Here is a 115,343-nt window from a genome sequence, read left to right on the forward strand (position 1 = left end):
ATAGGCGCGCGAGTTCACCTGTGCATCGCCCAGTTCAATGATCTCGGCGCCACCGGAAATCGCTTCCCAGACGGTTTCATTGTCGTTGAGATCGTCGCGCGACTGGTCGACGTAGGAAAGCTTTACGGTATCGCCGAATTCGACGGTGCCATCGTCGGGCTGTTCCTGCCCGGTCAGCATGCGGAACAGGGTCGATTTACCGGCGCCGTTGGGGCCGATCACGCCGACGATGCCGCCCGGCGGCAGCGAGAAGTCCAGCCCTTCGATCAGCTGCTTGTCGCCATAGTGTTTCGACAGACCGTGGACCTCGATCACCTTGGAGCCAAGGCGCGGACCATTGGGGATCACGATCTGGGCGCGACCGACCTTTTCGCGTTCGGACTGGTTTGCCAGCTCGTTATAGGCGGCGATACGGGCCTTTGATTTGGCCTGACGTGCCTTCTGACCCTGACGCATCCATTCCAGTTCGCGCTCCAGCGTTTTCTGCTTGGATTTGTCTTCGCGGGCTTCCTGCTCCAGCCGTTTGGCCTTCTGCTCCAGCCAGCTGGAATAGTTGCCTTCCCAGGGCACACCGGCGCCACGGTCCAGTTCCAGGATCCAGCTGGTGATGTCATCGAGGAAATAACGGTCGTGGGTGACGCAGAGGATTGTGCCTTTGTAATCAATGAGGTGCTGTTGCAGCCAGGCGATGGTTTCGGCATCGAGGTGGTTGGTCGGTTCGTCGAGCAGCAGCATGTCGGGCGCTTCGAGCAGCAGTTTGCACAAGGCCACCCGGCGTTTTTCACCGCCCGAGAGGGTCTTCACATCCGCGTCATCCGGCGGGCAGCGCAGCGCCTCCATCGACACGTCGATCTGGCTGTCCAGATCCCAGAGGTTCTGGGCGTCGATCTCGTCCTGTAGCTTGGCCATTTCCTCGGCGGTCTCATCCGAGTAGTTCATCGCCAGCTCGTTGTAACGGTCTAGAATTGCTTTCTTTTCCGCAACGCCCAGCATGACGTTTTCACGCACGGTGAGGCTTTCGTCCAGCTGCGGTTCCTGCGGCAGGTAGCCCACCTTGGCGCCTTCTGCGGCCCAGGCTTCACCGGTGAAATCCTTGTCGATCCCGGCCATGATGCGCAGCAGAGTCGATTTACCGGCGCCGTTGACGCCGACGACACCGATCTTCACGCCGGGCAGAAAGGACAGGTGGATGTTTTCAAAGCATTTCTTGCCACCGGGGTAGGTCTTGGAGACCCCCTGCATGTGGTAGACGTATTGATAGGCGGCCATGTGACTGCTCCATAATCGGGGAAATTCGCTGCCCGGTGTGATAGCGGATGGGCAGGGAAGGAGCAATCGGGTAGGCGCGCGGGGCTGAGGCCCTGACGCGCACGGCATCTTGGAGGTGTGCATAAACCATCAGTGCAACGCTCTAATGCGCGGTTTGCCTCACCTGGGAAGGACCCGCGTCCGAACCGAGGGGCGCACCCAATTGATTTCCCCGCAGAACTATGCGCATCAAGCGGCCATGACCTGTGGATTTCCATATCTTCGGCCCGGCATGCGCGTGGGGCTGCTTGGCGGCTCCTTTGATCCGCCGCACATGGGGCATGTGCAGATCAGCCTTGCGGCGCTGAAACGGTTTGGGCTGGATCGGATGCTCTGGCTGGTGTCGCCCGGTAATCCTCTCAAATCCCGTGCCCCGGCCACGCTGGAGCGGCGGGTCGCGGCGGCGCGGCAGATGATGCAGCATCCGCGGATCGAGATCAGCGATATCGAGGCGCGCCTTGGCACGCGTTACACGGCGGAGACCCTGCGGCATCTGCGGGCGCGTTATCCCGGCGTGCGCTTTGTCTGGCTGATGGGGGCGGACAACCTCACCCATTTTCACCGCTGGAAGGACTGGCGCGAGATCCTTGAGACGGTGCCGGTCGGGGTGCTGGCGCGCCCCGGCGACCGGATCTCGGCGCGGCTGTCTCCGGCTGCGAAAATCTATGGGCAATACCGGCTGAAAAGCAGCCAGAGCCACCTGCTGGCCGGGGCCGAGACGCCTGCCTGGTGTTTCCTCAATGTGCCCATGATTGATACCAGTTCGACGGAAATCCGCGCACGAGGGGACTGGTCAGCGACGTAAGCTGGCCGAGGCGATCCCGGCGCTGATCACTACCAGAAGCCCGGCCCATGTCAGAAGATCCGGCAACTGGTCGAAGACGGCCCAGCCCAGCAGCACCGCCGCGATCAGCTGGAAATACACCGTGGGGGCCAGACGCGAGGCCTCGCTCCGGCTATAGGCATAGAGCAAGAGTAGGTTCCCCAGCATGGAAAAGGTCGCGCTTCCGACGGTCAGGGCGGCGGTAGAGAGACTCGCCTCGGGCAGGTTGGACAGGCCAAGCGGCAACAGAAACAGCGCGCTGAGCAGGAGCTGCGTAAAGCTCAGCTCGACCGGTTTGCCGACATGGGCCAGCCAGCGCGACGCCGTCAGAAAACAGCCGTAGAAACAACCCGCCAGAACCGCATACATCAGATTGGCCGAGCCACCGAAGCCGGGGCGGACCACCAGAAGCACACCGCAGAAGCCCGCGCCCATCAAGATTGCGCGCAGCGGCGTGGTACTTTCCCGCAAAAGGGTCACGGACAGTACATAGCTGATCACCGGCCCGATGAAGAAGGCGGCAAAGACATCGGCGATCGCCTCGGTCTGCAGGGCGGTCTGGATCGACAGGATGCCGCCGGTGATGAGGCTCGCGCGCAGCCAGATCCGCCAGTCCTTCAGCAGGCGCAGGCAGCCCCGGGGGGCAAAGGGAAGCACCAGCAGCGCACCGCTGGCAAACCGCGACCAGGCCACGAACCCGGGTGTTGCCAGACCGCTGCTGGTCAATAACTTCCCGCAAAGATCCCCGGCGGGGATCATTGACATGGCGATGAACATGATAGTGACTGCTTGCAACATGGGGGCCAGCGGTAGCAGGCAGGGCACGGAGGCGAAACAGAAAAAGCCGCCCGGGTTTGTCGTTTGGCAGTTTTTATAAGACACTGACAGATATGATATCGCGACGAAAACTCCTTGGCGCCGGGATGGCGGCGCTAGCAGGATCTGCAAGCTGGGCCAATGCGCCGACGGTGTCCCTGCGCCCTGTAGCTCGGACACAAGAACGGACCGCTGCGGCGGTGGCGGATCTGGAGACGGTGCTTGCGCGCTCTGGCCTTCAGGGCAAGGTCGCCTGCGCGGTGGCGGATGTCAAAACCGGAGCGCGGCTTGAATCGCAAGCGGGCGCGGCCGGGCTGCCGCCGGCCAGCGTCGCAAAAACCCTGACGGCGCTTTATTCCCTGGATGTGCTGGGGGCTGAACACCGGTTTACCACGCAGGTTCTGGCCGCAGGCCAGATCCGCAGTGGCGTGCTGCATGGTGATCTGATCCTTGCTGGTGGCGGCGATCCGATGCTGAACACCGACCATCTTGCGCAGCTGGCGCGTAGCATGAAGGCCGCGGGCCTGCGTGAGGTGCGTGGCGATTTCAAAGTCTGGGATGGCGCTTTGCCACAGGTGCAGTCGATCGATCCGGAGCAGCCGGATCACGTGGGTTACAGCCCGGCGGTGTCTGGCATCGCGCTCAATTTCAACCGGGTTCATTTCGAATGGAAACGCGGGTCCAAGGGCTGGTCCGTCAGCATGGACGCGCGCACCCAGAAATACCGCCCTGAGGTCGCCATGGCGCGGATGTGGGTGAAAAAGCGGGCCCTGCCGGTCTATACCTATGCGGATCGGGGCGGCACCGATACATGGACCGTGGCCAGTCAGGCGCTTGGCAATGGTGGTTCGCGTTGGTTGCCGGTGCGGCGTCCGGCGGAATATGCGGGGGATGTGTTCCGGACCCTGGCGCGGTCGCACGGTATTGCCCTGCGCAAGGCCAAGGTCACGCAGAACCTGCCGCAGACGCAGGTTCTGGCCCAGCATCAGAGCCCGCCGCTGAGTGTGATGCTGAAGGCGATGCTGAAGTATTCCAACAATCTGATGGCTGAAATGATCGGCATGTCGGCGACAGCAGCAGCGGGTAAGCGTCCCGGATCGCTGCGGCAGTCCGCTGCCCAGATGAGCGATTGGGCAGCGCGTAAATACGGTATGAAAGACAGCCGGTTGGTGGATCATTCGGGCCTTGGCGATGCCTCGCGGATGACGCCGGATGATCTGGTCACGGTGCTGATCGCGGCCCATGGGGCAGGGCAGCTGAAGCCCTTGCTGAAACCGTTTCCGATGCGGGACCGCAAAGGGCGGGTCTTGAAATCTCATCCCATCAAAGTGCTGGCCAAGACCGGGACCCTGAATTTCGTCTCGGGGCTGGGCGGTTTCATGACGGCTGCCGACGGTACCGAGCTGGCCTTTGCGATCTTTGCCGCCAACACCACGGCCCGGTCACGGATCAAACGCGCCGACCGCGAGCGCCCGCCAGGCGCGCGTGGATGGAACCGCAAGGCGAAAGCGCTGCAACAGATGCTGATCGAGCGCTGGGGCAGCGTTTACGGAAGTTGACACCGGGGCCTTCCCAAAAGGCCGATGGTGTCCCGCTTACAATGAAAAACGCGGCCCCTATTGGGCCGCGTTTTTATTATCCTTGAGGAGTGGGCGGGGATCAGAAGTCTTCCCAGCCTACCGCCACTTTCGCGGGCGGCTCGTCCGCAAAGAAATCGTCGTTCTCGCTGCCGGGTGCCGGGTGGGCCGAAGGCGCGGGCATCGTTGCGATGCTGGCTACGGGGCGACGACCGCCCCCGGTGTTGAAGACCGAGACATGCCGGGCCAGTTCGTTGGCATCGTTGCGCAGGATCTGGGCTGCGGCGGTTGCCTCTTCGACCATGGCGGCGTTGTGCTGGGTGACCTGATCCAGCTGGGTGACGCCGGTGTTGATCTCGGCCAGTGTTGTCGACTGTTCCCGTGCGCCGCCGGCGATCTCGGAGATATGGCCGGAGATGGTGCCGACGCGGTCGATGATCTTCTTCAGCTCGTCACCGGCCTTGCCGACAAGATCAACGCCCTTGTTCACATGCTGGGAACTTTCGGCGATGAGGCCCTTGATCTCCTGAGCAGCATCCGAGGAACGCTGCGCCAGGGCACGCACTTCGGAGGCAACGACGGCAAAGCCACGGCCTGCTTCGCCTGCACGGGCGGCTTCCACCCCGGCGTTCAGCGCCAGAAGGTTGGTCTGGAAGGAGATATCGTCAATGACCGAGATGATCTGCGAGATCTTTTCGGAAGAGGTTTCGATCTGGGACATCGCGTTGACCGCATCGGTCACCACCTTGCCGCTTTGCTCGGCGGTGGATTTCGCCTCGGTCACGATGGTTTCAACTTCCTTGGCGCCATCCGCGGCGGAGCGGACGCTGACGGTCAGCTCTTCCATGGCCGCTGCAGTCTCCTCCAGCGTGGCCGCCTGGCTTTCGGTGCGCTGCGACAGATCGCTGGACGACTGGCTGATTTCCTCGGAGTTTTCCCGGATGCGGGTCGAATTGTCGATCACCGCGTCGATGATGCCGACCATCTTTTCCACGGTGGCATTGTAGTTCTGGCGCAGGCTTTCGTATTCGGTGGCAAAGGGCGTGTCGATGGTCTTGCTCAGATCGCCTTCGGACATGTCCTGCAGCGCCACGTTCAGCGTTTCGACGACCTTTTTCTGCTCAGCCTGGGCCACCTTGCGCTGCTCCTCCACCTCACGGGCGGCGGCCAGTTGGGACTTCAAATGATCCAGCGTCTGGGCAATCCGGCCGATTTCGTCGCGGCGGTCTAGGTGGCTGACTTCGGTGTCGTAATCGCCGTCGGCAATCACGTCGATCGACTTGGTGACGCTGCTGAGCGGGCGCGACAGGATAGAGCGCAGTGCAAAGACCGATAGTGTACACATGATCACAAAGGCGGCGATCGCGAAGACCATGGACATCATTTCGTCAAAGGCGGCTTCGGCAAAGGCCACCTCGGGCGACCAGAGCATTGCGACAGAGCCGACAATGACGGATCCATCTGCCCCGGCCGTCGCGGGAGCGGCAACATAGTAACCGTCCGCCGACATTTCCGTCTGACCAGACTGGGCCGAGGCATGGCCGAGCTCGCTCAGCTTTGCCAGGTCGGCTTCGCTGATTTCTCCTCCGGTTGCAACGACCTTGCCATCCTTGTTTACGGCAACCCCTGCCAGGGCGCGGCCATCGGACAGTTCGATCAGTTTCTCGATATCAGCCGACAGCCGGTCCGAGTCCCCAAACCGGATGGCGCCGCCACTGCGGGCTGCCACGGTGATTGTGACCCCGCTGCCCAGCGTGCGGACGCCCTTTTCAACGGCGGCCTTGAAGGTCTTCTCGTTCTTGTAGGTCAGCGATCCGGCTACCACCAGAGTGGTTGCCGCGATCAACAGGCAGCATTTCATGAATACCGACATGCCTTTGAACAGGGATATCGAGGGAAGACGGACTTTCATTTGTGCACCTTTCGATCTTTTGCAGTGCGTGGAACGCGCTGGATTACATCAGCGATTCAGCGTCAACAGCCACCGTCATTGCTCCGATCGGAGCGCCGGTTGCGGGATCCACAATGGTAAGCGAGATTTGCGCCTGATAGCTTTGGGTAGATGCATCAAGCTCGACATCCCCGAAGTGCGCGGCATCCGGGCCGACGGGGTAGGTCTGCTGGAACTTGGCCTCGTCGCCTTGCCACATGTCAGAGGTCGCCGCCGAGGCAGCCACGTTCAGCCCATGGGCATCCATGACGAAAACTTCGGTGATCTGGCCACCCGATTTCACCACCTGCTCGCGCAGGAAGTCGGCGGCGGCATTCTCCAGCACAGGCGTGATCGTCGGTGTGGAGGCGGTCCCCACTTCGGCGCGCCAAGCTGTGTCCATGGCATCGATCTGAGCTTGCGAATAGCCGGAAGTCCGGGCGTTTTGCCCGTTGATGGCATCAATCAGAACCGGGGCGGTTGCCCAGTCACGGATGCTATTTTCCAGATACGCTTTCATGCTTGGCTCAAAGTCGTTGGCCCAGACGGGCGACAGAACAAGGGAAAACAGGGCGGAACAGGTAACTATACGCATTGGATACTCTTTGCTGTGATTTAGGTCGGGATGCAGACCACAATCGACGCTAGGTCCAAGGGTTTACGGATGAATTAACGGTGCAGTGAGGGTCCTGGGCGGCCTTTGGGCCAGGTTTTGAAGGGAAATTCTGCGTTGCAGCGACTGGTCAGGGGCGTTCCTGCGAAATGCAGCAAGCCTCTGAATTATATTCAAAATCACGATTGTGTGACAGGGCGCAGTAAGGAAGACACAGCCTTGAAACAGGGGGAAGGGAAGCGTGTGCAGGCGGGCATTGGAGATAACAAGCTTAAAATTGTAAGTGTTATCTCGCGGTTTTCATGGCGTTTTTGATGGTTGAATATTGACGGCACAGGGGCGGCTACCAGTCGATTCCATTCATGGCATCGCATTCTGCCTATGTCAGGCATCGCGAGCTTTCGAATATTGGAAAAGTCATTGTGATCTGGACCGAACCGCGCGGCATTGAAGTTGCACTCTGCAAGCCCCTAATGTCACCGCATGATTGAGCTCAAAGACCTACAGCTGCTGACGGCGCTGGCCCGACACCAGCATTTCGCCAAAGCTGCACAAGAATGCGGCATGTCGCAGCCTGCCTTCTCGATGCGGATCCGCAACCTGGAGGACAAGTTGGGCGTGTCCATCGTGCGGCGCGGCAACCGGTTTCAGGGTTTGACAGGCGAAGGCGAGCTGATCGTGGCGCGGGGCCGGTCGCTGCTGGATGACGCCCGGGCGCTGGAGCAGGAGATCGCGGCGGCCCGCGGGCAGGTTACTGGCACGCTGGATCTGGGTGTGGTGCCGACGGCCACCAGTTTCGCGGCGCGGTTGGTCAACCGGCTGCAACAGGCGCACCCGCGCATTCTGGCTCGAATCAACGTGATGTCTTCGGCGGCCATCCAGCAGCGTCTGTTCGAGGGAACGCTGGATGCGGGGCTCACGTATATGGACTCCATCGAACAAAATCTTGTGATCAGGCAGCCGCTTTACGACGAACGTTATGTGGTTCTGGCGCCGGTCCGCTTGGTGGCGCAGATCGCTCTGCAGACGGGCGAGGGCGCCGGTGAAATCAGCTGGGCACAGGCTGCTGAACTGCCGCTGAGCCTCTTGGATCAATCGATGCAGAACCGGCGTATTCTGGATTGGATCTTTGCCGAGCAGGGGCTGCGGCCCGAGGTCCTGTCGGAATCCAGCGGCTTTATGTCCGCTATTATTATGGCGCGTGAGGGGCTTGTGGCTACCATCCTGCCGCAAGCGCTGGCAGATGCGCTGGGCCCGATCGAAGGAACCCGGGTGCTGCGGCTGGAGGCGCCGGAACAGGCGCGGCCGATCTGCATGGCCACGCTGGACCGCGAGCCCGAGCTGACCACGGTCCGGGCGCTGAGGGACGTGGTTGCCGCCTTTGAACAATAAGTCTTCGTTATCGTGCCTTATGAATATGCGATTTGACGATATTCACAGCTGATGAAATGCCAAAGCGCATGGCACCAGCGAAGTGGAGATCAACGTGGCACCGTTGGACAATAGCAAGGGCGTATGGAAATCCGGCAAGGGCAAGGGACGCAAAACCCCCAAGGGTCGTCAGCTTGACGATCAGGCCCACGAGGAAGTCTTGGCACTTCTGGGGGACCGCCCCCGCAATCGCGATCTTCTGATCGAATTCCTGCATCTCATCCAGGATGCGTATGGCTGTCTCAGCGCGGCGCATATCCGGGCGCTGGCCGAGGAAATGCGCACCGGTCAGGCCGAGATCTATGAGGTCGCCAGTTTCTACGCACATTTCGATGTGGTGAAGGAAGGCGAGACCCCTCCGCCTGCGCTGACCATCCGGGTTTGCGACAGCCTGTCCTGCGAACTGGCCGGTGCCCAGCAGCTGCAAAAAGCGCTGGAGGATGGGCTGGACCCGTCCGAGGTGCGTGTGCTGCGCGCGCCTTGCATGGGCCGTTGCGACACGGCGCCGGTGTTGGAGATCGGTCACAATCACATCGATCACGCCACTGCGGAAAAGGCGATTGCCGCCGTTCACGCCGGTGACACGCACCCGCAGATCCCTGATTACCAAACCTATGCCGAATATGTCGCCGATGGCGGCTATCGCATCCTTGCCGAGCTGCGCGCGGGCGGCGACTGGGAAGCGGTGCAGGACAAGGTGCTTGAGGCCGGTCTGCGCGGTCTTGGCGGCGCCGGTTTCCCCTCCGGCAAGAAATGGGGCTTTGTACGCGCCAATCCCGGTCCCCGCTATCTGGCCGTGAATGGCGATGAGGGCGAGCCCGGCACATTCAAGGACCGTCACCATCTTGAGCGCGACCCGCATATGTTCCTTGAGGGCATGCTGATCGGCGCCTGGGCCGTCGAGGCCGAGAAAGCCTTTATCTATATGCGCGACGAATATCCGGCGGTGCTGGAAATCCTGCGCCGCGAGATCAAGGCGCTGGAAGATGCCGGTATTGTCGAGGAAGGCTATATCGATCTGCGCCGCGGGGCAGGGGCCTATATCTGCGGCGAAGAAAGCGCGATGATCGAAAGCATCGAAGGCAAGCGCGGTGAACCGCGCCACCGCCCGCCGTTTGTGGCGCAGGTGGGGATCTTTGGTCAGCCGACGCTCGTGCACAATGTCGAAACCCTCTACTGGGTGGCGCGCATCTGCCGGTTTGGCCCCGAAGTGCTGAATTCGGTTGAAAAGAACGGTCGCAAGGGGCTGCGCAACTACTCCGTCTCGGGCCGGGTCAAGAACCCCGGTGTTCATCTGCTGCCCGCAGGTTCCACCATCGCTGATATCATCGAGGCCGCGGGCGGTATGCTCGATGGCCACGCCTTCAAGGCCTATCAGCCGGGCGGTCCGTCCTCCGGTCTGTTGCCAGCGCATATGGACGATATCCCGCTCGATTTCGACACGCTGCAACCACATGGCACATTCATCGGCTCGGCTGCCGTGGTGGTCCTGTCCGATCAGGACAGCGCCCGCGAGGCCGCGCTCAATATGCTGCGGTTCTTTGAGGATGAAAGCTGTGGCCAGTGCACCCCCTGCCGGGCTGGCTGCGAGAAGGCGGTAAAACTGATGCAGGCCGACAAGTGGGATCAGGGCCTTTTGGAGGAGCTGAGCCAGACCATGGTCGATGCCTCTATCTGTGGTCTGGGCCAGGCCGCGCCGAACCCGATCCGTTTGACCATGAAACATTTCCCGGAGGAGATCTGAGCATGATCCTTCAGTTGATGTTCCGCCCGGCGGGTAACGCCGGGCAGCGCCCGACCCGCCCCCATGGGCGGGCGCTTCACGCCCACCCCGGGTCGGGCACTCCCCTATTCTCATCTTCGCAAGCCAAGGAGATCTGAGCCATGTCGAAGCAAATCACCTTTACCCTCGACGGCGAACAGGTCACCGCAGATGCGGGCATGACCATCTGGGAAGTCGCGAACGGTCGCGGCCTGAAGATCCCACATCTGTGCCACAAGCCGCAGCCGGGCTACCGCCCCGACGGCAACTGTCGCGCCTGTATGGTGGAGATCGAAGGCGAGCGCACGCTCGCAGCTTCCTGTATCCGCGAACCCGCCGAGGGCATGGTTGTCACCACCAACAATGCGCGCGCCACAAATGCCCGCAAGATGGTGATGGAACTGCTGGTGGCCGACCAGCCCAAACAGGAAGAGGCGCATGATAAGTCCTCGCACCTGTGGGACATGGCCGAGCTGAACGGGGTTTCGGAGTCGCGTTTCCCCAAGCTGGAAGAGGGCCGCATTCCGCTACTCGATGACAGCCACGTCGCGATGAGCGTGAACCTTGACGCCTGTATCTCCTGCGGCCTCTGCGTGCGTGCGTGCCGCGAAGTGCAGGTGAACGATGTCATCGGTATGGCCGGGCGCGGTCACGATGCCTATCCGACCTTTGATATCGCCGACCCGATGGGCGCGTCCTCCTGCGTGGCCTGCGGTGAATGCGTTCAGGCCTGCCCGACCGGCGCGCTGATGCCCGCCTCTGTGGTGGACGAGGCGCAGGTGGGCGACAGCAAGGATTACGATTCCGAGACCGAGAGCGTCTGCCCCTTCTGCGGCGTCGGCTGCAAGGTCAGCCTCAAGGTGAAGGACGGCAAGGTCAAATACGTCGAGGGCATCAATGGCCCGGCGAACGAAGGCCGTCTCTGCGTCAAGGGCCGCTTTGGCTACGACTACATCCACCACCCGCACCGCCTGACCAAGCCGCTGATCCGTCGCGACGACGCGCCGGCCAAGGGGCTGAACGTCGATCCGGGCAACCTCTCCACCCATTTCCGCGAAGCGACTTGGGAAGAGGCGCTGGATCTCGCGGCCAAGGGGCTGATCAAGCTGCGCAACGAGGATCCGCGCAACGTTGCGGGCTTTGGCTCGGCAAAATGCACCAACGAAGAAGCCTATCTCTTCCAGAAGTTCATTCGCCAGGGTTTCAAGCATAACAACGTCGACCACTGCACCCGTCTGTGCCACGCTTCCTCGGTGGCGGCGCTGATCGAAAACGTCGGCTCCGGTGCGGTGACCGCCAGCTTCAACGAGATCGAAAACGCCGATGTGGCGATCATCATCGGTGCCAACCCGATCGAGAACCACCCGGTGGCGGCCACCTACTTCAAGCAGTTCACCAAACGCGGTGGCAAGTTGATCGTGATGGATCCGCGCGGTGTCGGCATGCGCCGCTACGCGACTGAGATGCTGCAGTTCCGTCCCGGGGCGGATGTGTCGATGTTGAACGCGATCATGAACGTGATCGTCGAGGAGGAGCTCTACGACAGCCAGTACATCCACCGCTGGACCGACAACTGGGCCGCCGAGAAAGAGCATCTGCGCCAGTTCACCCCTGAGAAGATGAGCGAAATCTGTGGCATCCCGCCGGAGCAGCTGCGCCGCGTGGCCCGGATGTTCGCTGGCGCGCAATCTGCGCTGATCTTCTGGGGCATGGGCGTCAGCCAGCATATCCACGGCACCGACAACTCGCGCTGCCTGATCAGCCTGGCGCTGATGACCGGCAACGTTGGGCGTCCGGGCACGGGCCTGCACCCGCTGCGCGGTCAGAACAATGTGCAAGGTGCATCCGATGCCGGCCTGATCCCGATGTTCCTGCCGGATTACCAGACGGTGACCAGCGACGAAGTGCGCAGCTCCTTTACCGATGTCTGGGGTGGCGGCGACTTCTCGAACGAGAAGGGCCTGACGGTGACCGAGATCGTCGATCAGGTCTATGCGGGCAATATCAAGGGCATGTACATCCAGGGTGAGAACCCGGCGATGTCCGACCCCGACGCGGATCACGCGCGGGAGGCCTTTGCCAAGCTGGAACTGATGATCGTGCAGGATATCTTCCTGACTGAGACGGCGAACTTTGCCGATATCATCCTGCCCGCTTCGGCTCTTTACGAGAAGAACGGCACCGTCTCGAACACCAACCGGCAGGTGCAGCGGGTCCGCCCGGCTGTCACCCCTCCGGGTGAGGCGCGCGAGGATTGGTCGATCACCGTCGATCTGGCGCAGCGGATCGGTCTGCCCTGGACCTATACCGATGTGTCCGAGGTCTTTGCCGAGATGAAGCTCAACATGAAGTCGCTCAACAACATCACCTGGGAGCGGCTGGAGAACGAGACCGTGGCCTACCCGTCGCTGTCGCCCGAGGATCCGGGCCAGTCGGTGGTGTTCGGCGATGGCTTCCCGCGCGAAGGTGGCAAGGCGATGTTCACGCCGGCGGCAGTGATCGCCCCGGATGAGGCGCCGGATGATGAGTATCCGATGATCATGACCACCGGCCGCCAGCTGGAGCATTGGCACACCGGGGCGATGACCCGCCGGTCGCTGGTACTGGACGCGGTGGAGCCGGAAGCGAACTGCTCGCTGCATCCGAAGACCCTGCGCAAACTAGGTGTTGAGCCCGGCGGCATGGTGCGTCTCTCCACCCGGCGCGGTTCGATCAAGATCATGGCGCGCGCCGACCGGGCCGTGTCCGAAGATATGGTCTTTGTGCCCTTCGCCTATGTCGAGGCGGCAGCGAACGTGCTGACCAACTCGGCGCTGGACCCCTACGGCATGATCCCCGAGTTCAAATTCTCGGCGGTCCGGGTCGAAAAGGCGGAAGAACAGATCGCGGCCGAGTAATCCAGCCAAATGAGACTGTTACCGGGCGCAATGTCATCCACATTGCGCCCGGTTTTATTTGTATGGGTTAACCCAAGAGGGTGATGGCCCCGTTGCCCGCGGCCTGACGCAGGCCGTGCACTTCTTTCAACTCTTCATCGTTTATCCAGCCGAGCGCAGCCTCGGTGCTGTCGAATTCCAGGATCACGCCGACCCCGGTTTCGTCACGGGAGCCTTCAATCACCCGCTGCTGCGGGGAGGAGGTCACGACCCGCACCCCGTGTTTTGCAAGCGCGGCGCCTGCTTTTTCGCGATAGGCGGCAAAGCTGTCCGGGTTGGTGATGGGCAGATTGACATAGGCATAGACCATGATGCGTTTCCTTCTGTGGAGTGGTCGGTTTTGCGACCCGTGTTTCAACCCGTGCTAAATGCCCGGCAGTGTGGTGTAGAAAAACGCGTGAATTTCGACATCAGACATGCAAAAACGCACGCATGAAGATCACATGGGATGATATGCAGACCGTTCTTGCGCTGGTGCGCGGCGGTAATCTGGCCGCTGCGGGCGCGCAACTGGGGCTGACCTATACCACCGTGGCGCGCCGCATCCGCCGCGCCGAGGAGGCGCTGGGTCGTCCGTTGTTCGAACGCCGCCCCGAGGGCTATCACCCGACCGATGAGGCGCATGAGATCGCTGCGGCCGCCGCCCGAATGGAGGCCGAGGAGCAGGCGGCGATGCGGCGCCTGTCGGGCCGGGCGCAGGATCTGAGCGGCCCTTTGAGCCTCACCGCGCCGCCCTTGCTGATCCAGACCTTTCTGGCGCCGCTGTTGGCAGAGTTCACGGCAGAACACCAACAGTTGGAGCTGACCGTCAGGGCGGACAATGGCGTTCTGGATCTGGCCCGGCGCGAGGCGGATCTGGCGCTCAGGATCAGTCGTCACCCGCAGGAGACGCTGGTGGGGCGCAAGCTGACCGAACAGCAGAGCGGATTTTTCGCGCTGCCCGAGATCGCCGAAGCGGCGGCGCGCGATCCTCAGGCGCCGCTGGAATGGGTGCTTTATGCGGGGCATGATGCGCCGCCCGCCGCCGCGCTGAAGATCCATCCCGATATATGGGTGCGGGCGCGGCTTGATGATATGCCCAGCATGATTGCCGCGGCGCTGGCGGGGATGGGTGCCCTGCGCATGCCCGTCTTCCTTGGGCGCGCCTATCCGCAGTTGGTGCCGCTGCCGCATCTGCCGGTACAACCCTACGCGCCGATCTGGTTGCTGAGCCACCGGGACCTGCAGGGATCGGCCAAGGTCACGGCGCTCAAGGGCATTCTGGAACCTTGGTTTCGCGACAACAGAACCCTGTTCTCATGCCTGCCCTGAGGCGCTAGCATCGCGGCAGATTTCAAAAAGGATTTCCCATGCCGCGCCGATTTGTCGATCTTTCCGTTGCTCTAGAAACAGGTATCCAGTCCGACCCAGAGATCATGCTGCCGCAGATCGAATACCTTTCTCACGATCAGACCGCTGAACAGGTGATGAGCTTTTTCCCGGGGCTGAAACGGGAGGATCTTCCCGGCGGTGAGGGCTGGGCGATCGAACGGCTGCAGATCGCCACCCACAACGGCACCCATCTGGATGCGCCCTATCACCATCATTCCACCATGAATGGCGGGGAGCGGGCGATCACCATCGACGAGGTGCCGCTGGAATGGTGCATGGCGCCGGGGGTAAAACTGGATTTCCGCCATTTCGACGATGGCTATGTGGTTACAGCCGCGGATGTGGAGGCCGAGCTGGACCGGATCGGCCACGAATTGTAGCCGCTTGATATCGTGGTGGTCAATACCTCGGCCGGGGCGCGTTATGGGCATCCCGATTACCTGGTGCGGGGCTGCGGCATCGGGCGGGGGGCGACGCTGTACCTGACCGAGCGGGGTGTGCGTGTCACCGGCACGGATGCCTGGAGCTGGGATGCGCCCTTTCCGCTGACGGCGCAGGAATACGCAAAATCGGGCGACCCGGCGATCATCTGGGAGGGGCACCGGGCCTCGATGGAGGTGGGCTATTGCCATATGGAGAAGCTGACAAACCTCGATAAGCTGCCGCCCACGGGGTTCGAAATTTCCTGCTTTCCGTTCAAGATCAAGGGTGCCTCTGCCGGATTCATTCGGGCGGTGGCGATCTTCAACGACTAAGGAACAGCGCGCTGTTCAGCGATGGCGCGCCATGAAGCGGTCGATGTCCTTTTGCGCGGGCTTCTGGCCGGTGAAGACCTCCATATAGCCCGGCATCCGCGCCAGACGCTGGGCCGCGTCCTCGTGCACCTGCATCGAGATATAGCCGATCTGAGTGTAGATCATGGTGAGTGCGCGGATCTCGGCGTCCTCGGGATCATACCCGTACCGGATCAGCATATCGGTCATCGCCCTCTTGCGGCGAGCATCGGCCAGATCCAGTCGGGCCTGTAGCGACGGGTCGCTGCGCGCCCAGTTGCGGATCGCCAGATCCAGTCGGGAATCGAACAGATCCGGGTCTAGCCAGCAATCAAACAGGTTAAACACCGCCTCGAACAGGTTCTCCGCATAGGCTTCGGTGCGGGCGACCAGATTGCTGGTGTTCTTGTCCTCCCAGTGGCGGATCATCGCCTCCAGAAGCGCCTCGCGATCCTTGAAATACCAGTAGAAACTGGTGCGCGAGACCCCCAGTTTTTTCGCCAGCGGCATGATCTTCACCGCGCCGACGCCATGGGCGGTCAGCTCTTCATAGGCGGCCATCAGCCAGGCATCCGCGCTGCTAGTCTGCTGGGAGAGTTCTGCAAGGGTCTGAGAAGCGTTCATGGCATTTTGCATAACAGCGACATCCTCGTGACGCAATCGAAGTTGACGCATGTGATTATTGAATTGACACTAATGTCAACAGATGATGTCAATTCGATAAGAGGAGGTCGCACAGATGGCAGAGGTGGCAGTCAAATCGCGGGGACGGCGGGCGCGCCGCAGCGCTGGGCGCACGGCAGAGCCGGGGCAGAACGAACACCTGCGCGTGCCCTATATCAGCCGCAGGATTCCCACCTATGACATCCTGTCCGAGGAGAGTCTTGCGCAGATCGAGGCCACCGCCGAGCGTATCATGTCCGAGATCGGACTGGAGTTCCGCGACGATCCAGAAACCGTTGCCCTGTTCCGCGCGGCAGGCGCCGAGGTGACCGATCTGACCGCCAGCAGCTGGAACCTGAAATTTGCCCCTGGCATGATCCGGGAGATCCTGAAAACCGCGCCCGCGCGGTTTACCCAGCACGCCCGCAACCCCGCCAATTCTGTTGAAATCGGCGGCGATGCCATGGTGCTGGCGCCCTCATACGGCTCACCCTTCGTGATGGATCTGGACAATGGCCGCCGCTACGGCACCATCGCCGATTTCCGCAATTTCGTGAAACTGGCGCAGATGAGCCCCTTTCTGCACCATTCCGGCGGCACCATCTGCGAGCCAACCGATATCGCCGTCAACAAGCGGCATCTGGATATGGTTTATGCCCATATGCGCTATAGCGACCGGGCCTTCCTGGGCTCGATCACCGCGCCCGAGCGTGCCGAGGACAGTATCGAGATGTGCCGCATCTTGTTTGGTGCGGAGTTCGTCGATCAGAACTGCGTCATCATGGGCAATTTCAACACCACCTCACCGCTGGTGATCGATGGCGTCACCTCGCAGGGGATCCGTGCCTATGCGGCGGCGGGGCAGGGTTCGATCCATCTGCCCTTCCTGCTGGGCGGGGCAGTGGCGCCGCTGACTATGGCCGGGGCGCTGGCGCAATGCCTGGCCGAAACCATGGTGTCCTGCGCCATCACCCAGCTGGTGCGTCCCGGTGCCCCAACCATTCTGGGCTCCTTCATCAGTTCCATGTCGCTGCGGTCGGGCTCGCCCACCTTTGGTACACCGGAACCGGCGCTGGCCTCGCTGGCCATGGGGCAGCTGGCGCGTCGCCTGAATCTGCCGCTGCGCTGCGCCGGGAATTTCTCAACCTCGAAGCTGCCCGACGCGCAGGCGATGCAGCAGGCGATGATGTCGATGATGTCGGCGGTGCAATGCGGCGCGAATTACATCCTGCATTCGGCGGGGTTCCTTGATGGGCTTTTGTCGATGTCCTACGAGAAATTCATTCTGGATACGGACCTTTGCGGGGCGCTGCATGCCTATCTGAACGGGTTCGAGGTCAACGACGACACGCTCGGGTTCGACGCTCTTGCCGAAGGCGGCCCCGGGCAGCACCTGTTTTCCACCCAGCACACCCTGCGCCATTACCAGACCGCCTATTGGGATAGCGCGGTGGACGATCACCAGCCTTGGGAAACCTGGGATGAAAAGGGCGGCGTCGATGCGGCCTCCCGTGCCAACGCTCGCTGGAAGGCACAGCTGGCCGCCTATGAGGCGCCCGCGATGGACGAAGGTACGGATGAGGCGCTTCAGGCCTTTATCACCCAGAAGAAAGCCGAGGTGCCCGATGCTTGGTATTAAGTCCTGTAGTGAGGCCTTTTCCTGAACCCGTTTCCGTTTCACCATTGACCCGACCACCCAGCAACAGATGCCCGCAAGGAGAGCGCCAAGATGTCCAATGATCCGCTTTTGCAGCCCTACCAACTGAAACACCTCACCCTGCGCAACCGGATCATGACCACCAGCCATGAACCGGCCTACCCCGAGGACGGCATGCCAAAGGAACGCTATGCCGCCTATCACGCCGAACGGGCCAAGGCGGGTGTGGCGCTGACCATGACGGCGGGGTCGGCAGCGGTGTCCAAGGACAGCCCGCCGGTGTTCAACAACGTGCTGGCCTACAAGGACGAGGTGGTGCCCTGGATCCAGGCGCTGACCGACCGGGTGCACGAACACGGCGCGGCGGTGATGATCCAGCTGACCCATCTGGGGCGCCGCACCAACTGGAACAAGGGCGATTGGCTGCCTTCGGTCAGCTCCACCCGCCACCGCGAACCGGCGCACCGGGCCTTTCCGAAATTGGCGGAAGATTGGGATATCGAGCGCATCATCACCGATTTCGCCGATGCCGCCGAACGGATGAAGGCAGGCGGCATGGATGGCATCGAATTGCAGGTCTACGGGCACCTTCTGGATCAGTTCTGGTCGCCACTGACCAATGATCTGGACGGTCCCTATGGCGGGCAGAGTCTGGAAAGCCGCATGAAACTGCCGCTGGATGTGCTTCAGGCGGTGCGCGACCGGGTCGGGGACGATTTCATCGTCGGCCTGCGCTACACGGCGGATGAGGATCAGGCAGGTGGCATCACCCCTGAAGAGGGGCTCGAGATCTCCAAACGCCTGTCTGCCACCGGCATGGTGGATTTCCTCAACGTGATCCGGGGGCGCATCCATACCGATCCGGCGATGACTGACGTGATCCCGGTGCAGGGCATGGCCGCCGCGCCGCATCTTGATTTTGCCGGATCGGTGAAACAGGCCACCGGCATGCCCACTTTCCATGCCGCGCGCATTCCCGATGTGGCGACGGCGCGGCATGCGGTGGCCTCGGGGCTCTTGGATATGGTGGGGATGACCCGCGCCCATATGGCCGACCCCCATGTGGTAAAAAAGATCATGGAGGGGCGCGAGGATGATATTCGCCCCTGTGTCGGTGCCACCTACTGTCTCGACCGGATCTATCAGGCGGGCGATGCCCTTTGTATCCACAACGCTGCCACCGGGCGCGAGCTGACCATGCCGCATGAAATCCCTGCGGCGACGCAAAAGAAGAAGGTCGTTGTCGTCGGCGCAGGCCCGGCAGGGCTGGAAGCCGCCCGCGTCGCTGCCGAGCGCGGCCACGATGTGACGGTGTTCGAGGCGGCCGCCGATCCCGGCGGTCAGGTGCTGCTGACCGCGCAAAGCCCGCGCCGCCGCGAGATGATCGGCATCATCGACTGGCGCATGGCGCAATGCGCGGCGCGCGATGTGACCTTCCATTTCAACACCTGGGCCGAGGCGGCGGATGTCACCGCCCTCAACCCCGATGTGGTGATCGTGGCCACTGGCGGCCTGCCCAACGGGCATCTGTTTGAGGAAAAGGAAGAAGCTGCCAATGTGGTCTCGGCCTGGGATCTGATCTCGGGCGATGTGAAGCCTGCGCAGAACGTGCTGATCTACGACGAAAGCGGCGATCACCCCGCCCTGATGGCGGCCGAGGTCGCTGCTGCGGCGGGCAGCACGGTCGAGGTGATGACGCCGGACCGGGTGTTCGCCCCCGACATCATGGCGATGAACCTGGTGCCTTACATGCGTAGCCTTCAGGACAAGGACGTGCGTTTCACCGTGACGCGCCGTCTGCTCGATGTGGCCAAGAACGGCAATGTCCTGACCGCGACCGTCGGCACCGATTACAGCGATCACAGCTATACCGCCGATTACGATCAGGTGGTGGTGAACTACGGCACCCTGCCGCTGGATGAGCTCTACTTCGATCTGAAACCGCTCAGCCGCAATGGCGGCGAGCTGGATCACGAGGCGCTGATCGCAGGGAAGCCGCAACAGGTGGCGCGCAATGAAGATGGCACCTTCCAGCTGTTCCGGATCGGGGATGCGGTTTCGGCCCGCAACACCCATGCGGCGATCTATGATGCGCTGCGCCTGATGAAGGATATCTGATATGCGGATCGGCGTCATCGGAACCGGCACCATCGCGGGGGCGGTGGTGCGTGGTATCGCAGGCGACGGGCATCAGATCACGGTCTCCGAGCGCAGCGCGCATGTCTCCGCCGAACTGGCAGGCGCCTTTGACAACGTCTCGGCTGCGCCCAACCAGCAGGTTCTGGACCAGAGCGATGTGATCTTTCTGGGGCTGATGGCGGAGGCCGCGCCGGACATTCTGGCGCCGCTCACCTTCCGCGAAGATCAACAGGTGATCTCCTTCATCGCGGGCGCCGATCTGGCGCGGGTGGGGGACCTGGTCGCGCCTGCGCGGGCTTCGGCGGTGATGATGCCCTTTCCTGGCATTGCACAGGGCGGCTCTGCCATCATGGCGCTGGGCGACATCGAACTGGTCAACGCTCTCTTTGGTGCCCGCAATACCGTATTTGCTCTCAAAGATAGCGCCGAGCTGGACGCCTACCTTTGTGCCCAGGCGGTGCTGTCACCGGTGGCGCGCATGGTCGGCGATGCAGCGGATTGGCTGGGGGAGCGCGTTGCAGATCCGGCGCAGGGAGAGGCCTTCCTGCGGATGCTGGTCGCCACCAGCCTCGCCGAGGCAGGCTGCGCCGATCTGATCGAAGCGCTGAACACACCCGGCGGCTATAACCAGCGCCTGCGCCAGCATATGGAGGCCGCCGGGATGACCGGCGATCTGATGTCAGGATTGAACGATTTGGAGGGCTGAGCCATGAGCACCTTTCCGCATATCTTTCGCCCGGTGACCCTGCGCCACAAGACGCTGCGCAACCGTATCGTTTTTGGCGCCCACACCACCAATATGGCAAAGGGTGGGCTGCCGGGGGAGGCGCATACGGCCTATTACCGCGAACGGGCGCTGGGCGGCGCGGCGATGATCGTGGTCGAGCCGATGCCGGTGCATGCCTCTGCGGTGCTTACGCGCGGCAATTTCCTCCATTCCAGCGATGAAGTGATCCCCCACTTTCGCCGCCTGACCGAGGCCAGCAAGGCCGAAGGTGCGGTGATGATCCAGCAGCTTTACCACGTCGGCGCCCACGGCGATCAGGACAATTCCTGGCACGCCGCCTGGTCGCCCTCGGGTGGGCCAAGTTACCACGACAGCGACGCCAGCCACATGATGAGCGAGGCCGAAATCGAGGAAACCATCGAAGGGTTCGTTCAGGCCGCGATCCGCTGCCAAAAGGCAGGGTTCGACGGGGTCGAGGTCTGGGCTGCCTATCATTGCCTGCTCGATCAGTTCTGGACGCCCTTTTCCAACCAGCGCGATGACCGCTGGGGTGGCAGTCTGGAAAACCGAACGCGCCTCTCGCGCACGATCTTGCACCGCATCCGCCGCGCCTGCGGCGAGGACTTTATCATCGGCCTGTCGGTCAATGACGAACCGGGGGTCGATATTGCTCTCAGCCGTGAAAGCATGGCCGAGATCGTCGCCCTGCACGACAGCGAAGGTGCGATGGACTATGTGACCATCGGCTCCGGTTCCTATTTCGATTTCGCCCGGCTGCTGCCCAGCTTTCAGCACGGGGAGAAGCTGACCTCGGATCTAGCCGGAACGCTGAAGGGCGCTGTGCAGCAGGCCCTTGTGACATCCGAAAGTCATATCCGCACGCCGGAGAACGCCAATACCCTTTTGGGCGCGGGAGAGGCAGATCTGGTGTCCCTGGTGCGCGGCCAGATCGCCGATCCGCATCTTGTCGCCAAGGCAGAGACGGGCAGGGCAGAGGATATCCGGGGCTGCCTGTCCTGTAACCAGCAGTGTTGGGGGAGGCGCAGCCGGGATTACTGGATTTCCTGCCTGGTCAATCCATCCGCCGGGCGAGAGCATGGCTGGGGCGGTGATCGCTTCAACCCGACGACCGATCCGAAAAAGGTGCTGGTGGTCGGCGGTGGCCCCGCCGGGCTGGAGGCTGCCCGGGTTGCGGCCGAGCGTGGCCACCACGTGACCCTGGCCGAGGCGGCTGCGCATCTGGGGGGGCAATTCCATCTGGCGGGGCTACAGCCACGCCGGGGGCAGATCACCGATCTGATCAGCTGGTACGATCGCCAGCTCACCCGTCTGGGCGTTGATGTCCGGCTCAACACCTATATGGATGCGGATGACATAAAGTGCGAGGGCGCCGATAGGGTGGTCCTGGCTACCGGCAGCAAGCCGACGGAGACCGGGTTCCAAAAGGCGCTACCGCATCTGGCCCACCTGCCGGGGATCGAACACGGCCACGTCTGGTCCGCCGAGGATGTGATGGCCCGCCGTGCCCGTCTGGGCCAGGAAGTGATCGTCCTGGATGAAGGCGGCAACTGGCGCGGCTGCGGCACCGCCTGGCGGCTGGCCGAAGACGGGCACCGGGTGACGCTGGTGACGCCGGACCCGATGGTGGGCAAGGAGCTGCAGCGTTCGGCCACGGATCTCCACCTGCGCCGCGCACTGGCTGAGTTGGGTGTCACATTTATAACCGAGGCCGCCATCGCAGGCTGGGACGGGCAGGGCGCGACGGTGACCTGCCTGCTGACCGGCTCGCAAAGGGCCATTTCGGCCGACGATTTGGTAATGGCGGTCTCGAACCATGCGGATATGTCTCTGCGGGACGAGTTGATCGGGCTGGGTGTTACGCCGCAACTCGTCGGTGATGCCGATGCGCCCCGGATGGCGGCGCAGGCAATTTTCGATGGTCGTCGAGTCGGTTTGGCCCTCTGACCGGCTCTCGTCCGGGCGATTCCCATCCGATTCCAACCCGATTCAGGTGTGATTCAACGGTGCTCTGTGGATAACCCTGTGGAGGACTAAGCGTCCCTCGCCGAGTGTGGGGGGAAGGACCAGCAAATAGGAGAATGTACTGCTAAATCGCACATCGGGGCCAGATTTAAGTTTGGGTTAAGCATTTGATTTTGTTGAATATTGCGAGAAATTTCCCGTTTTTTCGGTTTTTGTTGATTTTGGGGTTGCGGGTATTTGGAGTTAGGACTAGAACCCCCTTCACCGGCGGCGCTGAGGCGCTACGGGGCGCGGCGGAGACGCTGCTGACGGATCGGAAAGACGGTTGAGACGCTCAGGAGAGACTGAGGCATCTTTGAGGATGAGGCAGGCGGGCGCGCTGAGAGATTGGCGCATCTGTTTGTTTTGGCCGCTGGGTGTTGCTCTTTGACATTGACAGATAACTGAAGAGATATGTGGGCGGTTTGGTTCATTTCGATGGATCAACGTCTGTATATCGCGCTGGTAGGAATTTCGGTTCCGATGATCCAGTGTCAGCTTCACTGTTTGTACGGCTTCGGTTTCTTTTGAAACCAAGCACACAAACAGAGACTTTCATCAGGATTAGCCTCCTGGTGAAGATGTGCAGAGGTTCGAACGTCAAGGATATGCGAGCAATCGCATTTCAACTTGAGAGTTTGATCCTGGCTCAGAACGAACGCTGGCGGCAGGCTTAACACATGCAAGTCGAGCGCACTCTTCGGAGTGAGCGGCGGACGGGTTAGTAACGCGTGGGAACGTGCCCTTCTCTAAGGAATAGCCACTGGAAACGGTGAGTAATACCTTATACGCCCTTCGGGGGAAAGATTTATCGGAGAAGGATCGGCCCGCGTTAGATTAGATAGTTGGTGGGGTAACGGCCTACCAAGTCTACGATCTATAGCTGGTTTTAGAGGATGATCAGCAACACTGGGACTGAGACACGGCCCAGACTCCTACGGGAGGCAGCAGTGGGGAATCTTGGACAATGGGCGCAAGCCTGATCCAGCCATGCCGCGTGAGTGATGAAGGCCCTAGGGTCGTAAAGCTCTTTCGCCAGGGATGATAATGACAGTACCTGGTAAAGAAACCCCGGCTAACTCCGTGCCAGCAGCCGCGGTAATACGGAGGGGGTTAGCGTTGTTCGGAATTACTGGGCGTAAAGCGCACGTAGGCGGATCGGAAAGTTGGGGGTGAAATCCCGGGGCTCAACCCCGGAACTGCCTCCAAAACTATCGGTCTAGAGTTCGAGAGAGGTGAGTGGAATTCCGAGTGTAGAGGTGAAATTCGTAGATATTCGGAGGAACACCAGTGGCGAAGGCGGCTCACTGGCTCGATACTGACGCTGAGGTGCGAAAGTGTGGGGAGCAAACAGGATTAGATACCCTGGTAGTCCACACCGTAAACGATGAATGCCAGTCGTCGGGTAGCATGCTATTCGGTGACACACCTAACGGATTAAGCATTCCGCCTGGGGAGTACGGTCGCAAGATTAAAACTCAAAGGAATTGACGGGGGCCCGCACAAGCGGTGGAGCATGTGGTTTAATTCGAAGCAACGCGCAGAACCTTACCAACCCTTGACATCCTCGGACCGCCAGAGAGATCTGGTTTTCACTTCGGTGACCGAGTGACAGGTGCTGCATGGCTGTCGTCAGCTCGTGTCGTGAGATGTTCGGTTAAGTCCGGCAACGAGCGCAACCCACATCCTTAGTTGCCAGCAGTTCGGCTGGGCACTCTAGGGAAACTGCCCGTGATAAGCGGGAGGAAGGTGTGGATGACGTCAAGTCCTCATGGCCCTTACGGGTTGGGCTACACACGTGCTACAATGGCATCAACAATGGGTTAATCCCCAAAAGATGTCTCAGTTCGGATTGGGGTCTGCAACTCGACCCCATGAAGTCGGAATCGCTAGTAATCGCGTAACAGCATGACGCGGTGAATACGTTCCCGGGCCTTGTACACACCGCCCGTCACACCATGGGAGTTGGGTTTACCCGAAGGCCGTGCGCTAACTTTTGAGGCAGCGGACCACGGTGAGCTCAGCGACTGGGGTGAAGTCGTAACAAGGTAGCCGTAGGGGAACCTGCGGCTGGATCACCTCCTTTCTAAGGATGATGCTAGTCAGATTAGCGCAGCTTTTCTCGTGCATCACTTAGCAGAAGATCGGCAAACAAAGCCGGTCAACATCAGGACCGAGCCGTCCTCATATCTCTTCAGACAGTCGAGCCTCAGACCCCTGAGGTTCAGCAAGGGGCCTTAGCTCAGCTGGGAGAGCGCCTGATTTGCATTCAGGAGGTCAGGAGTTCGATCCTCCTAGGCTCCACCACTTTGCAATCGGCCCCATTTAGAATGGGTCGGTAGCTCAGGTGGTTAGAGCGCACGCCTGATAAGCGTGAGGTCGGAGGTTCAAGTCCTCCTCGACCCACCATTCCCCGATTAGATCGATAAGCACCGCAAGTGGTTCTTATCCGTCCAATCGGACGCAGTTTTGACATCGTATAGAGAGAAAAATCAACAACACCGTTGATCGCCCCGAGTGTGGGGATGATCTCGGATTGGTGCCGATCCCTTCGGGGTGAGGCAAGCCGGAAGATACGTCATGTTTCCTCAGACGCCTTCTGGTATGCCGGTTCGAAACGACGGAGTTGTCCAAGTCAAGTACACTAACCCGCATGATCTACCCGATCATGCATTGTTCTTTCGTCCGCCTGCGACCGACATCACAGGCACCAGGATGAAAGAGCGGGAAAGTATGCTTTTTGGTTCAGAGACAGATGATCCGGTTGTGAACCAGCTTCCGGATCCGACAGTTGTCAAAGACTGTCTCTTTCTGGACCAGATCAAGCGCGAGAAGGGCGTTTGGTGAATGCCTTGGCAGTAAGAGGCGATGAAGGACGTGATACTCTGCGATAAGTCATGGGGAGCCGAGAATAGGCTTTGATCCATGAATTTCCGAATGGGGGAACCCACCTGACAGTTCGATATTGTTACCACGGTAGCCAATATCTTGCTGAACCAGGTACTTAAAACCTGAATACATAGGGTTTTAAGAGCAAACCCGGGGAACTGAAACATCTAAGTACCCGGAGGAAAGGACATCAATTGATACTCCCTTAGTAGCGGCGAGCGAACGGGGACCAGCCGAGCCAGAGAAGTGACTGGAATGCGTTGGGAAGCGCAGCCATAGCGGGTGATAGCCCCGTACAGGAAGCTTTGATGGACGTATTAAGTAGGGCGGAACACGTGAAATTCTGTCTGAAGATCGGAGGACCACCTTCGAAGGCTAAGTACTCCTTACTGACCGATAGTGAACCAGTACCGTGAGGGAAAGGTGAAAAGCACCCCGACGAGGGGAGTGAAACAGTACCTGAAACCGAACGCCTACAATCAGTTGGAGGCCCCTTGAGGGCTGACAGCGTACCTTTTGTATAATGGGTCATCGACTTGGTCTCACGAGCAAGCTTAAGCCGCTAGGCGAAGGCGCAGCGAAAGCGAGTCTTAATAGGGCGAATGAGTTCGTGGGATCAGACCCGAAACCGAGTGATCTAGGCATGGCCAGGTTGAAGGTGCGGTAACACGCACTGGAGGACCGAACCCACATCTGTTGAAAAAGATCGGGATGAGCTGTGCCTAGGGGTGAAAGGCCAATCAAACTCGGAGATAGCTGGTTCTCTGCGAAATCTATTTAGGTAGAGCGTCATCCGAATACCCCGGGGGGTAGAGCACTGGATGGGTAATGGGGCCCCACAGGCTTACTGATCCTAACCAAACTCCGAATACCCGGGAGTACTAGATGGCAGACACACTGCGGATGCTAACGTCCGTAGTGGAGAGGGAAACAACCCTGACCTCCGGCTAAGGCCCCCAATTCATGGCTAAGTGGGAAAGCAGGTGGGACGACCAAAACAACCAGGAGGTTGGCTTAGAAGCAGCCATCCTTTAAAGATAGCGTAACAGCTCACTGGTCTAAATAAGTTGTCCTGCGGCGAAGATGTAACGGGGCTCAAGCCATGAGCCGAAGCCGAGGATGCACATAGTGCATGGTAGCAGAGCGTAGTGTGACATAGTCTCATGTCTCCTTACTTCCTTCGGGAAGATTGGAGACAAGAGGCTTTCGATGAAGCCGGGGCGTGAGCCATCCGGTGGAGAGATCACTAGCGAGAATGATGACATGAGTAGCGACAAAGAGTGTGAGAGACACTCTCGCCGAAAGTCCAAGGGTTCCTGCTTAAAGCTAATCTGAGCAGGGTAAGCCGGCCCCTAAGCCGAGGCCGAAAGGCGTAGGCGATGGGAACCAGGTTAATATTCCTGGGCCAGGAGGATGTGACGGATTGCGACTGTAGTTCAGCCTTATCGGATTGGTTGGGCTGCTGAGCAGTCCCTGGAAATAGCCCTCCATCAGACCGTACCCTAAACCGACACAGGTGGACTGGTAGAGAATACCAAGGCGCTTGAGAGAACGATGTTGAAGGAACTCGGCAAAATACCTCCGTAAGTTCGCGAGAAGGAGGCCCGGGTTCAAGGCAACTTGGATCCGGGGGCACAAACCAGGGGGTGGCGACTGTTTATTAAAAACACAGGGCTCTGCGAAGTCGCAAGACGACGTATAGGGTCTGACGCCTGCCCGGTGCCTGAAGGTTAAAAGGAGGAGTGAGAGCTCCGAATTGAAGCCCAGGTAAACGGCGGCCGTAACTATAACGGTCCTAAGGTAGCGAAATTCCTTGTCGGGTAAGTTCCGACCTGCACGAATGGCGTAACGACTTCCCCGCTGTCTCCAACATCGACTCAGCGAAATTGAATTGCCTGTCAAGATGCAGGCTTCCCGCGGTTAGACGGAAAGACCCCGTGCACCTTTACTACAGCTTCGCACTGGCATCAGGATTGTGATGTGCAGGATAGGTGGTAGGCATCGAAACCAGAACGCTAGTTCCGGTGGAGCCTCCCTTGAGATACCACCCTTCGCACTCTTGATGTCTAACCGCGGTCCGTTATCCGGATCCGGGACCCTGCGTGGCGGGTAGTTTGACTGGGGCGGTCGCCTCCTAAAGCGTAACGGAGGCGCGCGAAGGTTGGCTCAGAGCGGTCGGAAATCGCTCGTTGAGTGCAATGGCAGAAGCCAGCCTGACTGCGAGACTGACAAGTCGAGCAGAGACGAAAGTCGGCCATAGTGATCCGGTGGTCCCGAGTGGAAGGGCCATCGCTCAACGGATAAAAGGTACGCCGGGGATAACAGGCTGATACTGCCCAAGAGTCCATATCGACGGCAGTGTTTGGCACCTCGATGTCGGCTCATCTCATCCTGGGGCTGGAGCAGGTCCCAAGGGTACGGCTGTTCGCCGTTTAAAGAGGTACGTGAGCTGGGTTTAGAACGTCGTGAGACAGTTCGGTCCCTATCTGCCGTGGGTGTAGGATACTTGAGAGGAGTTGCCCCTAGTACGAGAGGACCGGGGTGAACGATCCACTGGTGGACCTGTTATCGTGCCAACGGTAGTGCAGGGTAGCTATGATCGGAAAGGATAACCGCTGAAGGCATCTAAGCGGGAAGCCCCCCTCAAAACAAGGTATCCCTGAGGGCCGTGGAAGACCACCACGTCAATAGGCCGGAGATGTAAGTGCAGCAATGCATTCAGTTGACCGGTACTAATCGCCCGATAGGCTTGATCTGTTCCAGTAACAGACAGTCTCGTAAACACCAAAAAGCAAAACGAAACTTGGACAAAACGTTGATCTAAAAACCTTCCGCTTTTGGAAAACGACCCGTGACATAACGGGCCTGCGGCAACGGGCATTTGCTTCGCAAATATCCTGCCTGCCGCAAATACCAAAAGCCGGAGGCTTTTGGTATTTACTCGGTTTGGTGGTCATAGCACGAGCAAAACACCCGGTCCCATCCCGAACCCGGAAGTTAAGTGCCGTCGCGCCAATGGTACTTGGGCTTAAGCCCTGGGAGAGTAGGTCACCGCCAAACCTAGTAAATACCAAAAAAATCTCTCTAACGATCATAACCAACAATCTCCGCGGGATGGAGCAGCCCGGTAGCTCGTCAGGCTCATAACCTGAAGGTCGCAGGTTCAAATCCTGCTCCCGCAACCAACCTTAATTGGATACTCATGCGTGTTCTCATCAAGCCCTTCCACGGAAAGGCTTTTTGCGTTTTGAACCAAGTCGATGATTGCCGCCAGCGCGCCTTCAAGATGGGTCTACCTGACTGGCGGGATACCGGGGCGCCGAAAGAGGCGTCATATCCGAAGCCGGATAGGCGTTTGCCTCGCGGCGGTGCTGCTTACCTGTCACAGCAGCCAAGGAACCATTCAGTCCTGGTCTCGGGGAACTGGGCTAAGACCCTTTTCCGTGCGACAAGGCTTCACAGCAGCAATGAGGCAGATGAGATGGGCCAAAACGGGTCCAAGGGGTTGTGAAACGGGATCGAAATTCTCATCCCGGCAAGAAACCCTTCAGCATTCTCGTAAAAAGTAAGTAAAAATAGGAATGTACGACAGAAAACGAGCGTCACAGTTAACAATTTATACCCACTTCTTGCCCAAGAATGGCCGTTCTAACGCGTTAGACCGCCTGAACCCCAAGTCGCGTCAGGCGGCTTGAGTTGACAGCAACTTGGAGAGGCGGGTTCATGCTGCGCTATGTGTTTGCGACACTTATGGCCATGATGATTGTTGGATCAGCGCAGGCTGAGAAGGCAGGGGTCGGGGCCTGGGAAAATTCCAGCTATACCATGTTGAAATGGCTGGAAGATACGCCGGCGCTCGGGTGGTATTACAACTGGCGACCCGATCAGATGTATACCAGCCGCCGCCACCGGCGCAGTGTGGAATTCGTGCCCATGATCCACAACGTGTCGGATGTGAACAAGCCAATACAATCAGATTTGCCCGTACGGCATCTGCTGGGGTTCAACGAACCGGACGGCGAACGCAGACTGTCCGTTGCACGCGCGGCCGCATTGTGGCCCAAGCTGGAACGGCGTGGTCTGCGCCTAGGCAGCCCGGCCACCACACAGGGCGGAACGCTGGGGAAAAACTCGTGGCAACGCCGCTTCATGAACCAAGTTGAGGCGCGCGGGCTGCGTGTCGATTTTATGGCGGTGCACTACTATTCCACCAACGGTAGCGTGAGGGAATTTCGCGACTGGCTGACAGCTGTACACGCGGAATACAATCGCCCGATCTGGGTAACCGAATTTGCTTATGTTGACTGGCACCGACCCGGATCCGCGACCTATCGGAAAAATGCCAAATTCGTTGAAGATGCCATGCGCATGATGGAAGGCCTGCCATTCGTGGAAAGACATGCCTGGTTCGCCGCCAATCCCTACACTTGGAATGGCCACACTCCGCATCTGAACCTCGTCAACGACGATCTGACCCTGACCCCGACGGGGCAGGCATTTGACCGGACCCTCAGCCAGCTGGAAGCCCTACGCGTTTCCAGCCGGGAAAACTAGCGCACCGTAATATTGGTGTCGCCTGAGCATTCTGTATTTGGGTAGGATGCGGCCCGGTAATTCATTCAGCCTCATACCATTGCTAAGGCAATCGAGTTTGGATCGCCTCTGCGCAGGGCTTTGAAATTGAACCGTTTAGATAAGCCAATAGAGCGGCGCGTGTCCCCCGCTACCATAGGACCATACGTTTGCCGCATCTGGATTCATTTGACAAAGGCGGCCTCAAAGGCGTCTAATAAAAGGGTAAATAGTGAGGGAAGGGAAATGTCCGTACGTCCTCCTCTATTGAAACGAATTGGCATCGGTCTTGTTGTAATTCTCAGCGCCACCGGGCCAGCTATTCACGCCCAAACAGCTGAGTTTGACGCCTTGCAAGAGGCTGCCGCAGACCCGGGCGCCGTTGACGCTCAACTCCAGCTTGGTGAAATCCTCCTTTATGGCAACAGGGGGCTACCCCAGGACAAGGATCGGGGGATGGCGCTGATTTCACAGGCAGCGGCGGCCGATCACACGGCAGCGCAAGCGGTGTTGGGCAAAGTCCTGCTCGATGGCTTTTATGTCGAGGCGGACCCTGAAAGGGGAGTGCGCCTGCTGCGCACGGCCGCTGACAAGGGCAATCTGCTCGCAGAAGAAACGCTGGGGCAGGCGCTTTTGTGGGGCGTGGGAACACCTGCTGACCCGGGCAAGGCGCGCGACTATCTGAGCTTGGCAGCGCAGAAGGGAAGCCCGGATGCAATGCGCACCCTGGGGGAACAACTCATCAGTGGCCGGATCATGGAGCAAGACCTTGCCACCGGTGTGCAGTTGCTGGAACGCGCCGTGGATATTGGCGATGCTGAGGCCAAGGTGGCTCTGGGCACTTTATTGTTCTTTGGTGGCGACCTCCCCAAAGACCGGCCCCGCGCGACCGCACTTTTCAAAGATGCGGCAATGGCGGGCAATGGCGAAGGCCTGCTCCACCTTGGCGCGGATATGATGTGGCGTCAGACAGACCGCAAGACCGCAAAGGCCCTGCTGATCCAAAGCGGGGAGCTGGGCACTGGCGCGGCCTGGGCGACCCTGGCTGAAGGGGCGATGTTTGGATACCTTGGGAAGGACCGGCGCGGGCAATTCGAAACCTTTGCCGAAAAGGCGCGTGCGGCAGGTGAACCCCGTATCGCCAAGCTGGAGGCGTTGCGACAGCTATACGGCATCAATATGCGCGCAAGCGGTCCAGATGCGATCGACATGCTTGAACAGGCGTCAGAGGATGGCAATCCCGAGGCGGCTAAATTCCTGATCCAGCTTGTCCGCGACGGTAACCGGCTCAATGTCAGAAAGTCACCAAAACAGGCTACAAAATATCTGGAGCGCTATTCCCACCTTCTTGACGAGGCCGATCGGGAGCGGCTGGAGTTTACCCTGAAGCTGGCGGGCACGCGGCGGTCGGACCGGTATGACGAATTTCTCGCAGAATTCAAAAGTCGACCAGACCTGAAGAGTACCGACTTTGGCATGGATATCTTTGCCAGCAACCCGAATTTCGCGATTTTCGTCCTGCAATCCAGGTTCAAACAACAAGGCAAGGCTGTTGGCCCCCTAGACGGGTATGCAGGGCCACGCACCCTGAAAGCTTTGTGGAATGCCTGCCGGACCTTGCCGGATACGGAACCCTGTCAGGATACCGTGATGCAGCCCAGGGTCATCGGAGCGCTGCTGGCTCAACGATAATGTGCAGGGGCCGGAGTCCGGACTGACAGATGCTTGATTGACAGAAAAGGGTGCCAGATCCACCGGGGGCAGCCTGGCCGGGTTGTGCACCGCATGTGGCGCGCGCCGCAGACCTCCCGTGTCGGCGGCAGACTTGCTCCGCAAAAGCGGAGAGGTCACCTTTTCAAAAGATGTTGGTCTAGATCCGGTCGGGGATCGCGGCGATCACGGCTTTAGCCGCGATAGCAACGCGACTTCTGACCAAACCCTGCCGGAGAACAAATCCACGTGGCCCCGCCGCGCGTGCTCATCCAAGAGGCCCGCCGCGCCGCCTGACGTGCACGCGCTTCGCGTTTGCTCACCTTCTTGCCATTGGCCATCCAGTTGAAAGCATAAACATTCTCGACGCTTTGCTGTTCTGCCTCGGCGGCTGCAGTCATTGGGATCGCAGTGATTGCCACAATAAACCCAACACTGAGCGTCGCAGACACCCAATCGGTCGCTGTCTTCATAAACATTGCTCGCTGCCCCTAGCTTGCTCCGGTGGTTTCCCCACCATTGATGCGCTAAATTAAGGCATGCTTATGGTTAAGCAATGGTTGATTTGTGGCTGCTTTATGAGTGGCGAATTTTTGCTAGTTGCCAACCTCCTGATCGTCGCCGATCACTCGGTTTTCCAGGCGCCAATCCGGCAAGCCATATCCATCTGGCCAGGGGTAGACCTCTTTCTGGTTGAAGTAGACCACACCGGACAACAGCGGTTTGTCGGGCTGTGGTTGCCGAACTTCCCCTTCCCATTGCGCCACGTAGGCGGCGCTGCCGACAAAGCCAAGCTCTGCAACGATGACCGGCTTGCCGAAAACTTCTACACGAGCATAGGTTTCGTCCAGCCACTGTTGGTACTTGCGCGCGCCGCCGAGAATATCGATCTCCCATTGCTCGAGACCGAAAATCGACAGGCCTACAATATCAACGTAGTCGTCACCGGGGTAATAATCCTCCAGCCCGTCATCCCCTGCGGGCGACCAGACAACAGTGATGTCCGGGGCCTGATCACGGCAGATGTCAATCATTCGCTTGTACGAGGTGATATAGTCTTCCGGATCCCAATCTGACCAAATGAATTGGCCTTCGTTGCGCTCCATTTCATGCGCCCACCGCACAGAGATCGGGCTTTGCAGGTCCTTGAGCACTTGGCAGATGCCGCGCATGTTGGCGTCATAATAGCCATTCAGGATGCCATTGCGCAGAAATTCCGGTGTGTTGCGTTCGTCCACGGTCCAGGTCCAGGGTTCGATCGTGACCATCAGGGCGCGCCCGCGTTCCAGCGCATATTCATCGGCATCCAGAAGGGAAATCAGCGACACGTCCTCCCAGGGCAGGAAGACATGCTCAATCACCGCATCGGGTTCGTCGCTATAATCTCCCTCAGGGTCAAATGCGCCATAGGGCATGTTGCCGGGAGGAAGAGGCGCAGCGGACAGGATGAGGGGAGATCCCGCGATTGCAATCGCAGCAAGTATGCGCCTCGCGCGAGAGACTGGTTTGAAACGTTTCATAGACCCGGTCCTCCTATACTGTGGTCACCGCACTGGGTTTCTTCGGTCACCACGCTGGGGTGCGTTCATCACCCCAGTCAAAATTAAACCTATATCCAAACGGATCTCGATGTGCGCTGCCAGCCCCTGCGACGTTGACCTGCACGTCGACGATTTGCACCGATTTAAGGCCAATCGACAGGGCATAGGCGCTTTCTGCTGCGCGGATCGTAAAGGCGCTGAACAGCAATGTCGCTGTGGTCGCCACGACCCCCGTCTGCACTACAACATCCCGCCACTGTAATCTGACGGGCCATCCGTTCTCGTAAAAATGTCTCAACACCGTCACGGTCAGCGTGGCGGTATAAAGGCTCCCGGAAAACAACGTCAGGAGATAAAAACCCTGCGCCTGTTCCAGATGTTCCGCCAGCAATACCGGTAGGATACACCCTAAAGCCAGAATCGCATAGACCGCCCAGACCTTGACCGGCAAACGGGTTGGCCCGGTATTGCCCTTGGGGGTGATCCGGAAATCGACAAAGCGCCCTGTTAGGCTGTCTCGTAGGGCCGAAATGCATCCCCACAATACCCAGGGCCATTGCAGCATCAGGAACAGGGTCCGTTCCCAGCTGATAAGGGGGGCATCCACGGGGCGGAAAACCTTCAGCCGCCGCAGGGCGCTTGCCAGCAGCAGCAAGGCTGCGATCTGTGGCACCGCGTGGAGCAGGTACTGAGGAAACGTGATTTCCGCGTAACGGACATCGAACACAACCGCGAGAATGGGCAGCAGGTACATCAGCAAGAAAGTCACGCCGAAGATGGGATAGAGCATCTGGCAGAACAGGAACTGCCATTTCAGCCGCAGTGGCAGTTGTCGCAGATAGTGCGGCGTATGCACCAGCAACAGGGTCACCAGGCTGCGGGACCACTGGAACTCCTGGGTCGCAAGATCGGCCACCGTTGCCGGGCCGTCGCCGATGGCAATCGCATCCAGCGCATGCACCCCCCGCCAGCCTGCCGCATTGATCAGCATTGTTGTGGAATGATCCTCGGCCAGCTCAGGCCCCAATCCGCCAGCCTCCTGCAAGGCACGGGTCCGCACGGCGTAGTGGGATCCGATACACATCGGTGCAAACCCGGCGGTATAGCCCGCCTGCAGCACCCCGTGAAACGCTCCTTCGGTGTGGAGACGCGTGCGCGCCGCCCAGTTGCGGGAGGCGTTTGACGCACAGATGGATGGGGCGCTGACATAGCCCACATCCGCATCTGCAAAGGGGCGCAACATTTCGCGCAGGTAGCCCGGTTGCGGCACGTGATCGGAGTCTAGCTGGCTTACGATATCGTATTCCGCGTAGCCCCAGTGATCGTAGAAATAGGCAAGATTGCCTTCCTTGCAGCGTGTGCGTCTTGGCCAGGTTGCCTGATGATACTCTTCCACTCCTTTGCGGCTGGAAATCTTCACGCCGTGACGGGCGCACCAATCTATGGTGTCGGCGCTGGGGTCTTCATCCGCGAGCCAGGTGTCATGCGGATAATCCTGCGCCAGCATCGCCTCAAGCGTGGCCTGCACAACCGCGAACGGTTCTGAGGGCGTCTTGGTCACGATCATGGCCACGCGGAATTGCCCAGGCTCTGGATCGGGCGCGCAGGAGCGAACTGCGCGCAACGCGAAATAGACGAAATAGCATTGCAGGAAGCTCAGCCAGCCCAGCAGCCCGGTCACAAGGGCAAACCGCCAGGGTGATGCGATGTGCTCAGGCGAGAACCACCATGTCCAGAACCACAGGGTCGCGCCCGCCCATATCCCCAGCAGGGCCCAGAACAGGACTCGATTGCGTCCCACGATTATACGGGACACGTTGCGATATCGGGGGTCACGCTGCGACATTGCATTTCAGCCCGAACCACGGGGCCGCATCTTCAATGATCTGGTCCAGCGAAGACAGCTCGGCCCGAAACCCCAGCACCTCGGCGGCGCGGGAAGGGTCTGCAGTCAACGACGGCGGATCACCGGCGCGACGAGGTTCGATCCGGATGGGCAACTTCCGGCCAGTCTTGGCCTCGATGGCGCGCACGATTTCAAGGATCGAATGCCCCCTGCCGCTGCCGAGGTTCAGCTTGATCGATGGCTTTCCCTGCATCAGGTGCTGCAGGGCCAGAACATGCGCCCTGGCCAGATCCGCCACGTGAATATAATCGCGAATGCAGGTCCCATCGGGTGTCGGATAGTCATCCCCAAAGATCGAAAGGACCTCGCGTCGCCCCGACGCTGCCATCAGAGCAAGGGGGACAAGGTGGGTTTCGGGATCATGTTGCTCGCCCAGCTCGCCTTCGGGATCTGCCCCCGCCGCATTGAAGTAGCGCAGGCAGGCAAATGTCAGATCCGTCACATGGGCGAGATCTTCCAGCATCTGCTCGCCAATCAGCTTGGTCCGGCCATATGGATTGATCGGCCGTTGCGGCGTTGTCTCGATGATCGGCAATGTCTCCGGCACACCGTAGGTGGCACAGCTTGAGGAGAATACAATCCGCTTGATGCCGGTCGCGCTTGCAGCCTTCAGCAAGGAGATCATGCCGCCGACGTTGTTGTCGTAATAGGCGTTCGGGTGCTGGACGCTCTCTCCAACATAGGCGGAGGCTGCAAAATGCAAAATCGCGGTGATCTTGTGCTTTGAGATCGCGGCCGCAACCGCATCCTGGTCGCGTATATCGCCCTTTACGAAGGGGCCAAAGCGAACGGCCTCTGCGTGCCCGGTGGATAGATTGTCAAAGACAACGGGAAGATACCCTGCCATTTTCAAGGCCTTGCAGCTATGCGAGCCGATAAACCCGGCGCCGCCCGTAACAAGGATTGAGGAAGCTTGGGTCATTGTCCTGCTGGTGCCTCCGCTTCCTGATCTGCCGCCAATCGCTCACGGTACCACTCGATTGTGGCTGCTAGCCCCTCGTCGAGGTTCACCTTTGGCGACCAGCCCAAGATCGTCTTGGCGCGGGTAATATTGGGTTTGCGTTGTCTGGGATCGTCCTGCGGCAGCGGCCGGAACGTGACACCTGCCCGCGACCGCACCATTTTGACGACCTTTTCGGCCAACTCCAGCATGGTGAATTCACCGGGGTTCCCCAGGTTCACGGGCATCTTCTCATCCGAAGCCATCAGACGGATCAACCCATCCACAAGATCGCTCACGTAGCAGAAAGAGCGGGTTTGCAAGCCGGTGCCATAGACGGTCAGATCCTCGCCTTTCAGGGCCTGCACGATGAAGTTTGACACAACCCGCCCGTCTGCGGGGTCCATGTTGGGACCATAGGTGTTGAAGATCCGTGCAATCCGCGTTTCAACCCCATTGTGGGCGCCATATTCCCAGAACAATGTTTCCGCCACGCGCTTGCCTTCGTCATAGCAGGCGCGGGGGCCGCAGGTGTTGACGCAGCCGCGGTAGCTTTCATCCTGCAGGGAAATTTCCGGATCGCCATAGACCTCCGAGGTGGAGGACTGCAATATCCGCGCCTTCTTGCGGCGGGCCAGCTCAAGCAAATTGAGCGCACCCAGAAAACAGGTTTTGCAGGTATGGACCGGGCCTTCTTGATATCTGTCCGGTGAGGCAGCACAGGCCATGTTGTAAATTTCATCTACAGGCCCTGATATATCTAACGGATCACAGATATCATGCTGGATGAGGCGGAAATGACGATGCTGTAAAAACGGTGCAATGTTGCATCTGTTTCCAGTTTGGAAATTATCGACGCAGATAATTTCGTGTCCTTCATCAATCAAACGTCTGCACAGGTTTGATCCTACAAAACCGGCCCCGCCGGCAATAAGGATAACTTTATGATTTCGTGTAACGACACGCGGCATGATACTGGTACGCAAATCCACTCCTCCCCAAGAAGTGTCAGAGAAAAAAGCAACAATCGGCATAAATGCGAAATGGAAGTGCGTGATATTTCCGACGGTTTGAACTTGCCAGTTCAGCTGTCTATACGACCTCCGGATAAGAAGCCTGCCATAGTCTAATAAAATTTTCAACAAAATAAGGAGATTGGTGCAGGCAGCCTCTGCTTCATACTGAATATGGTGTGGCTTTCCACTTTTTGCCAAATTTGTTCCCGTATGGGTGGTTTGAATCAACGCGTGGTGGTGTCATTTATTGCGAAATTTGCCGTAGGATTTAAGCAATTGACAGCTGCGTCAAAAAGGCCGCGTTAGCGATTCGATAGTGCTTCAGATTAATTTCTTGGGTAAAGTCTAGTTTACGCTTTTACTGTGATGTGGGCGCCGTATTTGTAATTTTGACACGCATCCTGCCGACGGCTGTGGCTCGCCGCTGGGGCAGGGCGCATAATCAATAGAAAAGCTTGCGACGAGTGCGGTTGCAGACAGGAGGGTCTTCGGTCTCTGTCGTATCAGTGCGCGCGCGCCGCCGATCCTTGAGCCTCCCCAAAACAATCTTGATCGCTGTTTGGCAGTACATTGCGCAGCAATGTCACGAAAGGGGGGCAGATGCGCGGTTTGTGGCTGCGCATGTTGTAATTCACGGGTGACGGGCCGCCTGAATCCTTGTGATCGGGAACAGGTTTTGGAGTTCATTCCGGAACCCTATGGATGGCGAATATGCACAGAATATGGGCTCAGGCGTTCGGGGGCCTTAGATCTTGTAGGCAGGCAACCCGTCCAAGGCCTCTTTCAGCGCTTGTCCCCAGCCCGATGAAATCGCCTGATAGGCCGGATCGTCGATTTCAATCCGGGAAATACTTGTCTGATCAAAGCTGTCGTTGTCATACACGTGCACATCAAACGGCGGTGCGACGGAGAGGTTTGATTTGACGGTTGAATCGAATGAAACCAGCAAAAGCTTCAGCGCGTCTTCTGTCGACATTTCCGGTCCGAAGGCCCGCACGAGGATGGGTTTGCCGTATTTGGTTTCACCAATCTGGAAAAATGGCGTGTCTTCGGAAATCTCGATGAAATTGCCTTCGGGGTAGACAAGGAACACCGTGGGCGCGCCGCCTTTGATCTGGCCGCCGACGATGACAGAGGCGCTGAAGGCATCCGACGATTGCTGCCCCTCAGGGGTGCTGTAGGAAATCACCTCGCGTAGGGTCGAGCCGACCAGACGGGCCACCTGGAACATGGTGGGCTGGTTCAGAATTCCGGGATCACGGTCATCGGCGGCTTCGGTACGTTCGCGCAGCAGGCTGATCAGGGCCTGTGTTGTTGCAAGGTTGCCCGCCGTCATGATCGTTATGCTGCGCTCCCCCGGGACGCCGAACGTGAACATCTTGCGCGTGGAGGCAAAGTTATCGACACCCGCATTGGTGCGCGTATCCGACATGAAAATAAGGCTATGGTTCAGCCGCATCGCCACGCAGTAAGTCATAGGGGGTCACCAACAGATCAAGATCGCGAAACTTTCTTACTGCTGCACCTGTAAAGATACAATGAGTGACTCCTCACCGTGCCCTATCCGCAGGCCTGAGATCGGCGCAGCATCATGGGCGTCGCGTCCAATGGCAAGCCGCACATAGCGCTCGTCCGGTGAGATCTGGTTAGAGACGTCAAAGCCGACCCATCCCAGCCCCGTGATATGGGCTTCAGCCCAGGCGTGGCTGGCATCCTGATCGATCCGGTCGTCCATGACCAGATACCCGCTGACGTAGCGCGCCGGAAACCCCAGCAGGCGAGCCGCGGAAATGAAGATATTCGCGTGATCCTGGCAGACACCGCTGCCCTGACCCGCAGCCTCTTCCGCCTTGGTTTCGGTATGGGTTTCATTGAGCGTATAGGGCACGGCGCCAAGGACGGCCGCGGACAGCAGGTGCATCTTTTCCAGCTCGCTCCCCTGGTCCGGCACGCCATCTGCGATCGCTTTGATCAGCGGGCCAGCCTTGGTCAAAGCGGTGGATTGCTGGAAATACCAAAGCGGGGCGCGGCCATAGACAGGGCCAAGCACCCCGGCTTTGTCCTCGGTGTCCACCTCGCCGCGGGCGGTGATGGTCAACCCGGTTGCCCCTTCGTCTGCGCAGATCAGGCTGACGCGGTTACCGTGATGGTCACGATAGCTTGCCGCAACGCTGCCGTGCTCCACATCGATGTCCCAGTTCCTGACCTGTTGCAGGGGACCGTCGACAGGTTGCAATCGAACCTGTTGCAGGGCGCCGGAGACGGGATGATCGTAGATGTAGGTGGTGTTATGGGCGATCTTGATGCGCATCTAACTGATGAACCTGTATTCTTGTTCGATCCTCGTACCGATGTCGGCGATATCGATGATCGATTGCGATATGAACTCGTGAAGCCCGTCTTCGAAGATGGATCCGATGTCGCGGTGCTGCAACCGTGCCTGCAAGGCACGCGCGGCTTTCAGACTGCCACTTTCCTCGCCTCCGGTCGGACAGAGGGCCGCAAGATTCGAGGTGATGTTGCAGGCACAGAACGCCAGTGAACGGGGGAAGCGTTCGTCGAGCAAAAGAAACTCTGCGATGCTGGCAGCGTTGAAATCATCGTCAAACGCGTGCCGAAAGGACCGGTGCGCCGAGACCGAGCGCAAGATCATTTCCCACTGCACATTATCGAGCCTGCTTCCGACGAATGATGGCGATGGCAGAAGTGCGTGATACTTCACATTCACAATCCGCGCGGTGCTGTCCGCCCTTTCGATAAAGGTGCCAAGACGGCAGAAATTGTAGGGATCATTACGCAGCATGGTGCCGTGCAAGGCCCCGCGCACAAGGGCAGATTGATGCCGGATCGCTTCAAGCGTCTGCGGCAGGTCCGCCTCGGACACAGGTGTTTTAAGAAGATCCGTCAGCACCATCCAGGTTTCGTTCACGGCAATCCAGACTTCGGTGGTCAATGCGGTGCGGACAAGTCGCGCATTGTCTCGCGCTGCCTTGATCACCGACAGGACCGAGCTTGGGTTGCTTGGCTCCCGCAGCAAATAATCGCTGACGTTCTGGCTGGTGTATTCGAGATGCCTTGCGTCAAAGCCCTGTTTTTGCGCTGCGGCAACAATGATCGACCGCCAGTCCGATGCTGGATCCGTGGAGCGCGTCAGGGCAATACGAAACCCCGCTTCGATCAGACGTGCGGTGTTTTCGGCCCGTTCAAGCCCGCGGAACATCCAGTAAAGACCGCCTGCAGTTTTTCCCAGCATATCAGCTCTCCAGGACCCAGGTGTCTTTGGTACCGCCGCCCTGGCTTGAATTGACCACAAGGCTGCCCTCGGTCAGGGCAACGCGGGTAAGACCGCCCGGCGTAATGTTGATCTCCTTGGGCGAAACCAGCGCAAAGGGCCGCAGGTCGACATGGCGCGGGGCCAGGCCCTTTTCAGTGAAAATCGGCACGGTCGACAGGCTCAGCGTGGGCTGGGCAATATAGTTGGCCGGGCGCGCGATCAGTTTTTCCCGGAAGGCTTCGATTTCCTTCTTGCTGGCCGCGGGGCCAACCAGCATGCCGTAGCCGCCCGATCCGTGCACCTCCTTCACCACCAGGTCGGAAAGGTTATCCAGCACGTATTTCAGACTGTCCGGCTCAGAGCAGCGATGCGTCTCCACGTTCTTCAGGATCGCTTTTTCGCCGGTATAGAATTCAATGATCTCGGGCATGTAGCTGTAGATTGCCTTGTCATCAGCCACCCCCGTGCCCGGCGCGTTGGCTATGGTGATGTTGCCCGCGCGATAGATATCCATGATGCCCGGCACGCCCAGCATGGACTGGGGGTTGAAGGTCAGCGGATCAAGGAAATCATCATCGACACGGCGATAGATCACATCGACGGTGCGATATCCGCGTGTAGTGCGGACCTTGATCCGCCCGTCGATTATGCGCAGGTCGTGCCCCTCGACCAGTTCGACCCCCATCTGATCTGCGAGAAAGCTGTGCTCGTAATAGGCCGAGTTGTGAATGCCCGGCGTTAGCACCACAACAAAGGGACGCCCTTCGCAATTCGGCGGCGCCGAAGCTTCAAGCGAGGCGCGCAGGTTCTTGGGGTAGTCGCTGACCCGCTGCACCTTGATCTGGCTGAACAGCTCCGGGAACATCTGCAGCATCGTCTCGCGGTTTTCCAGCATGTAGCTGACTCCGGAGGGCGTCCTTGCATTGTCTTCCAGAACGAAGAACTCGTTCTCGCCCGTGCGCACGATGTCGGTGCCGACGATATGGGTGTAGACGCCGCCAGCGGGGGTAAAGTCGATCATCTGCGGCAGGAAGGCATCGTTTTGCGCAATTACAGAGATCGGCACGATGCCCGCCCGCAGGATTTCCTGCCGGTTATAGATATCGTGCAGAAAGGCATTGATCGCCCGCACCCGCTGATCAACACCCCGGGCCAGAGTGGTCCACTCCCGGTTCGAAAGGATCCTCGGTATCAGGTCAAAGGGGATCAGACGTTCTTCCGCATCATCCTGACCATAGACATTGAATGTAATGCCGGTGCGTCGGAAAAATCGCTCCGCCTCTTCGGATTTTTGGGCAAGGCGCACAACATCCTGCTGGTTGAACCATGTATGGTAGCGGTCGTAGGGACCCCGCACACCGTTTGAGCGACACATTTCGTCGAAAAATTTATCTTCACTCGTCATACCTAACCGTTGCCAGACACTTGGCTAAGCACAAGGCCTGACGACAGTGGCGCCTCTGTGGTGTCCCTATGATGCCTGTTTTTTGGGCGTGGGCGCGTGTTTATGGGCAGGCGCCAGATTGTGGCTCTGATCCCGCTGGGGTCTATTGGCCGAGAGCAGACGCAACGCAAACCGACCGGCAGGAGCAGAGAATGACTGAAGACGAGCTGTCAAATGTTAGTCCAAAGGCTGTTGCAACTCCGCCATCATGCACCTCCGCTCACAAGTCGAGCTCGATTGTGTCAGAGCCTTTGGCCGGAACCGAGCAACAGAGCAGTGTTTCACCCGGCGGCGGGGTGATAGACGGGTCCGTTGTATAGGTGGTGGTGCCACTTTTCAGCCGGGTGCTGCACATGCCGCAAGTACCCGAGCGGCAGCTAAATTCCGGCGTCAGCCCATGGGCTTCGGCCATTTCCAGCAAGGACCCGTCTTCTGGTTGCCATGGCATTTCAAACCCGGATTTCGCAAAGCGCACGACCGCTTGCTCCGCGGCAGGTTCCACAGGCTGAGGTGCGGTGGCTTTCTTGCGGACGAGCGATGACGGGCCAAACGCCTCGGCAAAGATGCGGTTGTCTGGGACGCCCAAGGTCAAAAGGCTGTCATAAATCGCCTGCATGAACCCTTCGGGTCCACAAAGGTGGAAATCAAAATCGTCGAGCCACAGCGCCTGGCGCAGGATATCATCGTCGATGACGCCGGTTTTCCAGACCGGACCTTTCGCAGCGCCCTTGGCGGGCTTTTCCGACACCAGCGGCAGGTAGCGGATCTGTCCGCCAGAAGCCTGCGCCAGTTCATTCAACTCTCGTGCGAAGGCCTGGACCTTGGTGTTGCGGGCGGAATGCAGCACCGTGATCTGGCGGCGATGCCGGGTGCGCAGACCTTCGCGCAGGGCATGACGCACCATAGCAACCATCGGCGTGATCCCGACACCGCCTGCGATCAGGACTGCGGGGCGTGTGGCAGAGGCATCCAGCGTGAAACCGCCGCGCGGCGCCTTTGCCTCCAGCTGGTGGCCAGTCTGGATTTTTTCGTGCAGGTGGCGGGAGACGCGACCCTGTTCCTCTTTCTTCACCGAGATCCGGTAGAAGGGTTCCCCGGGCGCAGAAGAGACGGTGTAGTTGCGCAGTAATGGGGTGTCCTCTCCGGGAAGCGGCACCCGCAGGGTCAGGAACTGCCCGGCCTCGAAAGGCAGAAGCGGCAGGCCATCCGCCGGTTCAAGGTAGAAGGACCGGATCTCCGCGCTTTCGTCCTTGATGCGGGACACCCTGAAGGCGCGCCAAGCGTTGCGGTGCTCTTCGGCCTTTTCGCGCGCATCTGCATCGGTCCAGGTGTCGGTCAACAGCGTGTTGGGGGAAAAGGCCCCTTGGCCTGCACGGAAGGGCAGCGCATTCTCGGTCCAGAGGCCATGATGGAAGGTGAAGCGCCAGCCGCGTTGCGCCCCTTGGAAGGAGGAGATGACGGGATCATCCGCTTCCAGAAGCTCTACGGTTCCTGTCAGCTGCAACAGGGTCCCGGTCGCAAAATCCGGGATCAGCAGCCCAGCACGCGGGTTCAGCAGGAAATTTCCCAGCGTGTTGTAGTAGTTGTTCCCCGGAAATTCGGGAATGGTCAGCGTATTGCCTTCGACGTGGATGAAACCGGGCCGACCGCCGCGGTGGGAGACGTCTACCCCTTCTCTTTCAGGAGTGTCGCCTGCCGGGATATGGCTGGAGACAAAGAAAGTATCGGCGGCTTCGATCAGCGACCGGACGCGTCCTTGCAGATCTTTGATCGGCTCTGACTGACGCCGGACGTCTCGGATGTCTGCCGCTTCGAGCTGGCGAAGCTGGATATACTGCGGGCAATTGCCGAAGGACTGGTCTACCTTCAGGGTGAGCGCCTTTTCGGACAGGGAGGCGATGCGGCCATTGACCCGGTTGCGGCGGCGACTGTGCAGTTCGATCCCCAAAAGGCCCAGCCGGGCCCCGGTGCGCAATTCCGAATGAACGGGGTCGCCCTCAGCAGCGGACAGGCTGATTGTCAGATGCTCGGCGTCGGGGGAGTGGATGAAGCCCGGGGCACCGGTCAGCAGGGTGGCCCAGGGCCAGCCCTCTGCATCAACGGCACCTGCCGCGATAAAGGGCAGCTGAGCGTAAAACTCCCGGTGCTGATCTGGCATGAATGGGCGGATAACCCGGCGGCCGAAGACTTCCATGGCGGCGCGTTTACCTGTGCGGCGCTGCATTTCCTGTTCGCCTTCGTGGAAGGGCGAAGATACGTTTGAGACAGAAGAAGACATCGGACCCTCCGGGGTATCTGTTGTTGTGATATGGGCAGTGCCCGGGAGTTAGGCTGCGAGGCCGACCTTGGTCACGGGCATGGCTTTGAAGCCTTTCAGACCTTCGACATTGGCCAGCAGGCGCCGCAGGTTCGGGTAGGCCTCCAGTGAGATGCCACCTTCGGGCGCATGCGCGCTGTAGGAATAGATGGCGATGTCAGCGATGGTCGGCTCGGTGCCCACCAGGAATTCACGACCTTCCATATGCGCTTCGATCTTGCCAAAGGCGGTTGCGGCCGTTGCCGCACAGAATTCTGCGTCAAACGGTGCATTGAAGACGTTGATCAGACGCGCTGCTGCCGGGCCAAAGGCGATCTCTCCGGCGGCGAGGGTAAGGAACTTTTGCACTTCGGCTTCCAGAACCGGATCGGTGGGCAGGAAGGACGGTGCGTATTTGCGCGCCAGGTAAACCAGGATGGCGTTGGAGTCAGCGATCACGGTGTCGCCGTCTTCGATCACCGGCACCTGACCGGCGGGGTTCAGGGACAGGAACGGCTCTGCCTTATGGGCACCTGCAGCGAGATCGACGGTGATCATCTCGTGCTCAATTCCGGCAAGGTTTGCGAACAGCTCTACGCGGTGCGAATGGCCGGACAGGGGGAAGCCGTGAATGCGGATTGGTTGGGTCATGGTCTTTTTCCTTGGATACTGATGTTTCAAGTAGGCAAGGGGACTCTATGCTAGCGTTCTTTTGGCGATAATTGACTTTCTTGCGGAATTACTGTGTACATTTTGTGGATTAATTTATCGCCGAAAGGATGCGCTTAACCGCAAGCACAGGTACGGCTGTTGCGCCCCGGACCTCTTTCACGGTCAGCTCTGGCGCACCACGACGACGTGGGGCCACCGACCGGCAAACCGGCGGCGCCCTTTCAAAATGGCTCACGTGGAACCGCGCCGGATTTTATCCGATCACTTCCGTTCTCAGAGTGTTGCTGTTGTCTCGCGCGTGCCCGGCGATCTGCTCCAAGGGCGCGAACCACACATCGCCCCGTTCCAGAATCGCCTCCAACTGACGCTCCATCTCGCGCCAGCGCGCCAGACGACCGGTCAGGAAGGGATGCAGGACCGGCATCCAGAACCCTCCCGCTTCGTACATCGCCTCGAATTCTTCAAAGAACGGCGCGATCCCCTCGCGCGGGCCGCGCACCGGCATCAGGTAGTCGATCTCGGCAAAATGGGCGAAGGGTGGCCAGTCGTCGGTGCCCCAATGCGGCGGCATCTCGATGATGCTGCCTGTGCCTGTTTTGACAAGGTAGGGCAGTTCATCCGCCATCATCGAGCTGTCGTATAGGAATTCATGCGCGATCAGCCGGTCCACCATCGCAGGCGTGATGCTATAGACCGGCGCGCGATAGCCGCGCGGTTTGCGGCCCGTCAGTTTGACATGCACCTCTAGGGCGCGTTCGAACAGTTCCGCTTCTTCGGCATCGGAATGCCCCATCGGATCCTCATGGCGCCAGGAGTGATGGCCGATCTCATGCCCGCCTTCGAGAATTGCCTCGACCGTCTTTGGGTAATTTTCCATCACCCAGCCCGGCATAAAGAAAGTCTGGGTCAGGCCAAGTCGGCGATAGGTCTCCAGAATACGGGGAACCGCCACCGTCGGCCCGTAGCGCCCCATGGAAATCGGCTGGAGCCGCAACTCTGCATCATCGCGGCAGGCATCCCGGATCAGGGAATCGGCGTCGATATCAAAGGTGATTGCGGCCGCACATGTCTTGCCATGGGGCCATTTGATGGGATGTAGAAACATGTGAATCCTTGTTTGGTCTTGCCGTGCGCCGGACTATCCGCCGGTCAGGACGTTGCGATGTGGAGCGAAAACAGCGCCTCAAGATCGCGGCGGAACCGACGTGCGATCTCATCACTGTTGATGTCGTCCGAACTGATGAACTGGATGAAGCGAGCGTTCTGAAGGTGGAACATCGCCTTGCCCAAGCCTTCTGCATCGACCGAGGGCGGCAGGTCCCCCGCCTCTTGCAGGGCCTTGATTCTGCGCACCAGCACCTGCGCCAGTTCCTGATCCAGTTCGAAATAGGTCTGGCTGAGCGGCGATCCCCCGTTGAGAGTCACCGCAGAAATCACCTGACGCCAGATCTCCTTTTCCAGGTTGGACATAGCGTGATCAACGATGGTCGATGCAAACTTCGCCGCGATTTCGATCAGATTGCCCGATTCTTGAGCAAGTTCACGGTCCAACCGGTCGATCAGCTGCGCATCGCTTTGCGTGACCATGGCAAGAAGAATGCCCGCCTTGGTGCCGTAATACTTGTGCACGGTGACGCCGGAAACCCCGGAGGCATCTGCGATTGCTTCGATCGTCGTCTTTTCAAACCCCTGTTTTAAAAAGAGTTTCCGGGCGGATTCGACGATGCGCCTTTGACGGTCTTCTTTCTGTCGTTCTCTCAAGCCCACGGTCGGATACTCCGGTTTTCTGCTGTTACGGAGCCATCTAATCAAACACCACGTAGGTTAGTCTACTTAAAAAATTAGTTGCATTAAGTTTTTTACGGGATACGGTTTTTACCAAGTTGCACCCGAAACCGAACAACGAGGAATAGCCATGCGTTCATTTACTAAACTTGCTTCAGCTGCCGCAGTGGCACTGGGCCTGGGCCTGGGGGCAGGTGCTGCCGCCGCTGATACTGTCAAGGTTGGCGTCTGTGTGTCCTGGCCCGGCTACGCGATGCTGGAGGTTGCCCGCCAGAACAATCTGATCCCCGACCACGACCTGCAGATCACCATCTTCGAAGATCCGCTGGGCGGGCACGCTGCCCTCGCGGCGGGTCAGCTCGACGTTTACGGCTGCACAGCGGATTACACCCCGCTGACCGTCGACCGTGGCACCGATGTTGTGAACGTGGCCTTCCTCAACCCCTCTTACGGCGTCGACCACATTATTCTGGCCCCTGATACCGAGGCCGCGGACCTGCCCGGCAAGAAGGTTGCGGCGCCGCAGGCCTATATCGGTCACCTGCTGATGGGCATCTGGCTGGATTCGCTTGGCGTGACCCCGGATCAGGTCGAATGGGTGAACCTGAATGCAGACGAGGCCGTGGGTCCGATGCTGTCGGGCGATCTGGCGGCAGCCTATATGTATGAGCCTTGGATCTCCAAGGTGCTGGAAGCCAGCCCGGGATCGAAAAGCGCTGTCAACACCGCCGATCCTGAGGTTCTGAAGACCGGGATCTTCATGGATGCGCTCTACATGAACAAGAACTTCATCGCTGAAAAACGCGATGTGGCGCTGGCGGTGCTGAAGGCACGCTGGGATGGTCTGGGATACTGGAACCAGAACGTGGCCGAAACCAACAAGGCGATGGCAGAGTTCCTGCAATGGCCGGAAGAGGACATCGGCTATGTAATCGGCACCAACGGCAAGAGCTTTGAAGGCGGCATCTACATGCTCGACTTTGATGAATCCGCCCAGCTTTGTGGTGTTCTGGACGGCGAGCCGCCCTTTGGGATGGCCAATGGTTCCATGGTGGATTCCGTTGCGCTGACCAATGACTGGTGGGTTAAGCTGGGCCTGATGGACAAGACTGTCGATGCCGCTGCCGGGATCGACTGTAGCCTGATGGGTGATCTGGCCGCCTCTGGCTATCGTCAGTCTCTGACCGCCAATTAAGCCAAAAAGCAGAAGCGCCATCCGGTGCTTCTGCCCCTTCCGCCACAGGAGGTAATCCGGTGCCCTCGCCAACCCGCTCCAAACGCTTTCTGGAAATCCGCATGCCGGTCACCCGTCGGCAACGCATGGTCTCTGCCTTTGGCATCTGGGCCGTGTTCTTTGCCGTCTGGACCTTGGCGGCGGCCACCGGACTGGTGAATGACCTTCTGGTCCCTTCGCCGCAAAAGGTGTTCAGCGCCACCTATGATCTCTTCGCAGCACGCGATTTCGCCAGCGATGTGCTCGTCTCTATCACCCGCGTTGTGGTGGCCTTTGCCATGGCCTGCGCCGTTGCAGTGCCGCTGGGGGTGATGATGGGCACCTTTGCCTCGGTCGAGGCAATCTTTGCCCCCTTTGTCTCCGCCTGGCGTTACCTGCCCGCGCCGTCCTTTATCCCGATCCTGCTGATGTGGTTCGGCACCGGCGAGGCGCCCAAGCTGGCGCTTTTGTTCATCGGCGTCATCTTCTTCCTGATCACCCTGATCATGGATCACACCAAGAACGTGAGAAAAGAGCTGATTGAAACCGCTCTGACATTGGGCGCAGACCGCTACGTCGTGGTGCTGAAAGTGGTCTTTCCCGCAGCCCTGCCCGATATCGTGGTGGCCATGCGTCAGATGCTGGCGATGGCCTGGACCTATCTGGTGATCGCCGAGATCGTCGCCTCCACCACCGGCATCGGCGCCATGATGATGCGGGCGCGCCGCTTCCTCAAAACCGATGAGATCCTCGCCGGTATCATCGTCATCGGTGCCCTTGGCCTGCTGTTCGACCTTCTCTTTGCCGCGCTGCACCGTGGCCTGTTCCCCTATCTCAAGGAAAAACGCTGATGACTGCGACGCTGGTTGATATCTCGAACCTATCCAAGGCGTTCGACATCGGACGCGGGCAGAAACTTCAGGCGGTGCAGGATGTGTCATTCTCCGTCGAGAAGAACTCCATCTGCGTGCTGCTTGGCCCGTCGGGCTGCGGCAAATCCACCATCCTGCGCATGATTGCAGGGCTTGAAACCGCAACCGAGGGCGAGATTGTCGTCGGCGGGCGCAAGGTCGACGGGCCGGGGCGCGACCGGGGCATGGTGTTCCAGGCCTATACCTCCTTTGACTGGCTGACGGTGCGCAAGAATGTCGAATTCGGCATGAAGATCAACGACGTGCCCGCACATGAACGCCGTGAACGCGCCGAGCATTTCCTCAATCTGGTTGGCCTGTCCAAATTCGCCGACGCCTATCCGTCGCAACTGTCCGGCGGCATGCGGCAGCGCGTGGCCATCGCCCGCACCCTGGCCAATGATCCCGAAGTGTTGCTGATGGATGAACCGTTTGGCGCGCTTGATGCCGAAACCCGCTGGCTGATGCAGGAACTGATGATCGACGTCGCGGAAAAGACCAATACCACCATGGTCATCGTTACCCACGACCTGGAAGAGGCGATCTTTCTCGCCGACAAGATCGTTTTCCTGTCGAGCCACCCGGGCCGATTGAAGGAAGAGATTGTCCCGAGCTTCAAGAACGGCGCGCGCATCGCCGACAAGGAACGCATCGTGCGCCTTGAGGGCTACGGTGCACTGGAAGAAAAACTGATGCGGCTGATGCGCGAAGAAGGGCACCGGGATGAATAAGCCAAGCACAGACGGAGGCGCAGCATGAGCGTGAGTTTCGATTTTTCCGGCAAATCCGTTCTCGTCACAGGCGCCAGCAGCGGCATCGGTTATGGCGTGGCGATGGGTTTTGCCAAGGCAGGCGCTGATCTGACGATCCTGTCGTCCAGCGATGCGATCTTTGACGCTGCAAAAGAGATGCCCGGCAATGTGCAGGCGATCAAATGCGATATCGCAGACGCCGCAGCGGTGACACAGGCGCTGGCCCATATCGAGAAACTGGACGTGCTGATCAACAATGCGGGATTGGAACGCCCGACGCCCCTGACCGGCAAGAACCCCGACGGCAACGCCACCTTTGAACAAATCGTCGGGATCAATATCACCGGCACCCAGAATGTGACCGATACGCTGGTGAACCGGATCAACGACGGTGGGCGGATCATCATCACCGCCTCGATCTGGGCCAAGACCGCAGTGGGCGGGTTTTCGGCCTATGTCGCCTCCAAACACGCCAATGTGGGGCTGATGCGCACATGGGCGCAGGAGCTCGGCCCGCGCGGCATCCGCGTCAATGCCGTCTGCCCGGGCTGGGTCAAGACCGGGCCTGCGATGAACTCCCTGCGCGAACTGGCCGAGACCAGTGGGCAGAGTGAAGAGGAATTGTTGCAAGAGATCGTATCTGCACAGGCCATCGGCGGGCTGATGGAACCGGCGGATATGGCCGCGACCTATATGTTCCTTGCCAGCGATGGCGGCGCGAATATCACCGGGCAGGCGATCAACGTCGACCGGGGCGAGGTGATGGCATGAGCCTGCAAGGCCAGACCGCGCTAGTCACTGGCGGCGCGCGCGGTATTGGCCGGGCGATCTGCCTCGCGCTTGCAGATCTCGGCGCGGAGGTCGGGTTCTGCCACTATGACGATCCCGAAGCCGATGCGACTTTGGCCGCCATCAACCAACGCTCGCGCGGTTTTGCCATGAGCGCCGATGTCGCCGATGAGCAGGCAGTCGAGGGGTTTTTCGACGCGGCCTGCAAGGCCCTTGGTGCGCCCGACATTCTGGTGAACAACGCGGGGATCCTGCGCGAAAGCCCCTTGGCCGAAACCAAGGCTGCGGATTTCGACCGGGTCATTGCGGTGAACCTGCGCGGCAGCTTCCTGGCCTCCCGCGCCTTTGTGCGCCGAACGGACAGCGGGCGGATCATCAATATCGCCAGTGATCTTGGCCTGCTGGGACGCGAAAACATGCTGGCCTATACCGCCTCAAAAGGCGCCATCATCACCATGACCCGGACGCTGGCGCGCGAACTGGCGCCGGGAATCCTGGTCAATGCAGTGGCGCCGGGCTCGACGGAAACGGATATGACCAGCCCCCAGAACATGAGCCCCGAGGCCATTGCCAAGGATCTCGACACACCGCTCGCGCGCTTTGGCCAGCCGCGCGAAATCGCCGATATGGTCGTCTTTCTCGCCAGCCCGCAAAGCGGTTTCATCACCGGGCAATGCTTTGGCGTCAACGGCGGCAGCGTCATGCTTTGATCAAGGATACCCCCCATGACTGACTCCTTCTTCCACCCGGTTTCCGGTTTCGATGTGCCGCGCTTTGCCGGTGTTCCGACCTTCATGCGCCTGCCGCACCTGTCGCTTGATGATCCGCGCCTGAAGGACGTGCAGGTCGGCCTGATCGGAACCCCGTGGGACAGCGGCACGACCAACCGCCCCGGCCCACGCCACGGACCGCGCCAGCTGCGCGACATGTCGACAATGATCCGGGCGCAGAACGGCGCTACCGGTGTGCGCCCGTTCGAGATGGTGAACTGCGCCGATCTGGGCGATGTCGGGCCGAACCCGGCGGACCTGCATGACAGCATGGACCGGATCACTCAGTTCTACGATCAGGTCGTGGCCGCCGATGTCATCCCCCTGACCGGCGGCGGAGATCACCTCTGCTCCCTGCCAATTCTGCGAGCCTTGGGTAAAAACGACCCCTTGGGCATGATCCATTTCGACAGCCACACGGACCTCTTCAAGGATTACTTCGGCGGCACCCAGTACACCCATGGCACGCCCTTCCGCCGCGCCATCGAAGAGGGCTTGTTGGATCCAAAACGGGTCGTGCAGATCGGCATTCGCGGTACCACCTACGACAGCGAAGACCGTGACTTTGCCGATGCGGTGGGCGTGCGGGTGATCGCGATCGAGGAGTTCCATGCCCGTGGCCCAGAGGATGTGATGGCCGAAGCCCGCGAGATCGCAGGTTCGCAGCCGACCTATGTCTCCTATGACATCGATTTCGTCGATCCGGCCTTCGCACCGGGTACCGGTACGCCCGAGGTCGGCGGCCCGAACTCGTTCCAGGCGCTGCAGGTTGCCCGTTTGCTGAAAGGGGTGAACATTGTGGGCGCCGATCTTGTCGAGGTTTCGCCGCCCTTCGATCAAAGCGGCGCGACCGCCTTTCTCGGGGTCTCCATCATGTTCGAGATCCTGTGCAACCTGGCACTGGCTCTGGGGGAACACTCAGAATAACTTGGAGAGAGACAGCGCATCGCGGATTTCCAGATGGCATGTGGCCCCGTGAAATGGGTGCCACAGACCAATAGGAGAGGCGGAGCGCTTTTTCTGCTGCATGCAATGTGACGCAATCTGCTGGGTCACCATTGCTGACGTGGTATCAACACTCAATTGCAAAGCGCACGGTTTTTCGCATCAGGCACCCAGGCGATGCTTTTCCGGATTCGAAAAGCACCTGAGGAAATCGCAATGCGCTTCACAACTCTACTGGCGGCCACGCTTGGCCTTGTCATGGCCGCGCCCGGCTATGCCGGTGACAGTACCCCCACCGTCGGCACCAGCCCCTGGGGACCCAAGGATGAACTTGGCGCCTTGAACCTGATGACCGAAGACACTCGGGCAGCGATCCTGTCCCGTGTTGCGGGGGGGCAGGTTTTCGACCTTTCCGTCGAGTATTTCATCGGCATGCCTGGCTGGCACGCGGCGGGCGATCCCCGGTATCAGTTCTGGATGACCCATACCCCGCGGGGCGCCGCGATTGATGACCCGCTGGGCGTTGGCCGGGATATCGGCGAACACGTCAGCTACACCGGATCGGCGGTGTCGATGTATACCCATACCGGCACTCATATCGACGCCCTGAACCACTTTGGTCTCAACGGTGAGATTTTCAACCATTTCAGTGCGGATGAACATCTGGGCGATACCGGTTGGAAGGTCACCGGCGCAGAGACGATCCCCCCCATCGTGGCCCGTGGCGTGCTGATCGATGTCGCCGCGGTTAAGGGTGTGGAGATGCTGAACGAAGGCTACCGCGTCACGCAGGCGGATCTAGAGGCCGCGCTGGAGGCGCAGGGAGTTGCACTGCAAAAAGGCGATGTGGTCCTGATCCGGACTGGACGCATGCAGGTCTACGAAGAGGCTGACCAGTTCTCGCACAACCCGCCGGGTCTTGGCATGGAAGCGGCGCGCTACCTTGCCGAAGAATCCGGTGCGATGATCGTCGGCGCCGACAATCTGAGCTTTGAGGCCTTCCCGTCAGAGGTCGAAGGCAATTACGTGCCGGTGCATACCTACCTTCTGTCGCAGGTGGGCGTTCCGATCATCGAACTCGCCTATCTGGAAGAATTGTCCGCCTCCAAGGTTTACGAGTTTGCCTTCGTGGCAGGCTCGCTCAAGCTGCGCGGTGCGGATGCGGCTCCGTTGCGCCCGATTGCAATGCCCCTGCAATAAGGCGCCGGACGGGCGGCTGGAGGTCAGAGGTCAGCCGCCCAACATTGTTTTTTGGATCGCCGCCCATCAGGTGTGGGGCTCGGATGGCTCAGCCTTGCTCGGTCATACGGTCCGATCTTTGCGCATGCCGTTCCGCCACACGCGCCCGGGATGCGGCAAGATGTGCCCGCGCAGCGCGAGCCCGGTCCTGTAGCCTGTCATCAGGCACTTCAGGTGGGAAGCCGCACAGAACGTTGAAGCCTTTGTGGTCAGTAAACGCCCACTGAGCTGCCAAAAGCTGGTAGCATTTCAGATCCCAACCCTCTTCATCCGGTTCAAATCGGATACGCCAGTTGCCCCGTACCTGAACCGGCAGGCGCAGCCGCCGGATCTGCATCATGGCCTCGTGGCCGTTTGTCGCCGTGCGCAGCCCCTGTTCCCGCAGTTTCTTGATCCGATGCAGCAGGCCTGCTGCCTCAGGTTTGCGGCGGCCGGCAAAAAGCACTTCGATCTCTGCGTCGGGTCGGACGATCCCCTTGATCAGCAGATCTCCCCGGTTGTTGCGGTTGACCACGGGGATCAGCTCCACAGGCACATCGCGCAGCTCACGCTTGAACAGGCCGGCGTCTTCGCTTTGCGGAGTCACGTGCTTTTGTTCTAGGCGTCTGTTCGTCATGCGAATGTCCGGGCGCTGGTTCATAGGGCAGACAGGGCGATAAATGCTATCGTCCTGCTTTCACCCGAAGATTTACCGCGCGCCGGTTAACAGGGCATTGAAAACAGTGTCTTTCTGCGACCAAGCCACGGGATCATTGCTCCCGGAATGCGCGTGACATGCTGTCCTTCACCGGTTTGATCAGATATTCAAAGAAGGTCCGTTCCTCGGTTTCGATCATGATGTCGGCAGGCATCCCGGGCACCGGCGCGAAGTGCGACACCCTCGCATATTCCGCTGACGACAGATCAATATGGGCGACATAGACCTCGCGGGCGATGCCCTGCGAGGTGTCGGTGATGGAATCCGCCGACAGGTAGCTCACGTGACCGGTCAGCATCGGCGTGGTGCGCCGGTTCAGCGCCGAAAGCCGTACCGCCGCGACCTGTCCGACGCGGATACTGTCGATATCAGTGCGCGGCACCAGGGTTTCGATCAGCAGGGGTGCATCGGCGGGCAGGATCTCGGCGATGGGTTTGCCGCTTTCGATGACGCCGCCAGAACTGTGGTAGTAAAGGCGCACGATGGTGCCGTTGACGGGCGCCACTACGGTCGAGCGGGACAGCACGTCCTTGGCCTTGCGGGCCTTTTCGCGGATCGTGTCCAACTCGGCCTGCACGGCCTGCAGCTCGTCCAGCGCCTTGCGCCGACGTTCCGTGGTCAGTTTTTCGATCTCCAGCTCAAACTTAAGCCGGGACCGTTCTATTTCTTCAACCTCTGATTCAATCCGTGCGATATGGCCGTCTGTCTCCAGCATTGCGCGGCGCACATAGTTGAATTCGGGGCGCCGGATCAGGCCGCGTTCCAGCAGGGCTTCCTTATCGCTTAGCTCTTCGCCGAGGTTCACGCCCCGCGCGCGATAAGCGGCCAGCTGCGCCTTGTAGCCCTTGCTGCGGATTTGAAGCGAGGCGATACCGTTCTCCAGAATCTCCAACTCCTTTTGCTGCATGTGCCGGGCCGAGGCAAAGGATAGCCGCTGATCCTCAACGATTTGGGCCACCTGCTGGTTCTCTTTGGCCAGTTGCAGAAGGCGGGGGGAGAACGTGACCTCCTCCGCCTCATCGTATTCGGCCCGAACCCGCGCTTCGGCGGCCTCAAGCCGCGCCTTGCGGAACTCCATTTCGCGCAGGTCGGCCTGCGCCGCTGTCTGTTTCAGCTGGATGATTTGATCGCCCTTGCTGATGCGGTCGCCCTCGGAGACAAGGATTGCTTCGATGATGCCGCCTTCCAGGTGCTGGACGATCTTGTTCTGGCCGGTGGCGACGAAGCTGCCCTGTGAAATCACCGCCGCCGCCAGCGGCGCGCGGAAGGCCCAGGTGCCAAAGCCGCCAAAGGCGATGGCAAAGAGCGCGATGCCAAAGATCACATGCTTGCGGATCGAGCGGGGCACCTCGTGGTGCCATTCCATGAGATCGACGGTCTGTGTCATTGCGCGTTCCCCCCTTGTGTGGGCGTGGTGCCCCCTTCGGGACCACGGGCGTTGCCTTGCTGGAAATTGGCCAGCTGCTTCAGCACTTCATTGCGATGCCCCATCAAGGCGACATTGCCGTCCGACAGCAGCATGATCTTGTCGACCACACTCAGCAGCGTTGGTTTCTGGGTGATGACCACCACGGTGATCTTGTTCTCCTTGGCGTGCTGAATGGCGCGCGCCAGCGCCTGATCACCCGCGACATCCAGGTTCGAATTCGGCTCGTCCAGAACCAGAAGCCGCGGATTGCCAAAGAAGGCCCGGGCCAGGGCGATACGCTGTTTCTGCCCACCCGACAGGGGCGATCCATCCGCTGCCACCATGGTTTCATAGCCCTGCGGCAGTGACGCGATCATGTTGTGCACGTCGGCCAGTACCGCAGCGCGGTGGATCTGTTCGTCGGTGGCATCATCGCGCATCCGGGCGATGTTCTGTTTGATGGAGCCGGGGAACAGCTGCACATCCTGTGGCAGGTAACCGATGTTCTCGCCCAGCTGGCGCGGCTCCCAGTTGCGCAGATCCATCAGGTCAAGCCGGACATTGCCCGAGGTCGGCAGGATCGACCCCACCAACATCTTGCCCAGTGTCGTCTTGCCCGCGCCGGAATTGCCGATCACCGCCAGCGTATCGCCGGGTTCCAGCGAAAATCCGACAGCGTTCAGCACCACCTGTTTGGTGCCGTTCGGGACATATAGCAGCCGCTCCACATCCAGCCGACCTTGTGGATCGGGCAGGCGCAGCCGTTCGAACTGATGGGCAGAGCGGGTGAGAAGGTTGGAAATCCGGCCATAAGCCGAGCGCGACAGCAGGAAGGCGTTCCAGCCTTCGATGGCGCCTTCGACCGGGGCCAGCGCCCGGCCGGCAATGATCGAGGCAGCAATCACCATGCCGCCGGTAATCTCTCCGGCAATCGCCAGATAGGCACCCCAGCCCAGCATGCCGACCTGTGTCAGCAGCCGCACACCGCGGGACAGGGTGGCGGACATCACGTTGCGGTCTTGCGCGCGGACCTGCGAGGTCAGCGAAGCCGCAGTGTCGCGGCCCCAGATGGTGACCGCCTCAGGAATCATCGCCAGCGCGTTGATAATCTGGCTGTTCCGGGTCATGGAATCGAGGTGCATATTCGCTTTTGACTGCGCCAGGTTCGCCTCGGCAAAGGGGCGCGCGGTCATTTTCTGGTTCACGTTTGCGATCACCAGCAGAACGATTGCCGTTCCCGCAACGATATAGCCCAGATGCGGGTGCACCAAAAAGATCGCGACCATAAAGATCGGCGCAAAGGGTACGTCGAGAAAGGACATCAGCGTGCCGGAGGTGAGGAAACTTCGCACCTGCTGCAAATCGCCCAAGGCCTGATACTCGCGCCCGGATCCATGCAGCGAGGCATGCGCCGCCGCGCTCAGGATCGGCGCGCCAAGGCGGGCGGCCACCTCGACCGCGGTGCGCATCAGCATGAAGCGTCGCACCGCGTCAAAGACTGACTGCAGGATCACCGCGCCGGCAATCACCAGCGTCAGCATGATCAGCGTATCCACCGAGCGGCTGGTCAGCACGCGGTCGGAGATCTGAAACAGATAAAGCGGGATGGCCAGCACCAGAACATTGGTGGCGCAGGTCATCAGCATCACGAAGCCCATGTTCCGCCGAACCGCCACGACGCCTTCGCGCAGGCTCTTTTCGTAGTTCTGTGGTCCAAGCCGCCGGTGGAACCGTGCAGGCCCGCCACCGCCGCCATTGCCGCCTCCGTTGCCGCCATTGCCGCCACCATTGGCAGGGGGCTCTGCGGCGTCGTCCTGCTTGCGCACACGGGTATTGATCTGCCCCTCTAGCGTTGTCCCGCCCAGCCCGCGGGCCGGTGGGGTCATGCGGCCCTCCTCGGGGGCTTTCTGTTTCGCTCTGGCAGTCTGTAAGGCCTGAGAGATCGGCCCGGCCTTGGGGGCTGGCCGGGGGTTGGAGGGGGGCGTGGTTTCGGGCGCGACTTCCGGGTCGGCAGCCTTCATCGTCTCAGGTGTGATCTCGGCCTCTACCGGGGTAGGTTGCGGCATTGCGAGAGAGGGAGGGCTATCGCTTGCGGCAGGTTCGTGGCCCGAATTGGGAGGCGCCGGTTCCTCGGTGGGTCGGCGCATGTGGCGTTCCAGGCAATAGGGCGCGGGATCCGGTTTGGCCTCCGGCTGCTCCGGCCCGAACCGTTCCAGCTTTTGCTGGTCTTGATCGTCGGTGACCAATGTCAGAGTGCTTGTTTGCTCTTCCTGTTGCGGAGCCGTGGCTACGGTGTGCGGGAAGCCTGCGGTTCGACCAGATTTTAGTGAGGCTGCGGCCTTTGCCTGCAAGACCTGCAGATCTTTTTGGTTGTCGATTGCTTCTTCTTCCTCGGTGCCGCAGCGTGCATCGTATTTGGTAATTTTCATGACACTCCCCCTGTGTTTCGTCCCTGTTTCTCGTCCGTGTGTTCGTCCCTGGTCTCAGTCCCTATTGGTTCAGGCCAGCACCGTCTGCATGACATCCAGATGTGCGGGCGCATCGTCTTGAACCGCGGTTGACGCGGCTGTGTGATCCGCATCTGCGGCGTTTCCGGTGGCATTCAGATCGGTCAGAAAGGCAACCGCTTCGCTTGCCAGTGGCGCTTCGGGGCCGGGGGCAAGACGCACATCGGTGGGCGGCGCATCGCCGGAAATCAACTGGGCCTGGTACAAGACCGCGTCCGAAAACACCGATCCGCCCGACATCACATGAGAAGGCAGACCATTGTCGAAGATCGTGGCCAGATTTACGGTCGCATTGGCGCCCGCGCTGACCATTGCCGCATCACCCGGAGCCTCTGGGGGCTCGGGGCCGTCCGGGGCGTTGGGAATGTCGATCAGGTCGCTGTCGGAGAGGACATTGATTTGGGTGACCGCGCGCATTTGGATGAGGTCGCCGCCGACATAAAGGACGCTCAGCACCTCCTGCGGGGCCCAGAGGCCGCTGTTCAGAACCGGCGACAGATCCGGCGCTTCGGGGTCGAACCCATCCAGCAGGGCGCGGAAGTCCCCGGCGAGGGCGCTGATCTGGTCTTCTCCGGTATGGGTGATCGACGCGCTGTTGATCAGCGCGTTGTCCGAGCTTTGGCTGGCTGCGCCGGGCTGAGAGGCGGCGGTCGGCGCGGGGTGGGGCAGCCAGAAATCTTCATCCAGCAGGATATTGGTCTGCGAAATTATGTTTTGCGAAATCATGTCGCCGGCGACAAGGATCAGGTCGTAGGCCTGACCAAAGGTGCCGGTGAAGTTGAAATTGACGGCTTGGTTTTCACCGGTGGACAGGGTGGTTTCGCTGCCGGAGGTGGTGAGGGAGACCGTATCCTCATCCCGGATCATATTGATCTGGTGAATCCAGTCATAGGTGATCAGGTCGTCTTCGATACAGGCGAGGGTCACCGGGCCGGGCAGACTGCCCGCGCCGCCGGTTCCGGGCGGGGCGGTTTCTGTCGGCTGTCCGTCAAAGCTGGCTGCGTTGATCAGCTGGTTGTCCTCTTCGGGCCGCGCAGCGTCATCCCGCAGCACGTTGACCTGCGAAATTACATCCAGGCTGGCCACGTCGCCCCCGACCGCGATGACGGCCGCATCGACGCCACCGCCGCTGATTATCGCTTCGTTGAGAGCGAGGTTCTCACCAGTGGTCTGGGTTGGGGTGTCGGCCGCCTGTGGTGTTTCGTCCGTTTCTGTTTGGGCATCGGGTTGCAGGGGTTGAGGCAGTGCGTCCTGCCAGGCGGGTAGCTCCGGCTCTGCCTCACCGTTCACTGTCACACCCTGCAGGGATGTGCCCGTGGCGATATGGACTGTAGCGGCCGGTGTCTGCGCCGCAGCATCATCGGCGCGGTCGAGGATCTGCGTGACGATCGTTTCGCCCACCTCGGCCGGGCTTGGCAGGCCGTTCTCCTCTGCCAGATCGTCAGATTGACTGGAAAACTGATCGGTAGCGAGGGTGACGGCCTCAGGATCCAGCACCTGCAAGCGCGCGGCCAGTACTTGCAGCTCCATCAGGTTCTCGCTCTGAGTCTGCACGAAGCCCTGAGCGGTTTCTGCAGATATGTTCAGATTGTCCTGATCCACCAGCGTGTTCACCTGCAATGTAACATGTACGGAAGCGCCCGGCGGCGGTGCTGCATGGACTGGCGGCAGGGCGCCGCTCGGCCCGGCAGCACTGGCCTGCTCCAGCGGAGGCGCCAAGGCGCCTGACGGCAGGTGGACATCAGGCGGTGCCAGAGAGGTTTGCGTAAGAGGCTGTGGCGCCTGGGGCGCGGGTGTCGGTGCCGGAAGGCTGTAAGGCGTGGCATCCTGAGCCTGCGGGGCGTAGCCCTGTGGGCCGTAGACGAAATCGCGGGCTGCGGAGTGTTCCTGCAGCAGGTCGAGCATCTGTTTCTTTTGTTGGAACCGGAAGCTGCTATATTCAATACGTGAATGTGTATTTTCGGTAACCGTTTGAAAGAGGCCGATAAAATATGCGATCGCTTCTGTCGTCTTGTCCATAAACATGGCGGACGCTACCGATACGGAAAAAGAGTTTCGGGGCAAGCCCGCGCGATAGATACGCCGCGCGGGCCGGTTTCTGGTGGGGTGCCGGCACGTTGTCCGACACCCCCGGCTGTGGGGTCAGCCGTCGTCTTCGCCGGTCAGGGTGTAGGTCGAGTTCAGATCGTGACCGACGGTGGTCATGTCCACGGTATTGCCAAGGACATTTGCACCCATGGTGATCGACTGGTTGAACGCCGTGGTGTCCAGGATCGCATCTGCCGAGGCATAGGATTCGCCTGTAACGAAGCCGTCATCCCCGTTGTGCGATCCCCACATGCCGCCGCTGCCGCCGCTGCCGCCGTCACCACCGACGGCCATCGCTGCGTCGCCGCCGATCACCGAGGAATGGGCCGCGCCTGCAGTGGTGCTGCCACCAACCGCGCTGCCGGTTGCGCCGCCTGCACCACCGGCTGCGCCGGCTGCACCAGCCGCACCAGAGGCTGCGCTGGAATGTGCGCCCGCAGCGATCCCGCCGCCTCCGGCCATGGCGCCAGAGCTGGCCGCCGCGATCGCCGCAGCCGCATCGCCGCCTTCCAGGAAGTCGAGCAGGCCAAGGTCAATACCACCTTCGACCGCTGATGCACCTGCAGCCGCGCCACTGGCCGCTGCACCGACACCGACGCCAACATTCACGCTGGTGGCATCGGCCGCGCCGCTGGCGCCGCCCTGAGCAGAGGCTGCGCCGCCGCCGCCGCCATCACCGGATTCGACATCGTCGGATTGCGACCAGCCGCCAAAGGCTGCGCCAAGCGCGTCACCGCCGCTGGAACCGGCGTCTCCGCCGCTGGAGCCGCTGCCACCTTCGGCCGCGATGCCTTCGTCAGCCTCTGCCGAGCCACCGGTGGCACTGCCATTCTGGTTGAAGCCGGCGCCGGAATTGGTGACATCCGGATCATGCAGCGAGTCGTTGTCATTGAGCTTGTTGTTCATGACGTTGACGGTGCCGACATCATTGCCCGGGCCGTTGAGAGCATTGTTGAGCAGGTTTTCCAGGTTCACGTCATCGCCGATGTCGTAGTGCATATCGCCGTCTTCGGTCATCAGCACATCACCAATCGAGGAGCCACCCTGCACGTCGATGTCGGCAAAGTCGTCATCGTTGGGCATGTAGCCTTCCATATCGATATCGATATCCACGTCCACGTCCGTATCGGTGGTGTGGGAGCTGTCGGTGGCCGTGCGACTGATATTGGTGTCGCTGTTGGTCGTCGTGGTGTTGTTGTTGTTGGTGTTGCTGTCCGTATTGGTGTTGGAATCGACGTCCTCGTTGTAATCGTAATTCCAGTTGCCATTGGCGTTACCGTTGGCGTTGCCGTTCAGGCTGGCGTTGCCATTGAGGTTCAGGTTGCCGTTGCCATTACCGTTGAGGTTGAGGCTTTCCTGGGACTGCGCCTGACCCTGACCTTGGCCCTGGGCTTGCCCCTGACCTTGTCCTTGGTCCTGGTCCTGGGTTTGTTCCTGATCGCCGTTGTCGTTATAGGTCACCGGGCTGTTGTTGAACCATCCGAGCGCGGTTTGATTGTTTTTGATAGACATTACTTTGGTCCTTTATCGGTTTGCCCGCTGCGACCGTCAGTCATCTCTAAAACGGCCATCTCCGGGCGGTTGAGTTCAGCCGGGCATGTGTGTCCGGCTGGCTTCGGGGAACGCCGCCTTCAGCAGGCATTGGCATTCCGGGCGCTGCAATAAGCGCTGGACCAGAGTGCGCGTGGACCGGGTGAAAAAATAGCTGGATGAAATATTAATGCTCGAACCGGCGTGGTTTCTTTCCGCTTAGAACAAATGGGCAAAGTTTGTAGTGGGATTCGGAAAGTCGGGCAGGGGGCTACTACCGATTCGGTCTATTTCAGCAGAAGCAAGCCCTTTCCGCAAAGGACCCAGGTCAGCGGCTGTCAAGAGGATGGTCAGCGTCGCGTCGACTGAAAAAATGTTAGTTAATATAGCGTTAAGATTTTCCTGATGCAGGGCGCTCGCCCCGGGGGCAGGCGGCTTCGCGTTAAGTCTAAAGGTTAATATAAATTAGAATTTCACCTCTTGGTTCGATTTGTGTAATGTTTATTCAGAGGTGGTCGCGCCTAACAGCGCCGGGGGGCCATCCCGATGGGGGAAGCTGACATTACCGGCGACAAAAACCGCACCCTTGCTGTTGAGGATTGCGACAGACACCCGATGTAAAAATATTGCAACATTTGAAGCCGGACTGTTGAGCAGTCGGTCCCGACCTCGATGGGTTGTGGAGTAGTGTTATGAGTGTAAAGTCTATTACGATCCTAGGCGGGGGGGCGACCCTGTCCGAACAATGTGCCCGTGTGATCAAGCAAGAATATGCGGGTGTTCAGCTTATTCGGCTGAAGAGCATCGACCAGTTGAAGATTCTCGAACATTCCGAGGGCATGACTGTTCCCGGTCCAACCTCCCTTGCGCTTGTCGAGCAGGAGGTCATCGAAGAGGATATCGAAAAGGGCCTTGAGGCCGTCAAACTGCTGGCTCCGAAACGGGTGGTTCTGGCCTATCACGACGATGATGTCGCTGCCGAGTTCTACCGGCACGTGCGCGGACGGCAGGAGCTAGGCCGTTTCGGGTTCCTGCCGATGAACCTGCAGCTTGATTGCTGGCTGTCGATGCTGCGGTTGCTGATTCTTGATCAGGGCTGCGTTCCGAACGCGCTATTGGCCAAGGTGCGGCCTCAGGCATCTTCCCGGGTGAGCGAGCAAGTCACCGGCGGCTGCCGCTGCGCCGACGCGAACCTCACTCCGCGCGAGAACGAGATCCTGCGTCTTGTGGCGCGGGGCAAGCAGAACAAGCTGATCGCGGCCGATCTCGCGGTTTCGGAGCACACGGTGAAACTGCACATGCACAATATCATGAAGAAGCTGGGCGTGCGGAACCGGACCGAGGCTGCCGGGCTATACTTTAGTGAGGCTAGGACCGGATGACCCTGGCGGCCGATCAGAACTTTTCTCAATTGCTGATGTTGATCGGTCGCCTCAACTACACTTGGACCAATACCGAAAGCCTGTTCATCCATCTGATTGCGGGGCTGACCGATACGGATACCGAAGCGGCGCTGATCATCTTTCTGACGCTCAACACCACCCGCGCCCGGGTCGAACTGGTCGAGCGCCTGGTCAAGCTGGAGCGCTGTGACCGAGAACTGCGGGGGCGGGTGCTGGAGGCGACCAAGCTGATGATGCGCCAGTCGGCCCTGCGGAACAGGTACAATCACTGCATCTATTCCTTTGACAAGGACGCGGGCATGGCGCGGACAATTCTGATGCGCATTTCCGACCGCAAGGACCGGCTGAAGATCGGGCAGACAAGTGATGTCGATGATCGCGCGATAGAAGAGATCGAACGCACGATCGCCACGCTTCAGGACGTTAACAGCACCATCTGGAAGATCGTTCAGGATTACGGGTTTCCGACCTGACAGGGCCGACCAGGGCCGTCGCCGCGCCCGTGGACACGGCGGCGGTGAGGCGTGTGTGGTGTCAGGCGGCCTTTGCCAACAGGCTGCCAAGCGCTTGCAGGGCACGCGAAACGCCTGCTTCGGTGGTGATGGTTCCCGGGGACATGCGCAGGATCTGACCGCGTGCATCCATATAGATCTGCTGGGCGCGTAGCTGTTCCAGCACCTCCGGCGCCGGGGTGTCCTGCGGCAGGGAAACCATCAGGCTGCCGCCACGCTTGTCAGGATCCAGCGGGCTGGCCAGCCTTAAGCCAAGAGAGGTGAGCCCGTCGCACAGCTGCTGCGACAGGGTGCGGTTATGTGCCACGAACGCGGCATCGTCCTGCTGCATCCGCCATTGCAGCGCGGGCAGGCTGGCGACCGCAGGCAGGCAGGAGGGGGTGCCGTTGTCGAACCGGCGCGCATCCGGGGCAAAGGAAAAGGCATCCAGCGCCCAGGAGAACGGGTTGTCCTGAGAAAACCATCCACGCAGGTCTGGCTCACACTGCGGCAGTAGACCTTCATCCACGTAGATAATACCGGCGCCCGGCGTGCCACAGAGCCATTTGAGGCTGGTGGAAATCACGAAATCGGCCTTGGGTTTGGCCACGTCATAAGGCAGCAATCCGGCGCCTTGGGTGATGTCGACGCCGATCAGGCTACCCATCTTGCGGCCATGGGCAGCCAGACGTTCAATGTCGCTGCGGTGTGAACTGGTGGAACTGATCCAGGTGAGCAGGGCCAGACCGACGTTTTCGTCCCATTCGGCCAGAATATCGTCATCCTCGACCCAATGGGCGCCTTGCCGCATGGCAACGGTCTGCAGGTCGAACTCGTAACGCTCCGAAAGACCGCTGAGCAGGAAATGCAGCGACGGAAAGCCGTCCTCGGCCACCAGGACCTTTTTGCCTCTCAGTGTTTCGGCAGGCAGGGCACCGATCACCGACATCAGTGCGGCGGTCACGTTCTCGGCCGTGGTAAGGGTGCCTTGCGGCGCCTTGATCAGTTGTTCCCAAAGGTCGATGAACTGCTGGCGCTTGTGCAGGATCTTGCCCCATTGTCCGTCGTCGAAGGCGGCCCAGGTTTGGGCAAAATCAGTCAACCCGCGGGACAGGTCGGCCTCTTTTTCGGGGTAATGGCCGATGGAATGATACAACAGGTAGGCGTCGCCGCCGCCGGAAACTGCGGACATGGTCTTCTCCGTGGAATGGGATTGGGCGCCGGGGGCGCCGGGATTGGGATGGCTCAGCCGGGGATCAGCGGTAGCCACGTTTATAGTGCTGTTCGAGCCAGCTGGTGAAGCGGACCAGGGGCCACAGGAAAGCGGCATAGATGGCCGCAGCCAGCAATAGCGGGGTCGGGTTGGCAAACAGCGCCTGCGCATCGGTTGCCTGTTTCAGCAGGTCATCCATCGCCACCACCGAGGCCAGCGAGGTGTCCTTGATGATCGCAACACAATAAGACGCCAGCGGCGGGATCATCATGCGAAAGGCCTGCGGCAGCACGACCTTGCGCATGGTGGTGAGAAACGAAAGGCCAAGCGCCTCGGAGGCTTCGAACTGGCCCTTTGGTACCGCTTCGATGCCCGCGCGCACCACCTCGGCGGTATAGGCGGCCAGCACCAGTGACAGGGCGATGGTGGCCGCGACGAAAGAAGAAAAGACGATCCCGGCAAAGGGCAGGGCGTAATAGACGAGGATCAGTACCACCAGCACGGGGATCGCGCGCAGAAGATCAATGTAAAAGGTGGCCAGCAGCCGGAAGGGTTTCGCGGCATAAAGCCGGACCAGACAGATCAGCACGCCGAGGCTGCCCCCCACCACGATCGCGGAGGCGCCCAGAAGCAGCGTATTCAGCAGGCCGCGCATCAGGATGGGAAAGGCGCGCTGCATCACGTCCAGATTGAAGAAGATATCGAAAATTTCCATGTGATACTCTGCTGTCTGTAGGACGTTGGGCCAAAGGGTTGGCCCGGCAGGCGCAGCGAGGGTGGTCGATCCCATCCCCCGCTGCGCCCAACGTTTAGTCTGCCGAGGTCGGGACCGGTAGCGGCGTCACGGTCAGGCTGTCGGCCTTGGGCGCAACGTGGAACCATTTCTCGTAAAGCTTCGCCATGGTGCCATCGGTCTTCATCTCTGAAATCGCGTCGTTGAAGGCCTCAAGGCGTTCCGATCCCTTGGGCATCATGATGGCGAATTTGTCGCCGGTCGGGATCTCGGCCGCAATGGACAGGCCGGTCATGTGTTCCTGATTGAAGGCATAGCGCAGGCCGACGATGTCATTGACGGCCGCGTCGATACGACCGCTGCGCAGATCCGTCAGCATGTTGGCGGTGCTGTCGTAGCTGGAATAGGACGCATAGCCGATTTCACCTTCACGCTCTTTCAGCCAGTTTTCAGGGAAGGAGGTCGCGATGGAACCGACCCGCTTGCCGCCAAGGTCCGCAACGCTGGCGATGCCTGCGCCGTCCTTGGTCCCCACACCCAGGGCGCCGGAAAAATAAGGCTGGGTAAAGGATTGCGCCTCAAGCCGTTCGTTGGTGATGGTGAGCGAGGAAATCACCGCATCCACCCGGCGCGATGCGGTAGCGACGAAAAGCGCCCGGAAGTCGAGACCGCTGATCTCGGCTTCGGCGCCGATGCGAGAGGCGATTTCGTTGATGATGTCGACCTCGAAGCCTTCGAACTTGCCGTCTTCGTTCTTGTACTCCCAAGGCGGGTTGGCCGGGTAAGAGCCGATCTTGAGCGTCTCCTGCGCGGTTGCCGCAAGGCCGGATACCGCGACCAAGGCCGCTGCGGCCAGTCCGGTAAGCATTCGAGTTTTGAAAGTCATGGGAAACCCCCCTTGTTGAAGCAAGCTGCGCGGTTGATTGGGCTCCGCGCTTATCGTCTACGGTAGTCAGAATCAGTATACGGCTTCAAGCTTTTATTTTAAGTATAAACCTTTTCAGGCCTTATATGGCTGTGTATAAAGGGATTAGTTTGTTGTTTCTGTATACGAAAGTAGGGGCTCACATGTCGGATACACCCAAGCGGCACATGAAGGATGTGATCTATGATGCCTATCTGGGGCGCATTCAGCGCGGTGAGCTGACCCCCGATGACCGTCTGGTGGATACCGCCATTGCAGCGGAGTTCGAGGTGTCGCGGATGCCGGTGCGCGATGCCCTGATGCGGTTGACGCACGAGGGCTATCTGGCAAGCACCACCCGGGGCTTCACCCTGCCAACGCTGGAGCCGCGACAGATTCTGGAAATCTTTGAATTGCGACGCCTGTTGGAGCCCCGGGCTGCCGCACTCGCCACGCATGAGCTGACGGCTGATGATTTCGAGCGGATGCAGCAGGCCGTTACCCTGTCTGAAAGCACGCTTGAGACAGGAGACATAGAGGCGCTCTACCGTGCCTCCGAGGATATCCGGCGGACCTGGGTCATGGCGGTTCCGAATGCCGAGCTGCGCGACACGATCCAGCGCTACATGGTGCAGATACAGGCGGTCCGCATGGCAACCCTGCGCGACACCCAGGCGCACCGGGTACTGGTCGCCTTTCACCGCCGCATGCTGGAGACTTTCAAGAGCCGCAGGAGCGCGGATGTGGAGCTCTTGCTGATGCGTTTCGTGCTGGCCGGGGAGGACAGCTACCTGCGGGTATCGGGCCGTGAGGCGGACACAGAATGAACTACTGGCGCTTAAGCGCGCGCCGTACTTCAAAGGCTTTTCAGGGGCAGAACATGACCAATCCGACACTGACCAATCCGGCACAGACTGAGGCGCGCGAAGAGGCCGTGATCCAGATTTCCGGTCTCAACAAATGGTATGGCGACTTTCACGTGTTACGGGGGATCGACCTGACGGTGAAAAAGGGTGAGCGGATCGTCATCGCTGGGCCATCAGGATCGGGTAAATCCACGCTGATCCGCTGCATCAATCGGCTGGAGGCCCATCAGGAAGGGCAGATTGTCGTCGATGGCACCGAGCTGACCTCGGATTTGAAGAATATCGGGCAGGTACGGTCCGAGGTTGGTATGTGTTTTCAGCACTTCAACCTGTTCCCGCATATGACGATCCTGGAAAACTGCATTCTGGCGCCAATGTCCGTGAGGGGCCTGTCGCAAGAGGAGGCCGAGGCCACTGCCCGCAGTTTTCTGGCAAAGGTGCATATCGAGGACCAGGCAGAGAAATATCCCGGGCAATTGTCCGGTGGTCAGCAGCAGCGGGTGGCCATCGCCCGGGCCCTGTGCATGCGGCCCCGCGTGATGCTGTTTGACGAGCCGACGTCGGCCTTGGACCCTGAGGTCATTAAGGAAGTTCTGGACACCATGATCGAGCTGGCAGAAACCGGAATGACCATGGTTTGCGTAACCCATGAAATGGGATTCGCCCGGCAGGTGGCGGATCGGGTGATCTTCATGGATGAGGGAAAAATAATCGAAGAAAACACGCCAGAGCTGTTTTTTTCTGCGCCACAACACCAACGGACCCAGGGTTTCCTCAACCAAATTCTTGGCCATTGATGGGGGGGCGTCCGGTTGCTCAGAAAACGGAATGAATGCGGAAAATTGAACCTGTTTTCCTTTTGATTCACCTTTCCAGAGGGGCGGGGGTAACCGGATATACATTAATTTTACCTAGCGTGAAGATCTCCAGGGCGTGTGTTGTCCTGCAACAGCACGGCTATGAGCGCTCTGTGAAGGCTCCAAATAGGTAAGTAACTATGCACCGTTTCTCTCTGCGCACTCAGGTTTTCTTATTGGGCGGCACCTTTGTTGCCATGCTTGCGGCCATTGCCGTGACATCCTGGCTCGTAAGTAACCGTCTCACCGAAAGCATCTATCAATCCCGCCTCGTGGTCGCTCAGCTGAAAAGCCTGGACGACATGAAAGAAGATATCGAACAGGGGCTGGCCGATCTTCTGGCCTATACCGGCGGCGATAATGCCGGTCTGGCCGGTCTGCGCGGAAACATCGAAGAGGTCGTTGCCGAAGTCGAAGCCGCCAAAGGTCGTTTCGTCGATGTTTCCATCGCCAGCGCACGGCAACCGGATGTCTTCAAGACCGTGATGACTCTGACGCCGACCTTGGACAGCTTTGCCGCAACGACCGCGGCTCTTGAACGGGCTGCACCCGAAGAACGGCGGGATCTGGCCTATGCCGAGATCGTTCCGGCCATCGCCCTCCTGCGTGATACCGTGAATGGCTTGCAAGACACGATGGGTGAGCGCACACAGGCGGTCGAAGCCGAAATCACTCAACTGATTGAGCGCAGTCGGCTTTTGCAGCTCGGTATCAGCGTTGCCGCCATGGCCGGTGCTCTGATCATGGCGCTGGTGTTCGGTGTGCTTCTTAGTCGTCCCATCGTCGAAGCCGCTCGTGCGGTGAAGCGGCTGATGGACGAGGATTACAGCAGCGAAATCGCGGATACCCATCGCGGCGATGAAGTCGGGGAGATTGCCCGCAATCTTGCCGGGCTGCGTGACCGGCTTGCCGAAGCGCAGGTGACCGAGCAGAAAAACCAGCACGAGAATGCACGCCGGGTGGAATTGTTCCAGATCCTCAGTTCGTCGATGGCGCGACTGAAGGGGGGTGACATGCAGCAGCGCATTCCCTCTGGTGACTGGGTCGATCTGGGTGAAAGTTATGAAATGCTGTGCATCGACTTCAACGATCTAGCCTCGGCGCTGGGCGATCTTGTCGAGGAATTGCGGATCAGTGCCGGCGCTGTGGATCAGAACGCCCGCAGCCTGTCCTCGATGTCCGATGAAATGTCGCAGCGTGCCGAAACCCAAGCCGCTACTCTGGAAGAATCCGCTGCCGCGTTGGAGCAGCTGTCGGCCAGCGTACAATCGGCTGCAGAACAGGCACAGGCTGCTGATCAGCAGGCCAAGGCCGGGCGCACCCGCGCCGAAAGCGGTGGTCAGGTCATGCAGGAGGCCAAGGCGGCGATGAGCTCGATCGCGGAAACCTCGGAAAGCATCACCAAGATCATCACCGTCATCGACGATATCGCCTTCCAGACCAGCCTGTTGGCGCTCAACGCTGGCGTCGAGGCTGCGCGGGCGGGTGAAGCGGGCCGCGGTTTCGCTGTTGTCGCCTCCGAGGTGCGCGGTCTGGCCCATCTGGCGGCCAAATCGGCCAATGATATCAAGGAGCTCGTCGGCAGCAGCGCCAAACAGGTTGCGGAAGGTGAACGCCTGGTAGAGGCAACCGGTGACACTCTGAGCGAGATCGTCAAGAGCGTCACCGAGGTTTCTGAGCTGGTGTCCTCCATCGCCTCCTCTGCAACTGAACAGGCCTCGGGCCTGCAAGAGATCAACGTCGGCGTTGCACAGCTGGATCAGGTCACGCAGCAGAACGCGGCCATGGTCCACGAAACGATCGGGGCAAGCCAGAAAATGCAGAGCGAATCCTCGCGTCTGACCGACCTGTTGCAGCGTTTCGCAGGCACTTCGGACGCGCAACAGCAAGCGGCCTGAGCGTCGGCTTGGCGATGCGAGCCTTGTTAAAGCGAGACACCCCGGCAGCTGCGCAGGCTGTCGGGGTGTGTATTTCGGGGAGGCGCCGCAAGCGGCATCTCAGAACCTGTGATGAGCCGGATCTGCCCCTACGCAGTGCCGATGGATACTGAGCCGAATACAAAGACCTTGGCGCTGATTTACGTTTTTTTACCGACATGTCTGTAGATGTTGCCGCTGGTGCTACTGCGGACCTTTGTAAACCGTTTCCTGTACTGCCTCTGACCCGAACCGCATGAGAATGAGAAAACACCATGGCTGAACCAGACTGGTTATCCGACCTCGTTGCATCCCTTACCGGCGGTAAGGGTAACGACCACATGGGCGGCACCACCGGCGATGACACGATGAGTGCCGATCTCGGTGATGATACGGTTGCCGGTGAAGAGGGTGATGATGTCATCGACGGCGGTGGCGGCGACGATATTATCTTTGGCGACATGGGTGACGGTTTCGACCAGGGCATCGATGCCAGCCCGTTGGAGCTGAAGCTCAGCAACCTTCAAAGCGTGTCTCACGATGGCTGGACCGGTTCTTCTGGCGACAACGCCGTTTTCAGCGACATCGCAACCCTGGAGGACGGCAGCACGGTCTGGGGCAGGTTGGTTCTGGTCGAGAAATCCAACCCGAACATGTGGGTCGAATTCGGCTATGCAGAGGGCGCAGAGGTCTTGCTGGACGGTGATCAGCCGGGGGACCGGGCAACCTTCCGCCTGGAATTCTTTGACCCGGTAACCGGCGACCCGATCTACCTGAATTCGACTGCGACATTCAACGATGTGGATGACAACAGCTACGCGGGCGATGCAGAGGCGGTCATCATTGATGGCAACAGCTTCACCTCCTTCGGGGTGTCGGCGGATTCCTCGCTCAACACCTCGATCGATGGAAATATGGTCACTGCGACCGGGACTGAGCTGAACGATTACACCGATCAGGACGCCTGGTTCTCGGCCGGATTCGAAGACCGTTCCTCGATCGAGTTCACCCTACAAACGCGCGACGGCCTGGCCGGTTTCACACTATCGGGTGATGTGATCGACGATGCCGTCGTCACCACCATCGAACAAGGCAATGACACGGTTCTGGCAGGTGATGGTAACGATGTGGTCCTTGGCCAGGGTGGGGATGACTCCCTGTTCGGGGAGGAAGGTCATGACAGCCTGGATGGCGGGGCTGGCAACGATTTCATGGAAGGTGGGATCGGCAACGACACTCTGATTGGCGGGGATGGTGCGGATACGCTGGCCGGTGGCGATGGCGACGACTTTATCGAAGGTGGTCTTGGCAACGATTACATGACCACCGGGATCGGCAATGACACGCTGATCGGTGGCGAAGGCGATGACACGCTTAAGAACTCGGCCGGGGATGACAGCCTTGTCGGCGGCGTTGGCAACGACAGCATCGTTGCGACCGATGGCAACGATACCTTGGAAGGCGGAGAGGGCAACGACACCCTTTACGGTGGCAATGACAACGACAGCCTCGACGGTGGTACCGGTGACGATTCCATGGATGGCGGCACCGGCAACGACACGCTGATCGGTGGCGATGGCGCGGATACGATCGCGGGTGGTGATGGCGACGACTACATCGAAGGCGGTCTTGGCAACGACTACCTGACCACGGGTCTTGGCAATGACACGCTGATCGGGGGCGAGGGCGACGATACGCTCAAGAACTCGGCCGGGGATGACAGTCTTGTCGGCGGCGTTGGTAACGACAGCATTGTTGCAACCGATGGCAACGATACGCTGGAAGGCGGCGACGGCAACGACACGATGTACGGTGGCAACCACAACGACCTGCTTGTAGGTGGCGCCGGGGATGACCTGATGTTCGGTGAGGCCGATGCGGATGTCTTTCAGATGTCCGACGGCTTTGGCAATGACACCCTTACGGGCGGCGAGGCCGGGGTTGACTACGACACAGTCGATATGTCGGCTGTCACTACGGGCGTTTCGGTCACCTACACTGGCAATGAAGCCGGGACGATTACCGACGGCGCCGACACGATTACCTTTTCCGAGATCGAAGCGCTGACACTGACGGATCAGGCCGATGTGGTTGATGCGTCGGCGGATGCCAGCGGCGTGAAGATTGATTCCGGCGCGGGCGATGACACCATCAAGATGGGTGCCGGGGATGATTCCATCACCAGCGGCGCCGGCTATGACCAGATGGTGCTGACCACCTCGGGCGGCGTCGATACCATTGGCGACTTCGACATGGGGGACGATGACAGCGACTCGTTCTTCAACGACCAGCTTGATGTCTCTGAGCTGACCGGTGGCACCGGGCCGGATGGGGCCATCCGCACGATTGATGTCACCGTCACGGACGATGGGTTCGGCAACGCGCTTTTGTCTTTCCCGGGCGGTGAGAAACTGGTGCTGAGCGGCGTTGCCCCCGGGGATATCTCATCCCATGCCCAGCTGATGTCTGCGGGCATTCCCTGTTTCACGCCAGAGGTCCTGCTGGCCACCAGCCGCGGCGCGGTGCCTGCCGGGCGGATCCGGGTGGGGGATTTGCTACAGACCGCCGACAACGGTTTTCAGCCGGTGATCTGGGTCGGCAAACGCGAGTTGAGCCCGGCCGAGCTGGCGCTGCGACCGGAGCTGCGCCCTTATTGCCTGCGCCCGGATGGCTTGCTGCGGCCAGAGCGGCCGATGCTGTTGTCGCCGCAACACCGCCTGCTGGTCAACCGCCGTACCTTTGACCGGGAGACACCGTTTGGCGAAAGTTTTCTGTCAGCGAAACTGCTGGCGGAGGTCGACGAGAATTGCGGCCAGCTCTCAGAGGTGACGGGACCGGTCACCTATGTGCACCTGATGACCGAGCGGCACGAGGTGATCTTTGCCGAAGGCATCGCGACTGAAACCTTCTGGCCTGGCCCCGAAGCGATCCGCGGGCTCTCTGCCGAGGATCTGCGCGAACTGCTCTATCTCTTCCCTGAACTGGCCGCCGTGCACGGGCTGACGGGTGAAGAGGGCCGCGGATATGTTCGCACTGGTTATGGAGATCTGGCACGCCAGTCTCTGAAGAGGCGGGACCTGCAACACCTGCCAGCCGCCTGATGTCACTCTGGCAGGACTGGTCCCCGCATCAGTCGCAGGGTTGCCTTTAGCCCGGTCCGGGTATTCTCGACGAAGAGCTCCCCATTGTGCAGCTCGGCGATTTCCTGGGCAATCGCCAGTCCCAGCCCAACGCCGCCACCGCCGATATGCCCCCGGGAAAACGGGCGCAGCATGGCGGCAATCCGGTCCGGCGGGATGCCCGGCCCGTCGTCCTCGACAATGACATCAAGCGCCTCGGATCCGGCGCCCGAAATCGACACCGAGACCTCGGTGCCATAGGTCAGCCCGTTGTCGATCAGATTGCTGAGCGCGCGGCGCAACTTGTCCGGCTGCCCTTGCATCAGGCTTTGCCCGCCAGTGTATATGTCCACCGGAGCGCTGCGGCCAAAGACGGTGGGAACCCCCGGCAGACGTAGGGGAGGCTGACCTAGAAATCGCACCGCACGCCCGGTGTCGCGGTAATCATCCACCAGGCTTTCGACAAGGCTGGAGAGCGCGAACTGGTGGCTCTGCTCGCTTTGGTGGCGGATGCTCAGCAGATCAAGGGCACCGTCGATAATGCCGGAAATCTCGTCCAGATCGGCGCTGAAGCGCTGGTGCAGCTCTTCATCCTCCAAGAGTTCGCTGCGCAAGCGCAACCGGGTGACGGGCGTGCGCAGATCGTGCGAAATCGCCGCCAGTCCGCGCACCTTCTGGGCCTGCTCCTCGGCAAAGCGTTCCTTCAGCAGATCAATGCGGTCGCGTACCTGAATGGCCTCGCTTGACGCCAGTGGCGGCAGCTTTGCTGGATCGCGCCGGGCCAAAAGCCGGAAGGGCGCCGCAAGGTTCAGCGCCAGCGGGATGATGGCGGCCATGCCCAAGAGGAAACCCGCAAGCCCGATCAGCGCCACCTTGGTTTCTTCCAGACGCGGACGCCAAAGGCTGGGGGCGGCAATCGACAGTACCGTCCCGTCAGATTGGAACAGCGACAGGGTGGCGCCGCTGTCCTGACGGGTGATCGCGCGCGAGAGGTCGCCCAGACGCCGTTCGGGCGATTGCGGTTCACTGGCCGCGCGCAGGATGTCCGGCAATTTCGGCGGCGTGTCGAACACAGCTGCGGCACGCAGGCGGCGACCGTCGAGGATCAGGATCAGAGGCACCGTATGGGCGGCCTCGGCGGTAAAGCCGCTGGGCGTGCGCTGCCATTCATAGGGCGGCAACCTGCCCGACGTTGCGCCATTGGGCCCACTTGCCTGCCGCAGGATCTGCAGCATCGCAGGCCCCGAGGTTTCGGCGATCAGCAGCGCAGAGCGGCGGTCAAAGATGCGGTAAGAGGTCCAGCCCGCCACCACGATCCCGGCCACAAAGGACAGCGCCACCAACAGCGGCAGGCGCTGGGCCAGCGATCCGGGCAATTGCCCCAGACCCTGGATCAGGAGGGAGCGGAGCCGCATCCGTCAGCCGCTGACCGGCGCCGAGAACTGATAACCCCGGTTGCGCACGGTCTTGATGAAATCCGCGTCCGGCGCCGCAGCCGAGAGTTTCTTGCGCAAGCGGCTGATCAGGATATCGACGCGCCGGTCCTCGGGGCCTAGCTCGACACCAAAGATGTCGCGGCCGATCACATCGCGCGACACCGGGTCGGGCAGGGCGGAAATCAGCGCCGTGATCAGCTGGTACTCGGTCGAGCTGAGCGGCACCAGCATGCCCGCGGGGCTGTGCAGTTTCTGCCGCGCGCAATCCAGCATCCAGCCGGAAAACCGCACCTGTCCCGTGAGCATGCTACGCTCGCCGGGTCCTTTGCTGCGCCTCAGCAGCGCGTTCATCCGCGCCAGAAGTTCACGGGGATTGAAAGGCTTTTCCAGATAGTCGTCTGCGCCCAGCTCCAGCCCGATGATGCGTTCGGTGTCGCCTTTGATGGCCGAAAGGATGATCACCGGTACCTCGGATCGTTCGCGTAGCCAGCGGCACAGCGACAGCCCGTCCTGTCCCGGCAGCATGACATCGATCACGTAGATGTCGAACTCCTGCGGCGCCAGTTCTTGCGCGGCTTCGGCGGAGGCAGAGACGCGACAGTCGAATCCACGGCCTGACAGATAGGTGGACAGAAGATCGGAAATCTCGCTGTCATCTTCGACGATATGCACGCGGGGCACGGGGCAGGGTATCCTTAGTCGCATGTCGGAGCCACCATCATAGCGGGACCAACGGAAGGGTATGTAACAGTTTGTATCGTATCGGTCCTGACTGTGTGGAAGAACGCAACAAATCGCAACAAATTGAATGGACCGCGCGGGCACAAGGTCCGGTAGAGTGACCCATCAGGTGCCTGAGGAGACAGGCATGATCTGGGAGGATATTATGAAAACAGTTGCAAAGGCGCTTTTGGGCGCTGTTTCGATGCTGGCCGTGACCGTTGCCGCGCCCGCGATGGCTGAACCCAAAGCCGAGGTGCTGCATTACTGGACATCCGGTGGTGAGGCAAAGGCGGTTCAGGCGCTTCAGGAAGCTTTCAAGGCGCGCGGTGGCACTTGGGTGGATGCGCCGGTTGCAGGCGGTGGCGGTGATGCGCAGGCTGCAGTGCTGCGCGCCCGCGTGCTGGCAGGCGATCCTCCGGCAGCGGTGCAGATCAAGGGCCCGAACATTCAGGAATGGGCTGAGGCAGGCGCGCTTGGCGATCTCAACGCTGTTGCCGAAGCGCAGAACTGGGACAAGGTGCTGCCCGAAACCATCCAGAACATCGTCAAATATGATGGCCAGTACGTGGCCGTGCCGGTCAACGTGCACCGGGTCGATTGGATCTGGGCCAACCCCGAGGTTCTGGCCAAGGTCGGCGCCGATGTGCCCACCACCTGGGATGAATTCAACGAGACCGCAGAAAAGCTGAAGGCTGCTGGGATCATCCCGCTGGCCCATGGCGGTCAACCCTGGCAGGATGCGACGGTCTTCGAAACCGTGGTTCTGGGCGTCGGCGGCATTGATTTCTACCAAAAGGCGCTGGTTGATCTCGATATGGAGGCGCTGGGATCGGACACGATGGTCAAGGTGTTCGACCAGATGCGCAAGATGCGCGGTTACGTGGACCCCGATTTCCCGGGCCGCGACTGGAACCTAGCGACAGCCATGGTGATGCGCGGCGAGGCTGCGATGCAGATCATGGGCGACTGGGCCAAGGGCGAATTCGCCGCGGCGGGTCTGGAGCCGGGCAAGGATTACATCTGCGCGTCGACCCCGTCCGATGGCGGTTACCTTCTGAACTCGGACAGCTTTGCCATGTTCAACGTCAGCGGGGATGACAACGTCGAAGGGCAGGCGCTTCTGGCTGAGCTGATCCTCGGCACCGACTTCCAAGAGACCTTCAACCTCTACAAAGGATCGATCCCTGCCCGCACCGATGTACCGCGCGGCGAATTCGATGCCTGCGCGATCAAATCCATGGATGACATGGTCTCGGCGGCCGAAGGCGGCACGCTGATGGGGTCCATGGCGCATGAAATTGCGCAGGCTGGCGCCATCCGCGGTGCCTTCATCGACGTGGTGACCGCGCATTTCAATTCGGACATGTCCTCAACCGAGGCGACCGAAAAGCTGGTGAAATCCATCAAGCTGGCGATGTAAGCCACTGCGCTGCATGATCTGCTGCGCGGCCCCGACAAAACTGGGCCGCGCAGCGTCACCTCCCGCAGTCTAGCGAAAGAATTCCGTTGTGACCCGTCCCTCTGCCACTGTGATGGACCGTTTGGCACGCCTCTTGCCGCAGATTGTTGTGGCGCCGGGGTTTGCGGCGATCCTGTTCTTTGTCTACGGCTTCATCCTCTGGACCGGCTATATGTCGCTGACCAAATCGAAGATGCTGCCGAATTATACCCTGACCGGGGTCCGCCAGTACGAACGGCTGTTCCAGATGGACCGCTGGTCGGTGGCCATCGACAACCTGTTCGTCTTTGGCGCCCTTTTCATCATCGCGGCCATCGTCATCGGCTGCCTTCTGGCGGTATTGCTGGACCAGAAGATCCGCGCCGAAGGGTTCATCCGTACGATCTACCTGTATCCGATGGCGATCTCCTTCATCATCACCGGTACCGCCTGGAAATGGATCATGAACCCCTCGCTGGGTCTGGAGACCGTGGTGCGCAGCTGGGGCTGGGAGAGTTTCCGGTTCGGCTGGATTGTCGATGAAAACCTCGCGGTCTACGCGCTGGTGATGGCAGCGGTCTGGCAAAGCGCCGGTTTCGTGATGGCCCTGTTCCTGTCGGCCCTGCGCAGCGTCGATCAGGACATCATCAAGGCAGCCAGCCTTGATGGCGCCTCACCCTGGCAGATCTACCTGCGCATCATCCTGCCCTCGATGCGCCCCGTTTTCATGAGCGCGGTGGTGATCCTGGCGCATCTGGCGATCAAGAGCTTTGATCTGGTGGTGTCGCTGACCGGGGGCGGGCCGGGCTATGCCTCCACCCTTCCGGCCAACTTCATGTACGAAATGACATTCCGCCGCAACGAGATCGGGGTCGGCGCGGCTTCGGCCATGGTGATGCTGGCAACGGTTGCCGCGATCATGGTGCCCTATCTCTACTCCGAGCTGCGAGGCAAGAAACATGTCTGATCACCTGAGCCTGTCCACGGCGCGGCCCGGCCAGCAGATGCTGCTGCGGGGGCTTCTCTGGGCCGTGCTGGTCCTGTTCGCTGTCTGGTTTCTGCTGCCTGCCTATGTGGTGGTTGGTACCTCGATGAAAGAGCTGGAAGAGATCCGTAGCGGATCACTGCTGGCCCTGCCGCACGAGTTGAACTTTACCGCTTGGCGCCACGCCTGGAGCGAGGCCTGCATCGGCGTAGAATGCACCGGGCTTGAACCCTATTTCTGGAACTCCGTGCGGATGGCCCTGCCTGCGGTGGCGATTTCGACCCTCTTGGGGGCGCTGACCGGATTTGCCCTGACCAAGTTCCGCTTTCGCGGCGCCAATCTGGTGTTTGCCCTGATCCTGTTCGGCTGTTTCGTGCCGTTTCAGGTGGTGATCCTGCCGATGGCGCAGACGTTGGGACGGCTTGGCATCACCAACACGGTCTACGGGCTGATCCTGGTGCATTCGGTCTATGGCCTGGCCTTCACCACGCTGTTCTTCCGCAATTATTATGTCACCATCCCGGATGAGCTGGTGCGTGCGGCCACCATCGACGGCGCCGGGTTCTTCACCATCTTCTGGCGGATCATTCTGCCGCTTTCACCGCCGATCATCGTGGTCTCGGTGATCTGGCAATTCACCCAGATCTGGAACGACTTCCTGTTCGGGGCCAGCTTTACCACCGGCGGCGCACAGCCCGTCACCGTGGCGCTGAACAACCTGGTGAACACCACTACTGGGGTCAAACAATACAATGTGGACATGGCGGCGGCGCTGATCACCGCAGCTCCCACGCTTTTCGTATATATCGTCGCGGGCCGCTACTTCGTGCGCGGACTTACCGCTGGCTCGGTCAAAGGATGAGGATAGTCACATGGCGTCTCTGACAATCAACAACGCGGTCAAGCGGTACGGCACGGTCGAAGTCCTGAAAGGCGTGTCGATCGATCTTCAGGATGGAGAGTTTCTGGTGCTGCTTGGTGCCTCGGGCTGCGGGAAATCCACGCTGCTCAACATGATCGCCGGGCTGGAAAGCGTGACCGAGGGCGAAATCAGCATCGGCGGGCGCGTGGTCAACGATGTGCACCCGAAGGACCGCGACATCGCCATGGTGTTCCAGTCCTACGCGCTTTACCCGACCATGACAGTGGCACAGAACATCGCCTTTGGCCTTGAGATGCGCGGCATGCCCAAGGCTGAGCGCAAGGAGCGGGTGTTGGAGGTCGCGAAGATGCTGCAGATGGATCACCTGCTGGACCGCAAACCGGGCCAATTGTCCGGCGGTCAGCGGCAGCGGGTCGCCATGGGCCGGGCGCTGGTACGCGATCCCGAGGTGTTTCTGTTTGATGAACCGCTCAGCAATCTGGATGCCAAACTGCGGCTTGAGATGCGCACCGAGATCAAGCGCCTGCACAAGCGGCTGAACGCCACCATGGTCTATGTTACCCACGACCAGATCGAGGCGCTGACCCTCGCTGACCGGATCGCCATTCTTAAGGATGGTGAGGTACAGCAACTGGCCAGCCCTGCGGAAATCTACGAGCAGCCCGCGAATATGTTCGTGGCCGGGTTGGTCGGATCGCCGCCGATGAACTTCATCGAGGTGGTGCCGCAGCCTTCGGATCGCGGTCCGGTGGCGGAAATCACCGTGCGGGCAGAAGGGGTGGATCAGACCGTCGTCCTGGACCTTTCCGCCCATGCCGCACAGCTTGAGGGACGGATGGGGCAGAAACTGGTTCTGGGGCTGCGCCCCGAGATGATCACCCAGTCCTCCATTGCAGCCTCGGGGCAGGTGGTGCCCTGCGAGATCGACGTGACCGAGGCGACCGGCGCAGACACGCTTTGTGTTCTGACCTGGAACGGGAAGGAAGTGCTGGCGCGCGGGACCTCAGGCTACGCCATGATCCTTGAGGGTACCATGGACTTTGCCGTCAGTATGGAGCGGGCGGTCCTGTTCGACCCGCAGACTGGTGCTCGCCTCGGTTGATTTTTCCCTGCAGCGCCTCCTGCTGGTCCACGTTGCGATATCTTAACGCAATGCGGCGGGGGCGTGGCACGACCGCCTGAACCCGGCGCGTCATACGGGGTGGAAACGGGCCAAGATTCGCCACATTCCCCGCGATTCACCCCCGGATTCGCGACTTTATTGACAAGAAGTTTCCCCTCACCCCCCTATTTCACGCCCTATAGACGAAGAATTCACTCATATTTTTTGGGCGTTTGACTAAAATTTTCGGACAATCCGCAAGCTTTGTTAGGCTTTTCCAAAGGAATTGTTCATGCTGAAGAGGGAAAAGCCGGGGGGTTAAGGGTTTGTTTACCGCGTCATATTCTGTCCATCATTTCGTCCAGTCCACGCAAGATTGAGCCGCATTCCAGCCGCAGGCCTCCAACAGGATGCAGGTGTGGAAAGTGGAGTGGATGACAATGAGACTAAGAGCTGCGATAGCGGCGGTCTGCCTGTCTTTCGGGCTGTCCGGCGGCGCCGAAGCCGATGAGCTTCGTCCAAGCGTCAATTCGATGCCGGGCTGGGAGGCCGTAGGCCGTCTCAATATTGCCGGGCGCAATATGTGCACCGGATCCCTAATTGCGAATAACCTCGTACTGACGGCGGCCCATTGCCTGTTCGATCCGTCAACAGGGCGCAGGGTAGACCCCAGGACAATCAAGTTTGAAGCTGGCCTGAACGGACAACGGGTGAAGGCGTCGCGAACTGTAACCAAGGCGGTTCTGCATCCGGGTTACCGGACCGGCAACGGCGGCGTGGCGCAGATCGGCAGCGATCTGGCGGTGCTGCGGCTCAATAGCCCGATCAGTGCCCGCGAAATCCGGCCTCTGGACCTGTCGTGGCATGCCGACCGGGGGGATGTGGTCGGGGTTCTGTCCTATTCGCATACCCGGGCGACCAGACCCAACCTTGAGCGTGGATGCCAGGTGCTGGCGAAACAGCACCAGACTTTGGTGATGTCCTGCCGGGTTGATTACGGCGCCTCAGGCTCGCCGGTGTTCGAAGTCACGGCAGGTCATGCGCCGCGACTGGTGTCGGTGATTTCGTCAAAGGCGGCCATCGGATCCAGACGGGTATCCCTTGGGTCGGTTCTGGACGGTACGCTGCGGACTTTGATGCAACGCGCCGGTTGATCCGGAAACCGTGCCTGCACGCGAAAAGAAATTTCGCGTATGCCCGCCTGCAGAACGAGGTCGGGACTTGCGCAGAGGGAAGACCGGCCAAGGCAGGTCACCTATGGGACAGATGGTCCCGAAATATTTGATCCATACAGATATGCGCGGCAAAGGCGCCGCAGTCTCAGGGCTCGCGAAACGCTTCACGTGATTTGTAGAGCGGTTTGAGAAGGTAATTCAGCACCGTCTTGGAGCCGGTCTGAAGTTCTGCCGTTGCGCGCATGCCGGGGCGGATCTCGATGGATTGCTGGCGCTGGGTGAAGCCGGATCTGTCGACCCGTACAGTCACTCGGTAAAACGGTTCTGCCCGTGGGTTGCGATCATCCTCGAAGGTATCCGCCGAAACAAAATCCACTTTCCCCTTCAGCGCGCCATAGATCGTATAGTCATAGGCCGACAGTTTGATCGTGGCGTCCTGGCCGGGTTGCACGCTGGCGATGTCCTTGGGGTTCACACGGGCTTCGACGAACAGCTCTTCACCCAGCGGGATGATCTCGAAAATCTCTTCACCGGGGCGCACCACGCCGCCGATGGTGGTCACAGCCAGGCTGTTGACGATGCCCGACATCGGCGCGGTGATGATGGTCCGGTTCAGCTGGTCCTGCGCCAGACGCAGCTCCTGGCGCAGCGAGGCCAGCTTACGCAGGGCTTCGGAGTATTCCTCGGCCAGGTCCAGCTCGTTCTGGGTGCCGATTTCATTGTATTTGGCCGCGGCATCGGTGGCCGATTTCTGCGCCTTGTTGACCTCGGTCAGGGCCACGATGTTGGTTTTGTAGAGCCGTTTGAGGTTCTCCAACTCCTCGTTCAGCTGGGTCATGATGGCATGCGCGCTTTCCCGGCGGCTGTTGAAATCCGTCTGGCGCGCCTTCAGCAGCGCGCGTTCAGAGGCCAGAATCTCAGGAGATCGCTGGGTCAGATGGGCCGGGACATTGAACTCAAAAGCGCCGCTCATCTCGGCCTCAAGCCGGTATTGCTTGATCTCCAGGGCGTCGATCTGCTCCTGCAGTTCGTCAGCGGCAGCACGGAATTTTGTGTCCTGCAGCTTGCCCAGCACCTGACCGGCCTGCACCACGTCGCCCTGGCGGACGAACAATTCGCCCAGAATGCCGCCTTCGAGGTTCTGTACGATCTGGGCCCTGGATGAGGATACGACCTGGCCTTCACTGCGTACGATTTCATCGACCGAGGCAAAGGCCGCCCAGGTGAGGAAGATCACCAGCGCCGCCCCAACCAGATGAATGATCCGGCTTGAACTGCGCGAGCTTTCCATCAGGTCAAAGTGGCTGGTGGCTGTCATTTCTTATCTCCCGCCGCAAGATGAGCAAGTACCTGATCGCGGGGGCCGTCCACGACCATGCGCCCTGCCTGCAGGATCAGGGTCCGGTTGGTCAGCGACAGGATCGGCATCCGGTGGGTCGCGATGACTGCTGTGCGGCCCTCCAGCCAGCTTTCCAGGCGGCTGACCATGGTGCGCTCCAGCGTCTGGTCCAGCGCCGCCGTCGGTTCATCCAGCAGGACAACCGCAGGGTTTTGCAGCCACAGGCGTGCCCATCCGATGGACTGGCGTTGGCCGATCGACAGACCGCCGCCACCATCGCCGATTTCCAGATCCAGCCCCTTGTGGTGGCTGCGCACAAAGGCGCCGAGTCCGGCGAAATCCAGGGCCTCCATCAGGCGGCTGTCGTCGCGTTCCAGCTGGCCAAGGTTCAGGTTGTCGCGCAGGGTGCCCGCCATCAGGCGCACATCCTGGCTGAGATAGCCGATGTTGCGGCGAAGATCGCGCGGGTCGATCTGGCTGATGTCGGTGCCATCGACCATCACGCGGCCTTTTTCAGGTGCGTAAAGACCGGACAGCAGCTTTAGCAGGGTGGATTTTCCGGAGCCGTTGACGCCAAGGATGGCGACACGTTGGCCGGGAAGGATCGCCACGGCGGGCACGTCCAGCGTCGGGGCGGCATCGGGATCGTAGCGGAATACCACTTCGCGCAGGTCGAACCGGCCCGTGAGGGTATCGCGGCGCAGATAGCTGCGCTGGCTGTCGTTTTCCTGGGGGGCGGTGGCGATAGCCTCCAGCCCTTCGAGGGCGGCCTTGACGTTGCTCCAGCGCGCCAGCGTGCCGGCAAACTGCGTCAGCGGTGCCAGCGTGCGGCTGGTCAGGATGCCGGTGGCGATGATGGTGCCAACGGTGAATTCCCCGGCAAACACCATCAGCGTGCCCAGCACCACGGCGACGATATAGGTGGCCTGTTGCACACCTTGAGACCAGTAGGTGAGGGCGCTGGACAGGCGGCGCTGCTCGGTCGAGGAATGGGAGGACAGCACGTTCAGTTCATCCCAGAGCCGCAGAACCCGGTCCTCGCCGCGCTGGGTTTTCAGAGTGTCGAGTTCGGTCACCACCTCGTGCAGCAGGCGCCCGGCCTTGGCATTGGCGCCTTGGGTCTGACGGGTGAGGGCGATCATGCGTTTCTGCATGAAATAGGCCGGCAGCAGCATCAGCAGCCCGCCCAACACGATCACCCAGACAATCGGCCCAGCGATCGAGGAAACCAGCAGCAGGAACACCGCGATGAAGGGAATGTCGGCCAGCGTCGAGATGGTCGAGGAGGTGAAGAATTCACGGACCGAGCCGAAATCGCGCATCGCGGCAAACAGGCCTGAGGGCGGCAGGGGCTTCTTGTCCGAGCGCATGCCGATGATCCGGCTCATCAGACTGTGCTGCACCGAGAGTTCGATCTGGCGGCCTGCGGTATCCGTCAGCCGGGCACGGGCCACTTTCAAAAGCGCCTCCAGCATGATGGCCAGAAAGGCTCCGATGGCGAGAACCGACAGCGTTGCATGGGATTGGTGCGGCACGACGCGGTCATAGACCTGCAGCGAAAACAACGCGACCGAGACGGCAAGCACGTTGGCCACCAGCGAGCCAAGCATGATTTCGCCCACCTGGCGGCGATATTTGGGGAATTCGCCCCAGAACCAATGGCTGTTTTCCAGCTGCGGGGTATGGCGTGCGGCCATTTGCGACACGGAGGCACGGGCAGTCAGAACCTGTCCCGTGAAATAGGGGCTGAAGTCGCCAAGAGGCACTTCGGTGCGGTTGTCGGGGCAGCTGGTGTCATAGATGGTCAGAAACTGACCGGTCTGCTCCAGGACCAGAACGCATTGCCCGCCTTGCATCATCGCCAGTGCGGGCCAGAGGCCGGGGGTGATTTTCTTCGTCTTTTGCAGCCGGGCCTTGAGCCCTGCAGAGCCGAGCGCCTTGGCGAGAACATTGGGCGAGGTGTCGCCCTTGCCGTCGCGCCAGAGGGAGCTGGCAATATCGCTGGTCTGAGTTTCGGCGCCTTTGAGGGCGGCAAGCGTGGAAATCAGCTCGGCCCGGTGCCGGATCCGCTCATCAGCACCGGCGGCCGGTGCTTTGGTTGCCTGTTCGGCGGCACCATCTGCATTTTCTGGGGCGATCTCCGGCTGTAGCGGCGCATCTTCAGCAGTGTCGCCCAACGGCGCGGGGGTAGGGGCGCCGGTTGCGGCGATCTGCATGTCTTCGCGGTGCAGCGGCAGCGGGTCGGCTGCCGGTTCCAGCGCAGGGCTGACAGTCATCGGCTCCGGTGCAGAGGCGGTGAAGGGGGGAGGGGACAAAGACGCAGACAGTTCCGGAGCAGGGGAGATCGGCACCGGCTGTGCCGGGGGCTCTGCGTTGGCCGCCTTCTTGGGTCTTCTGAATTTTCCGGGGAACCTGATCATATTTTAGTCCCATCTGCCAACAGACCCATATCCCGCGACAGTTCCAACTGGATCAGGATGACTTCGTATTTGGCTTCGATATGTGCCTGTTCGCGGCGTATCAGCTCTTCGTAGATGGAGACGACCTCCATCACCGGGCGCTGACCGGCTTCGTATTGAGATTTGAACAGCTTATACGTTTCGCGGCTGGCACGGGCGAGGGCAGCGGTTTCGCTTTCTTGCCGGATATATGAGGCAAGACGCTGCATCTGCCGGGAATAGGTGCGGCGGGCGTCTTCCTGGGCCTCGCCAATGGTGCGGCGGGCGGCTTCCTTGCTGGCTTCGAGCGCCTTAAGCGCGGCAGGCGTGCCAAGGCCAAGAGGTGTCGCCAGATCAAGGGTCAGACCGGCGCCGGACCCATCGGTGGTGGCGTTCCCGGCAGCAGCGATCTGCGGCAACAGGCCCGCGCGGCCAGCCTTAGCCTCGGCAATGGCGCGATCGGCTTCGGCTTGGGCTTTCAGCACGTCCAGAAAGGCGGCCTGTTGCGGGGGGGTACCAAGATCCATACGGGCAGGTTTTTCCGGGAACCTTTGACCGGTCATGGCCTGAAGCTCGGCCCGCGCGGTGGCGGCGGCGTCCTGCGCGGTGGCCCGCGCCGTGCGTAGCCCGCTGATCTTGCTGTCCACCACGTTGAGATCGGACTGATCGTTCAGCCCGCCATCGACACGGCCTTTCACGATGCGGCGGAACTCGCTCATCTGGCGGATGGCGCGGTCCAGATAAGCGGCCTTTTCGTCGCCGCGCAGACCTGCAGAGTATAGACCAACTGCAGTCTGGACCCGCGTGTTGATGTCGATTGACAGATTGACGGCCGCGACCTCGACGTCGGCGGCGGCAAAGGCGCGTTCTGCCTTGCGGCGGCCATTGTCGAATAGGATCTGTTCGATCAGGATCCCGGCCACCAGATCGCCAAGGTCCGTCAGGCTGACAGAGGGGCCGATGGTGGGCAGCCAGTTCTTGGATTTTGCCTCGGCGCGCAGTTTGGCGCTGATCAACTCGGCTTCGGAGGCGCGGGAGGACGCTTCGATCGCCGCATCCCCAACCCGGCGATAGACGCTGTTGGGTTCCAGCAGGGACTTGCGCTGCATCAGGGCCGAAATCACCTCGGAGCTGTTCTCGCCCTCGGTCTGCGCAAAATTGCTGGAGGTTCCGGCAACGGCATCGTCACCGCCGCCCAGCAGGAACGGCGATTGCTCTGCGCAGGCCGACAGGCTGCACAACAGCGCAATCACTCCAGCGGATCGTCCCAAGTGCATCCTGCCCTTTGCCCTTCTTCTGCGTCGCCGGTTTTCGGCTTGTCGTTGGTTCCGGCGGCAGGGAAAACCCGTCGCCGGAACATGTCGTCAGATGAGAACGTTGACGTCCTGGTCCACCAGCAGTTTGGTGCCATCGTCACCGACGGTGTAGACGTTGTAGATCTGTCCATCGACGGCCTCGACGCCTGCGGCCGATGCATTGGCAACGGTCAGCGTGTCATCCGCCCCGCCATGCACGGTCAGAGTGTCGGAATTGCCCGACAGCGCCTTGATGTCGGCCTCGGTCAGGCTGAGCGAGACGTCGGAAGCATAGTCGAGGTTCAGAGCATCGATATTGAACTGCGGTAGCCCCGCATGATCCAGCGCGCCGCTGTTGGTCGCATTGTCCTCCAGAACGACCAGCGTGCTGGACGCGTTCTGAGCGCTATCCTCGCTAGTAATCACCAGATGGGTGCCGTCCGACACTGGGGTCGAGAAGGTGAACTCGGTTCCGAACACCGGGTCCTGATCGACGCTTGCGGTGGGGGCTGTGACCGAACCATCGCTATTAAGGGCATTCACCGTGTAGCTGTCGGTTGCGCCTTCGGTACTGATCCGGCGCACATCGCTGCTGGAGAAGGTCACGGCATCCACATCCGGCGTAGTGTAGCTGGTGTCGACCGTGAAGCTTTCGGTCAGGGACTGGACGTTTCCTGCCCCGTCCGTCGCGGTGATAGTTGCTGTCGCGGTATAATCGCCGTCGGGCAGGTCTGCACCGGCGATATCGGCGCTCCAGTTGCCGGCAGCATCCACAGTCGCCGCATGGGTGACGCCTGCGATCGTGACTTGAACGGTGGATCCCTGTTCCACGGTGCCTTGCAGAGTGACGCCCGCCGCGCGTTCGGCGAGGTTGATGATATCGTCGGCGGTCTGGTCCGGGGCAACCGTCAAGGGGTCGACCAGCGTGTCCAGCGCCACTGTATCCGTTGCGCTGGCGGTATTTCCGGCGCTGTCGACAATGGAGGCAGTGATCGGCAGTTCTGCGTTGCCTTGTGGGATCTGACCCGCCAGGAAAGTGGTGCTCCAGTTACCGTTCACATCCGCAACAACCTGGTTACTGGCGGCGCCAAGCCCGACTGTAACCAGCAGGCCAGGGGTGGCGGTGCCGCTGATCTCGACACCGTTCGCACGCTCGGTGGCGTTGATGATATCGTCAAGCTCCACAGGATCTGGCGACAGGGTGACCGTACCGGCGACCGTATCCACCCGCAGGACTGAAGACGCCGATGCTGTGTTTCCGGCTGCATCTGTGGCTGCTACGGTCACGGCACTGTCGTATTCGCCGGGGGCGATGGCGCCCGCTTCAAAGGTTGCGCTCCAGTTTCCGGAGGCATCTACCACCGCGGCGCGGGTGATACCGGCAAGGGTGACGGAGACCTCGGAGCCGGGTTCCGCGACACCGGTCAGGGTGACACCGGCTTCGGCCTCGGCGGCGTTGACGATATTGTCACCGCCTGCCTGTCCCGGATCGATTGTCACTGCGGTTTCGGTATCGATGCGCAGGGTGCCGGTGGCGCTGGCCGTATTACCGTAAATATCTGTTGCAGTAGCGGAAATCGGGGCATCATATTCGCCGCCTGCGATTTCGGAGGGGGCATAATCCACGCTCCATTGGCCATCAGCATCGGCAACGACGGTTTTGGTCTGCCCCTGGAAGGTCACTGCGACCGAGGCCCCGGCTTCGGCGGAGCCGGAGAGGGTCACGCCGTCAGCGATTTCCTCGGCGTTGAGGATGCCGTCGCTTTTTGCACGGGCGGTGTTCAGGGTGACACTGGTTTCCGTGTCGATATGCAGGGTGCTGCTAGCGGAGGCGGTATTGCCCGCGGCATCTGTGGCGACAGCGGTCACCGGGGCGTCATATTCTCCGCCAGTGATCTCGGACGCGGCGAAATCTGCGCTCCAGGCGCCGGTGCCATCTGCAGTCACTGTGCGGGTCGCGCCTTGGAAGGTCACTGCAACCGAGGCGCCTGCCTCGGCGGTGCCGGTCAGGGTGACACCGGCTGCTGCTTCGGGTGCGTTGATGACGTCATCACCACCGACCTGATTTGAATCGATGGTCACAGAGGTGGCGGTGTCAACGCGCAGACTGCCGGTTGTTGTGGTGCTGTTTCCAGCTGTATCTGTCGCCGTCACGGAAATCGCAGCGTCGTATTCACCGGTCGACAGCTCATTGCCCGCGAAATCCGCCTGCCAGTTGCCGTTTGCATCGGCAGTAACCGTGCGGGTGACGCCTTCCAGCGTTACTTCGATAGTGGCATCGGCATCGGCAGTACCTGTGAGGGCAAAGCCATTGGCGACTTCTGCCGCGCTCAGCATGTTGTCGCCGGTCTGCTGCGCATCCAGCGTGGCGGATATTTCTGTATCGACGCCGATGGTTTCGGTAACCGTCGAGACGTTGCCCGTGGTGTCCGTTGCAACGGCCGAGACGGTAGCATCATAGGTGCCGGTTCCGATCTCTGCGGTGGAGAAAGCCGATGACCAGCTGCCGTCAGCACCGGCAGTGACTGTGTGGCTGATACCTTCGAAGGTAACAACAACGGTGGCGCCCGGATCGGCCATGCCGGTCAGAGTTACGCCTGCGGCTTGTTCGGCGGCGTTGATGGTGTGATCATCACCCACCTGAGTGTTGATCGTGACGCGGTTTTCCGTATCGATATGCACCGTATGGGTTTCGGTGGCGCTGTTGCCTGCTGCATCGGCCGAGGTCACAGATATGGTGCTGTCATAGACGCCGTCAGCGATATGTTCGGCGCCGTAGATTACCGACCAAGTGCCGTCGTTCGCAACGGTTGTGGTTCGCGTAACACCCTGGAAATCAACAGAGATTGAGGCGCCAGCTTCGCCGGTTCCGGTCAGGCGCACGCCGTCAAAGAGTTCGATGAAGTTGATCTTATCGTCACCTTCGACTGTGTCGATGCCGATGGGCGGCGCAATGGTGTCGACGACCAGCACATCATGATAGGTATTGCGGTTGCCGAACTCATCTGTGGTTCGGATCCGCACGGCGGTCTCGTATTCGCCAGTGGGAATATCGGCAGGATCAAAGGTGACAGACCAGGTGCCGTCTTCGTTGACTGTGGTGCGTTGGGTGACGTTGTTGATCCGCACGTTCAGACGGGCGCCGGGCTCGCCGTTGCCGGTGATGACCGGGCCATCGGCTTGCTCGATCGCATTGACGATATCACCGGTGGACTGGGTGCCGCTGGTGACCTCGGCCTCGGGCGGGGTGGTGTCGATGATCACCGTCGGCCCGTCTAGGTTGAAATCATTCCCGTCCGGGTCGGTGACCTCGACTGTGGTATCATAATTGCCATCCGGCGGCAGATCGTTGATCGCGATTGTCGCCGTCCAGGTGCCGTCATCGCGGATGGTCACTGTTTCCGTATGGCCGCCGATCAGAACCCGCACCTCAGAGCCTGGGGTGCCGGTGCCGGTGATCACGACCGGATCGTTGGTCGAGCCGGCGATAGGGTAGACCGCATCGGGGTCGTCCACCGTGGGCACCCGGCCGCGGCCCGGAGGCGTTCCAGTCTCGCTGTCGTCTGTGACCAGTACGGCGGTGCCGACCACCCCAGCCGCTGCGACACCGGCGGCGCCAAAACCACCCAGCAGCGGCGCTGCCAGCGGGGCGATCACCGGTTCGATGCGGTCGACATCCAGGAACACCAGCTCGTCATAGGCGCTCCATTTCCCGGAGAGGTCCAGTGTTTCGTAGCTGGCAAACAACATGCCATCGGCCTTGTCCTCCAGCACAACCTCGATGAACTGGCCATCGGCGCTGAGGAACAGGTTCTTGCCACCGGTCGCGCCGTAACTGAAGAAGTTGTCCAGCACGAGGGTCTGGCCATCGGCCAGCACGATATGCAGATCTGCGCCATGCCGTGCGTAACTTTCGACCGCGGATCGGCCAAGGTTCAGGGAAATGTCTTTTGTTTGAGAGACGTTCAGGTGGGCCGGCGTACCTTCAGCAAACACACCCTGTACGGTCGTTCCCGTCATATCGCGGGAAATATATCCAACACTACTCATTTTTTTGCTCGCTTATAGACCGGACAACGCCGCCAAAGCGGGTCACCTGGTTCATTGCCTGTATCGTCTTGCCCAACGGCCGTCTTTGCGGCCTTATTGTGGGCATAATGCGTCAATTTTGGGTCTTATGTCTACATTTTAAGTAACATGAAACTCTTTCAAGCGGTGGGAATAGTGGCTTTGCCGCCGCATTTGACTCAATTCTATTAAACTTTGTATCGTTTTTGCGCCAGTTCTTACCAAATAGTTAACGGCTTTGTGAGGCGTTTGCAGGATGTTGGCAGTCCCGAGGCGGTCTCATGTCTCTGGGCGCGAGGATGTAGGGGCGGGGACGGGGGCGCAGTTTGATACCGAAAACGGGCGAGCGGGGAACGCCTTGTTTCCAATGTCAAATTTTCGATGTTATCACGGAGGCATTGCTGCAACGATCAGACCCCACTGGTCTGACATCATCAACGCGCGAGGTCCGAAATCGATGACGCAACTCCTGGCTGACTACCGTCAACTTGCCGCTGCCCTAAAGGTGGAGGCCATCGCACTGGTGCCCGGGCCGAATTTCACGCGGGCCCTCGGTCACAGTTTCATGAGCCATGAACGACCTTTCGTTCTGGTGATACCCGCCGAAGGCAAACCGGCCGCGATCGTTCCGAACCTTGAACTTGGCTCCTGGGAGCAAGTCGGCTTTGATGGGGCGGTTTTTGATTGGCGCGATCAGGATGGCTATGCCGGTGCCTTTGCGGCGCTGGCGGCGCATCTGCCGATGACCCGGCTGGCCGTCGAAGGACAGGTGATGCGGGTCTTTGTGCATCACGCGCTGAAACAGGCGATGCCCGATGTCGAAATCATCGATGCCGAACGTCAGATCTCCGGGCTACGGATGATCAAGACGGCGGCTGATCTCGCTGCGCTTGAGGCGGCTATCAGCCTGTCAGAGCGTGCGCTGCATCGGGTTCTGGAAGGCGTGTGTGTCGGCCAGACCGAGAAAGAGATCGAAAGTGCGCTGATCCAGGCTCTGTTTGCCGAAGGCGCCGATGACCTGGCCTTTACCCCTATCGTTGCGGCCGGGGACAATTCCGCGCGCCCCCACGCGCACGCGCGCGCCGATTACAAGGTACAGTCCGGTGATGCACTGCTGTTCGATTTCGGCGGCCGCAAGGACGGCTTCTGCGCCGATATTACCCGCACCGTTTTTGTTGGTGAGGTCAGTGACGAAGGTCGCGCGGTGTATGACACGGTGCTGCGCGCCAATCTGGCTGGGCTGGAGGTGACGCGGGCCGGGGTCACGGCGCATGAGATTGATGATGTGGTGACCGGCGTTCTGGAAGCCTCGCCCTATGCCGACCGGATCCGCACCAAGACCGGGCATGGGCTTGGCCGCGATGTCCACGAAGCACCCTATATCATGCGTGGCAATCATCAGGAGCTGCCCGCAGGCACGGTCTACACCAATGAGCCGGGTCTTTACGGGCCGGGCCTGTTTGGCGTGCGGATCGAGGATGACGTGCTGATAACCGAGGACGGCTGCCGCACGCTGACCACCTTCCCCAAGGAGCTGATGATCGTCGGCTGATCTGACGCCACGCGGAAATGGGGGGCGAACCCGTGCTTCAGCTGGCGGATTGCAACTGCGCCTGAAGCGAGGCCTTGGCATCCTGAATATGAGCAAAGGTTAGCCGCGCGGCGGTCTCCGCCTCTCCCGCCGTGCAGGCGGTCAGGATGGCCCGGTGTTCTTCGGTACTGCGGTCGACGCCGCCGCTCATTACCAGTTGCGCGCGCAGGTGGCGGTCCACCCGGTCCATGGCGTTTTCGATGACCTGAACATGGTAGGGCATGCCGCTGACGCTATAAAGCGCGCCGTGGAATTTGCGGTTCAGTTGCCCCCAAATCATAGGGTCGTCCGAGGCGGCAAATTTCTCCAGACAGGCCTCGGCGCTTTGCAGGGTGTCCGGTGTCATATTCGGAACCGCCTGGCGGATCACATCGGCTTCCAACTTGGCCCGCAGATCGAAAACCTCGCCTGCCTCCTGCATCGACAGGGTCGCGACCACCGCGCCCTTGTAACGCTGGGTTTTGACCAGCCCTTGCTGTTCCAGCCGGGTCAGGGCCTCGCGCACCGGAAAGCGGGAGGTGTGAAACGCCTTGGCGATCTCTTCCTGGCGCAGCGGTTCGCCATCGGCAAGATCGCCCTGGATGATGGCCTTGCGCAGCGCGTCAAAGATGACCGTCGCAGCACTGGCTGTCTGTGAAATATCCGTGGCCTGAAACTTCACGCCTCTGCCTCATCTGTCTTGCGGTGAACCGGCTCCTCTATACAGGGCTTCTGCTCAGCTGTGAAAGCGGCAAAGCAAACGCCGCGAGCCCAAGGGACCCGCGGCGCTGATTGGTAACCGGGCTGGCCTGTCTCAGAATTCCACGACGGCGCGGATGGATTTGCCTTCGTGCATCAGGTCGAAGCCGTGGTTGATTTCGTCCAGCGACAGCTTGTGGGTGATCATCGGGTCGATCTCGATCTTGCCGTCCATGTACCAGTCGACGATCTTCGGCACATCGGTACGGCCCGAGGCGCCACCGAATGCGGTGCCGCGCCAGCTGCGGCCGGTGACCAGCTGGAAGGGACGGGTGGAAATCTCGGCTCCGGCAGGTGCCACGCCGATGATGATGCTTTCGCCCCAGCCCTTGTGCGCGGCTTCCAGCGCGGTACGCATGACCTGCACGTTCCCGGTGGCGTCAAAGGTGTAATCGGCGCCGCCGCCGGTCAGTTCAACCAGATGCGCCACCAGATCGCCCTCCACCTCGGCGGGGTTGACGAAATCGGTCATGCCGAAATGCGTCGCCATTTCGACCTTGCCGGGGTTCAGGTCCACGCCCACGATCTGGTCGGCGCCCGCCAGCCGCAGTCCCTGGATCACGTTGAGACCGATGCCGCCCAGACCGAAGACGATGGCGGTGGAGCCGATTTCGACCTTGGCGGTGTTGATCACCGCGCCGATGCCGGTAGTGACGCCGCAGCCGATGTAGCAGATCTTGTCAAAGGGTGCGTCCTTGCGCACCTTGGCCAGCGCGATTTCCGGCACAACCGTGTGGTTGGCGAAAGTCGAGCAGCCCATGTAGTGATGGATCGGGGTGCCATCCAGCATCGAGAAGCGGGTGGTGCCATCGGGCAGCAGGCCGGCGCCTTGGGTTGTGCGGATCGACTGGCAGAGGTTGGTTTTCGGGTTGAGGCAGTATTCGCATTCGCGGCACTCAGGTGTGTAAAGCGGGATCACGTGATCGCCCACTTCCAGGCTGGTGACGCCTTCGCCGACTTCGATCACCACGCCTGCGCCTTCGTGGCCCAGGATGGCGGGGAAGATGCCTTCGGGGTCATCGCCCGAGCGGGTGAATTCGTCGGTGTGGCACAGACCGGTGGCCTTGATCTCTACCAGAACCTCACCCGCTTTGGGGCCTTCGAGGTTCACGTCCATGATTTCAAGCGGTTTGCCGGGAGCAACGGCAACGGCGGCACGGGTGCGGATCATGTTTGGGTTCCTTCGCTTCTGTCTGGCGGCCGACGGGCCGGGTGTTCTGTGGCATGGGGTGTCATGCGCTGGCGGACCTTTTGGCCCTGCTTTTGCCAGCGTTACATTCGCCACCCTATGGGCGCAAGCACCCCTGTTGCACGGATTTTCACCAGCAAGAGGGCGTATTGTAGAAAACCGGCGCTTGCGTGCAGCTCTGCGTCATCCGGGCTTGTGCGGCCGTTTCGGAGGGGAAGATCTGCAATGCCTTTTACGCCTGCCTGTCTGGTGATGCTTGTACGGGCGATGACCGACTATAGATGAAAGGGGTGACTGCGATAGCGCCCTATGCGACACCAGGATGAAGGAGGCACCAGCATGAATATCGGAGATGTTGCAGCCCGTTCAGGGCTGCCTGCCAAAACCATTCGGTATTACGAGGACATCGGCCTCATCAAGCCCATGCGCAGCGCCAACGGCTATCGCAGTTTTGCCGAAACCGACCTGCATAAGCTGGCCTTTCTGGGGCGAGCGCGGGCTCTGGGCTTTACCATCGAAGACTGCCGTATGCTGATGGCGCTCTACGAGGATGAAAGCCGCGCCAGCGCCGATGTGAAGCAACTGGCGCAGGAGCACCTGGGCAAGATCGAAGCCAAGATCGCCGATTTGCAGGCGATGCGCGATACACTGACTGAACTGGTGCATTGCTGCGCCGGGGACAACCGGCCAGATTGTCCAATTCTGAAAGATCTGTCCGGCGAATTTTGTGCAAAGGAAACCGGCGCGGAGTAGCGCCGGTTCCTGCGGGTTGTCGGTGCGATCCGCGTAAGCGCCAGATCGGATTGGACCAGGCCCGCTTGCCAGACCGGTCAATCACGGTAACCCGCAGCCATGGGCTGTCTTTCAGACGGTCGAGCGGAATACGCGCCTGTGTCAGCGCGGTGCCATGCTGCAGAGTTGCGGCAGAGCCATGCCCCTGCACGATGACCGAAGAGACCGGGCTGCATGCCACATCGATATGCCCGCCGTTCAGCGCCACAGCCTTCAGCTCGGGCCCTTGTGAAGAATAGAAATGCCCGTCTATTAGGGCCTCCAGCAGCAATTCGGGTTCATTGGCTTCTGCCTTGACCATGACCCAGCCGCCGAAATGGTCGGGGCCTGCGAAATGGGCGTCATCGGTGGCGATGAGGTTCAGGTCGCGCCCATCAGTGAGCAGAAGGTCGGCGACATGGCCGCCTTCGCCGCGATCGGTGCCGACGGCGCAGGTGTGGTTGTAGATCTCCACCGCGTGGGCCGCTTCTATGCTGCGCGCATCCGACAGTGTCATGCCCGACCAGTGAGGATGGGCGATGGTCACGAAGGCCCCGGCCTCGCGGGCGCGCCGGGCGATTTGCGGCCCGGTTTCCTGGCCTTCGACGGGGTGAAAGTCAGGCGAGTGGGACGGCAAAAAATCCGCAGGCAGGCCGACGGCAAGGATGTGCCACAGCTCACCGTTTTCCATGGCGCCGGAATGCAGCTCGGCACCGGGCAGGGTGGTGAAGATCGCGTCCCTGAAGTCGCGCGTGTCGGTGATCGGATAGTCAAACCGCCCGACGAAATGATCGGTCAGCGCAATGAAATCATAGCCTTCCGCCTTGTAGCGGCGGCAGACCTCCGCCGGGTCAAGAACCCCGTCCGACCTGTTGGAATGGCAATGCAGGTTGCCGCGGAAAAACTCTCCGGGGGCGGCAAAAGCGGGGTGCAGCATGGGGTGTCTCCTGTCCGTGTTCCCCGGCTGGTAGCGGTCTTTGGCAATGGTTTTGTGACAGGGGAGAGCAGGGATGGTGACACGAGAAGGAGAAGGAACGCGCGCGGCAATCCCCTGCCTAAGAATAGGCAGCGCCGAGGGAGGAGCGGCTCGAGAGAAACGGGGTGCCGCGCGCAGGGGGGGATGTAGGCCGAGGACGCCGGACCCGCAAGGGGGGCGGCAGAGGTGACGCAACGGTCCGGCCTGATCAGATCGGACCGTTGCGTATTGTATAGGCGGTTTGAAGCGGGACTGCGAGAAACAGACCCCAAGAACAACTCCGCGTGAACAGGCTGCGCCCGGCTCAGGCCGGGCGGAGTTCCAGAATTTCCCGCGCCTGCTGCCAGGTGGCAACGGGGCGTTCGTATTTCTCACACAGGTCAGCCGCGCGTTTGACCAGGGCCGCGTTCGACGGTGCCATGGTGTTGCGATCAATGCGTAGGTTGTCTTCGAGACCCGTGCGGGTGTGACCGCCTGCGGCGATGGCCCATTCGTTCAGCATGATCTGACCCGGACCAATGCCCGCGCCGCACCATTCGGCATCGGGGGCAAGACGTTTGACCGTCTGGACGTAGAAATCAAAGGTTTCCTTGTCCACCGGCATCGCGTTCTTCACGCCCATGACGAACTGCACATAGAGCTTGCCGGGAATCGCGCCTTCACGGCTCATCTTCACCGCCTGATGGATATGGCTGAGGTCGAAGGCTTCGATCTCGGGCTTTACCTCATAGGTGCGCATTTCCGAGGCGAACCAGTCGACCAGCTCCGGCGGGTTCTCGTAGACGCGGGTGGGGAAGTTGTTGGACCCCACCGACAGCGACGCCATGTCAGGGCGCAGCGACAGCATGCCGCCGCGCTCCTTGCCTGCGCCGGAGCGGCCACCAGTGGACAGCTGCACGATCATGCCGGGGCAGTGTTTGTTCAGCCCTTCCAGCAGACGGCCGAATTTTTCTGGGTCCGAGGTCGGCGTCTGATCGTCGTTGCGCACGTGGCAATGGGCGATCGAGGCGCCTGCCTCAAAAGCTTCCTGAGTGCTTTCGATCTGCTCGGCGATGGTAATCGGCACCGCCGGGTTATGTTCTTTGCGCGGCACTGAGCCGGTGATGGCCACGCAGATAATGCAGGGTTTGCTCAACTCTGTCCCTCCTCAGATGTCGAAGAATACGGTTTCATCGTCACCTTGCAGGCAAATGTCAAAACGATAAACCGTTTGCCCATCACGTTCGCTGCGCTTGGCGATCAAGGTTTCGCGACGTTTCTCCCATTCGATCAGGTTGATCACCGGGTCCGTCGCGTTGGCTGCGGCCTCGTCGTCAAAGTAAAGGCGAGTGTTGAGGCCGATATTGATGCCGCGCGCCACGATCCAGAGGTTGATATGCGGCGCCATCATCTGACCGTTGCGGCCCATAACCGGGCCGGGCTTGACGGTCTCAAACGCCCATTCCCCGGTTTCAAAGTTGGTGATCACGCGGCCCCAGCCGCGAAAGCCCTCTTCGACTTCGCCGGGATGTTCGGGATGGGCATAGACACCGGCGGCATTGGCCTGCCAAGCCTCCAGCAGCACGTCCTTCACCGGCGATCCGATGCCGTCGATGACAAGACCTTCGATCCGGATCCGCTCGCCTGCGGCATTGGGGCCTGCGATGTCCTGACCCAGTTCCTGATCGTAGATCTGGAAACCGGCAGCACCCGGCGCAAGGCCGATATGGACGTAGGGGCCTGCGGTTTGCGACGGGGTTTCTTTCAGATAATCAAGCTTCTGTTGCATCAGTTCCCCTCCAGACGGTTTTCGAACAGGGTCGAACGACGACCGCGCAGCACGATGTCGAATTTGTATGCGATGGTATCGAGCGGAATGGTCGCGTTGCGGTCCAGCCGCGCGATCAGCTGGTCGATGGCGTCCGGATCCGGGATCGTCGCCACAATGGGACAGGTTTTGATCAGCGGATCACCCTCGAAATAGAGCTGGGTGATCAGGCGCTGGGCAAAGCCGCTGCCAAAGACCGAAACGTGAATATGCGCCGGGCGCCAGTCGTTGACCCAGTTGCGCCACGGGTAGGCGCCGGGCTTCACGGTGCGGAAATAGTAGTAGCCATCCTCATCCGTCATGGTGCGGCCACAGCCGCCAAAGTTCGGGTCGATCGGCGCCAGATAGGTGTCTTTCTTGTGGCGGTAGCGTCCACCGGCGTTGGCCTGCCAGACCTCGACCAGAGTATTCGGAACCGGGCGGGCGTTTTCATCCAGCACCCGGCCATGCACGATGATCCGTTCGCCAATGGGGCTTTCGCCCGGCTTGGCGTAGTTCGAGATCAGATCATTGTCGGTGGGGGCCAGGTCGCCATGACCGAAACGCGGGCCGGTGATTTCGCTCGGCGTGTTTTCCAGGCTGATCAGCGAAAACTTGGGCGAGCGCGCCACCGAGGTTTTGTAGTCCTTGTCATAGGCTGGCGGGTGCCAGCGGCGGTCGCGCTGGTAGAATTCAGCCATGTTCTGTGTCGATTTCGTCATTGTCCTATCCTCCTCAGGTCTTGGATGCCGGGGATGCGGCGGCTTCGGCATCCATTTCCGCATAGGTTTGTTTGGCCAGTTTCAGCGCATGGTTGGCGCGCGGCACCCCGGCGTAGATCGCCACGTGCTGAAACGCCTCGATCACATCGGTGCGGCTGGCGCCCGTGCGCGCGGTGGCGCGGATATGCATCGGGATTTCCTCGAAATTTCCCATCGCCGCCAGCAGGGCCAGGGTCAGCATCGACCGTTCGCGCTGGCCGATCCCGTCCGAGGCCCAAACGGTGCCCCAGGCGCCTTCGGTGATCAGCGTCTGAAAGGCCACGTCCATGTCGGTCTTGGCAGCTTCGGCGCGATCCACATGCGCATCTCCCAGCACGCTGCGGCGCACGGTCATGCCCTGATCGTAACGACTGTCGGTCATCCGGTCCTCCCTCGTTCATATGGTATGTACTATCGCATATCTAAATTGGACTGTATAATGCTGTGAATTGCATGATTTCATATTGGAAATGGTATGCGTCTGTCTGCACAGCTGAAGCTGCGCCATCTTGAGGTCTTCGTCGAGGTCGCCCGGCAGGATAGCGTCACCCAGGCGGCCGAGGCATTGGGCATGACCCAACCTGCGGTGACCCGCACCCTGCGGGAGCTGGAGGCCGTGGTCGGCAAGCCCTTGGTTGAGCGGCACGGGCGCGGTATCCGCCTGTCCGCCTATGGCGAGATGTTCCGCGACCACGCCGGGCGCAGTCTGGCGCTGGCACGGGACGGGGTGGCAATGCTGCAGGGGCTGGACGAGGCAGAAGGGCCACGGGTGGCTATTGGCGCTTTGCCGACCGTGTCAGCAACAGTGGTGCCGGATGCCCTGGCAGCGCTGCGTACCGAGGGTAGCCACAGCCGGTTTTCCGTGCGCACCGGGGACAATCAATACCTGCTGGACCAACTGCGGCGGGGCAATCTGGATGTGGTGGTGGGACGTCTGCCCGCGCCCGATCACATGGTGGGGCTGGATTTCGATCCGCTGTTCCGCGAACGGGTGGTCGCGGTCGTCGCCCATGATCATCCGCTGGCGGCGTTGCCGCATGTCCCGGCTGATGCCTTTGAGGGGTTCCCGGTACTGATGCCCTCGGAAGGGTCAATCATCCGGCCGTTGGTGGACCGCATGTTTCTGGAGCAGGGGATGACGGTGCCCCGTTTCCCGATCGAAACCGTTTCTGCCACGTTTGGGCGCCGGTTCACGCTGAAGCATCGGGCGATCTGGATCATCAGTCATGGTGTGGTGCGTGCCGATCTGGAGGAGGGCGTGCTGGCATTACTGCCGCTGAACACGGACAGCACGCTGGGTCCGGTGGGGCTGTGTATCCGCAGTGAACACCAGCTCTCTGCTGCTGCGGCGCGGTTCTGCGCAGCCTTGCGGGAGATTTGCGAGGCTTAGGCGCGCAGGCTGGCCAGCGCCATTTCTGCCAGATCGTCTGCGATGGTGTTGCGGAACTCCTGCCCGGCGCCGCGATCCGGCTGATACCAGAAGACCGGTGAGTTGAGCATCAGCATCAGCCCGGCAACCGTGACCGTCAGGTTGCGCTCGGGGAATATGTCTGCCTCGATACCCCGGGCGATCTGGTCGCGGAAGAGTTCGGCATACTGCCGGTGCTCTGCTCGCACCTGCGCCTGCATGCCCAGCTCAAACGCGTTGGAGGTTTTGGCGCGCGCGCCGGTATAGGTTTGGAGAATCACCTTGTGGTAGGGCAGGGAGCGCAGCACCTCCATCACATGGGCGCGGGCCATCCGTTCCAGACAAAGCTGCGGAGGCAGGGCATCATCGGCCACTGCGCTGACCGCCTGATAGGTGAACCGCGCGGCGCGCAGTTGTACCGCAGCCAGAAGCGCACCTTTGGAGGGAAAGTGATGATAAATCCGTCCCTTGGTCGATCCAAGGCTGGCCGCGATATCGTCGATGGATGCGGAATCGGCGCCCATCGTCATGAAACAATGGGCCGCTGCATCAAGAATTTCGCTTTTGGATGCGCTGATCTGTTCTAACATGATGCATCGCCTGACGTCGTCTGCTTGCGGGGCGGCGCGGCTGGAGGGGCCATTTTACCATCCTTGATCGCTGCCGCACACCATCGGGCGCGGAGCGAACAATAGGGGGGCATATGCTCAAAATATAGCCGCATTTTGCCATTTTGACGCTGGGTCTTAGCAATTGACAGGGGAAAAACATACTCAGTAGTCTGTTTTTAGACGCCAAGGGTTTCCGCCGCTTGAGGAGGCGCAGCGAAAACCCAGTAAAATAAGGCGCATATGCCCGGCAATGACCGGGTCAGGAACCGCTCATGACGGGCGGGGGGAGGAAAATTTGGAAGTATTGCAGCTCCTGGTCAGCGGGCTCGCGAATGGCTGTGTCTACGGCCTGATCGCGCTCGGATTTGTGCTGATCTACAAAGCGACTGAAGCGGTCAATTTCGCTCAGGGCGATTTCATGATGCTGGGGGCATTTGTGACCCTTGGCCTTACCAACGCAGAATATATGGACCTGCCATTCTGGGTCGCAGCACCGCTGGCGATTTCGATCATGGCGGTTCTTGGCTATCTGCTCGACTTTTTCATTCTGCGGCACCTGTTCGGGCAGAGCCAGACTGCGGTTGTCATCCTGACCATCGCGCTGGGCTTTGTGCTGCGCTTCGTGGCTGGTTTGATCTGGGGGCACGAGCCGCAGACATTGGAAAGCCCGCTCGCGCTGGGCGATCTACAACTGGGCGGCGTCGTGCTGGGCATGGCGGATGTCGCGGTGATCGTGGTGACCTTCCTGCTCACATGGTCGCTTTACCAGTTCTTCCAGCGCACCAAGCTGGGGCTTGCCATGCAGGCGGCCAGTCAAAACCAGATGGCGGCCTATTTCATGGGCATTCCGGTGCGCCGGGTGCAGGGGCTGATCTGGGGTCTGGCGGGTGCAACCGCTGCCGTGGCCGGGATCCTTTTTGCCTCAAAGGGCGCCATTGATCCCAACGCCGGCCTCTTGGGCATCAAGGCCTTTGCGGCGGCTGTCATCGGCGGCTTCGGCTCGCTCCCCGGTGCACTGGCTGGTGGTCTGATCGTGGGTGTGATCGAGCCCTTCGCGGCACGGTATCTTGCGGCGGGCTATTCGCAGATCGCGCCTTATGCGCTGCTTCTGGCGGTGCTGGTGTTCCGTCCGCACGGCCTGTTCAGCCAAGTCCGAGTGAAGAAGGTCTGATCCCATGCGCATTCATTTCAAAACCACCTATGAACAGGATATCCGCCTGTTCCCCGACATGTGGACGGCCTGCGTTTATGGCCTTCTGATCCTGATTGCCTTTGGCCTGCCATTCCTGATCAACGAGTTCTATATCGGCGAAGTCACCAACGTGCTGATCTGGGCGATTGCCGGTCTGGGTCTGATGCTGCTGACCGGTCAGACCGGTCAGGCCAGCCTTGGCCATGCGGCGTTTCTGGCCATCGGCTGCTATACCAACACGATCCTGATCGAACAGGGGCTGCCGTTCATTCTGGCCTTCCCGCTGGCCGGGGTCATCACCGGGATCGTCGGCGCCGTAATCGCCATTCCGGCCCTGCGGCTGCACGGGATCTATCTGGCGATTGCCACCATTGCCCTGTCGATCCTTGCCGATGACATTATCGTCCTTCTGGAGCCCTGGACTGGCGGCGTGTCCGGCAAGTTCCCGGACATGATCACCATATTCGGGTTCGAGATTGAACGCTGGTCGATGCCGACCCGGTTCTACTATCTGGTGCTTGTCGTCACCATCATCTGCACGCTGTTCTACCGCAACCTGCTGCGCTCGCCCCTGGGCCGTGCCTTTGCTGCGGTGCGTGACAGTGAGGTCTCGGCGACTGCTATGGGCGTTCACATTGCACGCACCAAGGCGACCGCCTTTGGCCTGTCTTGCATGATCACCGGCTGGGCCGGGGCGCTGATGGGATACTATGCGGGCACCTTTAACAACGAGACCTTCTCGATCGTGATTTCGATCACCCTGCTGATGATGATCGTGATTGGCGGCCTCGGCTCCATTCACGGGGCCTTCTTCGGCGCAGTTGTGGTGGCCTTCCTGCCGCAGGGTCTGTCGATCCTCAAAGACAGCGTGATCGGTGGCGGCGTCGCCATCCCGGGGCTGGAAACCGGCGTCTTCGGCATGATCCTGATCCTGTTCATCCTGTTCGAGCCCATGGGCATCTACGGCCGCTGGCTGAAGATCCGGACATGGTTCGAATTGTTCCCCTTTGCGCGCAAGGACATGTTCCGTCGCCAGAAAACCTACCTGAAGACGGAGCGTTTGAGATGAGCCTTTTGGAGATCAAGAATGCAACGCTGAAATTCGGTGGCGTTGTGGCTGTGAACGATCTGTCCTTCTCGGTCGAGGAAGGCGAGGTCTACGCCATCGTCGGCCCGAACGGGGCAGGGAAGTCGACCGTGTTCAACCTGATTTCGCGGTTCTACGAACCTTATGCGGGCTCTTTCACCTTCGACGGGCAGAACCTGCTGGATCGCAAACCGGACGAGGTGGCGGATCTTGGCATTGCGCGGACCTTTCAGAACATTGAACTCTTTGATCACGCGACGGTGTTGCAGAACCTTCTTGTGGGGCGGCACCGCCACCGCAAGTCCACGCTGATCGAAGAGCTGTTCTTTGCGCCGCGTGTGCGCCGCGAAGAGCACCGCCACCGCGAGGCCGTGGAGGAGGTGATCGATTTCCTCGACCTGCAGCCCTACCGGAACAAGATGATCGCTGGCCTGCCATATGGCGTGCGCAAGGTGGTCGAACTGGGCCGGGCGTTGGCCTCGGGGCCGCGGCTCTTGTTGCTGGATGAACCTGCCTCGGGACTTTCGGTTGAGGAAACGCAGGACATGCGTTGGTGGATTGATGATATCCGCAAACAGATGGGGATCACCGTATTGATGGTGGAACATGACATGGGGCTGGTCTCTGGCGTGTCCGACCGCGTTCTGGCGCTGGCGGATGGGGCCAAGCTGGCCGAAGGCACCCCGGCTGAGGTGCAGTCGAACCCGGCCGTGATCGAGGCCTATCTTGGCGCGGGGGCTGTCTGATGGGAGAGCCTTTGCTGGAAATCAAGAACCTCGAGAGCTTTTACGGGCCGATCATGGCAATCCGGGGCGTGTCGCTGAAGGTGGACAAGGGGCAGATCGTCACCGTTCTGGGTGCCAATGGCGCCGGGAAATCCACCCTCCTGAAAACGATCTCGGGCATCATGGATCCTGAAAAGGGCGAAGTGCTGTTCGATGGCAAACCGATTCAGGGGCAGGAGCCGCACAAGATCGTCAGTCAGGGCATCGTACACGTGCCCGAAGGCCGCGAGGTCTTCCCGCTGCTGACGGTGAATGAAAATCTGAGCCTTGGCGCTTACACCCGGTCGGACAGGGCCGAGATCGAAAAGGACCGGGAGATGGTGTTCGACTATTTCCCGATCCTCGCCGAACGGCGCGACCAGGAGGCCGGGACGCTGTCCGGCGGCCAGCAGCAGATGCTGGCGATCGGGCGTGGGCTGATGCTGCGGCCCAAGATCATGCTGCTGGATGAACCCAGCCTAGGCCTTTCGCCGCTTCTGGTGCAGGAGATCTTTGCCATTCTGCGGCGGCTCAACGCCGAGGAACACGTGACCATGATGCTGGTGGAACAGAACGCCCGCATCGCGCTGGAACTGGCGGACGTGGGCTATGTGATGGAGATCGGCCGCATCGTGATGGACGGCACCGCCGACCGCCTGATGCAGTCCGAGGACATCCAGGCCTTTTATTTGGGCCACCAGGAAGAAGGCCAGCGCGGAGAGAAACGCTGGAAACGCAAGAAGACGTGGCGATGAGGGGGGAAGGGATGAACATGCAAAACCTTGGACAGACCGCACACCCGCAGGTGGTTCTCAACGGCGTTTCGTTCAACGCAGAGCCGGGCCAGCGCCCGGTGTTGGTGGACGGCTGTGACACCATCGTGAAACTGTTTCAGCTGCGTTGTCAGGCGCTGGGCGACCGAACTGCTCACCGCGAAAAGGATATGGGCATCTGGAAAGCCTATTCCTGGAACGATTACTGGGATCACGCGAAATGGATTGGCCTTGGCCTGATGTCGCTGGGTCTGAAACGCGGCGAGGTGGTGTCGATCTTAAGTGAGGACCGGCGCGAGTGGCTTTACTCCGATCTGGGTATTCAGGGTGTTGGCGGGATTGCCTCTGGCGTCTACACCACGGACTCTGCCTCGCAGCTGGCCTATCTGGTCAATGACAGCGACAGCCGGTTCCTGTTTGTCGAAAACGACGAACAGCTCGACAAGTACCTTGAGATCGCCGATCAGGTTCCGGGGCTGGCCAAGGTCATCATCTATGAACGCGAAGGGCTGCATGATCTGGATCATGAAAAATGCCTTTTCATCGAGGATCTGTACGAGCTGGGTAAAGCCTATGAAGCGCGCCATCCCGGCACCTTCGAGGCTGAAATTTCCAAATCCCAGCCCGAGGACACGGCGCTTCTGATCTATACATCGGGCACCACGGGCATGCCCAAAGGCGCTATGCTCAGCAATGAGAATATCCTTGCCTCGACCGAGGCGGGGGCGCGGGCGCTGGAAGTCTACAAGACAGACGATCAGCTGTGTTTTCTGCCGCTGTGCCACATCCTTGAACGCAACGTGTCGGTCTATTTCCCGCTCGCGGCTTCCAGCACGGTGAACTTCGCCGAAAGCCCGGAAACCGTGTTCGACAATATGCAGGAGGTCTCTCCGGCGACCTTTTTCGCGGTGCCACGGGTCTGGGAAAAGATCTACTCCCGGGTCCTGGTTCTGGCGCAGGAAGCCACGCCGATTGGCCGTATTGCCTTCCATCAGGCGGTCAAGGCCGGGCGCAAGCGGGCGCAATACGTGATGTACGGAAAACCCGTCCCTTCGGGCGTGGCGGCGTCTTATGCCTTCTGGGATTTTGCGGTTCTGCGCAATCTGCGCCGGATGCTGGGCATGGACAAGATGCGCCGCGGCGGAACCGGCGCCGCGCCGATCTCACCCGAGCTATTGGAATGGTACTGGTCCATCGGTGTGCCGCTGATCGAAGGCTACGGCATGACCGAGAACGCCGGCCTGTCCACCATCAACACTTTCGACACCAACGCGCCGGGAACGGTGGGGCACGCGGTGCCTGGGGTCGAGGTGCGCATCGCGGAAGACGGGGAGATCCAGACCAAGGGGCTCAACAACTTCCAGGGTTACTGGCGCAACAATGAAAAGACCGCCGAGACCTTTACCACCGATGGCTGGCTGCGCACGGGTGATGTCGGCAGGCTGGATGACAAGGGCAATCTGACCATCACCGGCCGAATCAAGGACATCATCATCACCGCAGGCGGCAAGAACATCACCCCGGCCGAAATCGAAAGCCGGTTGAAGTTCAGCCACTATATCTCGGATGCGGTGGTGATCGGGGACGGGCGCAAATATCTCACCTGTCTGATCATGATCGATCAGGAAAATGTTGAGAAATTCGCGCAGGACCGCAAGATACCCTTTAGCGACTTTGCATCGCTCTGTGCCGCGGAGGAGGTGGTACAGCTGATCGGAGCAGAGGTCGAAGCTGTGAACCGGGACTTTGCACGGGTCGAACAGATCAAGGATTTCCGCCTGATCAACGTTCTTCTGACGGCCGAGGACGACGAGTTGACCGCAACGATGAAACTGAAACGCAGTTTTGTGGAGAAGAAGCACAAGGCACTAATCGACGACATGTACTAGCGGCGGCGACAAGGAACGCCGGACAGTTATTTAGGGAGGAAGCGAAAATGAAAAAACTGACATCTGCGCTGACGATGGCGGCTGTAGCCCTTGCCGGGGCCACGGCTGTTCAGGCCGACACCCAGGGGGTTACGGACAGCGAAGTCGTAATCGGCTCGGTCAATGACCTCAGCGGTATCTTTGCTGCGGTGGGCGTGCCGGCGGTCAATGGCGCCAACCTGCGCTTTGACGAAATCAACGCCGCAGGCGGTGTGCATGGTCGCCAGATCAAGTTCGTCGTCGAGGACAACGGCTATCAGATCCCGCGCGCGATGCAGGGCTACAACAAGCTGCTGAACCGCGACAAGGCTTTTGCCATGCTTCTGTCGCTGGGCACACCGATGAACGTGGCTGGCTTCAAGCTGCTGGACCCCAAGGGCATTCCGAACATCAGCCCGCTGTCCGCCGCGCGTCAGATGCTTCAGGACCCGATGCACAACAAATTCATCGGCTTCTCCAGCTATTACGATCAGGTGCAGGTCGGGGTGAAATATCTGGCCGGTGAATTCGATGCCAAGGAAGTCTGCTCGATGTATATCCCGTCGGATTTCGGCAAGGAAATTCAGGAAAGCACCGAGGATGTAAGCAAAGAGCTGGGCCTGACCTATGCGGCGGAAACCTCGCACAAGCCGGATGAGCTGGATTTTGTCGGCTCGCTCACAAAGCTGAAGTCCGCTGGCTGTGACGTGGTGACACTGGCGCTGGGCGTGCGGCAGGGCATCACCGTTGTCGGCACCGCCAAGAAACTGGGCTGGACCGATGTGAAATTCCTCAACACGTCGGCCGGGTTCCTTGATGTGGTTGCTGCCGTTCCTGGTGGTGTGACCGATGGTCTTTACGCGGCGGCTGGCTGGGTCAGCCTGATCGCCCGCGCCGAAGATCCGGTGCCGACCGAATTCATGAAAGCCTACGAGGAAAAGTTCGGTCAGCCGGCCGGTGGCTTTGCCATGCTGGGGTATTCCGCAGCGGATACGGTCATTCGCGCGCTTGAGGCCGCAGGTCAGGATCTGACGCAGGAAAGCTTTATCAAGGGGATGGAGAGCCTCAATTTCTATGATGAGCTGACCGACAGCAAGATCACCTATGCGGCGGATGATCACCGTGGTGCGGACGATATCGTGATCTCGGTTGTCGAAGATGGCAAATGGAAAGAGCTGAGCCGCCAGTAACGCGCGCTCTTTAGTTATTCTGATATGAACCGGTGCGGGGTGACCTGCGCCGGTTTTCTGTTTGTCAGCCGCGTCTGTTTTTGCCCGGTGTTCTGCGCCCGGCTTTACATTGCTAAACCCCAAATTATATAAATTCGCGTACGTGAATATAACTGCGCCATGGCGGCCGGATATTTGCGCAGATGCATTATTGGGAGGCAGGTGCAATGGGTGTGAACAGAAGAGAATTTCTGCAAGGGGCAGGGGCCAGTATGGCGTTAGCAGGATCTGCTGCTGATATGGCATCGGCGGCTGCAGCCTCGGGCGGCGATCAGCTGATGATTGGCGATATGTCCCTTCAAACCCTGTCTGATGGCAACCTTGTGCTGCCTCAGGGGTTCCTGTTTCCCGAGCAGTCGCCAGAGCAGCTGATGCCCATCCTGACACGGCACGGCGTTGCCCAGGATCCGATGGAACCTCCGCTGAACGTCACGCTGATGCGTCAGGGCGACCGCGTCGTGCTGTTCGATGCCGGTTCCGGCCCGGCCTTCCAGGCCAGCGCGGGGCAACTGCCCGCCGCGCTGGAGGCGGCAGGCGTATCCCCCGAGGACGTCACCCATGTGGTGTTCACCCATTGCCACCCGGATCACCTGTGGGGCGTTCTGGACGATTTCGATGATCCTCTGTTTGCCAATGCCGAACATTTCATCGGACAGCAGGAATGGGATTTCTGGTTCGACCCCAGCACCATTGACACGATCGGCGAGGCCCGCGCTACCATGGCCGCCGGGGCGCTTCGGCGGATGGAGATCCTGGAGGACCAGATCACCCGGTTCCGCGATGGCGAAGAAATCCTGCCCGGTGTCGCGGCGCGGGCGACCTATGGTCATACGCCGGGCCATATGTCCTTTGAACTCAGGTCCGGCAGCGAGAGCGTGATGGTGCTTGGCGATGCCATCGGCAATTCCCACGTGAGCTTTGAAAGACCCGACTGGCACGTGGGATCCGACCAGGATGCAGCCATGGCCGCTGCCGCCCGCATGAGCTTGCTGGATCAGCTGGCTCACGAGCAGACGCGAGTGATTGGCTACCATCTACCAGAGGGTGGTTTGGGTCAGGTCGCGCGCAAGGGTGACGGTTACCGGTTTATCCCGTTGTAACTTGCCTCCTTGTAAATTTGGCCTAAGTTAAACTATGTTTTTAAGAGAAGCCGCGCCCAGCGTCGTCTGGGGCGCGGTTAAAGGCGGAAAATCCGAATTTCTTCGGAAAATCCAGCTTATTGGCTTGGCGGCAATTCATTCCGTTACTATTCCTATGCGTGTTTAAGGAAACTTGATACATGTAAATTTCAATTCAATTATCTTTATTTATTTGAAAAGGTGATTTTTCACTACATCTTTGCGTCGCATTGTTGTAATTTGATCCTGCGATCACGGTCGATTAGGTGGATTAATGTGTAATTTGATCAAGTTGAATCAGTTCGGCGCGTTCGGTGTATTTCTGTCGGATGGCAGCAGCGTACCCCTAGGGGCCAAGCATCAGGCCTTGATGGCCCTTTTGGCGACCTCAGCATCGGGTATCCGAACAAGAGCATTTTTAGAACACACTTTGTGGAGCCTTGCTCAACCTGAACAAGCAAAGGCCAGCCTGAGGACGGCATTATCGACGCTAAAACGCCATCTGGGACCGGAAGCGGCCCAGGCGATCACAGCTAACCGGGAACGCGTTACTCTGGACCTGTCACGGGTGGAGTTCATTGAGCCCGAGGATCAGGCCGAGTTCATGGAGGGTTTCGAACTGCCGCATGAGACCCGGTTCGAAAGCTGGCTGGCCCAGATGCGGGCGGACTTCGAGGCAAAGCAGACAGGGCAGCCCACCGGCGGCGCTGGGCAAATCGGGCAAACCGGTCGGGTGCAGTATAATGATCTTCTGCCTCCGATCGCGGTCTTGCCCTTCGTGCAACACACCCCGGGCGAGGACACCTCGCCCTTGGGCTCATTGCTGTCCGAAGAACTGTCTCGCTGCCTTGCACGCAGTCAGGCTTTTACCGTGACATCTTATCTGGCCTCGCGGCAATTCGACCCGAACCGGATCCGCCCGATCGAGGTCTCGCAGGTGGCTGGGGTGAACTATTTGGTGTCTGGTGTGGTGCATGTGCGCGGGCAGATGATGAATGCGGATATCGAGTTGCACGATGCGGTGCGCGAAAAGGTGATATGGTCGCGCAGCTTCCAGGGGCCGTTGTCGGACCTGATGGCGGGACAAAGCGCGGCCCTGAGGGACGCCACGCGCCAAATCGGTCAAACGGTTGTGGGCGAATCGATCCGCCTTATCGGCTTCAAGCCGCTGGCAGGGCTGGAGGGGCACACGCTGTTAATGGGTGCTATTTCCCTGATGCAGGACATGAACCCCGCTTCCTTTGAAAAGGCACGTGAAATCCTGAACGTGCTGCTGAGCCGGGCCCCGCAGCATCCGCTTGCTCTGACATGGATGGGGTTCTGGCACGTACTGCGGATCCAGAAGGGTTTTTCCAACGATCGACAGCTTGATATCCATCTTGCAGAACAGCTTGCGACCTCGGCGCTCAGCGCGGATCCGTCTTTCTCGTTGGCGCATACGCTGAAGGGCGTGATTTCCAGCCATCTGCTGTTCCATTTCGATCTGGCGCAGACTTCCTATGATCTGGCTTTGAAGGACAATCCAAACGAAGCCTTGGCCCTGCTGCTCAAAGGTACCACCCGGGCCTATCAGGACCGCCCGGACGAGGCGGTGCAACTGACCGATGCCGCGCGACGGCTGTCCCCACTGGGGCCGCAACGCTATTATTTCGACGCGGAATCCGCAGTCGCGAACCTGACCGCGCGAAATTATGGGCGGGCGATCGAGCTTGCGGACCGGTCGCTTGAGGCAAATGCCTCCTATCCGACCAGTCTGGGGACCAAGGCCATTGCTTTGCAGATGTCGGGGCGCACCTCCGAAGCCCGCGATACGGTTCAGGATCTTCTGAAGGCCGCGCCAATGTTCAATATGAGCCGGTACCACAACTACACGCCGCTTGCGGCAGGACCCGCCGGAGAGGAATGGGGGCATGCGCTGAAAATGGCGGGTGTCCCGGACTGATACCTCTCTGATCCAGAGCGCTACGCTGAAGCGAGGGGAGGCGTTTGCTGCCTGGCACCCGACAAATCTGTGGGTCTCTGTTCATCGGGGCGGCGCTTTTGTGGGAACCGCCTTGTGTCTGTGGCCGTCTTGAGGCTCCTTGTCTGTCAAAGGTCCGGGCCGACGTCGTTCCGGGCTGACACAGAAAATGGAGCCCCATCATGAAAGCCGTCGTTTACCGCGCCTTCGGACCTGCCCAAAAGGTCCTGTCCCTTGAAACCCTGCCAGCACCCGAACTTGCCTCTGGCGAGGTACGCGTCGCGCTGGCCTATTCCGGCGTCAATCCTTCCGATGTCAAAGCGCGGGCCGGAGCACGGGCGGGTGTCACCGAACTGCCCTTTCCCGCAATCATTCCTCATAGCGATGGCGCGGGCGTCATCACCGAAGTCGGCGAAGGCGTGGAACCGGCGCGAGTCGGGCAGCGGGTCTGGATCTGGAACGGTCAGTGGCAGCGCGCCTATGGCACCGCCGCAAGCGAGATCTGCCTGCCGCAGGAGCAGGCGGTGCCCATGTCTGACACGGTCGATTTTGAAACCGGTGCCGCGCTTGGCATTCCGGGGCTGACCGCCTGTCATACCGTGTTCTCCGGTGGCGAGGTTTCCGGCAAAACCGTTCTGGTGCAGGGCGGGGCAGGGACCGTAGGTCTTCTGGCTGTACAATTGGCCAAATGGGGCGGTGCGCGGGTGATCGCGACCTGTTCCGCAGCTGCGCGAGACCGTGTTCTGGCGGCCGGGGCCGACGCGGTGCTGGATTACAGCGCTACGGACCTCAGCGACCAGATCATCGCTGCAAATGACGGCCAGCTCGTCAATCTGATCGTCGAGGTGGAGTTTGGCGCCAACGCCGAGGTGGACGCGGCAGTGATCGCCCCGAACGGCCGGATCACGGCCTATGGCTCGGCAAAGGCGATGCAACCCGCCTTGCCCTTCTATCCGCTGATGTTCAAGGCGGTCACGTTGGAGATGGCTCTGGTCTACCTGCTGACGCCGACCCAACGCGAGGCGGCGATCGCCCGTTTGAATCGCGCCCTGGAGGCTCAGGCCCTGTCGGTTCCCGTGGCGAAAATCTTTCCTCTGGCCGAGGCCGCCGCAGCGCATGAAGCCGTTGAGGGTGGTGATCGCAAAGGCGTGATTTTGCTGCAAACTTCTGAAAATCCAATGAAATAAGGGGCGAGAAAGGGGGGCGCCTGCGGTGTTGGGAAAAGGATGTCAGATTTTTTCAAAAACCCTCTTGCACCCCCCCGCAACTAACTTTAGACAGCGCCTCACCGATGGGGTGTAGCCAAGTGGTAAGGCAGCGGTTTTTGGTACCGTGTATCGTAGGTTCGAATCCTACCACCCCAGCCATCGGCCCTTTCCCGACAGATTGAGTACTCGGATCACCCGTTAAGCCCCAGATCGCCCCGGTTACGGTCCCGGTTCGTTTGGGGAGTGTCGAGGAGGGGTGCACTGTTGCAACGGTTTGGCGCGTTGCGAACCGACCCTGGCCCTGTCATGGGCTAGCACTCTTGCCCGTTCATCCGACCGCATCGCGTTTAAGCTGATCCCGCTCCCGTAATGCGTTCGTAAAATAATAGAAAATTGCATATTTTTAATGGATTTCATTTAGTGAGAGATTGGTGGCCTCGCTTGGGGCCGAATCTTTTAATGTTTTCAGTGGTTGCGAGGCTGTTATGATAAAGGAGCACGAAGAGGCGCTATCGAAGTTTGGCTTTGATGAAGTCGTGAAAAAATATCTGATTGAGGGCGGAGAATTGGTTGTTCCGCTGTTGCCTCAGGTTTTGGATCGTTTTTATGGTGTCGTAATGGATGATCCCGAAATGGCGCGTTTTTTTCCAAATCAGGAATTGATGGATCAGGCGAAGCTTGGACAGCAAAAACACTGGGAGATGTTGTTGTCGGGCGCGTTTAGCGAAGAGTATTTTGCAAGTGCCTATCGGATTGGCCGAATCCACCCCCGCATCGGCTTGCCATTTTTGTTCTATCTTTCCGGCTATGCGCAGGCGGTTTCGCACATTCAGGAGCTTCTTCTGGAGCGGAACCAGGGCATTTTAGGTCTGTTTAGAAGGCACAATGTTCCAAAGATCATAAGCGCCCTGACTCGTGCCTTTTCGCTGGATACTCATCTGGTTCTGGATGCGCATTTTTCTGCCGAAAAGGAAGAGCAGGAAACGGCTTTTGCGCATCTGACGGCGGGTATCGACCGGATGGCGGCGCGGGATCTGACACAGCTTATCCCCGGGCCGGAGGCAAGCGACTACCCTGAGCGCTACGATCCGGTGCGCAAGGCCTTCAATGGGTTGATCTGTACTCAGCGTGATGTGCTGCATACCATCCAGGATGCGGCCTCCCGGTTGAACATTCGCGCCAATGAGGTGGTCCAGTCGGCAGAGGATCTGTCACAGCGTACGGAATCCCAGGCAGCGACCTTGGAAGAAACAGCGGCTGCGGTCGAGCAGATTACCGTGAGCATGCATGCGTCGGCCGATGCGACATCGGAAACCACCAAGATCGTCCATAGCACCAGAGACGGGGCCGCGCGCGGGGGCGAGGTGGTTCAGAGCGCCATTCAAAAGATGCAGGATATCGAGGATTCATCGCATCAGATCTCGCAGATCATCAATGTGATCGATGATATCGCCTTTCAAACCAACCTACTGGCACTGAATGCGGGGGTGGAGGCCGCAAGGGCGGGGGAAACCGGCAAAGGCTTTGCCGTGGTTGCCTCTGAAGTGCGAGCGCTGGCGCAAAGGTCAGCGGATTCTGCAAATGAAATCAAATCACTGATCAATGTCAGTGCGGGCCACGTGGAGGGGGGAGTGACGCTGGTTAATGATACCGGCGAGGCTTTGACCATGATCCGCGGTGATATTGGCCGGACGGTCGAGTTGACGTCGGAAGTCGCCAACTCAGCGCAGCAGCAATCCACTGGTCTTGGTGAAATCAACGTCGGTGTGTCGCAACTGGATCAGGTGACGCAGCAGAATGCGGCAATGGCGGAACAGGTGACGGCGGCGGCGCTCTCCATGACCGAGGACGTCGGCAGGCTGAACACGTTGATTGGATCCTTTGATATCGGAAGGCCGACAATCGGTTGCGCTGAGGCAGAAGCCATGCCGGAGAGCACCTCTGCTGCCAATTTGCGGGCTGGTTGAAGTCTGCTCAGAGCTGCGAACCGGTAACGACAGCCTGAACGGTGGGGCGGGACAGACCCGCCCGCGAACCCTGCTGAGCCTCCCGCTATAGGGCGACGTTCCTAGTTGTCTTCTTCCTCGGGGCGCTGTTTGATTGTGAAATGTATCGTGGTGCCGACGTCGGTATCGGCGGCGCACCAGATTTCCCCATCATGGCGTTCGGCGATCTTGCGACAGGTGGCAAGGCCAAGCCCGGTGCCAGGCAATTCTTCGGTTTGCTGCAGACGGCGGAAGGGTTCGAAGATTTTGTCGTGGAAATCTTCCGGCACCCCGACGCCATTGTCCGCTACCGTGAACTGGATCCCGTTTGGAATTTCGGCGGCAGAGACTGAAATGACCGGGCTGGAAGGGCCAGCGTATTTGATCGAGTTCCCGATCAGGTTCTGCAGCAGCTGCGCGACCTGCGGCGCGATGCAATCCACCGACAGCCCGTTGGCCTTCCAACGCACCTCGGCGCCGCTTTCCGAAATATCCTTGGCCAGAGCCATCTGGGCGCGTTCAAAAAGGTTTTCCACGGACACCTTCTCTTGGTTGGAGGGGCCATTCAGGTTGATGTGGCTGGCAAGACTTTCGATCAGCTCGGACATGCGCCTCACTGAAAGTTTCATCATTTCGAATTCCCGGGCCACCTCATCCATATTGCCGCTCTCGAAATCCTCGATGATCTGTTCGCTCAGAAACTCGATGGCGCGGACGGGAGCCCGCAGGTCATGCACCAGAACATCCGAAAACAGGCTCAGCTCCTGCCGGTGTTCTTCCAGTTTCCAGCGCATCTTGGAGAGCTTTATGCCGTTTTCGATCATCCGGTTCAGCGCCGTTTCGGTCATGATCGATTTTGGAATGTAATCAGACGCGCCTTGCAGAATGGCGCTCTTGGCGATTTCCTCGTCTCCTTGGCCGGTCATCAGGAAAATTGTCGCCTTTGGCCATGTCTTTGAAAAATGTTCCAGAAGCTCCAGGCCGGACATGCCGGGCAGCAGGTAGTCCAGGAAAATGACATCGATGTTGTCATCCGTGTAATCCAGCGCCGCCTGTCCGTTGCTTGCTTCCCGGAATGACCGCTTTCCCGCCGGAGCCCGCAGCAGCCTTCGGACCAGCTTGCGATCACCCTCATCATCGTCCACGATCATAATGTCGAGCATTTGAAAATTTTCCTTTTGTGCCTGCTCTAAATTTCCGGAATTTCGACGACGCGCCAATAGTTGTCCAAGGTTGTCATCAGATCCAAGAACATATGTCCGGCTCGGGCTTTGACAATATAACCTGCAACATTGTTCAGATAGGCCATTTCAATATCACGTTCATCATCCGATGTGGTCAACATGAAAATAAGCGTTTTGCGAAGCTGAGGGTCCTCTCTGATTTTGCCCAGTAATTCTAAACCATTCATGCGCGGCATATTAATGTCGCATAAAACGACAAAGGTTTTGGGGGGTGTGGTTTCCAGATTTCCACGCAAAAACGCCAGCGCCTCTACCCCATCTTTGAAACGGGTAATCGGATTTGCAATCTTCGCTTTCTTAAAGGCGCGTCGCAAGGCTTTGGCGTCGCCATCATCGTCTTCGACTAGCACGATATTAAGCGCTTTTTCGGATTGGAGGGCGACGGTGTTCATATCAATTCTCCAATGATGTGCTGTCCGGCCCGGTGGGCCAGTGCAGGATAAAGGTTGTGCCGGATTTGCCGTCCGAGTCGATCTTGATCGTGGCGCCGACCAGCCCGGCATGTTTCTTGACGAAGGCGAGCCCCATGCCGCTGGTTTCGACCTCGTCACGGGGTTTCAGGGTCTGGAATATTTCGAATACCTTCTCCTGGTATTCCTGCGGAATGCCGGGGCCATCGTCGGCGACCCGGAACTCAATCTCTTCGGGGCGGTGCGTCAGGTCTATCCAGACGTGCCCATCGGATTTGTCATGATGCCGTATGGCATTGCTGATCAGGTTGAGGAGAACAATCTGCAAGGGAAGGCGCTGAACCTTGATCTGGTCGAACGCGTCGCAGAACTGCACTGTGAGGCCCTCGGGTATGTCCAGAAGGTCGGTCAGCTCCTCGCGCAACTCGGCTCCGGTCACGGAGGTGCTGCTCGCCTTTTCCCGGCCAATCCTGGAATGCTGCAACAGATCGTCCAGCAACCGCTCCATTCTGGTGGCGCGGTTTTGCAGCAGGTCCAGGCTTTCCTGGGTGTCTTCGGTCAGATGCGGGGCAAGATCTTCGGCCAGCCAGGAAGCGGCATTGTTGATCACCCGCAGTGGTGCCTTGAGATCGTGCGACGCGACGTAGGCGAATTGGTCCAGTTCCGCATTGGAACGTTTCAGGGCGCTGATCAGGCTGTTCACCTTTTCATCGGCGGCCTTTTGCGGGGAGATGTCGCGGATCATCCCGATGTATCTTGATCCGCCGGAATAGACTGCGTGGCTGACCGCAATGCCAAGCGGGATCTGG

The 115,343-nt window shown here is 60.1% G+C and carries 87 protein-coding genes, 4 tRNA genes, 3 rRNA genes and 2 pseudogenes (2 of these 96 running past the window's edge); 52 read left to right on the forward strand and 44 right to left on the reverse strand.

What is annotated here, in order from left to right; all coding sequences use genetic code 11:
• Positions 1–1,269: the 5' portion of an energy-dependent translational throttle protein EttA gene (gene ettA, locus JL2886_RS15215; RefSeq protein ID WP_065272781.1), read on the reverse strand. 387 nt of this gene lie to the left of the window's left edge; the window shows 1,269 of its 1,656 coding nt (coding positions 1–1,269); the start codon lies at positions 1,267–1,269; its stop codon lies off the left edge, out of view.
• A 238-nt stretch (positions 1,270–1,507) separates the two neighbouring features.
• On the opposite strand from ettA, the gene JL2886_RS15220 reads away from it, so the two are divergent.
• On the forward strand, positions 1,508–2,113 hold the full coding sequence (locus JL2886_RS15220; RefSeq protein ID WP_065272782.1) for a nicotinate-nucleotide adenylyltransferase: 606 nt from the start codon (positions 1,508–1,510) through the stop codon (positions 2,111–2,113).
• On the opposite strand, the gene JL2886_RS15225 is transcribed toward JL2886_RS15220, so the two are convergent.
• On the reverse strand, positions 2,102–2,908 hold the full coding sequence (locus JL2886_RS15225; RefSeq protein ID WP_197492321.1) for a DMT family transporter: 807 nt from the start codon (positions 2,906–2,908) through the stop codon (positions 2,102–2,104). The genes JL2886_RS15220 and JL2886_RS15225 overlap by 12 nt on opposite strands.
• A 113-nt stretch (positions 2,909–3,021) precedes the next feature.
• On the opposite strand from JL2886_RS15225, the gene dacB reads away from it, so the two are divergent.
• Positions 3,022–4,506 carry a D-alanyl-D-alanine carboxypeptidase/D-alanyl-D-alanine-endopeptidase gene (gene dacB, locus JL2886_RS15230; protein WP_065272783.1) on the forward strand — a complete coding sequence of 495 codons (1,485 nt, stop codon included), beginning with the start codon at positions 3,022–3,024 and terminating at the stop codon, positions 4,504–4,506.
• 100 nt (positions 4,507–4,606) lie between these two features.
• On the opposite strand, the gene JL2886_RS15235 is transcribed toward dacB, so the two are convergent.
• Together JL2886_RS15235 and JL2886_RS15240 are read right to left on the reverse strand one after the other, a co-directional pair.
• Entirely contained in the window at positions 4,607–6,436 is a 1,830-nt protein-coding gene (locus JL2886_RS15235) for a methyl-accepting chemotaxis protein (RefSeq protein ID WP_065272784.1), read from the reverse strand.
• Between the two features lie 43 nt (positions 6,437–6,479).
• Positions 6,480–7,049 (reverse strand): hypothetical protein, encoded by a 570-nt coding sequence (locus JL2886_RS15240; protein ID WP_065272785.1) that lies wholly within the window; start codon positions 7,047–7,049, stop codon positions 6,480–6,482.
• Positions 7,050–7,550: 501 nt separating this feature from the next.
• Here JL2886_RS15240 and JL2886_RS15245 point away from each other — a divergent pair.
• The 4 genes from JL2886_RS15245 to fdhF all read left to right on the forward strand — a co-directional run bounded on the left by JL2886_RS15245 (position 7,551) and on the right by fdhF (position 13,157).
• Complete coding sequence (locus tag JL2886_RS15245) at positions 7,551–8,459, forward strand: LysR family transcriptional regulator (protein ID WP_065272786.1); 909 nt, start codon at positions 7,551–7,553, stop codon at positions 8,457–8,459.
• A 94-nt stretch (positions 8,460–8,553) separates the two neighbouring features.
• Positions 8,554–10,242 carry an NAD(P)H-dependent oxidoreductase subunit E gene (locus JL2886_RS15250; protein WP_065273747.1) on the forward strand — a complete coding sequence of 563 codons (1,689 nt, stop codon included), beginning with the start codon at positions 8,554–8,556 and terminating at the stop codon, positions 10,240–10,242.
• 2 nt (positions 10,243–10,244) lie between these two features.
• Entirely contained in the window at positions 10,245–10,379 is a 135-nt protein-coding gene (locus tag JL2886_RS19785) for a hypothetical protein (protein WP_257784212.1), read from the forward strand.
• A 3-nt stretch (positions 10,380–10,382) separates the two neighbouring features.
• Positions 10,383–13,157, forward strand: a complete 2,775-nt coding sequence (gene fdhF / locus JL2886_RS15255) for a formate dehydrogenase subunit alpha (RefSeq protein ID WP_065272787.1) — start codon at positions 10,383–10,385, stop codon at positions 13,155–13,157.
• A 67-nt stretch (positions 13,158–13,224) separates the two neighbouring features.
• Here fdhF and JL2886_RS15260 read toward each other — a convergent pair whose 3' ends face one another.
• Positions 13,225–13,506 carry a DUF1330 domain-containing protein gene (locus tag JL2886_RS15260; protein WP_065272788.1) on the reverse strand — a complete coding sequence of 94 codons (282 nt, stop codon included), beginning with the start codon at positions 13,504–13,506 and terminating at the stop codon, positions 13,225–13,227.
• A gap of 122 nt (positions 13,507–13,628) precedes the next feature.
• Between JL2886_RS15260 and JL2886_RS15265 the strand changes: the two genes are divergently transcribed.
• A complete protein-coding gene (locus JL2886_RS15265) occupies positions 13,629–14,507 on the forward strand; it encodes a LysR family transcriptional regulator (RefSeq protein WP_065272789.1) in 879 nt (292 codons plus the stop codon).
• 38 nt (positions 14,508–14,545) lie between these two features.
• A pseudogene (locus JL2886_RS15270) lies at positions 14,546–15,322 on the forward strand (cyclase family protein).
• Positions 15,323–15,337: 15 nt separating this feature from the next.
• Here JL2886_RS15270 and JL2886_RS15275 read toward each other — a convergent pair.
• The gene (locus JL2886_RS15275) at positions 15,338–15,964 is read right to left on the reverse strand and encodes a TetR/AcrR family transcriptional regulator (protein WP_065273748.1); all 627 of its coding nucleotides are present in this window, start codon (positions 15,962–15,964) and stop codon (positions 15,338–15,340) included.
• 115 nt (positions 15,965–16,079) lie between these two features.
• Here JL2886_RS15275 and JL2886_RS15280 point away from each other — a divergent pair, with 115 nt between their 5' ends.
• The 12 genes from JL2886_RS15280 (at position 16,080) to JL2886_RS15340 (ending at position 31,701) form a co-directional block, all read left to right on the forward strand.
• The gene (locus tag JL2886_RS15280) at positions 16,080–17,642 is read left to right on the forward strand and encodes a trimethylamine methyltransferase family protein (protein WP_065272790.1); all 1,563 of its coding nucleotides are present in this window, start codon (positions 16,080–16,082) and stop codon (positions 17,640–17,642) included.
• Positions 17,643–17,732: 90 nt separating this feature from the next.
• On the forward strand, positions 17,733–19,778 hold the full coding sequence (locus JL2886_RS15285) for an NADH:flavin oxidoreductase (RefSeq protein ID WP_065272791.1): 2,046 nt from the start codon (positions 17,733–17,735) through the stop codon (positions 19,776–19,778).
• 1 nt (position 19,779) lies between these two features.
• The gene (locus JL2886_RS15290; protein ID WP_065272792.1) at positions 19,780–20,505 is read left to right on the forward strand and encodes an NAD(P)-binding domain-containing protein; all 726 of its coding nucleotides are present in this window, start codon (positions 19,780–19,782) and stop codon (positions 20,503–20,505) included.
• Positions 20,506–20,508: 3 nt separating this feature from the next.
• Positions 20,509–22,491: an FAD-dependent oxidoreductase gene (locus JL2886_RS15295; protein ID WP_065272793.1), complete on the forward strand. Its 1,983-nt coding sequence runs from the start codon at positions 20,509–20,511 to the stop codon at positions 22,489–22,491.
• A 683-nt stretch (positions 22,492–23,174) separates the two neighbouring features.
• A 16S ribosomal RNA gene (locus tag JL2886_RS15300) occupies positions 23,175–24,634 on the forward strand.
• A gap of 145 nt (positions 24,635–24,779) precedes the next feature.
• Positions 24,780–24,855: transfer RNA gene (locus JL2886_RS15305), tRNA-Ala, on the forward strand.
• Positions 24,856–24,880: 25 nt separating this feature from the next.
• Positions 24,881–24,957 (forward strand) — tRNA-Ile (locus JL2886_RS15310).
• 410 nt (positions 24,958–25,367) lie between these two features.
• A 23S ribosomal RNA gene (locus JL2886_RS15315) occupies positions 25,368–28,194 on the forward strand.
• 188 nt (positions 28,195–28,382) lie between these two features.
• Positions 28,383–28,497 (forward strand): 5S ribosomal RNA (gene rrf, locus JL2886_RS15320).
• The 16S, 23S and 5S rRNA genes sit together here with 3 tRNA genes alongside, the layout of an rRNA operon.
• Positions 28,498–28,545: 48 nt before the next feature.
• A tRNA-Met gene (locus JL2886_RS15325) sits at positions 28,546–28,622 on the forward strand.
• Between the two features lie 538 nt (positions 28,623–29,160).
• A complete protein-coding gene (locus tag JL2886_RS15335; RefSeq protein WP_065272795.1) occupies positions 29,161–29,991 on the forward strand; it encodes a glycosyl hydrolase in 831 nt (276 codons plus the stop codon).
• 264 nt (positions 29,992–30,255) lie between these two features.
• Positions 30,256–31,701 carry a tetratricopeptide repeat protein gene (locus JL2886_RS15340; RefSeq protein WP_082996101.1) on the forward strand — a complete coding sequence of 482 codons (1,446 nt, stop codon included), beginning with the start codon at positions 30,256–30,258 and terminating at the stop codon, positions 31,699–31,701.
• Between the two features lie 212 nt (positions 31,702–31,913).
• Here the strand turns inward: JL2886_RS15340 and JL2886_RS15345 are convergent, their stop codons facing one another.
• The 13 genes from JL2886_RS15345 to JL2886_RS15405 all read right to left on the reverse strand — a co-directional run bounded on the left by JL2886_RS15345 (position 31,914) and on the right by JL2886_RS15405 (position 46,575).
• Positions 31,914–32,198, reverse strand: coding sequence for a hypothetical protein (locus tag JL2886_RS15345; RefSeq protein ID WP_133245386.1), 285 nt, complete (start codon positions 32,196–32,198; stop codon positions 31,914–31,916).
• A gap of 117 nt (positions 32,199–32,315) precedes the next feature.
• Positions 32,316–33,239, reverse strand: a complete 924-nt coding sequence (locus tag JL2886_RS15350; protein WP_065272798.1) for a glycoside hydrolase family 26 protein — start codon at positions 33,237–33,239, stop codon at positions 32,316–32,318.
• A gap of 46 nt (positions 33,240–33,285) precedes the next feature.
• Positions 33,286–35,106 (reverse strand): glycosyltransferase, encoded by a 1,821-nt coding sequence (locus tag JL2886_RS15355; protein ID WP_065272799.1) that lies wholly within the window; start codon positions 35,104–35,106, stop codon positions 33,286–33,288.
• Positions 35,093–36,088: a UDP-glucose 4-epimerase GalE gene (gene galE, locus JL2886_RS15360; protein WP_065272800.1), complete on the reverse strand. Its 996-nt coding sequence runs from the start codon at positions 36,086–36,088 to the stop codon at positions 35,093–35,095. Before galE ends, JL2886_RS15355 begins: the two co-directional genes overlap by 14 nt.
• On the reverse strand, positions 36,085–37,077 hold the full coding sequence (locus JL2886_RS15365) for a UDP-glucuronic acid decarboxylase family protein (RefSeq protein WP_065272801.1): 993 nt from the start codon (positions 37,075–37,077) through the stop codon (positions 36,085–36,087). The genes galE and JL2886_RS15365 overlap by 4 nt, the downstream gene beginning before the upstream one ends.
• A gap of 790 nt (positions 37,078–37,867) precedes the next feature.
• Positions 37,868–38,599, reverse strand: coding sequence for a peptidase (locus tag JL2886_RS15370; protein ID WP_065272802.1), 732 nt, complete (start codon positions 38,597–38,599; stop codon positions 37,868–37,870).
• Between the two features lie 36 nt (positions 38,600–38,635).
• Entirely contained in the window at positions 38,636–39,433 is a 798-nt protein-coding gene (locus JL2886_RS15375; RefSeq protein ID WP_065272803.1) for a transglutaminase family protein, read from the reverse strand.
• On the reverse strand, positions 39,434–40,375 hold the full coding sequence (locus JL2886_RS15380) for an alpha-E domain-containing protein (RefSeq protein WP_065272804.1): 942 nt from the start codon (positions 40,373–40,375) through the stop codon (positions 39,434–39,436). It lies immediately after the preceding gene.
• A gap of 1 nt (position 40,376) precedes the next feature.
• On the reverse strand, positions 40,377–41,801 hold the full coding sequence (locus tag JL2886_RS15385) for a circularly permuted type 2 ATP-grasp protein (RefSeq protein WP_065272805.1): 1,425 nt from the start codon (positions 41,799–41,801) through the stop codon (positions 40,377–40,379).
• A 259-nt stretch (positions 41,802–42,060) separates the two neighbouring features.
• Entirely contained in the window at positions 42,061–44,118 is a 2,058-nt protein-coding gene (locus tag JL2886_RS15390; protein WP_065272806.1) for a pyridoxamine 5'-phosphate oxidase family protein, read from the reverse strand.
• 48 nt (positions 44,119–44,166) lie between these two features.
• Positions 44,167–44,787: a glutathione S-transferase family protein gene (locus tag JL2886_RS15395; RefSeq protein WP_065272807.1), complete on the reverse strand. Its 621-nt coding sequence runs from the start codon at positions 44,785–44,787 to the stop codon at positions 44,167–44,169.
• Between the two features lie 274 nt (positions 44,788–45,061).
• Positions 45,062–45,913 carry a polysaccharide deacetylase family protein gene (locus JL2886_RS15400; RefSeq protein WP_065272808.1) on the reverse strand — a complete coding sequence of 284 codons (852 nt, stop codon included), beginning with the start codon at positions 45,911–45,913 and terminating at the stop codon, positions 45,062–45,064.
• Positions 45,914–45,957: 44 nt separating this feature from the next.
• Positions 45,958–46,575: a TetR/AcrR family transcriptional regulator gene (locus tag JL2886_RS15405; protein WP_197492322.1), complete on the reverse strand. Its 618-nt coding sequence runs from the start codon at positions 46,573–46,575 to the stop codon at positions 45,958–45,960.
• 148 nt (positions 46,576–46,723) lie between these two features.
• On the opposite strand from JL2886_RS15405, the gene JL2886_RS15410 reads away from it, so the two are divergent.
• The 7 genes from JL2886_RS15410 (at position 46,724) to JL2886_RS15440 (ending at position 53,173) form a co-directional block, all read left to right on the forward strand.
• Positions 46,724–47,788, forward strand: a complete 1,065-nt coding sequence (locus tag JL2886_RS15410; RefSeq protein WP_082996103.1) for an ABC transporter substrate-binding protein — start codon at positions 46,724–46,726, stop codon at positions 47,786–47,788.
• A gap of 59 nt (positions 47,789–47,847) precedes the next feature.
• Entirely contained in the window at positions 47,848–48,657 is an 810-nt protein-coding gene (locus JL2886_RS15415) for an ABC transporter permease (RefSeq protein WP_237028384.1), read from the forward strand.
• Complete coding sequence (locus JL2886_RS15420; RefSeq protein ID WP_065272810.1) at positions 48,657–49,448, forward strand: ABC transporter ATP-binding protein; 792 nt, start codon at positions 48,657–48,659, stop codon at positions 49,446–49,448. Before JL2886_RS15415 ends, JL2886_RS15420 begins: the two co-directional genes overlap by 1 nt.
• A gap of 24 nt (positions 49,449–49,472) precedes the next feature.
• The gene (locus JL2886_RS15425) at positions 49,473–50,240 is read left to right on the forward strand and encodes an SDR family NAD(P)-dependent oxidoreductase (protein WP_197492323.1); all 768 of its coding nucleotides are present in this window, start codon (positions 49,473–49,475) and stop codon (positions 50,238–50,240) included.
• Positions 50,237–50,968 carry an SDR family NAD(P)-dependent oxidoreductase gene (locus JL2886_RS15430; protein WP_065272811.1) on the forward strand — a complete coding sequence of 244 codons (732 nt, stop codon included), beginning with the start codon at positions 50,237–50,239 and terminating at the stop codon, positions 50,966–50,968. The genes JL2886_RS15425 and JL2886_RS15430 overlap by 4 nt, the downstream gene beginning before the upstream one ends.
• Positions 50,969–50,983: 15 nt before the next feature.
• Positions 50,984–51,955 carry an agmatinase gene (speB, locus tag JL2886_RS15435; RefSeq protein ID WP_065272812.1) on the forward strand — a complete coding sequence of 324 codons (972 nt, stop codon included), beginning with the start codon at positions 50,984–50,986 and terminating at the stop codon, positions 51,953–51,955.
• A gap of 234 nt (positions 51,956–52,189) precedes the next feature.
• Complete coding sequence (locus JL2886_RS15440) at positions 52,190–53,173, forward strand: cyclase family protein (protein WP_116560355.1); 984 nt, start codon at positions 52,190–52,192, stop codon at positions 53,171–53,173.
• 88 nt (positions 53,174–53,261) lie between these two features.
• On the opposite strand, the gene JL2886_RS15445 is transcribed toward JL2886_RS15440, so the two are convergent.
• From JL2886_RS15445 to JL2886_RS15465, 5 genes are all read right to left on the reverse strand, one after another.
• Entirely contained in the window at positions 53,262–53,828 is a 567-nt protein-coding gene (locus tag JL2886_RS15445; protein WP_065273753.1) for a hypothetical protein, read from the reverse strand.
• A gap of 133 nt (positions 53,829–53,961) precedes the next feature.
• Entirely contained in the window at positions 53,962–55,296 is a 1,335-nt protein-coding gene (locus tag JL2886_RS15450; protein ID WP_065272813.1) for an HlyD family type I secretion periplasmic adaptor subunit, read from the reverse strand.
• Entirely contained in the window at positions 55,293–57,746 is a 2,454-nt protein-coding gene (locus tag JL2886_RS15455) for a type I secretion system permease/ATPase (RefSeq protein ID WP_082996105.1), read from the reverse strand. The genes JL2886_RS15450 and JL2886_RS15455 overlap by 4 nt, the downstream gene beginning before the upstream one ends.
• A gap of 69 nt (positions 57,747–57,815) precedes the next feature.
• Positions 57,816–59,729, reverse strand: a complete 1,914-nt coding sequence (locus JL2886_RS15460; protein WP_133245385.1) for a hypothetical protein — start codon at positions 59,727–59,729, stop codon at positions 57,816–57,818.
• A 237-nt stretch (positions 59,730–59,966) separates the two neighbouring features.
• Complete coding sequence (locus JL2886_RS15465) at positions 59,967–61,424, reverse strand: hypothetical protein (protein WP_065272815.1); 1,458 nt, start codon at positions 61,422–61,424, stop codon at positions 59,967–59,969.
• Positions 61,425–62,134: 710 nt separating this feature from the next.
• Here JL2886_RS15465 and JL2886_RS19740 point away from each other — a divergent pair.
• Positions 62,135–62,824, forward strand: a complete 690-nt coding sequence (locus tag JL2886_RS19740; protein WP_082996106.1) for a helix-turn-helix transcriptional regulator — start codon at positions 62,135–62,137, stop codon at positions 62,822–62,824.
• Positions 62,821–63,318, forward strand: coding sequence for a hypothetical protein (locus JL2886_RS15475; protein ID WP_065272816.1), 498 nt, complete (start codon positions 62,821–62,823; stop codon positions 63,316–63,318). The genes JL2886_RS19740 and JL2886_RS15475 overlap by 4 nt, the downstream gene beginning before the upstream one ends.
• Before the next feature lie 61 nt (positions 63,319–63,379).
• Here JL2886_RS15475 and JL2886_RS15480 read toward each other — a convergent pair whose 3' ends face one another.
• From JL2886_RS15480 to JL2886_RS15490, 3 genes are all read right to left on the reverse strand, one after another.
• Positions 63,380–64,528: an aminotransferase class V-fold PLP-dependent enzyme gene (locus tag JL2886_RS15480; RefSeq protein ID WP_065272817.1), complete on the reverse strand. Its 1,149-nt coding sequence runs from the start codon at positions 64,526–64,528 to the stop codon at positions 63,380–63,382.
• Between the two features lie 64 nt (positions 64,529–64,592).
• The gene (locus tag JL2886_RS15485) at positions 64,593–65,264 is read right to left on the reverse strand and encodes an amino acid ABC transporter permease (protein WP_065272818.1); all 672 of its coding nucleotides are present in this window, start codon (positions 65,262–65,264) and stop codon (positions 64,593–64,595) included.
• Between the two features lie 94 nt (positions 65,265–65,358).
• A complete protein-coding gene (locus JL2886_RS15490; protein ID WP_065272819.1) occupies positions 65,359–66,168 on the reverse strand; it encodes an ABC transporter substrate-binding protein in 810 nt (269 codons plus the stop codon).
• Between the two features lie 182 nt (positions 66,169–66,350).
• Between JL2886_RS15490 and JL2886_RS15495 the strand changes: the two genes are divergently transcribed.
• The 4 genes from JL2886_RS15495 to JL2886_RS15510 all read left to right on the forward strand — a co-directional run bounded on the left by JL2886_RS15495 (position 66,351) and on the right by JL2886_RS15510 (position 72,926).
• A complete protein-coding gene (locus JL2886_RS15495) occupies positions 66,351–67,013 on the forward strand; it encodes a GntR family transcriptional regulator (protein WP_065272820.1) in 663 nt (220 codons plus the stop codon).
• 53 nt (positions 67,014–67,066) lie between these two features.
• Positions 67,067–67,849, forward strand: a complete 783-nt coding sequence (locus JL2886_RS15500) for an amino acid ABC transporter ATP-binding protein (protein ID WP_065272821.1) — start codon at positions 67,067–67,069, stop codon at positions 67,847–67,849.
• A 200-nt stretch (positions 67,850–68,049) separates the two neighbouring features.
• Positions 68,050–69,807: a methyl-accepting chemotaxis protein gene (locus JL2886_RS15505; RefSeq protein ID WP_065272822.1), complete on the forward strand. Its 1,758-nt coding sequence runs from the start codon at positions 68,050–68,052 to the stop codon at positions 69,805–69,807.
• Positions 69,808–70,100: 293 nt separating this feature from the next.
• Complete coding sequence (locus tag JL2886_RS15510; protein ID WP_065272823.1) at positions 70,101–72,926, forward strand: Hint domain-containing protein; 2,826 nt, start codon at positions 70,101–70,103, stop codon at positions 72,924–72,926.
• A gap of 2 nt (positions 72,927–72,928) precedes the next feature.
• Here JL2886_RS15510 and JL2886_RS15515 read toward each other — a convergent pair whose 3' ends face one another.
• A complete protein-coding gene (locus JL2886_RS15515) occupies positions 72,929–74,359 on the reverse strand; it encodes a sensor histidine kinase (RefSeq protein WP_065272824.1) in 1,431 nt (476 codons plus the stop codon).
• Between the two features lie 3 nt (positions 74,360–74,362).
• The gene (locus JL2886_RS15520; RefSeq protein WP_165832690.1) at positions 74,363–75,061 is read right to left on the reverse strand and encodes a response regulator transcription factor; all 699 of its coding nucleotides are present in this window, start codon (positions 75,059–75,061) and stop codon (positions 74,363–74,365) included.
• Between the two features lie 205 nt (positions 75,062–75,266).
• Between JL2886_RS15520 and JL2886_RS15525 the strand changes: the two genes are divergently transcribed.
• The 5 genes from JL2886_RS15525 (at position 75,267) to JL2886_RS15545 (ending at position 80,665) form a co-directional block, all read left to right on the forward strand.
• Positions 75,267–76,523 carry an ABC transporter substrate-binding protein gene (locus JL2886_RS15525; protein WP_065273755.1) on the forward strand — a complete coding sequence of 419 codons (1,257 nt, stop codon included), beginning with the start codon at positions 75,267–75,269 and terminating at the stop codon, positions 76,521–76,523.
• A gap of 112 nt (positions 76,524–76,635) precedes the next feature.
• Positions 76,636–77,508 carry a carbohydrate ABC transporter permease gene (locus JL2886_RS15530; RefSeq protein WP_065272826.1) on the forward strand — a complete coding sequence of 291 codons (873 nt, stop codon included), beginning with the start codon at positions 76,636–76,638 and terminating at the stop codon, positions 77,506–77,508.
• Entirely contained in the window at positions 77,501–78,388 is an 888-nt protein-coding gene (locus tag JL2886_RS15535) for a carbohydrate ABC transporter permease (protein ID WP_065272827.1), read from the forward strand. Before JL2886_RS15530 ends, JL2886_RS15535 begins: the two co-directional genes overlap by 8 nt.
• 10 nt (positions 78,389–78,398) lie before the next feature.
• Complete coding sequence (locus tag JL2886_RS15540; protein WP_065272828.1) at positions 78,399–79,511, forward strand: ABC transporter ATP-binding protein; 1,113 nt, start codon at positions 78,399–78,401, stop codon at positions 79,509–79,511.
• A gap of 440 nt (positions 79,512–79,951) precedes the next feature.
• On the forward strand, positions 79,952–80,665 hold the full coding sequence (locus JL2886_RS15545; RefSeq protein ID WP_082996173.1) for a trypsin-like serine peptidase: 714 nt from the start codon (positions 79,952–79,954) through the stop codon (positions 80,663–80,665).
• Positions 80,666–80,831: 166 nt separating this feature from the next.
• Here JL2886_RS15545 and JL2886_RS15550 read toward each other — a convergent pair whose 3' ends face one another.
• The 4 genes from JL2886_RS15550 to JL2886_RS19505 all read right to left on the reverse strand — a co-directional run bounded on the left by JL2886_RS15550 (position 80,832) and on the right by JL2886_RS19505 (position 89,778).
• On the reverse strand, positions 80,832–82,004 hold the full coding sequence (locus JL2886_RS15550) for an HlyD family type I secretion periplasmic adaptor subunit (RefSeq protein ID WP_065272830.1): 1,173 nt from the start codon (positions 82,002–82,004) through the stop codon (positions 80,832–80,834).
• Positions 82,001–84,445, reverse strand: a complete 2,445-nt coding sequence (locus JL2886_RS15555; protein ID WP_370571462.1) for an ATP-binding cassette domain-containing protein — start codon at positions 84,443–84,445, stop codon at positions 82,001–82,003. The genes JL2886_RS15550 and JL2886_RS15555 overlap by 4 nt, the downstream gene beginning before the upstream one ends.
• Positions 84,442–85,740, reverse strand: a complete 1,299-nt coding sequence (locus tag JL2886_RS15560; RefSeq protein ID WP_065272831.1) for a TolC family protein — start codon at positions 85,738–85,740, stop codon at positions 84,442–84,444. The genes JL2886_RS15555 and JL2886_RS15560 overlap by 4 nt, the downstream gene beginning before the upstream one ends.
• A gap of 87 nt (positions 85,741–85,827) precedes the next feature.
• Positions 85,828–89,778: an Ig-like domain-containing protein gene (locus JL2886_RS19505; protein ID WP_065272832.1), complete on the reverse strand. Its 3,951-nt coding sequence runs from the start codon at positions 89,776–89,778 to the stop codon at positions 85,828–85,830.
• A 505-nt stretch (positions 89,779–90,283) separates the two neighbouring features.
• Here JL2886_RS19505 and JL2886_RS15570 point away from each other — a divergent pair.
• A complete protein-coding gene (locus JL2886_RS15570) occupies positions 90,284–91,378 on the forward strand; it encodes a M24 family metallopeptidase (protein WP_065272833.1) in 1,095 nt (364 codons plus the stop codon).
• A 37-nt stretch (positions 91,379–91,415) separates the two neighbouring features.
• On the opposite strand, the gene JL2886_RS15575 is transcribed toward JL2886_RS15570, so the two are convergent.
• Together JL2886_RS15575 and JL2886_RS15580 are read right to left on the reverse strand one after the other, a co-directional pair.
• A complete protein-coding gene (locus tag JL2886_RS15575) occupies positions 91,416–92,078 on the reverse strand; it encodes a GntR family transcriptional regulator (protein WP_065272834.1) in 663 nt (220 codons plus the stop codon).
• A gap of 132 nt (positions 92,079–92,210) precedes the next feature.
• On the reverse strand, positions 92,211–93,326 hold the full coding sequence (locus JL2886_RS15580; protein WP_065272835.1) for an S-(hydroxymethyl)glutathione dehydrogenase/class III alcohol dehydrogenase: 1,116 nt from the start codon (positions 93,324–93,326) through the stop codon (positions 92,211–92,213).
• A gap of 357 nt (positions 93,327–93,683) precedes the next feature.
• On the opposite strand from JL2886_RS15580, the gene cueR reads away from it, so the two are divergent.
• The gene (cueR, locus tag JL2886_RS15585; RefSeq protein WP_065273756.1) at positions 93,684–94,097 is read left to right on the forward strand and encodes a Cu(I)-responsive transcriptional regulator; all 414 of its coding nucleotides are present in this window, start codon (positions 93,684–93,686) and stop codon (positions 94,095–94,097) included.
• A gap of 40 nt (positions 94,098–94,137) precedes the next feature.
• Here the strand turns inward: cueR and JL2886_RS19745 are convergent.
• From JL2886_RS19745 to pcaC, 5 genes and pseudogenes are all read right to left on the reverse strand, one after another.
• Positions 94,138–95,052, reverse strand: a pseudogene (locus tag JL2886_RS19745) (PHP domain-containing protein); the annotation flags it as partial.
• Between the two features lie 343 nt (positions 95,053–95,395).
• A complete protein-coding gene (locus JL2886_RS15595) occupies positions 95,396–96,226 on the reverse strand; it encodes a 3-keto-5-aminohexanoate cleavage protein (RefSeq protein WP_065272837.1) in 831 nt (276 codons plus the stop codon).
• Positions 96,227–96,238: 12 nt separating this feature from the next.
• On the reverse strand, positions 96,239–96,859 hold the full coding sequence (pcaG, locus tag JL2886_RS15600) for a protocatechuate 3,4-dioxygenase subunit alpha (RefSeq protein WP_065272838.1): 621 nt from the start codon (positions 96,857–96,859) through the stop codon (positions 96,239–96,241).
• A complete protein-coding gene (pcaH, locus tag JL2886_RS15605) occupies positions 96,859–97,599 on the reverse strand; it encodes a protocatechuate 3,4-dioxygenase subunit beta (RefSeq protein WP_065272839.1) in 741 nt (246 codons plus the stop codon). The genes pcaG and pcaH overlap by 1 nt, the downstream gene beginning before the upstream one ends.
• 13 nt (positions 97,600–97,612) lie before the next feature.
• A complete protein-coding gene (pcaC, locus tag JL2886_RS15610; RefSeq protein WP_065272840.1) occupies positions 97,613–98,020 on the reverse strand; it encodes a 4-carboxymuconolactone decarboxylase in 408 nt (135 codons plus the stop codon).
• Positions 98,021–98,113: 93 nt separating this feature from the next.
• Between pcaC and pcaQ the strand changes: the two genes are divergently transcribed.
• On the forward strand, positions 98,114–99,028 hold the full coding sequence (gene pcaQ, locus JL2886_RS15615) for a pca operon transcription factor PcaQ (protein WP_065272841.1): 915 nt from the start codon (positions 98,114–98,116) through the stop codon (positions 99,026–99,028).
• On the opposite strand, the gene JL2886_RS15620 is transcribed toward pcaQ, so the two are convergent.
• Positions 99,025–99,636 carry a TetR/AcrR family transcriptional regulator gene (locus tag JL2886_RS15620; protein WP_065272842.1) on the reverse strand — a complete coding sequence of 204 codons (612 nt, stop codon included), beginning with the start codon at positions 99,634–99,636 and terminating at the stop codon, positions 99,025–99,027. The two genes, pcaQ and JL2886_RS15620, sit on opposite strands and share 4 nt — an antisense overlap.
• 316 nt (positions 99,637–99,952) lie before the next feature.
• Between JL2886_RS15620 and JL2886_RS15625 the strand changes: the two genes are divergently transcribed.
• The 11 genes from JL2886_RS15625 to JL2886_RS15675 all read left to right on the forward strand — a co-directional run bounded on the left by JL2886_RS15625 (position 99,953) and on the right by JL2886_RS15675 (position 112,862).
• Complete coding sequence (locus JL2886_RS15625; RefSeq protein WP_065273757.1) at positions 99,953–100,828, forward strand: branched-chain amino acid ABC transporter permease; 876 nt, start codon at positions 99,953–99,955, stop codon at positions 100,826–100,828.
• 4 nt (positions 100,829–100,832) lie between these two features.
• Positions 100,833–101,918, forward strand: coding sequence for a branched-chain amino acid ABC transporter permease (locus tag JL2886_RS15630; protein ID WP_065272843.1), 1,086 nt, complete (start codon positions 100,833–100,835; stop codon positions 101,916–101,918).
• Positions 101,915–102,682, forward strand: a complete 768-nt coding sequence (locus JL2886_RS15635; protein ID WP_065272844.1) for an ABC transporter ATP-binding protein — start codon at positions 101,915–101,917, stop codon at positions 102,680–102,682. Before JL2886_RS15630 ends, JL2886_RS15635 begins: the two co-directional genes overlap by 4 nt.
• On the forward strand, positions 102,682–103,455 hold the full coding sequence (locus tag JL2886_RS15640) for an ABC transporter ATP-binding protein (protein WP_065272845.1): 774 nt from the start codon (positions 102,682–102,684) through the stop codon (positions 103,453–103,455). Before JL2886_RS15635 ends, JL2886_RS15640 begins: the two co-directional genes overlap by 1 nt.
• An 11-nt stretch (positions 103,456–103,466) precedes the next feature.
• On the forward strand, positions 103,467–105,362 hold the full coding sequence (locus JL2886_RS15645) for an AMP-dependent synthetase/ligase (protein WP_065272846.1): 1,896 nt from the start codon (positions 103,467–103,469) through the stop codon (positions 105,360–105,362).
• 47 nt (positions 105,363–105,409) lie between these two features.
• Positions 105,410–106,570, forward strand: coding sequence for an ABC transporter substrate-binding protein (locus JL2886_RS15650; RefSeq protein WP_065272847.1), 1,161 nt, complete (start codon positions 105,410–105,412; stop codon positions 106,568–106,570).
• A gap of 278 nt (positions 106,571–106,848) precedes the next feature.
• Entirely contained in the window at positions 106,849–107,709 is an 861-nt protein-coding gene (locus tag JL2886_RS15655) for an MBL fold metallo-hydrolase (protein WP_237028386.1), read from the forward strand.
• Between the two features lie 292 nt (positions 107,710–108,001).
• Positions 108,002–109,669, forward strand: coding sequence for a transcriptional regulator (locus JL2886_RS15660; RefSeq protein ID WP_065272849.1), 1,668 nt, complete (start codon positions 108,002–108,004; stop codon positions 109,667–109,669).
• Between the two features lie 200 nt (positions 109,670–109,869).
• A complete protein-coding gene (locus JL2886_RS15665; protein WP_065272850.1) occupies positions 109,870–110,874 on the forward strand; it encodes an NADPH:quinone reductase in 1,005 nt (334 codons plus the stop codon).
• A gap of 105 nt (positions 110,875–110,979) precedes the next feature.
• Positions 110,980–111,054, forward strand: a tRNA-Gln gene (locus JL2886_RS15670).
• 326 nt (positions 111,055–111,380) lie between these two features.
• Positions 111,381–112,862: a globin-coupled sensor protein gene (locus tag JL2886_RS15675; protein WP_065272851.1), complete on the forward strand. Its 1,482-nt coding sequence runs from the start codon at positions 111,381–111,383 to the stop codon at positions 112,860–112,862.
• Between the two features lie 101 nt (positions 112,863–112,963).
• Here JL2886_RS15675 and JL2886_RS15680 read toward each other — a convergent pair whose 3' ends face one another.
• The 3 genes in view from JL2886_RS15680 to JL2886_RS15690 are tightly spaced (at most 26 nt apart) and all read right to left on the reverse strand, a layout consistent with a single transcriptional unit that may run on beyond the window.
• Positions 112,964–114,043: a sensor histidine kinase gene (locus tag JL2886_RS15680; RefSeq protein WP_065272852.1), complete on the reverse strand. Its 1,080-nt coding sequence runs from the start codon at positions 114,041–114,043 to the stop codon at positions 112,964–112,966.
• A gap of 26 nt (positions 114,044–114,069) precedes the next feature.
• The gene (locus JL2886_RS15685) at positions 114,070–114,516 is read right to left on the reverse strand and encodes a response regulator (RefSeq protein ID WP_065272853.1); all 447 of its coding nucleotides are present in this window, start codon (positions 114,514–114,516) and stop codon (positions 114,070–114,072) included.
• Between the two features lies 1 nt (position 114,517).
• Positions 114,518–115,343, reverse strand: partial view of a sensor histidine kinase gene (locus tag JL2886_RS15690; protein WP_065272854.1) — the end only. It continues 1,493 nt past the right edge of the window; only the last 826 of its 2,319 coding nucleotides appear in the window; its start codon lies beyond the right edge, outside the window; the stop codon is at positions 114,518–114,520.

Origin of the sequence: Phaeobacter gallaeciensis (assembly GCF_001678945.1) — a bacterium.
Lineage (GTDB): Bacteria > Pseudomonadota > Alphaproteobacteria > Rhodobacterales > Rhodobacteraceae > Phycobacter > Phycobacter gallaeciensis_A.

Excerpts from the sequence above, each read along its gene's own strand:
- JL2886_RS15495 (WP_065272820.1), top strand. The coding sequence starts at position 66,351 with ATGTCGGATACACCCAAGCGGCACATGAAGGATGTGATCTATGATGCC.
- JL2886_RS15335 (WP_065272795.1), top strand. The coding sequence starts at position 29,161 with ATGCTGCGCTATGTGTTTGCGACACTTATGGCCATGATGATTGTTGGA.
- JL2886_RS15455 (WP_082996105.1), bottom strand. The coding sequence starts at position 57,746 with ATGAAAATTACCAAATACGATGCACGCTGCGGCACCGAGGAAGAAGAA.
- JL2886_RS15550 (WP_065272830.1), bottom strand. The coding sequence starts at position 82,004 with ATGACAGCCACCAGCCACTTTGACCTGATGGAAAGCTCGCGCAGTTCA.
- JL2886_RS15465 (WP_065272815.1), bottom strand. The coding sequence starts at position 61,424 with ATGTCTATCAAAAACAATCAAACCGCGCTCGGATGGTTCAACAACAGC.
- JL2886_RS15645 (WP_065272846.1), top strand. The coding sequence starts at position 103,467 with ATGAACATGCAAAACCTTGGACAGACCGCACACCCGCAGGTGGTTCTC.
- speB (WP_065272812.1), top strand. The coding sequence starts at position 50,984 with ATGACTGACTCCTTCTTCCACCCGGTTTCCGGTTTCGATGTGCCGCGC.
- JL2886_RS15675 (WP_065272851.1), top strand. The coding sequence starts at position 111,381 with ATGATAAAGGAGCACGAAGAGGCGCTATCGAAGTTTGGCTTTGATGAA.
- JL2886_RS15525 (WP_065273755.1), top strand. The coding sequence starts at position 75,267 with ATGAAAACAGTTGCAAAGGCGCTTTTGGGCGCTGTTTCGATGCTGGCC.
- JL2886_RS15265 (WP_065272789.1), top strand. The coding sequence starts at position 13,629 with ATGAAGATCACATGGGATGATATGCAGACCGTTCTTGCGCTGGTGCGC.
- JL2886_RS15560 (WP_065272831.1), bottom strand. The coding sequence starts at position 85,740 with ATGCACTTGGGACGATCCGCTGGAGTGATTGCGCTGTTGTGCAGCCTG.
- JL2886_RS15640 (WP_065272845.1), top strand. The coding sequence starts at position 102,682 with ATGGGAGAGCCTTTGCTGGAAATCAAGAACCTCGAGAGCTTTTACGGG.
- JL2886_RS15375 (WP_065272803.1), bottom strand. The coding sequence starts at position 39,433 with ATGCGCATCAAGATCGCCCATAACACCACCTACATCTACGATCATCCC.
- JL2886_RS15480 (WP_065272817.1), bottom strand. The coding sequence starts at position 64,528 with ATGTCCGCAGTTTCCGGCGGCGGCGACGCCTACCTGTTGTATCATTCC.
- JL2886_RS19785 (WP_257784212.1), top strand. The coding sequence starts at position 10,245 with ATGATCCTTCAGTTGATGTTCCGCCCGGCGGGTAACGCCGGGCAGCGC.
- JL2886_RS15635 (WP_065272844.1), top strand. The coding sequence starts at position 101,915 with ATGAGCCTTTTGGAGATCAAGAATGCAACGCTGAAATTCGGTGGCGTT.
- JL2886_RS15260 (WP_065272788.1), bottom strand. The coding sequence starts at position 13,506 with ATGGTCTATGCCTATGTCAATCTGCCCATCACCAACCCGGACAGCTTT.
- fdhF (WP_065272787.1), top strand. The coding sequence starts at position 10,383 with ATGTCGAAGCAAATCACCTTTACCCTCGACGGCGAACAGGTCACCGCA.
- JL2886_RS15545 (WP_082996173.1), top strand. The coding sequence starts at position 79,952 with ATGAGACTAAGAGCTGCGATAGCGGCGGTCTGCCTGTCTTTCGGGCTG.
- JL2886_RS15235 (WP_065272784.1), bottom strand. The coding sequence starts at position 6,436 with ATGAAAGTCCGTCTTCCCTCGATATCCCTGTTCAAAGGCATGTCGGTA.
- cueR (WP_065273756.1), top strand. The coding sequence starts at position 93,684 with ATGAATATCGGAGATGTTGCAGCCCGTTCAGGGCTGCCTGCCAAAACC.
- JL2886_RS15440 (WP_116560355.1), top strand. The coding sequence starts at position 52,190 with ATGCGCTTCACAACTCTACTGGCGGCCACGCTTGGCCTTGTCATGGCC.
- JL2886_RS15650 (WP_065272847.1), top strand. The coding sequence starts at position 105,410 with ATGAAAAAACTGACATCTGCGCTGACGATGGCGGCTGTAGCCCTTGCC.
- JL2886_RS15460 (WP_133245385.1), bottom strand. The coding sequence starts at position 59,729 with ATGCTCGACCTGCTGCAGGAACACTCCGCAGCCCGCGATTTCGTCTAC.
- JL2886_RS15240 (WP_065272785.1), bottom strand. The coding sequence starts at position 7,049 with ATGCGTATAGTTACCTGTTCCGCCCTGTTTTCCCTTGTTCTGTCGCCC.
- JL2886_RS15665 (WP_065272850.1), top strand. The coding sequence starts at position 109,870 with ATGAAAGCCGTCGTTTACCGCGCCTTCGGACCTGCCCAAAAGGTCCTG.
- JL2886_RS15445 (WP_065273753.1), bottom strand. The coding sequence starts at position 53,828 with ATGACGAACAGACGCCTAGAACAAAAGCACGTGACTCCGCAAAGCGAA.
- JL2886_RS15580 (WP_065272835.1), bottom strand. The coding sequence starts at position 93,326 with ATGATCCGCACCCGTGCCGCCGTTGCCGTTGCTCCCGGCAAACCGCTT.
- JL2886_RS15490 (WP_065272819.1), bottom strand. The coding sequence starts at position 66,168 with ATGACTTTCAAAACTCGAATGCTTACCGGACTGGCCGCAGCGGCCTTG.
- JL2886_RS15515 (WP_065272824.1), bottom strand. The coding sequence starts at position 74,359 with ATGCGGCTCCGCTCCCTCCTGATCCAGGGTCTGGGGCAATTGCCCGGA.
- dacB (WP_065272783.1), top strand. The coding sequence starts at position 3,022 with ATGATATCGCGACGAAAACTCCTTGGCGCCGGGATGGCGGCGCTAGCA.
- JL2886_RS15350 (WP_065272798.1), bottom strand. The coding sequence starts at position 33,239 with ATGAAACGTTTCAAACCAGTCTCTCGCGCGAGGCGCATACTTGCTGCG.
- JL2886_RS15290 (WP_065272792.1), top strand. The coding sequence starts at position 19,780 with ATGCGGATCGGCGTCATCGGAACCGGCACCATCGCGGGGGCGGTGGTG.
- JL2886_RS15430 (WP_065272811.1), top strand. The coding sequence starts at position 50,237 with ATGAGCCTGCAAGGCCAGACCGCGCTAGTCACTGGCGGCGCGCGCGGT.
- JL2886_RS15510 (WP_065272823.1), top strand. The coding sequence starts at position 70,101 with ATGGCTGAACCAGACTGGTTATCCGACCTCGTTGCATCCCTTACCGGC.
- pcaQ (WP_065272841.1), top strand. The coding sequence starts at position 98,114 with ATGCGTCTGTCTGCACAGCTGAAGCTGCGCCATCTTGAGGTCTTCGTC.
- galE (WP_065272800.1), bottom strand. The coding sequence starts at position 36,088 with ATGACCCAAGCTTCCTCAATCCTTGTTACGGGCGGCGCCGGGTTTATC.
- JL2886_RS15540 (WP_065272828.1), top strand. The coding sequence starts at position 78,399 with ATGGCGTCTCTGACAATCAACAACGCGGTCAAGCGGTACGGCACGGTC.
- JL2886_RS15345 (WP_133245386.1), bottom strand. The coding sequence starts at position 32,198 with ATGTTTATGAAGACAGCGACCGATTGGGTGTCTGCGACGCTCAGTGTT.
- JL2886_RS15425 (WP_197492323.1), top strand. The coding sequence starts at position 49,473 with ATGAGCGTGAGTTTCGATTTTTCCGGCAAATCCGTTCTCGTCACAGGC.
- JL2886_RS15340 (WP_082996101.1), top strand. The coding sequence starts at position 30,256 with ATGTCCGTACGTCCTCCTCTATTGAAACGAATTGGCATCGGTCTTGTT.
- JL2886_RS15505 (WP_065272822.1), top strand. The coding sequence starts at position 68,050 with ATGCACCGTTTCTCTCTGCGCACTCAGGTTTTCTTATTGGGCGGCACC.
- JL2886_RS19505 (WP_065272832.1), bottom strand. The coding sequence starts at position 89,778 with ATGACGGGAACGACCGTACAGGGTGTGTTTGCTGAAGGTACGCCGGCC.
- JL2886_RS15530 (WP_065272826.1), top strand. The coding sequence starts at position 76,636 with ATGGACCGTTTGGCACGCCTCTTGCCGCAGATTGTTGTGGCGCCGGGG.
- JL2886_RS15245 (WP_065272786.1), top strand. The coding sequence starts at position 7,551 with ATGATTGAGCTCAAAGACCTACAGCTGCTGACGGCGCTGGCCCGACAC.
- JL2886_RS15370 (WP_065272802.1), bottom strand. The coding sequence starts at position 38,599 with ATGACTTACTGCGTGGCGATGCGGCTGAACCATAGCCTTATTTTCATG.
- JL2886_RS15285 (WP_065272791.1), top strand. The coding sequence starts at position 17,733 with ATGTCCAATGATCCGCTTTTGCAGCCCTACCAACTGAAACACCTCACC.
- JL2886_RS15630 (WP_065272843.1), top strand. The coding sequence starts at position 100,833 with ATGCGCATTCATTTCAAAACCACCTATGAACAGGATATCCGCCTGTTC.
- JL2886_RS15275 (WP_065273748.1), bottom strand. The coding sequence starts at position 15,964 with ATGAACGCTTCTCAGACCCTTGCAGAACTCTCCCAGCAGACTAGCAGC.
- JL2886_RS15620 (WP_065272842.1), bottom strand. The coding sequence starts at position 99,636 with ATGTTAGAACAGATCAGCGCATCCAAAAGCGAAATTCTTGATGCAGCG.
- JL2886_RS15660 (WP_065272849.1), top strand. The coding sequence starts at position 108,002 with ATGTGTAATTTGATCAAGTTGAATCAGTTCGGCGCGTTCGGTGTATTT.
- JL2886_RS15365 (WP_065272801.1), bottom strand. The coding sequence starts at position 37,077 with ATGCCGCGTGTCGTTACACGAAATCATAAAGTTATCCTTATTGCCGGC.
- pcaG (WP_065272838.1), bottom strand. The coding sequence starts at position 96,859 with ATGCAACAGAAGCTTGATTATCTGAAAGAAACCCCGTCGCAAACCGCA.
- JL2886_RS15385 (WP_065272805.1), bottom strand. The coding sequence starts at position 41,801 with ATGACGAGTGAAGATAAATTTTTCGACGAAATGTGTCGCTCAAACGGT.
- JL2886_RS15680 (WP_065272852.1), bottom strand. The coding sequence starts at position 114,043 with ATGCTCGACATTATGATCGTGGACGATGATGAGGGTGATCGCAAGCTG.
- JL2886_RS15535 (WP_065272827.1), top strand. The coding sequence starts at position 77,501 with ATGTCTGATCACCTGAGCCTGTCCACGGCGCGGCCCGGCCAGCAGATG.
- JL2886_RS15655 (WP_237028386.1), top strand. The coding sequence starts at position 106,849 with ATGGCATCGGCGGCTGCAGCCTCGGGCGGCGATCAGCTGATGATTGGC.
- JL2886_RS15475 (WP_065272816.1), top strand. The coding sequence starts at position 62,821 with ATGACCCTGGCGGCCGATCAGAACTTTTCTCAATTGCTGATGTTGATC.
- JL2886_RS15225 (WP_197492321.1), bottom strand. The coding sequence starts at position 2,908 with ATGTTCATCGCCATGTCAATGATCCCCGCCGGGGATCTTTGCGGGAAG.
- pcaH (WP_065272839.1), bottom strand. The coding sequence starts at position 97,599 with ATGACGAAATCGACACAGAACATGGCTGAATTCTACCAGCGCGACCGC.
- JL2886_RS15500 (WP_065272821.1), top strand. The coding sequence starts at position 67,067 with ATGACCAATCCGACACTGACCAATCCGGCACAGACTGAGGCGCGCGAA.
- JL2886_RS15420 (WP_065272810.1), top strand. The coding sequence starts at position 48,657 with ATGACTGCGACGCTGGTTGATATCTCGAACCTATCCAAGGCGTTCGAC.
- JL2886_RS15395 (WP_065272807.1), bottom strand. The coding sequence starts at position 44,787 with ATGACCCAACCAATCCGCATTCACGGCTTCCCCCTGTCCGGCCATTCG.
- JL2886_RS15570 (WP_065272833.1), top strand. The coding sequence starts at position 90,284 with ATGACGCAACTCCTGGCTGACTACCGTCAACTTGCCGCTGCCCTAAAG.
- JL2886_RS15280 (WP_065272790.1), top strand. The coding sequence starts at position 16,080 with ATGGCAGAGGTGGCAGTCAAATCGCGGGGACGGCGGGCGCGCCGCAGC.
- JL2886_RS15555 (WP_370571462.1), bottom strand. The coding sequence starts at position 84,445 with ATGATCAGGTTCCCCGGAAAATTCAGAAGACCCAAGAAGGCGGCCAAC.
- JL2886_RS15390 (WP_065272806.1), bottom strand. The coding sequence starts at position 44,118 with ATGTCTTCTTCTGTCTCAAACGTATCTTCGCCCTTCCACGAAGGCGAA.
- JL2886_RS15355 (WP_065272799.1), bottom strand. The coding sequence starts at position 35,106 with ATGTCGCAGCGTGACCCCCGATATCGCAACGTGTCCCGTATAATCGTG.
- JL2886_RS15380 (WP_065272804.1), bottom strand. The coding sequence starts at position 40,375 with ATGCTGGGAAAAACTGCAGGCGGTCTTTACTGGATGTTCCGCGGGCTT.
- JL2886_RS19740 (WP_082996106.1), top strand. The coding sequence starts at position 62,135 with ATGAGTGTAAAGTCTATTACGATCCTAGGCGGGGGGGCGACCCTGTCC.
- pcaC (WP_065272840.1), bottom strand. The coding sequence starts at position 98,020 with ATGACCGACAGTCGTTACGATCAGGGCATGACCGTGCGCCGCAGCGTG.
- JL2886_RS15400 (WP_065272808.1), bottom strand. The coding sequence starts at position 45,913 with ATGTTTCTACATCCCATCAAATGGCCCCATGGCAAGACATGTGCGGCC.
- JL2886_RS15410 (WP_082996103.1), top strand. The coding sequence starts at position 46,724 with ATGCGTTCATTTACTAAACTTGCTTCAGCTGCCGCAGTGGCACTGGGC.
- JL2886_RS15485 (WP_065272818.1), bottom strand. The coding sequence starts at position 65,264 with ATGGAAATTTTCGATATCTTCTTCAATCTGGACGTGATGCAGCGCGCC.
- JL2886_RS15295 (WP_065272793.1), top strand. The coding sequence starts at position 20,509 with ATGAGCACCTTTCCGCATATCTTTCGCCCGGTGACCCTGCGCCACAAG.
- JL2886_RS15450 (WP_065272813.1), bottom strand. The coding sequence starts at position 55,296 with ATGACACAGACCGTCGATCTCATGGAATGGCACCACGAGGTGCCCCGC.
- JL2886_RS15685 (WP_065272853.1), bottom strand. The coding sequence starts at position 114,516 with ATGAACACCGTCGCCCTCCAATCCGAAAAAGCGCTTAATATCGTGCTA.
- JL2886_RS15220 (WP_065272782.1), top strand. The coding sequence starts at position 1,508 with ATGACCTGTGGATTTCCATATCTTCGGCCCGGCATGCGCGTGGGGCTG.